The following is an 86,342-nucleotide window of genomic DNA, read 5'->3' on the forward strand; positions in this document are numbered from 1 at the left end:
CGCGCCTTGAACTGATCGAACATCGCCCGACCCGTACCGTTGAACTTCCCCTCCAACGGCTGCGCCGCCTGCACCAACTGACGGATCAACGTCCCCAGATCGTCACTCGAACCCCGCGAATCACGCATCAACGACGACAGCGTCTGCGCACCCATGTCGAACTTCATGCAGAACTCGCCTCCCCCATCTCGTGTCCTGACGTGGCCATGCTCTTGCGTCCTTCCATGGTCGTTCACCGTCCGTCGCATCTGCAACCGCATTGCGTCACAGCCCGGCTACAACGGCGGAATATAACGATCCGGCGTCGGTCGCCGCGACCACCCTTGCCAGCCACCCGTGTAATCGATTCCAATCACCTCTACGCCCATCGATGTAATCGATTCCATGACCACGAGGAGGTGGACCGGCAATGGCGAGCATCAAGGACGTGGCCGCCGCGGCAGGCGTGTCCGTCGCCACGGTCTCGCGGGTGCTGAACGACCATCCATCGGTCAGCGCGGACGCCCGCACGCGGGTGCTGGCCGCCGTCGAGACGCTGGGCTACCGCCCGAACGCCGTCGCCCGGTCCCTGCGCACCGATCAGACCCACACCCTCGGCCTGGTCATCAGCGACGTGATGAACCCCTACTTCACCGAGCTGGCCCGCTCCGTCGAGGAAGAGGCCAGGGCGCTGGGCTACAGCGTGATCATCGGGAACGCCGACGAGCGGCCCGACCTCCAGGACCACCACGTACGGAACCTGCTGGACCGCCGTATCGACGGCCTCCTCGTGTCCCCGACCGACGGCGGCTCCCCGCTGATGCTGGACGCCGTGCGCGCGGGCACCCCGATGGTCTTCGTGGACCGGTGGATCCCGGGCGTCGACGTGCCCGTGGTGCGGGCGGACGGAGGGGCCGCCGTGCGCGACCTCGTCGCCCACCTCCACGGCCTCGGGCACCGGCGGCTCGCGATCATCGCGGGGCCGGCGGCGACCACGACCGGGCGCGAACGTGTGGACGCCTTCCGTGAGGCCCTCGGCGCCTACGGGCTGGACCTCCCGGACGCCTACATAGGCCAGGGCGACTTCCAGGCCGACAGCGGGCGCCGGGTCACCGAGGGCTTCCTCGACCTGCCCGAGCCGCCCGAGGTCGTCTTCGCGGCCGACAACCTGATGGCCCTCGGCGCGCTGGACGCCGTACGCGCGCGGGGGCTGCGGGTGCCCGACGACCTCGCGCTCGCCGCCTTCGACGACATCCGGTGGTTCGTGCACACCGATCCACCGATCACCGCCGTCGCCCAGCCCACCGGCGAGCTGGGGCGTGCCGCCGTGCGCGCGCTGGTCTCCCGGATCGAGGGGCGGCCCGGCGAGTCCGTCACCCTCCCTGCCCGTCTGGTCGTACGCCGGTCGTGCGGCGGGCCGGGCACCGGACCGCTCTCCCCCACCTGACGTTCCCCTCGCGCCCCCCTCCCCCACGGACGAGGGCCCCCTCAGCCCCCCTCAGTCCCCCTCCCCCCCTCAGCCCCCCTCAGTCCCCGTACGAAGGAGTACGTCGTGAGCGACCCGCATGAGTTGCTGCGTATCGAGGGCATCCGCAAGACCTTCCCCGGCGTGGTGGCGCTCGACGGCGTCGACTTCGATCTGCGCCGCGGGGAGGTGCATGTGCTGCTCGGTGAGAACGGTGCCGGCAAGAGCACGCTGATCAAGATGCTCTCCGGTGCCTACACGCCCGACGCCGGGCGGATCCTCGTGGGCGGTGAGGAGGTGCGCATCGACGGTGCGCAGGACTCCGAGCGCCTCGGGATCGCCACCATCTACCAGGAGTTCAACCTCGTTCCGGACCTGTCCGTCGCGGAGAACATCTTCCTCGGGCGGCAGCCCCGCCGCTTCGGGGTGATCGACCGCAAGCGGATGGAGGCCGACGCCGAGGCGCTGCTCGCGCGCGTGGGTGTGCGGGTGTCCCCCCGTGCCCGGGTGCGCGAACTGGGCATCGCCCGGCTCCAGATGGTCGAGATCGCCAAGGCGCTCAGTCTCGACGCGCGCGTGCTGATCATGGACGAGCCGACCGCCGTCCTGACCACCGAGGAGGTGGAGAAGCTGTTCGCCATCGTGCGGCAGCTGCGCGCGGACGGGGTCGGGGTCGTGTTCATCACGCACCACCTGGAGGAGATCGCCGCTCTCGGGGACCGCGTGACGGTGATCCGGGACGGGAAGAGCGTCGGGCAGGTGCCCGCCTCCACCGGTGAGGACGAGCTCGTACGCCTGATGGTGGGGCGGTCCATCGAGCAGCAGTACCCGCGCGAGCGCCCCGATGCCGGCGCCGCGCTGCTGACCGTCGAGGGCCTCACCCGGGACGGCGTCTTCCACGACGTGAGCTTCGAGGTGCGGGCCGGTGAGGTCGTCGGGATCGCGGGGCTCGTCGGGGCGGGCCGTACGGAGGTCGTACGGGCCGTGTTCGGTGCCGATCCCTACGACCAGGGAGCCGTGAAGGTCGCCGGCGCGGCCGTGCGGCGCCATGACGTCGGCGCCGCCATGGCCGCCGGGATCGGGCTGGTGCCCGAGGACCGCAAGGGGCAGGGGCTGGTGCTGGACGCCTCCGTCGAGGAGAACCTCGGGCTCGTGACCCTGCGCTCGGCCACCCGGGGCGGACTGGTCGACCTCAAGGGGCAGCACGAGTCCGCCGCGCGGATCGCCCGGCAGCTCGGGGTGCGGATGGCCGGCCTCGGGCAGCACGTGCGGACCCTGTCCGGCGGCAACCAGCAGAAGGTCGTCATCGGCAAGTGGCTGCTGGCGGACACCAAGGTGCTGATCCTCGACGAGCCGACGCGCGGTATCGACGTCGGCGCCAAGGTCGAGATCTACCAGCTCGTCAACGAACTGACGGCCGCCGGCGCCGCCGTGCTGATGATCTCCAGCGATCTGCCCGAGGTGCTCGGCATGAGCGACCGGGTGCTGGTGATGGCGCAGGGGCGGATCGCCGGCGAACTCCCCGCGGCCGAGGCGACCCAGGACTCCGTGATGGCCCTCGCCGTCAGCACACCCGGCAACACCGACACCGACACCGACACCGATGGAACGGAGGCCTCCCGTGGCCACTGACACGCTCAAGAGCTCCGCGGGCGCGGGTGGCGCCTCCGGCCCCGGCGGACTGCGCCGGCTGCTGCTCGACAACGGGGCGCTCACCGCGCTCATCGTCCTCGTCATCGCGCTGTCGGCGCTGTCCGGGGACTTCCTGACCGCCGACAACCTGCTCAACATCGGCGTCCAGGCCGCCGTCACCGCGATCCTCGCCTTCGGCGTCACCTTCGTGATCGTCTCGGCGGGCATCGACCTGTCGGTGGGTTCGGTCGCGGCGCTGTCGGCCACCGTGCTGGCCTGGAGCGCCACCAGCGAGGGCGTGCCGGTCGTGCTGGCGGTGCTGCTGGCCGTCGCCACGGGTATCGCCTGCGGTCTCGTCAACGGCTTCCTGATCTCGTACGGCAAACTGCCGCCGTTCATCGCGACGCTCGCCATGCTGTCGGTGGCGCGCGGTCTGTCGCTGGTCATCTCGCAGGGCTCGCCCATCGCGTTCCCGGACTCGGTCTCGCACCTCGGTGACACGCTCGGCGGCTGGCTGCCGGTGCCCGTGCTGGTGATGATCGTCATGGGTCTGATCACGGCGTTCGTGCTCGCCCGGACCTACCTCGGGCGGTCGATGTACGCGATCGGCGGCAACGAGGAGGCGGCCCGGCTGTCGGGTCTGCGGGTGAAGAAGCAGAAGCTCGCCATCTACGCGCTGTCCGGCCTGTTCGCGGCCGCCGCGGGCATCGTGCTCGCCTCCCGGCTGTCCTCCGCGCAGCCGCAGGCCGCGCAGGGCTACGAGCTGGACGCCATCGCGGCGGTCGTCATCGGCGGTGCCTCACTCGCGGGCGGTACCGGCAAGGCGTCCGGCACGCTGATCGGCGCGCTGATCCTCGCGGTGCTGCGCAACGGCCTCAACCTGCTGTCCGTGTCAGCCTTCTGGCAGCAGGTCGTCATCGGTGTGGTGATCGCGCTGGCCGTGCTGCTCGACACCGTGCGGCGCAAGGCGGGCTCGACCCCGGTCGGTGCCGGTGGAGGCGGCGACAAGCGCAAGCAGGCGATCACCTATCTGCTGGCCGCCGTGATCGCGGTGGCGGTGGTCGCGGCGACCTCGCTGCTGCACACCGGGTCCTCCGGCACGCAGAAGAAGGTCGGGCTGTCGCTGTCCACGCTCAACAACCCCTTCTTCGTGCAGATCCGGGCGGGCGCCGAGGCCGAGGCGAAGAAGCTCGGGGTAGACCTCACCGTCACCGACGCGCAGAACGACGCCTCGCAACAGGCCAACCAGTTGCAGAACTTCACCAGCGAGGGTGTCTCCTCGATCGTCGTCAACCCGGTGGACTCGGACGCGGCCGGCCCGTCGGTGCGGGCCGCCAACAAGGCCGACATCCCCGTCGTCGCCGTCGACCGGGGCGTCAACAAGGCAGAGACGGCCGCTCTCGTGGCGTCCGACAACGTCGAGGGCGGTCAGCTGGGCGCCAAGGCGCTCGCCGAGAAGCTCGGCGGCAGCGGCACGATCGTGATCCTCCAGGGCCAGGCCGGCACCTCCGCGAGCCGGGAACGCGGTGCGGGCTTCGCCGAGGGGCTGAAGGACTACCCGGGCATCAAGGTGGTCGCCAAGCAGCCGGCCGACTTCGACCGCACCAAGGGCCTCGACGTGATGACGAACCTGCTCCAGGCGCATCCCGACATCAAGGGTGTGTTCGCGGAGAACGACGAGATGGCGCTGGGCGCGATCAAGGCGCTGGGTTCGAAGGCCGGCAAGTCGGTCCAGGTCGTCGGATTCGACGGCACGCCGGACGGGCTGAAAGCGGTCGAGAACGGGACACTGTTCGCCTCGGTGGCCCAGCAGCCGAAGGAACTCGGCCGGATCGCCGTGGACAACGCCCTGCGGGCGGCCGAGGGCGAGAAGGTGAGTGCGACGGTGAAGGTGCCGGTGAAGGTGATCACGAAGGAGAACGTGGCCGGCTTCGGCGGCTGACGGCCGGGGGCCGGGGCCGGCCAGGCCCCGGCCCCCGCGTCCGTCTCACGTCACACGTCACACGTCACGCAGGGCAGTCACGTCACTCAGCAGGTACGGGGATCAGGGAGACCTTCATGTACGACTACGACCTCCTGGTCGTCGGGTCGGCCAACGCCGACCTGGTGATCGGCGTCGAGCGGCGGCCCGGCGCCGGGGAGACGGTGCTCGGGTCCGATTTGGCCGTCCACCCGGGCGGCAAGGGCGCCAACCAGGCGGTCGCGGCCGCCCGGCTGGGGGCCCGGACGGCCCTGCTGGCCCGGGTCGGTGACGACGCGTATGGCCGGATGCTGCTCGACTCGCAGCGGGCCGCCGGCGTCGACACGGTCGGCGTGCTGGCCGGCGGTGCCCCGACCGGCGTCGCGCTGATCACCGTGGACCCGTCCGGCGACAACAGCATCGTGGTGTCACCGGGGGCGAACGGACGGCTCAGGCCCGACGACGTACGGGCGGCGGGAAGCCTGTTCCACGCCTCGCGGGTCGTCTCGGCGCAGCTGGAGATCCCGCTGGAGACGGTCGTGGAGGCGGTCCGGAGCATGGCGCCCGGCAGCCGCTTCGTGCTCAACCCCTCGCCGCCGCGCCCGCTGCCCGCCGAGGTGCTGGCGGCGTGCGACCCGCTGATCGTGAACGAGCACGAGGCCAAGGTGATCCTCGGGGACGCCCTGGTCGGCGACGACCCCGCCGGCTGGGCGCGGATCCTGCTGGCGCGCGGGCCGCGTTCGGTGGTCGTGACGCTGGGCGCGCGGGGGGCGCTGGTGGCGTCCGCGGAGGGAGTGGCGCAGGTGCCGTCGGTGCGGGTCGAGGCGGTCGACACGACCGGTGCGGGCGACGCCTTCACGGCGGCGCTGGCCTGGCGGCTGGGCCAGGGCGACGACCTGGCGCAGGCGGCGGCCTACGCGGCCCGGGTCGGGGCGGCGGCCGTGACGAAGCCGGGGGCGCAGGAGTCGTACCCCACTGCGGACGAGGTGGCCGCGCTGTGAAGAGGGCCGGGATTCTCAACCGTCATCTCGCGGGCGCGCTCGCCGAGTTGGGGCACGGGGACGGGGTGCTGGTGTGCGACGCCGGGATGCCGATACCGGCGGGCCCGCGCGTCGTCGACCTGGCCTTCCGGGCCGGGGTGCCCTCGTTCGCCGAGGTGCTCGACGGGCTGCTGGACGAGCTGGTCGTGGAGGGCGCGACCGCGGCGACGGAGGTACGGGGAGCCAATCCGGCGGTGGCCGCGCTGCTGGAGGCGCACTTCCCGAAGCTCGGCCTCGTCTCCCACGAGCGCCTCAAGGAGCTGTCGGGGGGCGCGCGATTGGTCGTACGCACCGGGGAGGCGACGCCGTACGCGAACGTGCTGTTGCGCTGCGGGGTGTTCTTCTGAGCACGGGGCGGGCCGCCTGGCACGCGTGGAGGGGGCCGGTCGACGGACCGGCCCCCTCGGCTTTCCCCTCCCGTCAGAACCCCGCGATCCCCCCGGATCCCCCCGGATTCCCCCCATGGAAGCCCTGACTCCTCATACGACCCGCGAAGGCCGGGGAGCCACGCGGGGGCGGGATTTTCTTGCCGGGGTCTCCGCGGGGCGCCCGTGCGGTCCCGGTCTCAGCGGCGCAGGGCGGTCTCCCGGTCCATGCGCGACAGCTTCTCCGGGTTGCGCACGGCGTAGAGTCCGGTGATCAGTCCGTCGTCGATGCGCACCGCCACGACGGTGTCGATCTCGTCGTCGAGCTGGAGGAACAACGCCGGACGGCCGTTGACCTCCGTCGGCCGCAGCCGTGCCGGCCCCGGCACCCGGCTCAGCCCGCCGATCATCAGGCGGGCCACCTTGTCGGCCCCGACGACGGGCCGCAGGATCGCCTGCTTGACCCCGCCGCCGTCGCCCACGAGGACGACGTCCGGGGCGAGGATGTCGAGCAGGCCCTGCAGGTCGCCGGTCTCCACCGCCCGCCGGAACGCGTCCAGCGCCTCGCGGGTCTCGGTCCGCGAGACGGCGCCGCGGGGCCGGCGGGCCGCGACGTGGGCCCGTGCCCGGTGGGCGACCTGCCGGACCGTCGCCGGGGTCTTGTCGACGGCTTCGGCGATCTCGTCGTACCCGAGGTCGAAGACCTCGCGCAGCACGAACACCGCGCGTTCGGTGGGCGTCAGCGTCTCCATCACCAGCAGCATCGCCATCGAGACGCTGTCGGCGAGTTCGACGTCCTCGGCCACGTCCGGCGCGGTCAGCAGCGGCTCGGGCAGCCATGAGCCGACGTAGGACTCCTTGCGGCGGCCCAGGGTGCGCAGTCGGCTCAGTGCCTGGCGGGTGGTGATCCGGACCAGGTACGCGCGCCGGTCCCGCACGGTGGCGAGGTCGACGCCGGCCCATCGCAGCCAGGTCTCCTGGAGGACGTCCTCCGCGTCGGCGGCCGAGCCGAGCATCTCGTAGGCGACCGTGAAGAGCAGGTTGCGGTGGGCGACGAACGCCTCGGTGGCGGGGTCCGTGCGTCCCTCGCCCGCCGTCCGCCGGGCCGTTTCCTCGGTGCGTTCGCTGTCCACCGGCTGCTCCTGTCGGTTCGCCCACGAAGGTCCTCGCGCACGAGACGCCGCCCCGGGCCGATCCGTGACATCGCCGCCCCGTGGCCCACGTCACAGCGAGGTCGCGTCACAGGGGCAGGCCCGCCGGCATCTCGTGTCCGTCCGCAACGCCACCCGAGTGAGGACGAGGTCATGGACGTTCGATTCAACCTGTTCGAGAACCAGCTCGCCGCCAGGTTCGCCAAGCGGTTCGCCGGTGCGGGCCTGCTGATCCACCGGTCGACGCTGCCGAGGTCCACGCAGGAGCTCGTGTCCCTGCGGGCCAGCCAGATCAACGGCTGCGGGCACTGCATCGACATGCACACCAAGGAGGCCACGGCGGCCGGTGAGTCCGCGGTCCGGCTGCACCTGGTCGCCGCCTGGCGCGAGTCGACCGTGTTCACCGAGGCCGAGCAGGCCGCGCTGGCGCTCGCCGAGGAGGGCACCCGCCTCGCCGACGCCGCGCCGGGCGTGTCCGACGAGACGTGGGCCCTTGCGCGCAAGCACTACGACGACGACCAGCTGGCCGCGTTGGTCGCGCTGGTCGCCCTGATCAACGCGGCCAACCGGCTCGCGGTGATCGTGCACCAGCCGGGCGGCTCCTACGAGCCCGGCATGTTCAGCGCCGCCTTCGACGACTGACACGCCGACGGGGACCGGGCCGCCCTCCCGGTCCCCTTCGGCGGCACGGCGGCACGGCGGCACGGCGTCACGGCGTCACGGCGTCCTCGGGCGGCGGGAGCACATGGCGTACGAACCGCTCCGCCGTCTCCGCCAGGGCCTCCCGGCCGTCCCGGGCCCACAGCGGCTCGTTGAAGAGCTCGACCTCGATCGGACCGGTGTACCCGGCCGCCTCGACGTAGCCCTTCCACTCCCGCATGTCGATCGAGCCGTCGCCGATCTGGCCGCGGCCGTTGAGGACGCCCTCGGGCAACGGGGTCGTCCAGTCCGCGAGTTGGAAGGTGTGGATGCGGCCGCCGGCCCCCGCGCGGGCGATCTGCCGCGGCGCCGTGTCGTCCCACCAGATGTGGTAGGTGTCCACGGCGACGCCGACCTGGTGCGCGGGGAAGCGCTCGGCGAGGTCGAGAGCCTGCGCGAGGGTGGAGACCACGCAGCGGTCGGCGGCGTACATCGGGTGGAGCGGCTCGATGGCGAGGCGGACGCCGTGCCGCTGCGCGTAGGGGCCCAGTTCGGCCAGGGCGTCGGCGACGCGCTGCCGGGCACCGTGCAGGTCCTTCGACCCCGGCGGCAGGCCGCCCGAGACCAGGACCAGGGTCGTCGTGCCGAGCGTCGCCGCCTCGTCGACGGCGCGGCGGTTGTCGGCGAGGGCACGGGCCCGCTCCCCGGGGTCGCTCGCGGTGAGGAAGCCGCCCCGGCACAGCGTCGTCACCGTCAGGCCCGCGTCCCGCACCAGTGCGGCGCTCGCCTCCACGCCGTACGACTGCACCGGCTCGCGCCACAGGCCCACGGAGGGGACCCCCAGTTCCACGCAGGCCGCGACCAGTTCGGGCAGGGCGAGCTGCCGCACCGTCATCTGGTTGATGCTGAAACGCTCCAGCGCGCCGCTCACTGCGTCACCCCGTACATCGCGAGCAGGGTCCGCATCCGCTCCTCGGCCCGCTTCGGGTCGGGGAACAGGCCCAGCCCGTCGGCGAGTTCGTAGGCGCGGGCGAGGTGCGGGAGGGAACGCGCCGACTGGAGGCCGCCGACCATCGTGAAGTGGGTCTGGTGGCCCGCCAGCCAGGCCAGCAGGACCACTCCGGTCTTGTAGAACCGGGTGGGCGCCTGGAACAGGTGGCGGGACAGTGCGACGGTGGGGTCGAGGAGGGCGCGGAAGCCCGTGACGTCCCCGGTGTCCAGGACGCGCACCGCCTGCGCCGCCGCCGGACCGAGCGGGTCGAAGATGCCGAGCAGGGCGTGGCTGAACCCCTGGTCGTCGCCCGCGATCAGCTCGGGGTAGTGGAAGTCGTCGCCGGTGTAGCAGCGGACGCCCTCCGGGAGCCGGCGGCGCAGGTCGATCTCGCGCCCGGCGTCCAGCAGGGAGACCTTGACGCCGTCGACCTTGCCGGGGTGGGCGGCGATCACGTCCAGGAGAGTGCGGGTGGCCGCGTCGAGGTCGGCGGAGCCCCAGTAGCCCGCCAGCGCCGGGTCGAACATCGGGCCCAGCCAGTGCAGGATCACCGGCTCGGCGGACTGGCGCAGCAGGTGGCCGTACACCTCCAGGTAGTCCTCGGGGCCCCGCGCGGCGGCGGTGAGGGCCCGGGACGCCATGAGGATCGGCCGGGCGCCGCACGCCTCGACCAGCGCGAGTTGCTCCTCGTAGGCCGCGCGTACCTCGGCGAGGCCGCCCGAGGTGATCTGGTCCGTCCCCACACCGCAGGCGACTCGGCCGCCGACCGCCTTCGCCTCCGCCGCCGACCTGCGGATCAGTTCGGCCGCGCCCGCCCAGTCCAGGCCCATCCCCCGCTGGGCGGTGTCCATCGCCTCGGCGACGCCCAGCCCGTGCGACCACAAATGACGGCGGAAGGCGAGCGTGGCGTCCCAGTCGATCGCGGCGGGCGAGTCCGGGCTGACGTCGGCGAACGGGTCGGCGACGACGTGCGCGGCGGCGAGGACCGTACGGGAGGAGAGGTCCGCGCCGGGGGTGAACGCCAGGGGCTCGGAGCGGGGTTCGTAGGTCCGCAGGCCGCCGTGGGCGTCGGGCAGCCGGAGGGTCACAGCGTGATCTCCGGTACGTCGAGGCGTCGGCCCTCGGCCGAGGACCGCAGGCCCAGTTCGGCGAGCTGAACGCCGCGGGCGCCGGCGAGCAGGTCCCAGTGGTAGGGGGCGTCGGCGTAGACGTGGCGCAGGAACAGTTCCCACTGCGCCTTGAACCCGTTCTCGAACTCACCGTTGTCCGGCACCTCCTGCCACTGGTCGCGGAAGGCGTAGGTGGCCGGGAGGTCCGGGTTCCAGATCGGTTTGGGGGTGGCGGCGCGGTGCTGGACACGGCAGTTGCGCAGTCCCGCGACCGCCGAGCCGTGGGTGCCGTCCACCTGGAACTCGACCAGTTCGTCGCGGTGGACGCGGACCGTCCAGGAGGAGTTGATCTGGGCGATGGCGCCGCCGTCCAGCTCGAAGATGCCGTAGGCGGCGTCGTCGGCGGTGGCGTCGTAGGGCTTGCCGTTCTCGTCGAAGCGCTGCGGGACGTGGGTGGTGGCGACGGCCTGGACGGAGGTCACCCGGCCGAAGAGCTCGTGCAGGACGTACTCCCAGTGCGGGAACATGTCGACGACGATGCCGCCGCCGTCCTCGGCGCGGTAGTTCCAGGAGGGGCGCTGGGGGGACTGCCAGTCGCCCTCGAAGACCCAGTAGCCGAACTCGCCGCGCACGGACAGGACCTGGCCGAAGAAGCCGCCGTCGACGAGCCGCTTCAGCTTGAGCAGGCCGGGCAGGAACAGCTTGTCCTGGACGACGCCGTGCTTGATGCCGGCGTCCTTGGCGAGGCGGGCCAGTTCCAGGGCGCCGGCGAGTCCGGTGGCGGTCGGCTTCTCGGTGTAGACGTGCTTGCCTGCCGCGATCGCCTTGCGGAGTGCCTCCTCGCGGGCGGAGGTGACCTGGGCGTCGAAGTAGATGTCGACGGCCGGGTCGGCGAGGACCGCGTCGACGTCCGTGGAGACGTGCTCCAGGCCGTGCCGGTCGGCGAGTGCCCGCAGGGCGTGCTCGCGGCGCCCGACGAGGACGGGCTCGGGCCACAGCACGGTGCCGTCGCCGAGGTCGAGACCGCCTTGTTCACGGAGGGCCAGCAGAGAGCGGACGAGATGCTGGCGATGACCCATGCGCCCGGTCACGCCGTTCATGGCGATGCGCACCGTCTTGCGGTTCACGTGGTTCCCTCTCGCTGTGAGCAGTGGGCACTGAGCATGCAGCAAGCGCTTTCTACATGCAGAAGCTAGCCTCTGAGCAGGGGTTCGGACAAGGGTGTGACCGTCTTGAGTTGTTCGAGGGGGCGAACAATCGAGGCGGTGGCCTTAGGGTCAACCCGGACGATTCCAGGCGGGGAATCACAGGCTGCGCTACCGGAGGACGACGAGATGACGGTGACCCTGGCGGACGTGGCTGCCCGCGCCCAGGTCTCGCCCGCGACGGTGTCGCGCGTGCTGAACGGCAACTACCCGGTGGCCGCGTCCACCCGCGAGCGGGTGCTCAAGGCGGTCGACGAGCTGGACTACGTCCTCAACGGTCCCGCCAGCGCGCTCGCCGCCGCCACCTCCGACCTGGTCGGCATCCTGGTCAACGACATCGCCGACCCCTTCTTCGGGGTCATGGCGAGCGCGATCCAGTCGGAGATCGGCGGTCCGGGCGGCAGAGCCGGCGGGGAGCGGCTCGCGGTCGTCTGCAACACGGGGGGCTCCCCCGAGCGCGAGCTGACCTATCTGACCCTGCTGCAACGCCAGCGCGCCGCCGCCGTCGTGCTCACCGGTGGCGCTGTGGAGGACGCCGCGCACGTGACGGCGATGTCGGCGAAGCTGCGCAGACTGGCCGAGGCCGGCACGCGGGTCGTGCTGTGCGGGCGGCCGCCGGCCCCACAGACCCAGGCGGTGGCGCTGACCTTCGAGAACCGCGGCGGCGGGCGGCAGTTGACGGAGCATCTGATCGGGCTCGGGCACCGCAGGCTCGGCTACATCGCCGGCCCCGAGGAGCGGACCACGACCCGGCACCGGCTGGAGGGACACCGGGCCGCACTGGAGGCGGCCGGCATCCCGGACGACCCGCGCCGGACGGTCCACGGCCGCTACGACCGCCGGTCCGGCTACGAGGCCACGCTGGAGCTGCTGCGCCGCGACCCGTCCCTCACCGCCGTGGTCGCCGCGAACGACTCCGTCGCGCTGGGGGCGTGCGCGGCGCTGCGGGAGACGGGACGGCGGATACCGGAGGACGTCTCGGTCGCCGGGTTCGACGACCTGCCGTTCAGCATCGACGCGGTGCCCGCGCTGACGACGGTACGGCTGCCGCTGGCGGAGGCGGGGGCGCGGGCGGGGCGGATCGCCATGGGCCGCGAGGAGCCACCGCCGGGCGGGATCGCCACGGTGCGGGGGGAGTTGATGGTGCGCGGCTCCACGGGGGCGCCGCGCGGTTGAGGGGCGGGGTTCACGCCCCCGCGTACTGCGCCTCCCCGTTCCCCAGCGACCAGTCGGCCGGCCCGTTCTCGGTCAGGGCGACGAAGACGTTGCGCGGCTCCGTGCCCGCGTACTCCTCGGCGAGTTCGGCGATACGGCGGTACAGGGCGCGCTTCTGCTCCGGGGTGCGCCCGGCGCGCAGGGTGATCGCGACGTAGACAATGCCCTCGTCGCGCGCGACGTCCAGGTAGGCGCCGTACCGGAGCGTGCCGCTCGTGCCGTCGTGCGCGGTCAGGATCTGGAAATGGTCGTCCGGGGGGATGCCGAGGGTCTCGATCAGGGCCTCGTGGACGGCCCGGCCGAGGGCTTCGAGGCGGCCGGGGCGGGAGGCCAGGGCGTCGATGCGGACGAGGGGCACGGGTCAACTCCCGGCGGGCGGCTGCGGACAGGGGACGGCCGTGGACACGGGGCCCGCGGACCGACGCCGTACATACTAGTAGGTACAGTCACCCTTCTCCGTGCTCGTCCTCAGGGCCGGATCCCGTCGCAGGCGATGGGCAGGTGACGCGGGCCGCGCAGGACGGCGTTCCGGCGGTACGGGGGCGGGTCCTCCAGCAGGCGGGGGTTCTCCAGGCGACGGGCCAGTTCCGCCAGGGCCAGCTGGGCCTCCAGACGCGCCAGCGGTGCGCCGAAGCAGCTGTGGATGCCGCTGCCGAAGCCGAGGTGCTGAATGTCCCCGCGGTCCGGGTCGAAACGGTCCGGGTTCTCGAACCGCCGCGGGTCGCGGTTGCCCGACGCCAGCACCAGCCACAGCGAGGCGCCCTTGGGGATGGTGACGCCGCCGATCTCGATGTCGGCGACGGTGGTGCGCTGCGGCACCAGTTGCACCGGCGGCTCGAAGCGCAGCAGCTCCTCCACGATCGGCACGGCGAGGCGCGGTTCGTCCCGCAGCCGTCGCAGGACGTCCGGGTTGCGCAGCAGGGTCAGCATGCCGTTGGTGACGAGGTTGACGGTGGTCTCGTGCCCCGCGATCAGCAGCAGGGCCGCGGTGCTGAGCAGTTCCATCGTCGTCATCGCGCCGTCCGGGCCCTCGGCCGACGCCAGCGCGGAGATCATGTCGTTCCTGGGGTGCTTGCGGCGCTCCTCGATCAGCCCGGCCAGGTACATGCCGAGCTGCATACGGGCCTCGTGCGAGGACTTGCCGCGGTCGGCGGGGTCCGCGTCCGGATCGGGGTCCAGGCTCGCGGCGATGGTGTCCGCCCAGCCGTGGAAGCGCGGCTCGTCCTCGCGCGGCACTCCGAGGATGCGGCAGATCACGGTGACCGGGAACGGGTACGAGAACTCCTCGACCAGGTCGATCCGGCCGGGGTCGGCGATGCCGTCGACCAGTCCGGAGACGATGCCGTGCAGTTCCTCGCGCATTCCGTCGACCCGGTGCGGGGAGTGCGGCGGGCCGAAGGGCCGGTTCGTCATCCGCCGCAGCCGGTCGTGCTCGGGCGGGTCGAGCCGCAGGAAGCTCGGCGGCAGCACCCCGTCGCCCGGCTCGGACGACGACTCGGCGAGCGGATCGTGCGACGCGGAGGCCAGGTTGCGCGCGTCGGAGCTGATGCGGGGGTCGTGCAGGAGGCTGCGGATCTCGTAGTAGGTGCTGACGACGTACGGCCCGTCGTCCTGGTGGAGGACGGGCGTCTTACGCAGCTCCTCGTAGAGGGGGTACGGGTCGGCGCGGTTCGAGTAGTCCAGGATCTGGTGCAACGGCGATGGCGTCATCGTGCGTCCTCGGGGCCGGGCGGGTCAGTGCGCGGGGGTGAACGTCATCCGGCGGTCGGCCGGCGAGTATCCGCTGAGGGTCACCGTGGGGCCGTGCGTGGGCACCGACGGGTCGGGGAAGTCCGCGTCCGTCGGACGCTGTCCCGGGCTCCGGCCGATCGTGGGGAACGGCGGCGGGAACGGCGCGGTGGTCTCGATCAGCTCCTGGTAGAACGGCAGCCACCGGGCGTGGTCGAAGGCGACCGCGCCGATCACCCGCCCCTGGTAGCCGTAGACACCGACGAACCGCCGGTCGGTGAGCGAGCCCTGCGAGACGAGGATCTCGGTGCCCAGCGACGGCACCCCGACCGACTTGATGTTCACGCCGAACTGCGAGGACCAGAAGGCCGGCACCCACAGGTGGGGCAGCCGGTCGGCGCTCTCGCTGAGCATGTTGTGCGCCGCGATCTCGGCCTGGCGGACGGCGTTGCCCCAGTGCTCCAGCGACAGGAACTGGTAGCCGAACAGGGCGTGCGGGGACCGCGCGACGTCTCCGGCGACGTAGATGTCGTCGGTGACGATGCCGCGGATGTCGAAGGCACGGCAGCCGGCGTCGCAGGCGATACCGCGCGGGCCCGCCCCGAGCCCCGACCCGGCGAGCCACTCGGTGTTGCGGGTGGCGCCCAGACAGACGACCACCAGGTCGGTCTCGACGGTGGACCCGTCGGACAGGTGCGCGGCCCGCACCCGGCACGAGGCGTCGCCCTCCAGCGCGGTCACCATGACCCCGCACCGCAGGTCCACGCCGTGCTCCTGCTGGAGTTCGGCGGCGACCGCGCCCACCACCCCGCCGAGCGCGCCGACCAGGGGCGCCCCGCCGCGTTCGGCGACGGTGACGGCGATGCCGCGCTCGCGGCAGGCGGAGGCGATCTCCGAGCCGGTGAACCCGGCGCCGATCACGAACACCCGCTTGGGCCCCGCCGCCAGCCGGCGCTCCAGCCGGGCGGCGTCGTCGCGGGTGCGCAGCACGAAGACACCGTCGAGTTCCGCCTCGGCCTCGCGGGGCCAGGGCCGCGCCCGTACCCCGGTGGCGATCAGCAGCCGGTCGTAGGGCACCTCGTCGCCGTCGCCGAGCCGCACCCGACGGGCGGCCATGTCCAGTCCGGTGGCCGGGACGCCGAGCCGCCAGGTCGCGTCGAGGTCGCGGCGCCTGGGCAGTGCGGTGCGGTCGGCGGTGGTCATGCCCAGCAGCACCTGCTTGGACAGCGGGGGCCGGTCGTACGGCTCGTGGGGTTCGTCACCGATGATCGTCAGGGAGCCGGTGAAGCCCTTCTCGCGCAGGGTCTCCGCGCCCCGCAGGCCCGCCAGCGAGGCGCCGACGACGACCACACGGCCCTCGCGCCGGAAGGCTTCCAGAGCGCTGTCAGCGGTCATCGGTCACCGCCCCGACGGGGGACGTCGACCTCGTCGACGAGGATGGCCTGGACGGGGCAGGCGGCCGCGGCCCGCGCGAGTCCGTCGCGCTGCGCCTCGTCCGCCTCGGGGTGGTAGAGCAGTCCCTCGTCGCCGTGCATGACGAAGACTTCGGGCGCGAGGAACGCGCACTGCGCGTATCCCTGACAGCGGTTCAGGTCGACGACAAGCCTCACCACGGGATGTGTCCTCTCCGACGGCCCGGTCCCCCGTGCGCCCATCCTCGGCCCACCCCTGGGGTACGGCGACGAGAGAGGTCCGTCGGAGTGAACGCGGCCCACTCCTGAAGGCCCGGCTACACGTGAAACGTCCGCGGATCGTCGGGCACCGCGCATTCCGTCTCCACCGACGCCGGCCGGACTCCCGCCGACCCGACGCGCCTGCCGAGCCCGGCGACCCGTCGAAGCGCAGCGGACTCCACAGGACCCGGCGGCTCCACACAGCCCGGCGCTCCTCGGGACCCGGCGGCTCCACACAGCCCAGCGCTCCTCAGGACCCGGCGGCTCCACACAGCCCAGCGCTCCTCAGGACCCGGCGGCTCCACACAGCCCAGCGCTCCTCAGGACCCCGCAGGGGTGGGTCGGTCGGTGGGGCGGTGGCCCACCAGGATGTGCAGGCTGACGATCAGCGCCCAGCCCGGGAACACCAGCTCCGACCAGGGCATGTCCGCTCCCACCACCAGCAGCACCAGCCCCACCGCATAGCCCAGCACGATGAGCGGGCCCGGCCAGACTCCGAGCCGGCGGCCGATGGTCGACGCCGTGAAGACGAACACCGCGGCCATGCGCAGCCCGTACGTGGTGAGCAGGGTGTAGGCGTAGTGGCGGCCGAACGCCGAGGGCGGCTGACCGTCGTCGAGCACGGTCCCGGCCGCCGCCCCGCAGCCGAACAGCATGGCGACGAAGACCAGTCCGCTGCCCAGGAACACGGTGGACACGAAACGGTCCTCCCCCGCGCCCGCCTGCTCGCGCAGCGCTCCCATGAACCACAGGAAGGAGATCCCGGCGAACGGCAGGAGCTCCAGCGCCGTCTGCACCGCGCCGCGCTGCCCGGCGTCGACGGTGACCTCGGTGCCGTCGGCCCCGCCGGGCAGGGCGAGGCGCACCAGGATGATCGCCGCGGCCATCAGGAGCGCGAACAGGACCCCGGCGACACCGGCGGCCCGGGGTGTCCCGAGGCGCTCGCGCTTCTGCCGCATCGTCTCTCGCTCTCCGTCCGTCCTCCCGCACGCAGACGTCCGCCCCACCTGGCCCGGACCTCTGCCCTTCCTTCGTCAAGACAGCAGCAATCCGCGCACTCCCGCCACCGGGCCGCGCCGGTCGCGGGACGCGGGGGGCCGCGCTTGACCTCAAGCGCGGTTGACGTACGACGCTCGTCGCATGAGCGATCACCACGCGTCCCAGGACGTCCACACCCTCGTCCCCGTCCTCGTCCACCGCCTCTTCCGGGCCTTGGACGCCCGCGAGTTCGCCCCGGGCTGGATGGGCGGCCTCGCCACCGAGGACGTACGGATGGAGACACCCGTCGGCGCCGCCGAGGGCCTGGCGGCGGTCGGGCAGTTGGCGGTGGAGCGGTTCGTACGGACGCAGCACATGGCGTCCGGGATCCTCGTCGACGCCGAGGGCGAGCGGGCCGACGTCTCGTGGAACGCCCATATGACCCATGTCCACGAGGACGGGAGCCTGTTCACCGTCGGGGGGCGGTTCGACGCCGAGGTGCGGCGTACGCCGGACGGCTGGCGGTTCAGCCGGATGGCGGTACGGCCGGTGTGGACGCAAGGCAGGCCACCCGTCGTGAACTGAACCGAACCGGTCGCCGCACGGGCGATGACTTCCGGGCCGCAGCGCGGTCTTCACTCCAGTTCCTCCAGCGTCTTCGTCACCCGGAAACAGGAGCCAGCCATGCCCCTCGTCATCACCTCGTTCATCAGCCTCGACGGCGTCGTCCAGGCGCCCGGCGGCCCGCAGGAGGACACCGACGGCGGGTTCGCCCACGGCGGCTGGACGCACCCGTTCTTCGACCCGGAGATCGTGGGCGGGGCCTTCGACGCGGCGCTGGAGGGCGCCGACGCCCTGCTCTTCGGGCGGCGGACCTGGCAGGCGATGGCCGGGGCGTGGCCGGAGCGGGCCGGAGACCCCTTCGCCGACCGGATGAACTCCATCCGGAAGTACGTCGTCAGCGCCACCCTCGGTGACGCCGACGCCAAGGACTGGGACAACACCCTGCGCGTCCCGGGTGCCGGGGCCGTGGCCGAACTGCGGGAGCTGAGCGCGACCGAGGGCGGGAACCTGCTGGTCATGGGCAGTCCGACGCTCGCCCGTACGCTGCTGGGCGAAGGGCTGGTCGATGAGCTGCGGCTGATCGTCATGCCCGTGGTGCTGGGCGGCGGGAAGTCGATCTTCCCGGACGACGGCACGAAGACGACGTTCACGCTGGTCTCGACGACGGCCTCGGAGGCGGGCGTCCAGGTGTGCGTCTACCGGCGGGCCGCCGAGCAGTAGCCGCCGGGGCTTAGACGCGAGGGGGCGGCCTGCGCTCGACGCGGGGACATCTCCGACCGGGTCGACCATCCGGGTCGGCCGTCCCGGCCGCCCCTCCCTCCCGTGGCGGGGCCGCCGAGCACGGCTGGAACGCCGACCACGAGGGGCTGGTCGCCCGGATCGTCGCGGACTCCGCGCAGGACCACGACCCGCACCTGGAACACGTGTGGATCGCCGAGCCGGACGGGCGTGCGGTGGGCTGCGTGAGGTGCGTACGGGACGAGGCGCCCGCCACCGCCCGGCTGCGGCTGCTCCTGGTCGAGCCGGACGCGCGCGGCCTCGGCGTCGGCGACCGGCTGGTGCGGGCGGTCGTCGACTTCGCGCGGGGGTTCGGCTGCCGCGACCTCGTCCCGGGGACGAACGACGTGCTCACCGCGGCCCGCCGCGTCTGCCGGCGGCACGGATTCGTGCCGGTCGGCGAGAAACCGCACCGGTCGTTCGGCAAGGACCTGGTCGGCCAGGACTGGCGCCCGGAGCTGCGGGTACCACGGGAGTGACGGCGGCCCGACCGGTACGGGCCGACACCCGAGTGACGGGGAGGGCCCAGGTGTACGAAGCTGGAGGCATGAAGCTGGCGTTCTCCACCCTCGGTGTCCCCGGCCTCCCCCTGCCGGACGTCCTGCGACTCGCGAGCGAGCACGGCTACCACGGCGTGGAGCTGCGCGCGCACCCCGAGGAGCCGGTGCATCCCGGTATCGGGGCCGCCGAACGGGCGGATGCCGCGGCCGAGTTCAAGGCGGCCGAGATCACGCCGCTCGGGATCGCCGGGTACACGCGGGTGGCCGCTCCGGGTGACGACGAGCCCGTCCTCGGCGAGCTGCGCGCCCTTCTCGACCTGGCCCACGACCTGGGCGCGCCCTACGTCCGGGTCTTCCCCGGCGGTACGGCGGAGCAGAGTCCCGAGGAGGCCGACGCGACCGCCGCCCGCCGCCTGGGCACGGCGGCCGAATACGCGGGCGACGTGGGGGTGCGCATCCTCGTGGAGACCCATGACTCGCACCGCACGGGCGCCGACGCGATGCGGATCCTGGGCCTGGTCGGCCACCGTCAGGTCGGCGCCCTGTGGGACGTCATGCACACCTGGCGTGGCGGCGAGCAGCCCTCGGAGTCGTACGCGGCCCTCTCCCCGCACCTCGGCTACGTCCAGGTCAAGGACATCGCCTCCACCGAGGACACGGCCCCGCTGCCGCTGGGCGCCGGGGTGCTCCCGCTCGCCGAGACCGTGGAGCTGCTCTCCCGGCAGGGCTGGGACGGCTGGCTGTGCTGGGAGTACGAGAAGCGCTGGTACGAGGACGCGGCCCCGCTCCCGGGGCTGCTGGACGCGGGCCGCGAGCACCTGGCGCGCCTGCTCAACGACTCGGCCTGAACGGCCGGATGGCGTGGGCCGCCGCCCCGGCTCGCGCCGACGTCAGCCGGGCAGACGACCGCGCAGCGCCGCGAACGCCTCGTGGAAGCCGGGGAAGGTCTTCCGTACGCAGCCCGGGTCGTCGTACGTGATCCCCGGCACCCGCAGGCCGGTCACCGCGAAGGACATGACGATCCGGTGGTCGCCGTACGTCTTGATGTCGGCGGGCGCCGGCCGGCCCGGCCTGATCTCGATCCAGTCGGGGCCGGTGGCGACCTCCACCCCGAGCCGCCGCAGGTTCTCCGCGCAGCCCTCCAGGCGGTCGCACTCCTGCACGCGGGTGTTCGCCACGTCCTCGATGCGCACCGGCCCCGAGGCGAAGGGGGCGATCGCGGCCAGGGTGGGCATGGTGTCGGAGATGTCCCGCATCGCGACCGTGAGTCCGTCGAGACGGCCGGTGCCCCGGACCGTGGTGCGGTCCGCGCCGACCTCCACCCGCGCGCCCATCCGGCGCAGAACGTCCACGAAGGCCAGGTCGCCCTGGAGCGCGCCCTCGCCGAGGCCGGGAACGGTCACCTCGCCCCCGGTCAGCGCGGCGGCCGCGAAGAAGCAGCTCGCCGTGGCGGCGTCCGGTTCGATCGCGTACGTCGTGGCGCGGTAACCACCGGACGGCACGACGAAGACGTCGCCCTCGCGGCGCACCTCCACACCGAACGCCCGCATCATCGCGCGCGTCATGTCGACGTACGGGGCGGACACCAGGTCGGTGACCTCGACGCGCAACCCGCGCCGGGTCAGCGGGCCGAGCAGGAGCAGGGCCGTGAGGTACTCGGAGGACTGGCCGGCGTCCAGCGTCACCTCGCCGCCGTCGACCCCGGCCGCCCGCACGGTGAGCGGGAGGTGGCCCTCCGCCTCCTCGTGGCGCAGGTCGACGCCGAGGTCGCGCAGGGCGCGGGTCAGGGGCAGCAGAGTGCGGCGGCGCAGCTGCGGGGAGGCGTCGAAGCGGTAGGTGCCGTGGCCGGTGGCGGCCAGCGCGGGCAGGAAGCGGGCCGTGGTCGCGCCGTCGCGGCAGAAGACGTCGGCCTCGGCGACCGAGGGGCCTTGCGGGCGGCCGTCGATCTGCCAGATGTCGGGGGTGCGGCCGACCCGGTACCCGAGGCGGACGAGGCCTTCCGCGAAGCCCTCGGTGTCGTCCGACCGGAGCGGCCGGCGCAGCGTGGTGACGCCGTCCGCCGCCGCCGCGAGGAACAGGGCGCGGGCGGTCAGGGACGTGGAACCGGGAATGTCGACTGCGGGCATGCGTTCATGATCGGCCCACGTCCACCCGGAGCGCCGCGTCGTCCACGGGATGGACCTCCAAAGATCGCCGGGGCGTCACCGAGGTGAGGGCCACCCCGCCCACCAGCAGCGCCGCCGCGCACCAGCGCAGGGGTGTCATCGACTCGCCGAGGAACACCGCCGCGGAGGTCATCCCGAAGGCCGGGACCAGCAGCGAGAAGGGCGCGACGGTGGAGGCCGGGTGGCGGCGCAGCAGCCAGCCCCAGGCGCCGAACCCGAAGACGGTGGTGATCCAGGCGACGTAGACGACGGTGCCGGCGCCCTGCCAGTCGAGGGCGCGCAGGGCCTCGTAGTCGCGGGTCGGGCCCTCCAGGAGCAGGGAGAGGGCGAGGAGGGGCAGGACCGGGACGGTGCTGACCCACACCATGAAGTTGAGGGCGTCCGGGGGCGCGGCCTTGCGGGTGAGGACGTTGGAGGCGCCCCAGCAGGCGGCGGCCGCGATGACGAGCGCGAAGGCGGTGAGCGGGCCGGAGGTGCCTTCGTCGACGGCGGCGACACCGATGCCGGCGAGGGCCACGAGCATGCCCGCCGCCCTGACGGCGGTGGGTCGTTCGCCGAGGGCCACGAAGGCGATGAGCGCGGTGAACACCGCCTGCACCTGGAGCACCAGCGACGACAGACCGGCCGGCATCCCGGCGTCCATCCCCACGAACAGCAGCCCGAACTTGGCGACCCCGAGGACCAGTCCCACCGCCACGATCCATTTCCAGGCCACCTTCGGGCGACCGACGAGGAAGACGGCGGGGACCGCCGCCACCAGGAAGCGCAGGGCGGAGAAGAGCAGGGGCGGGAAGTGGTCGAGACCGATCTCGATGACGGTGAAGTTGACGCCCCAGACGGCGGCGACGAGGACGGCGAGCAGGAGGTGGGCGGGTCGCATACGTCGAGGATCACCGGCGAGGACCATGTAGCACCAGCGATGATTGCTGCATGATTGGATGAAGCGAGGCTAATCCATCAGGAGAGGGCGATGCTGGATCTCCCACGACTGCGGGCCCTGCACGCCGTCTCCGTGCACGGCACGGTCGGAGCGGCCGCCGTGGCCCTCGGCTACACCCCGTCGGCCGTGTCCCAGCAGATCGCGAAGCTGGAGCGGGAGACGCGGACGGTGCTGCTCGAGCGGGAGGGGCGGGGGGTGCGTCTGACCGACGAGGCACACCAACTCGTCGCCACCGCGGCCGAATTGCTGGCGATCATGGAGCGGGCGGAGACGGATCTGGAGGAGCGGCGGGGGCTGCCGGCCGGGCGGCTGACGGTGGCGGCGTTCCCGTCGGCGGCGCGGGGACTGCTGCCCCCGGTCCTCGCCGACCTCGCGAAGCGCCACCCGGCCCTGGACGCCCGCCTGAGGGAGGTCGACCCCCATCTGTCGGTCGACCTGGTCGCCAAAGGCGCCGTGGACCTGGTGGTCGCCCACGACTGGGACATCGCGCCGCTGCCCGCCCCCGCCGGCGTCGAACAGGCGTTGATCGGTGACGACCTGTGCGACCTGCTGGTCCCCGCGGACCACCCCTTCGCGTCCCGAACGGCCGTACGCCGCGCGGAGTTGGGCGGCCAGCGCTGGGTGTGCCAGCCGCCCGGACGGGTCTGCCACGACTGGCTGCTGCGCACCCTGCGCTCGGTCGGTCACGAGCCGGACATCGTCCACACGGCGGAGGAGAACCCGACGCTGGTCGCGCTGGTCGCGGCGGGCCTCGGCGTGGCCCTCATCCCCCGCCTGGGCCGGGGCCCCCTCCCGGACGGCGTGGCCCAGGTCCCCTTGGACCCCCTCCCCGTCCGCCACCTCTACGCCCTCTGGCGCGAGGGCGCGTCCCGCCGCCCCGCGATCGCGGAAACGGTCCGCTCCTTGCAGGCCCACTGGCCCGGGGTCTCGGACCGCTGAACCCTCGAAAGCCCGTCACAGCACGAGCCCGTCCCGGACGCCGGTGAGCTTGTGCTGGACGATCTGCTGGTCGACCGTCGCCAGCAGGGCGGCGGGATCCGCGGCTTTGGCCCGCAGGCCTTCCAGCCATTCCTGCGCACCGGGCCAGTCGAGCGGCAGCCGGGACTTCGGCCACCGGTCGGCCAACTCACGTGCGAGCGCCAGCCCGTCCCGCACGAGATCCGGCCGCCCGGCGGCAGCGACGACGAGCACGCTGTCCTCCATTTCCAGAGGGGCTGGGGGCAAGCCCTTGTCATGGCGCGCGGAAGCCGCCGCATGGTAGGCCCTGACAACCTCTTCCAACGACGGAGGGGCCTGAAGCAGAGTCAGGCGGCTCTGCCGGCTCAGGGCGTCGACCGCCGCCTGGTACTCACTCTCGTGGCGCGCGAAGACCACAGTCTCCTGCTGCCCCGAGGCACCCTCCAGACGCTGCCCCAGCGCGAGGGAGACGACCGGAAACCGCCGTGTCAGCGCATGTACATGCGCCGTCGGCATGTAGCCGTCGCCGGACGTCGTACGGTCCAGGCAGACCCCCTGGACGACCGGCCCGATCCGCCGCAGCAGATGCAACGGCCGCCATGCGTCGAACCCGGTCAGCGCCTCGGCCCAGTCCACCGTCACCCGGCGTTGCGTCGGGACACCCGACTTGACCACGAATACACCTCGATCGCCCACTCCACCCCAGGATTCCGCCGCACTCGAGCGTTCAGCAGGTCAACGGCGTCTCTGAGGGTATGCCGACATCCATGGTGATCCCCTTTGCCCAGCGGGCGCCCACCAGCGCGACTACCCGCCCCAAGACATCCGAGCTACTGTGGATGTCATGACGTCGGCCTACGAGGACGTACCCTTCAGCGAGCTGCTTCACCACCCCGTCGCCACCGCCCGGCGCCTGGAGGGGGTCCGCGCACTGCGCCTGCGTCGACGCGACGCGGGGGATCTGGCGCTCATTCGCGCCGATCAGCTGGAGCAGGACTCCACCGTGGTCGACTTCACCGCCCGCCTACTCGCCGGACTGGTCCGGACCGAGAACACGGCCGCGCTCCGCCAGGTCCTGCCCGAGGCTCTGCCATGGTCGGTCTTCCTTCCCGAGGACGACATCGAGGCGATGCTCGGCGAGCTCGTGGACACCGCCCGCGGGGCCGCCGCACTGGAGAACCTCGCGCCCATCGCCCTCCTGCTGGCCCAATGGCGACACAGCGCCGAGATCTACGCCGACCCGGCCCTGCACGCCATCCTCACCCGCGAGCCCGACGGCGACCTCGGCGCTGTCCCCACGCCTGAAGGTGAACCCTCCGCGTGACTCCCAAGCGTGGTGACCGCGCGGCCCCTCCTCCCCTCGAATGCGAATTCGACCTGCGCTTCGCCAACACCGATGCGGCCCACGGCTGGGACCACCTCTCCCGCCACGCCGCAGGCAACCTGCGCCGCGCCTTCGACAAAGTTCGATCCGCCCCGCGCGCCACCGATGACCCCCAGCGCCACCACCGCCTCAAGGGCAGACTCGGCTCCACGGTCTGGAAGGGACAGACGCTGGAACAGTGGCAGTACGAGGTCACCGGCGGAGGCCGCATCTGGTACCTCGTCGACGACGCCAACCGCACCGCCTGGATCACTTACGCAGGCACCGGACACCCCAAAGCCACCGACTGATCGATCTCCTGTCCCGCCCTGAAGCGCACTTTGCCCACGAGAGTGTCGACGCGATCATGGGCTCGGGTTGGGATCAGCCGCGGTCGGGAGCCGGACGCCAGGCGCCGGCGACGGGCAGGCACTTGCCTCCTGCCCGCGGCTCTACGCCGTGGACGGCTGCCCGTGCGACGCGGGGCTGCGACTTGCATCGACCTGCCGAGATCATTTCCCGCCAAGCAGCTCTACGCCTCTGGCGCAGGGGCACGGCCCGCCCCCCGGCGGTCGAGGAAGCGGTACGGACGTCGCAGAGGACTGGCCGGGATGGCGGAGCTCTGCGAGGAATTCCCAAGCGACCGGCATTTCCTCTGCAATGACAGCGAGTTGCTCCGCCCGTCGAGCGAAGACCCAGAGCGTGTCGGTTCGGGCGCACCAGCGCACGCGGCCCTGGCTGGGACTGGCCCGGTAGGGATGGCCGAACAAGCCAGCCGGGTCCGTGGTGGGTTGAAGAGCTCGTCCAGTCCCGATTCCGCCTCAGTGAACATCACCCGGTCCGGGCTGCCGGCCATGGACTCGCTCAGCAATGTCTCCAGCAGATGCAGCGAGGTCCGCCGCGCGTACGGCAGCCATGGAGCGTCCGATCCCTCCGCAGGTCCTTCCAGCAGGCTGGAGGATCGCTGGCACCAGTTCCTCCGGGCGCACCACCCTGTCCTGCGTGCGCAGCAGGTCGTCCCGGTTCCCGAACCTTTCGGCTACCGCCCACACAACGGAGGGATCAGGCACGGGCGTCACCCCACTCGATCGTGCGGTACCTATCCGTGCTCCTGGTGTGTCTGCCTGACGACCACCGCGACACCGTCGCCGTCCGCAGAGGCCTGCAACCCTTCCAGCATTCGCTGTTATGAACGGGTACGGGGCATCGCCCACCAGGACGTCATAGGTTTGCAGATCTCGGACAGTGAGGGGGCGGCGCAACCTCGCTCGGCACGAAGCGACTGGGCTGACCCGAGACAGATGACCCCGTCGGCGCGCCTCCTCCTGCGCCGATGGCGGTCCCTCGGAATGCGGGACTGTGCGTCCCCTTGACCGGCAGAAACTTCCCGGATATTGGTGGCCCTTTGGAAGTTTCCTTCAGCGATCTCCTCCGGAAGGAGCGCACGTGCACCACACCAGCACGCCAAGCGCAGGAAACCCCGCTGCCGCCCCCTCCAGACGAACGGTTCTCGCCGCCACCGCCGGTGTCACCGCCGCCCTGACGGTCGGGCAGAGCACCGCGCAGGCGGCCGACGACAAGCACCTCCAGCGGCTCATCTCCCGGATGAGCCTGGAGGAGAAGGTCGGCCAGCTCTTCGTCTCCCGTGTCTACGGCCACTCCGCCACCGCCCCCGACCAGGCCGACATCGACGCCAACCTCAGCGAACTCGGCGTCCGCACGGCGGCCGAACTGCTCGCCAAGTACCGCCTCGGCGGCATCATCTACTTCACCTGGGCCCACAACACCCGTACCCCGCACCAGATCGCGGACCTGTCGAACGGCATCCAGAAGGCCTCCCTCGACCTCCCCCGCGGGCTGCCGGTGCTGGTCTCCACGGACCAGGAGCACGGGATAGTGGCCCGCGTGGGCAGGCCCGCGACGCTCTTCCCGGGCGCGATGGCCCTCGGCGCCGGGGGTTCGCGCGCCGACGCCCGCACCCTCGGCCGGATCGCCGGGGAGGAACTGCGCGCGATGGGCATCCGGCAGGACTACGCCCCCGTCGCCGACGTCAACGTCAACCCCGCCAACCCGGTCATCGGCGTACGGTCCTTCGGCGCCGACCCGGACGCGGTGGCGGACCTGGTCGCGGCGGAGGTCACCGGGTACCAGCGCGCGGACGTCGCCGCGACCGCCAAGCACTTCCCCGGCCACGGCGACACCGAGGTGGACAGCCACTACGGCTTCCCGGTCATCGAGCACACCCGCGAGGAGTGGGGCAGGATCGACGCGCCTCCGTTCCGGGCGGCGATCGAGGCCGGCATCGACTCCATCATGACGGCGCACATCATGGTCCCGGCGCTGGACTCCTCCGGTGACCCGGCCACGCTCTCCCGCCCGATCCTCACCGGCATCCTGCGCGAGGAACTGGGCTACGACGGTGTCGTGGTCACCGACTCGCTCGGCATGGAGGGCGTCCGCACCAAGTACGGCGACGACCGGGTGCCGGTGCTGGCGCTGAAGGCGGGCGTGGACCAGCTCTTGAACCCGCCCAAGCTGGACGTCGCCTGGAACGCGGTCCTGAAGGCCGTACAGGACGGGGAACTCACCGAGGAGCGGCTCGACGAATCGATCCTGCGGGTGCTGCGGCTGAAGGCGAAGCTGGGGCTCTTCGAGTCGCCCTACGTCAGCGCGCGGGGCGTCGACCGCGCGGTCGGCACCCGGGCCCATCTCAAGGAGGCCGACCGGATCGCCGAGCGGACGACGACCCTGCTGGTCAACGAGGGCGACCTGCTGCCGCTGTCCCGGCGCGAGCACCCCCGGCTGCTCGTGGTCGGCGCCGACCCGGCCTCGCCGTCCGGCACGACGGGCCCGCCCACCGGCGTCCTCGCCACCGCGCTGACCGAACTCGGCTTCACCGTCACCGCGTTGTCCACCGGTACGGCGCCCTCGGCGGCGGTCGTGGACCGTGCGGTCGCGGCGGCCCAGGACGTGGACGCGGTGGTCGTGGGGACGTACAACGTCACGGCGACCAGCGCGCAGAAGACGCTGGTCGAGCGGTTGCTGGCGACCGGGAAGCCGGTCGTCGCGGTGGCCGTGCGCAATCCGTACGACGTGGCCCAGCTGCCCGGCGTCCGGGGGTACCTGGCGTCCTACTCGTGGACGGACGTCGAAGTGCGGGCGGCGGCGCGGGTCATCGCCGGCAAGGTGCGGCCGCGCGGCAAGCTGCCGGTGCCGGTGCAGCGGGCGGACGATCCGGCTCGTGTGCTGTACCCGGTCGGGCACGGGTTGTCGTACTAGGCGTCGACCGGACGGGGGTGCGCGGTACGGCCACGCACCCCCGCGCACGCGGGCCGTGCCCGCCCGTCAGTGACGGGTGGGCACGGCCCCCGGCGTCACGGACGCAGGGTGCGCTCCGCGCCCCGCTTGTCCAGCCGGGCGTCGTACGTCGCCAGCGGCTTGGCCGCCGCCGGGTCGGCCGCCACCGCGGTGGACGCGACCCCGGCCCACTGCAGGATCCTGGCGGTGGCCAGCGCCTTCTGCTCGGCCCGCAGACCGGCGACGTTGGCGCCGTGGTTGGCGCCGGGGGCGGTGAAGACGTAGGAGTCGTGCGCGCCCTTGCCGAGGCGGAACCGCTCGGCGCCCCACGGGTCGTTCTCGCCGTAGACGAACAGCATGTGCCGCGCGTGGTGGCGGACCCAGCTGTCGACGTCCTCCATGGCGCCTGCCCGGAACTTCATCGGGATCGAGCGCGGCACGAAGTACCGGGGCGGCAGGTAGCCGTAGCGGACGTACTTCTTCTCGATGTGCGGGAAGACGATCGTCGGCGCGCCGAGCTGCGTGCCCGCCTGGTAGTAGTACGGCGTGTACGGCTCCAGGCCCTGGTCGGTGTAGAAGGAGAACCCGGCGATCGTGTCGATGGAGTTCCAGATCTCCTCGTCGGTCGCGTTCTTCGCGTCCGCCGGGATGGTGCCGCAGTCGGACAGCAGGCTGTACTGCCAGAAGCCCCAGACGTAGTCGAGGACGGTCGCCTCGTACGCCTTGTCGAGGTTGCCCACGGTGTCGAAGGTGTAGCCGTTCTCGGCCGCGTACGCCTGGTACCGCTGCTCCAGCGGCTCCCGGCGGACCAGGGCCTCGCGCTGCACCCCGTTGAGCCGGTCGCGGCACTCCTTGGTGCCGACGCCGGCGAAGAAGCGGTCGTACGCCTTGTCCTCGTCGTTCACGACGTCGTTGGGGGCGACGTAGGCGACGACGCCGTCCATGTCACGGGGGTAGAAGCGCTCGTAGTAGGTGGCGGTCATGCCGCCCTTCGAACCGCCCGTGGAGATCCAGTTCTTGGAGTAGATCCGCTTCAGCGCCGTGAAGATGCGGTGCTGGTCGCTGGCGGCCTGCCAGATGTCCAGCTTGGTCCAGTCGGCCGGGCTGGGCCGGGACGGCGTGAAGAAGCGGTACTCCATGGAGACCTGGTTGCCGTCCACGATCTGGGTCGGCTCACGGCGGCTCGGGGTGGTGGAGACGTTGTAGCCACCGGTGTAGAAGACCGTCGGCCGCGAGACGTCCTTGTGCAGCACGGTGATCCGCTGCTGGAACGTGCCCTTGGAGGGCTTGCGGTGGTCGACCGGCTGTGCGTAGTTGAGCACGAAGAAGCGGTAGCCGGGGTACGGCTTCTCCTCGATCAGGCTCATGCCGGGTATGGAGAGCAACCGGTCCTTGATGTCGGTGGCCTCCGGCTGGGCCGCGGTGGCCGCCCCCGCCGTGCTCAGCGTGCCTATGAGCACGGTGAGCGCGAGCAGCCATCTGAGCGCCTTGCGCATGCACCCTCCCTGTAAGAACAGATGTGCGCCGGAAGCTATCGGAGCAACACACCTGTGCACCAGGGCGGTTCGTGAATCAGCAGGTCAGCACAGTATCCAGCCGGAGCTGACCGACTCCTGGCCGACCGCCCCCTTCACCCACACGCAGCGCTGCCCGGCGTGCACGGTCACCGGTCCCGCGCGGTGCGAGTAGCGGCCCCTGTCGACGACCGGGCGGTTGCCGCGCGCCTGCACGCTGACGGACATCGAGCGCCTGGGACCGGGGTCCTCCGGGAGCGTGACGGCGCACACGTACCCCCCGCGCTTGTAGACGTGCACGGCGCCGGTGGCGAACGGCAGGGTCCTGACCTTGCGTCCGGCGCACGCCGACGCCGACCCCGCCGCCGCCCGCGCGTCCGCCGGGGCGGCGAGCGCCAGCAGTCCGGACGCGGTCAGCAGGGCCACGCCGAGCCCCATCCGCCGTCGTATCGCACCCGTGTCCACAGTCGTCCCCTCCGCGCCCCTCGGATCGACGTACGGATGTACGGACGCACGACGTACGCCGGATGGTTGCGCGGTTCCCGGACGCCTACGCTCCCCGCGGGCGGGCTCCCCGGGCTTCGGGACGACCGGCCGGAGTCCGTCAGGCCACCGCCGGGGCCTCCTCGCCGATGAAGGTGCGCCACAGGGCCGCGTATCTGCCGCCGCGGCCGAGCAGTTCCTCGTGCGTGCCGTCCTCCACCACCCGGCCGTGGTCCATCACCACGACCCGGTCCGCGCGCGCGGCGGTGGTCAGCCGGTGCGCGACGACGAGCGTCGTACGGCGGCCGGTCAGCCGGTCCGTCGCCTGGTTGACCTGTGCCTCGGTCGCCAGGTCCAGCGCGGCCGTCGCCTCGTCCAGGAGCAGGACGTCCGGGTCGACCAGTTCGGCGCGAGCGAGCGCGATCAGCTGGCGCTGGCCGGCGGAGAGGTTGCGGCCCCGCTCGGCGACCTCGTGGAGGTAACCGCCCTCCAGGGTCGCGATCATCTCGTGCGCCCCGACCGCGCGGGCCGCCGCCTCCACCGCGGCGTCGGTGGCGTCCGGGCGGCCGTAGGCGATGGCGTCACGCACGGTCCCGGGGAAGAGGTACGCCTCCTGCGGCACGACGCCCAGGCGGTGCCGGTACGAGGTGATGTCGAGGTCCCGCAGATCGGCGCCGTCGACGGTGACCCGGCCGCCGGTCGGGTCGTAGAACCGCGCCACCAGCTTCACCAGCGTCGACTTGCCCGCGCCGGTCTCGCCGACGAACGCCACGGTCTGCCCGGCGGGGACGGTGAGGTCGATGCCGCTGAGGGCCTCCTCCTCGTCGCCGTAGGAGAAGTGCACGTCCTCGAAGGCGATGTCGCCCCGCAGGGACAGGACTTCGCGGGGTTCGTCGGCGGACTTCGTCGACGTCGGCTCCCGCAGCAGCTCCTGGATCCGGCCGAGCGAGACGGACGCCTGCTGGTAGCCGTCGAAGACCTGGGAGAGCTGCTGGACGGGGGCGAAGAACAGGTCGATGTAGAGCAGGTAGGCCACCAGCGCGCCCGTGGTGAGGGTGGCCGCCTCCACCCGCCCCGCGCCCGCGTAGAGCACGGCCGCCGCGGCGACCGACGACAGGAACTGCACGAAGGGGAAGTAGACGGAGATCAGCCACTGACCGCGTATGCGGGCCTGCCGGTAGCTGTCGCTGCGCTCGGCGAACCGTCGCCCGCCGTCCCCCTCGCGCCGGAACGCCTGCACGATCCGCAGCCCGGAGACGGTTTCCTGGAGGTCGGCGTTGACCGTCGAGACCCGCTCACGGGCGAGCTCGTAGGCCTTCACACTGGCCCTGCGGAAGAAGAACGTGGCGATGATCAGCGGCGGGAGCGTGGCGAAGACGACGAACGCGAGCTGGACGTCGATCACCAGCAGGGCGACCATGATCCCGAAGAAGGTGACCACGGAGACGAAGGCCGTGACGAGGCCCGTCTGGAGGAACGTCGACAGGGCGTCCACGTCCGTCGTCATCCGGGTCATGATCCGGCCCGTCAACTCGCGCTCGTAGTAGTCGAGTCCGAGCCGCTGGAGCTGGGCGAAGATCTTCAACCGCAGCGAGTAGAGCACCCGTTCACCGGTGCGGCCGGTCATCCGGGTCTCGGCGATCTGCGCGACCCACTGGGCGAGGACGGCGAACAGGGCGAGCAGCGAGGCCGCCCAGACGGCACCGATGGCGACCTTGGTGACACCGCTGTCGATGCCGTGCCGGATCAGCACGGGCAGCAGCAGGCCCATGCCCGCGTCGACGGCCACCAGGCCGAGACTGATCAGCAGGGGCGCGCCGAAGCCCCGCAGCAGCCGCTTCAGCCCGTAGGAGCGCTCGGGCCGCACGGCACGGGCCTCGTCGACGCCGGGGGTCTCGGTGGCCGGGGGCAGGGCGTCGACCTGGGCGAGCAGCTCCGGGGTGGCGGGGGTGCCGGCGAGGGCGGCGTCCTTGGGCTCGCGGTCACCCGTCCACAGGTGGGGCGTGACCCCGCGTTCGGCGTCGAACTCGGCGTCCAGCTCCTCACGGACGGAGGTGTCCTCCGGGGGCGCGGCGGGCAGGGCGTGGCCCGGGGAGACGGCACCGAGTTCGTCGGGGTCGGTGAGCAGGCGCCGGTAGAGGGCCGAGCGTTTCTGGAGCTCGTCGTGGGTGCCGATGTCGGCGAGCCGGCCGGCGTCCAGGACGGCGATGCGGTCGGCGAGGTTGAGCGTGGAGCGCCGGTGGGCGATGAGCAGGGTCGTGCGGCCCTCCATCACGTGCCTCAGCGCCTCGTGGATCTCGTGCTCGACCTGGGCGTCGACGGCGGAGGTGGCGTCGTCGAGGACGAGCAGACGCGGGTCGGTGAGCAGGGCGCGGGCCAGCGCGATGCGCTGGCGCTGGCCGCCGGAGAGGGTCAGTCCGTGCTCGCCGACCGTGGTGTCGTACCCGTGCGGGAGTTCCCGGATGAAGCGGTCCGCCTGGGAGGCGCGGGCGGCGACCTCGATCTGGGCGTCGGTGGCGTCCGGGTGCCCGTAGGCGATGTTGTTGCGGACCGTGTCCGAGAAGAGGAACGAGTCCTCGGGGACCAGGCCGATCGCGGCCCTGAGCGAGTCGAGGGTGAGTTCGCGGACGTCGTGGCCGCCGATCAGGACGGCGCCGCGGCCGACGTCGTAGAAGCGCGGCAGGAGGAGGGAGACCGTCGACTTCCCGGAGCCGGAGGAGCCGACGACCGCGAGGGTCTCACCGGGGCGGATCTCGAAGCTGAGGCCGTCGAGCACCGGCTTGCCGGCGTCGTAGCCGAAGGAGACGTCGTCGAACTCGACGGTGGCGGGGGCGTCGGCGGGGAGGTCGTGGGTCCCGTCCCGCAACGACGGCTGGGTGTCGATCAGCTCCAGGACGCGTTCGGTCCCGGCCCGGGCCTGCTGGGCGACGGTGAGGACCACGGCGAGCATCCGGACCGGGCCGACGAGCTGGGCGAGGTAGGTGGAGAAGGCGACGAAGGTGCCGAGCGTGATGTGGCCGCGCACGGCCAGCCAGCCACCGAGGGCGAGCATCGCGACCTGGCCGAGGGCGGGGACCGCCTGGAGGGCGGGGGTGTACCTGGAGTTCAGACGGATGGTGCGCAGGCGCCCCGCGAACAGCTTCCTGCCGACCTCTCTGAGCTTGCCGGTCTCCTGCTCCTCCTGCCCGAACCCCTTCACCACGCGTACGCCGGTGACGGCGCCGTCGACGACACCCGCGACGGCGGCGGCCTGGGCCTGGGCGTACCAGGTGGCGGGGTGCAGCTTGCTGCGACTGCGCTTGGCGATGAACCACAGGGCCGGGGCGACGGCCAGCGCCACCAGGGTGAGCGGCGGTGACAGCCACGCCATGATCACCAGGGAGATGACGAAGAGCAGGAGGTTCCCGATGGTCATCGGGAGCATGAAGAGCAGGCCCTGGATCAGCTGGAGGTCGCTGGTGGCCCGCCCGACGACCTGGCCCGTGGACAGCTCGTCCTGGCGGCGCCCGTCGAGCCGGGTGATCGTGTCGTACATGTCCGTGCGCAGGTCGTGCTGGACGTCCAGGGCGACCCGGCCGCCGTAGTAGCGGCGGATGTAGGTGAGGACGTAGACGAGCAGCGCGGCACCGATGAGCGCGCCGGCCCAGGGGGTCATGGCGCGGGTACGGTCACCGACCACGTCGTCGATGATCACCTTGGTGATCAGGGGGACGAGGGCCATGACGGCCATGCCGGCCAGGGAGGAGCCGAGGGCCAGGACCACGTCCTTCCGATAGCGCCAGGCGTAGCCCCACAGCCGTCGTGCCCATCCCCGTTGCGGTCCCACGCCGGTGCCCTCCGGTCCTGATCCTGCCGATCGTCCTGATCTACCGGAAGGCACCAACACGGACGGGCCCCGATTTCATCCCGCCGGGATGATCGCGAGGTCCGGTCAGGACGCGGCGAGGTCCTTGTGGACGACCTTGGCCACGCCCTGGATGGTGGCGACGCCGTAGTTCATGGTGCTGTTGCCGTGGGTGAGCACGGTGATCATGTAGTCGTGGCCACGGCCCTTGAAGGCCCCGACGCTGTGCACCCGCCAGCCGTAGGTGGCCCGCTGCAGCCAGCCGTTCTTGACGGCGACGGAGACCCCGGACGGCACCCCGTAGGGCGTCCCCCAGCGCTGGGAGGAGACCACCTGGCCCATCAGCTTCAGGATGTAGGCGCGGGAGTTGTCGCTGAGCACGGTGTTCTTGGCGGTGACGAGCTTGAGCAGCTTCTGCTCGTCGGTGACGGTGATCCGGGTCAGGCCCCAGTAGCCGTCGGCGCCGGGCTTGGTCTGCGTCATCCCGGCGGCGGACAGAAAGCCCTTGATCTTCGTCAGACCCAGCTGCCGCCAGAGCGTGCTGGTCGCCGCGTTGTCCGACTTGGTGATCATGGCCGTGGCGAGGGAGGTCTCACGGGCGGTGAGATAGCGGCCGTGCTTCTTCGCGTCCCACAGCAGCGCGGCGAGCACGGTGACCTTGACGACACTGGCCGAGTCGTAGGCGGTGGTCGACCGCAGGGTGCAGGTCGTCTTGGTGGTGCGGTCGTAGAGGCCGACGGCGACGGTGCCCTTGCGGTTAGCGAGGGCGGCCGTGATGTCCTTCTTCAGCTTGGCGGCGAGACCCGCCTTGGCGGAGGTGCAGCTGACGGTGGGCGCGGGCGCGGCGGCGGCGGGGGACGCGGCGGCGACGACCGGGACGAGAAGTCCGGCACCGAGGGCTGCGGCGAGCAGTCTCGTACGCCGAGGTCTGAGGGAAGTCATGCCGGTTCTGACCCGAATGGGTGACCGAAGGTTGTACGTGCGTTCCCATGAACACATGTCCGCGCGCGCTCGGGGGCGGCCGGAGGGCCACGGGCCGCCGCGGAGCGAGGGGAGGCGAACCGATGGCTGCGCGTTCCCCGGTCAGTGCCTCCGATTCCTCCCATGAGGTGGTGTGCGGCCCCGGCGGCCGGGCATGCCGCGGACCCCCTCGGGACGATGGCGGCGTGTCCCGGCAACCCCGCCGGGGCGCACCACAGCCGTCCGAGGAGCCTCATGAAGCTTCGTTCCTGGTCCGCCGCCGCCGCGCTCGCGCTGACCGCCCTCGTCCTGCCGTCCCACGGCGCTGCCGCCGCCGAGGCCGCCGCACCGCCCGCCTGCCCCGACGGGTCGGTCTGCTTCTGGAGCGGGGAGGGCTTCCGCGGCGACTACTGGGAATGGACGGCCCGCAGCGGCTATCGCGACATGCCGCCCCGCCTGCACGACCATGTCGGCTCGGCCGTGGCGAGCACCCGCGCCTGCTTCATCAACTGGAGCCCGGTCGAGAAGCGCGACGTCTTCAACGGCGACTGGCGCTCCCGCTACCTCGGCGACTTCGGCGGCCGCATCGACGGCGTCGGCCCCGGCGCCTGCTGATCCGGGCCCACTGACGCGGCCGCCCGCACCAGGCCCAGCCACCGCGCCTCCGGGGCCACCCGGTCCCGGGGAGGCGGTATCTCGCGGAGCCGACCGATCCCGGCGACGCCCGTAGCCGTCGGCCCCCGTCATGACGGGAACCCCCCGTCACGACGGGAACCCCGCGTCCGTGCTCACGCGACCTCGGCGACGCCGGTGGCCGTCAGGATTCCTATGACGACCAGGACGACCCCGTCGACGACCGGCCCGGCCGCCCCGGCGAGGACGCCGAGGGCCGGAAGAGAAGCCGCACCGAACCGGCCGACCGGCGCGCCGGTCGGCAGGGGGTTGCCGGTGGGGCGGCGTCCGTGGGTCAGGCCAGGTGCGTGGGGGCGAACATGCGCAGGACCGCCGGGAGGACGACCACCGACGGGCCCGGGGACGCCAGTGCCTTCGTCAGGTCGGCCTCCAGGTTCTCCGGTGTCGTGCGGGTTCCCGGGACGCCGAAGGACTCCGCGAGCGCCGCATAGTCGGGACGGGTCAGTTCCGTCGCCGTGGGCCGGCCGAAGGCGTCGGTCATGTACTCGCGCAGGATGCCGTAACCCCCGTCGTCGACGATCAGCCAGGTGACGTTCAGGTCGTACTGCCGGGCGGTCGCCAGCTCGGCGATCGAGTACAGCGCGCCGCCGTCGCCCGACACCGCGAGCACCGGGCGGGTCGGATCGGCGGCCGCCGCGCCCAGCGCCGCCGGGAAGCCGTAGCCGAGGCCGCCGGCGCCCTGGGCGGAGTGCATGGTGTTGGGGCCCTTGGCGTCGAAGGCCGACCAGGCCCAGTACGCGAGGATCGTCATGTCCCAGAAGGACGGGGAGTCGGCCGGCAGCGCCCGGCGGACGGACGCCAGCACGTCCTGTTCCAGGGTGAGTTCCTGGGAGGCGATGCGGTCGGCGACCTTCGTGAGGACCTCGCGCACGCGCCGCGGCGCCGCCGGGTCCTGCCGCTCCGTCACCGTCTCCAGCAGCGCCTGCAGGGCGAGGCGCGCGTCCGCGTGGATGCCCAGCGCGGGGTGGTTGGACTCCAGCTTGCCGAGGTCGGCCTCGACCTGGATCACCCGGCCGCGCGGCTTGAACGTGTGGTAGTTGGAGGAGAGTTCACCGAGGCCGGAGCCGACGACGAGGAGGACGTCCGCGTCCTCCAGGAAGTCGGTGGTGTGCCGGTCCTCGATCCACGACTGCAACGACAGCGGGTGTGTCCAGGGGAAGGCGCCCTTGCCGCCGGGCGTCGTGACGACCGGCGCCGCGAGCGTCTCCGCGAGCTGACGGAGCTTCTTCGACGCGTCGGCCCGGACGACCCCGCCGCCCGCGATGATCGCCGGGCGGGCCGCGTTCGAGAGCAGGTGGGCCGCCACGGCCGTGAGTTCGGGGCGCGGCGGCAGCTCCTCGGGGAAGGCGTCGCCGCCGGTCACCACCGGCACGGACGTCTCGGCGAGCAGCACGTCCTGCGGGATCTCCACCCACACCGGGCCGTGCGGGGCGGTCAGCGCCGACTTCCAGGCCGCGGCGACGGCGGAGGGGATCTGGGACTGGGCGCGCACGGTGTGGACCGACTTCACCACGCCCCGGAACGAGGCGGACTGATCGGGCAGTTCGTGCAGATAGCCGTGCCGGCCGCCGCCGAGGCCCGCCGTCGGGATCTGGCTGCTGATCGCCAGCACGGGCGCCGAGGCCGCCGCCGCCTCCTGGAGCGCGGCCAGCGAGGTCAGCGCACCCGGGCCCGTCGACAGCAGCAGCGGTGCCGCCTCGCCGGTGATCCTGCCGTACGCGTCGGCCGCGAAACCGGCGTTGTTCTCCACCCGCAGCCCGATGTACCGCAGGTCTGACCGCCGCAGGGCGTCGAACATGCCGAGCGCGTGCTGACCGGGCAGGCCGAAGACCGTCGTCGCGCCGAGCCCGGCCAGCGTCTCCACGACCAGGTCCCCGCCGTTGCGCCCGGGCGGCGGGTTCAGGGCCGCCGAGGTCTGCGCGGCCGTCGGGCGGAGTACCAGGTCGTGGTCGTGAGTCACTTCGCGCGCGCCTCGGCAATCTGTCGGGACATGATCGTGGTCAGTTCGTACGCCGTGTGGGAGGCCGCCACGGACGTGATCTCCGCGTGGTCGTACGCGGGGGCCACCTCGACGACGTCGGCCGACACCAGGTTGCAGGATGCCAGCCCCCGCAGGATCTCCAGCAGCTCGCGGGAGGTCATGCCGCCGGCCTCGGGGGTGCCCGTGCCGGGCGCGTGCGCCGGGTCGAGGCAGTCGATGTCGATGGAGATGTACAGCGGGCGGTCGCCGATGCGCTGGCGCAGCTGGTCGGCGACCTCGTCGGCGCCGCGGCGGTAGACGTCCGCGGAGGTGACGATGCCGAAGCCCATCTTCTCGTCGTCGGTGAGGTCCTGCTTGCCGTACAGCGGGCCGCGGGTACCGACGTGGGAGAGCGCCGAGGTGTCGAGGATGCCCTCCTCCACCGCGCGGCGGAACGGCGTGCCGTGCGTGTACTCGGCGCCGAAGTAGGTGTCCCACGTGTCGAGGTGGGCGTCGAAGTGCAGCAGCGCCACCGGGCCGTGCTTCCGGGCCACCGAGCGGAGCAGCGGAAGGGCGATGGTGTGGTCGCCGCCCAGCGTCATCAGGCGGGCGCCGGTGCCGAGCAGGTCGTCGGCGGCCGCCTCGACGGTCTCGACGGCCTCGTTGATGTTGAAGGGGTTCACGGCGATGTCGCCGCCGTCCGCGACCTGGGCGAGGGCGAACGGGGAGGCGTCCTGCGCCGGGTTGTAGGGCCGCAGCAGCCGGGACGCCTCACGGATCGCGTTGCCGCCGAAGCGGGCGCCCGGCCGGTACGAGACGCCCGAGTCGAACGGCACGCCCACGACGGCGACGTCGGCGGTGCCGACCTCGTCGAGGCGGGGCAGCCGGGCGAAGGTCGCGGGGCCGGCGTACCGCGGGACGCGGGACGAGTCGACGGGGCCGCGGGGTGTCGGCGTCTCGTTGCTGCTCATCGGGAATTGCCTTCTCTCTCACGCTTCATCGCGTATGCACCGCATGGACGACATGCGCTGCTTGCACTACTTGTCGTACGACTCTACTGGTGGGCCGGGGCGTGCTCGGACCGGGGCTCGGGCGACCGCCCGGCGAGCCGCTCCCGCCAGGCGGCGAGCACGGCGGCGTCCGTGGCCGGGGTGGCCAGCGAGACGATCACGTAGGCGGCGAGGGAGGCCAGCAGGCCGTAGTAGACCGGCTCGTTGGCGAGGATGCCGTGGGTGGCCATGAGGACCACCACGGAGATGCCGCCGACCCCGACGCCCGCGAGCGCGCCCTGGACCGTGCCGCGCCTCCAGAGCAGTCCGCCGAGGATCGGCACCAGCAGGCCGCCGACGAGCAGGTTGTACGCCACGGTCAGCGCCTGCACGACGTCGTTGAGCGCGATGGCCGTGAGGATCACGGCGACGCCCATGAGCAGGATGAAGACGCGGTTGCCCTTGACCTCGTCGTGCTCCTGCTCCGACGGGCGCACCAGGCCCCGCAGCCGCGACCAGATGTCGTTGTTGGCGACGGTGGCGCAGGCGATCAGCGCACCGGAGGACGTGGACATCACCGCCGCGAGCGCCGCGGCGAGCACCAGTCCCCGCACGCCGATGGGGAGTTCGTCCTTGACGATCGTCGCGAAGGCGTCGTCCGCGCTGGCCAGGTTCGGGTAGAGCACCTTGGCCGCGGTGCCGATGACGGCGCCGGCGAGGGCGTAGACCAGGCAGTAGGTGCCGGCGACGGTGCCGCCCCACTTCGCCGTCGTGTCGTTGCGGGCCGTGAAGACGCGCTGCCAGATGTCCTGACCGATCAGCATGCCGAACGTGTAGATCAGGACGTAGGTGAAGATCGTCTCGCCGCCGATGCCCAGCGGGTCGAAGTACTCGGTGGGCAGCTTGGCCTTCATCTCGCTGAAGCCGCCGGCCTTGACGACCGCGATCGGCAGCAGGAGCAGCAGCACGCCGATCGTCTTGACCACGAACTGCACCATGTCGGTCAGCGTGATCGACCACATGCCGCCCAGCGTCGAGTAGGCGACGACGATCGAGCCGCCGAGGACGATCGCGAGGGTGCGGTTCATGTCGAAGAGGACGTCGAAGATCGTGGCGTACGCGATGGTCGAGGTCACCGCGAGCATCAGGGTGTACGCCCACATGACGACGCCGGAGATCACGCCCGCCCGGCCGCCGTAGCGCAGGTCCAGCATCTCGGAGACGGTGTAGACCTTCAGGCGGGCGATCCGGGCGGAGAAGAAGATCGACAGCGCCAGCAGGCCGAGGCCGATGGTGAAGACCATCCAGGCGCCGGAGAGGCCGTACTGGTAGCCGAGGCCCACGCCGCCGATGGTGGAGGCACCGCCGAGGACGATCGCCGCCATGGTGCCGGAGTACATGGCCGGGCCCAGGCGGCGGCCTGCCACCAGGAACTCGCTCTTGGACTTGGCGCGGCGCATGCCCCACCAGCCCATGGCCAGCATGCCGGCCAGATAGACGACGATCACGAGGTAGTCGACGGCCATGGGGCCCTCCTTCGCGCACTCTCGGTGGCGTGTCGTGCAGATGGGGGTCGTCCGGTGTGACGGCGCGGGGACATCCGCCCGTACCCCCGGCTGCCGGTCTGGACCGACCTTAGGTGGCTGGAAAGCGACTGCGAAGTGTACGTTTCATCCATTCGTACGGAACGGACTGGAGGAAACGCACACACCATGTCCGAGACGCCGGCCCTCCCGCCCACTCCTCCCGTGCCCCTTTCCGCTCTGCTGGCCAGGGAGGATCTCGCCCTGCGCCAGATCGCCGGACCGTCGGGCCCGGGAATCGTGCTGCACGGGGCGCACACCTCGGAGATGTCCGATCCGTACCCGTATCTGCTGGGCGGCGAGCTGCTCCTCTCGGCCGGGGTGCACATTCCGCCGGCCGCGCCGGGGACGTACTTCGACGCCTACGTCTCACGGATCGTCGCGGCGGGCGGCGCGGCCCTCGGCTTCGGGGTGGCCCCGGTGCACGACACGGTGCCGCGGGCGCTGGTCGAGGCGTGCCAGGCGCACGGCCTGCCCCTGCTGGAGGTCCCGCCCCGGACCACCTTCTCCGGTGTCGCCCGCGCCGTCTGGCAGCTGATCGCCCGCGCCCGGCTCGACGAACTGCGCCGGGTGACGGAGGCCCAGCAGGGCCTCGCCACGGCCGCCGCCCGTCCGGACCCCGTCCCGTCGGTGCTGCGCCAGCTGTCGCAGCGGGTGGGCGGCTGGACGGTCCTGTACGGCTCCGACGGCGCCCGGATCGCCACCGCGGGCAGACCACCGTCGGCCGAGGCACGACGAGCGCTGGAGGAACTGGCGGGGGTGGTACGCCCGGTCGGGGACCGCCCGCCGCCGGGCGAGGGCCGGGGAGCCGTGCCGGGGCCCACCCCCACACGGACGGCCTCGGCGCCCACAGCCGCAACCACACGGACGGCCTCGGCGCCCACAGCCGCAACCACCCGTCCCCCACAGCCCGGCGCCCCGCGCACCACCCCGCCTCCCGCCGCACTCCCGACGAGCCCCTCGCCACCGATCACGGGCGCCCCGCTCCCCACGCCCCCGGCCACACCGGTCACACCTGCCACACCTGCCACACCTGCCCCAGGCCCCGCACGACCGATCACCGGCACCACCCGCCCCACCCCTGCCACCACCCCCGGCCCGCCACGTACGGCCCCGGCGTCAGCCGCCTCCCGCCCCGCCCCCTCCTCCGCCACCGACACCGTGACCGGCACCCACCTCTCCGCCTACGCCCTCGGCGCCGGGCAGGGGTTCGTGCTCGGGATCGCCGCCCCGCGCCGTGAACCCGCCGATCACGCGATCGCCTCCGTCGCCTCCGTGCTGCTCTCCCTCCTCACCGGCGAGCACCACAGCGGCGCCGGCGCGGCGCGCTCCTCGGCGCTGGTGCGGCTGCTGCTCGGGGCCGATCCGGAGGCGGTCGCTCCGCTGCTCGGCGCCGAACGGTGGCTGGTCGTCCACGGGCGGCCCGACACGCACGCCCCCGACCCGGTCGCCGCCTCGGCGCTCGGCGCGGCCCTGGGCTCGCCCCTGGTGGACCTCGCCCGGGACGTCGTACGCGTGCTGGTGCCCGCCGAACACGAACCGGCCCCGCAACCCGGCTGGACCCTGGGCGTCAGCGCCTCCGCCGGCCCGCGCGAGTGGCCGGCCGCCGACACCCAGGCGGCCCGTGCGCTGGCCCGCGCCCGCGCCACCCGTACGGCACTGGTGCGGCACGGCGGCCGGCCCGCACTGGCGGACCTGGTGCCGGGCGGCGAGGCGCAGGCGTACGCCCGCGCGGTGCTGGGTCCCGTGGCGGGCAACACCGCCCTCACCGACACCCTGCGCACCTGGCTGTCCCTGCACGGCAGTTGGGACCGCACCGCCGTCGCCCTGTCGGTGCACCGCAACACCGTCCGGCAGCGGATCAGCCGCTGTGCGGCGCTGCTGGAGGTGGACCTGGACGACCCGGACGTACGGATGGAGCTGTGGTTCGCGCTGCGGCAGCTGTGACGGCCGGGCGACCTCGGGTGCGTGACCCACGTCCCAGCGTGCGGGACCCCGGGGACGGGCCCGGGCCGGTACCGCACAATAAGAGCCATGCCGATATCCGGGACACCCAGCCGCGCCGAGCTCGTCGAGCACCTTGTGAAGACCCGTATCGCGGGCGACGTCGCCACCCCGCGAGAGAACAACCTCTCCCACTACCGCCAACTGTCGAACGGCGTCCGCAACTTCTGGCTCGGCCTGGAGCTCGGCGACCGCTGGACCGACGAGCAGGACGTCCTCGCGGTGATGGCGGAGCGGGTCGGCGTGAACGACGACGCCGAGCACCGGCACGGCCAGGACACCATCGACCCCGAGCTGACGGTCGCCGCGCTGGAGCGCCTCGCGGCCCGGCTGCGCAAGGCGGCGGACAGCCGCCAGCGGGTGCTCTTCGCGACCGGCCATCCCGGAGGCCTGCTGGACGTCCACCGCGCCACGGCGGCCGCGCTGCGCGCCGCGGGCTGCGAGATCGTGGTGATCCCGGAGGGGCTCCAGACGGACGAGGGATACGTCATGCAGTTCGCGGACGTCGCGGTGCTGGAGCACGGCGCCACCCTGTGGCACACCCACTCGGGCGAACCGATGAAGGCCATTCTCACCACCCTGGAGCGCGAGGGCCGCCCGCTGCCGGACCTGGTCGTCGCCGACCACGGCTGGGCGGGTTACGCGGGCCAGCACGGCGTCGACTCGGTCGGCTACGCCGACTGCAACGACCCGGCCCTGTTCATCGCGGAGGCCGAGGGAACCGTCCAGGTGACGGTCCCCCTCGACGACCACGTGGTCAGCCCGCGCCACTACGACCCGATGACGGCCTACCTGCTGTCGGAGGCCGGCCTCAGCTAGGACGCGGGGCCCGGACGACGCCTTCCTGGATCACCGTGACGGCGAGGCGGCCGTCCTGCGTCCAGATGCGGGCCTGGCCGAGGCCACGGCCGCCGAACGCCGACGGGGACTCCTGGTCGTACAGGAGCCACTCGTCGGCGCGGAACGGGCGGTGGAACCACATCGCGTGGTCCAGCGAGGCCCCGACGACGTCGCCGACGGCCCAGCCGCCCCGGCCGTGCGCGAGCAGCACGGAGTCGAGGAGCGTCATGTCCGAGACGTACGTCGCCAGCACGACGTGCAGCAGCGGGTCGTCGGCGAGCTTGCCGTCGGTGCGGAACCACACCTGCGAGTGCGGCTCACGCGGCTCGCCGAATCTGCCGTACGGCGGCTCGTCGACGTAGCGCAGGTCGACGGCGGCGCGTGCCTCCAGGAACTTCTCGACGACCTGCGCGGGCAGGTGGCCGTACCCCCTCATCCGCTCCCGCGAGGTGGGAAGCGTCTCGGGGTCGGGGGCGGACGGCATCGCCTCCTGGTGGTCGAAGCCTTCCTCGTACTTCTGGAAGGACGCGGACAGCGCGAAGATCGGCTGCCCGTGCTGCACCGCGACGACCCGGCGGGCGGTGAAGGAGCGGCCGTCGTTCATCCGGTCGACCGTGTAGACGATCGGGGCGCCCGGGTCACCGGTGCGCAGGAAGTACGCGTGCAGGGAGTGCGGGTGCCGGTCCTCGGGGACCGTGCGTCCGGCGGCGACGAGGGCCTGGGCCGCGACCTGCCCGCCGAAGACGCGCGGGACGACGGCGGACCGGGACTGCCCGCGGAAGATGTCCTCCTCGATCTGCTCCAGGTCGAGCAGATCGAGGAGACCCTGTAGTGCCTCGTTCATGGCACCTTTTCTCCTGGCCGGCGATTGCCGGAACCTTACAGACCCATGTCCTTCGCAATGATCGACTTCATGATCTCGCTGGTGCCGCCGTAGATGCGGTTGACGCGGTTGTCCGCGTACAGGCGGGCGATCGGGTACTCGTTCATGTAGCCGTAGCCGCCGTGCAGCTGGAGGCAGCGGTCGATGACGCGGTGGGCGACCTCGGTGCAGAACAGCTTGGCGGAGGCGGCCTCGGCGGGGGTCAGCTCGCCCGCGTCCAGTGCCTCGGTCGCGCGGTCGGCGACGGCCTCGGCGGCGTCCACCTCGGCCTGGCAGGCGGCCAGCTCGAACTTGGTGTTCTGGAAGTGGGCGACGGGCTTGCCGAAGACCGTGCGCTCCTGGACGTACTGCTTGGCGAACCGGACGGCGGCCTTGGCCTGCGCGTAGGCACCGAAGGCGATGCCCCAGCGCTCCGAGGCGAGGTTGTGGCCGAGGTAGGAGAAGCCCTTGTTCTCCTCGCCGAGCAGGTCCTCGACGGGCACCTTGACGTCGACGAAGGCCAGCTCGGCCGTGTCGGAGGTGCGCAGACCCAGCTTGTCCAGCTTGCGGCCGACCGAGTACCCCTCGGACTTGGTGTCGACGGCGAAGAGGGAGATGCCGAAGCGGCGGTCGTCCTCGCGCGGCGCCGAGGTGCGGGCGCAGACGATGACCTTGTCGGCGTGCACACCGCCGGTGATGAAGGTCTTGGCGCCGTTGAGGACGTAGTGGGTGCCGTCCTCGGAGAGCTTGGCGGTGGTCTTCATGCCCGCGAGGTCGGAGCCGGTGCCCGGCTCGGTCATCGCGATGGCCCACATCTCCTCGCCGGTGACGAACTTCGGCAGGTAGCGCTTCTTCTGCTCGTCGGTGGCCAGCATCTTGATGTACGGCAGGGCGAGCAGCACGTGCACACCGGAGCCGCCGAACTGGACGCCCGCGCGGGCGGTCTCCTCGTACAGGACGGCCTCGAACTTGTGGCTGTCCATGCCGGCGCCGCCGAACTCCTCGGGCACGTTGATGCCGAAGATGCCCAGGTCACCGAGCTTGTGGTAGAAGTCGCGCGGCGCCTGACCGGCGGCGAACCAGTCGTCGTAGACGGGCACGACCTCGGCCTCGATGAAGGCGCGCAGGGTCTCCCGGAACGCCTCGTGATCCTCGTTGAACACCGTACGGCGCACGCCGCCACCTCCACCGTCACATGTCTAAGCGCTTGCTCACCCACCGTACCGGCGAGTACGAACCGCCGACAAGACCGGTCCGTGCGTAACGCTCGTCACGCCCGCCCCGGGGAGGGCGCCCCGCGGTGCGGTGCTACTCCCCCGCCGCCGCGAACGCGCCCCTGGCCATCCGGTGCAGCAGCTCCGCCGTGGCCCCGCGCCCGGGGAGCGAGCCGGGGCGCCCCAGGTGCGGGGTCGAGTTCAGCAGGCCGAAGACCGAGTGGACGGCGGAGCGGGCCGTCGGCTCGGGCAGTCCCGGGTAGACCTCACGGACCACCTCCACCCACAGCTCCACGTACTGGCGCTGGAGCTGGCGCACCATCTTGCGGTCGCTGTCGCGCAGCCGGTCCAGCTCGCGGTCGTGCAGCGTGATGAGGGGACGGTCGTCGAGCGCGAAGTCGATGTGGCCCTCGATCAGCGAATCGAGCAGCGCCTCGGGATCCCCGTCCGCCTCCGCCACCCGGCGCTTGCCGCCGGTCAGGAGCTGACCGCTGATCCCCACCAGCAACTCGGCGAGCATCGCGTCCTTGCCCGGGAAGTGGCGGTAGAGACCGGGGCCGCTGATGCCCACCGCGGCGCCTATCTCGTCGACCCCGACGCCGTGGAAACCACGCTCGGCGAAGAGCCGCGCGGCCTCCTTGAGGATCTGTTCGCGGCGGGTCGGGGCGTCGGTTCGCGTGGCCATGGAAGCAATTCTAGACAGGGAGGTTAGCGGTCGTTAACCTGGGGGAAATGCGTTAACGCTCATTAACAAGGTGAGGGGACCGCGAGGATGGACCAGGCACCGGAGCTGCACGGCGCGGCGGACCCCGCGTCGGAGGCCTGGCGGACCAACGAGGCGGCACATCTCGCCCTCGTGGAGGAGCTGCGCGGCAAGCTCGCCGCCGCCCGGCTCGGCGGGGGCGAGAGGGCGCGCGCCCGGCACACCGCGCGCGGCAAGCTGCTGCCGCGCGACCGGGTCGACACGCTCCTCGACCCCGGCTCGCCCTTCCTGGAGCTGGCCCCGCTCGCCGCCGACGGGATGTACGACGGCCAGGCCCCGGCCGCCGGCGTCGTCGCGGGCATCGGGCGGGTCAGCGGCCGGGAGTGCGTCGTCGTGGCCAACGACGCCACCGTCAAGGGCGGCACGTACTACCCGATGACGGTGAAGAAGCATCTGCGCGCGCAGGAGGTGGCCCTGGAGAACCGGCTGCCGTGTCTGTACCTCGTGGACTCCGGCGGCGCCTTCCTGCCCATGCAGGACGAGGTCTTCCCGGACCGCGAGCACTTCGGCCGGATCTTCTACAACCAGGCCCGGATGTCCGCCGCGCGGATCCCCCAGATCGCCGCCGTCCTCGGCTCCTGCACGGCAGGCGGGGCCTACGTCCCGGCCATGAGCGACGAGGCCGTCATCGTGCGGAACCAGGGGACGATCTTCCTCGGCGGCCCCCCGCTGGTGAAGGCCGCCACCGGCGAGGTGGTCACCGCCGAGGAACTCGGCGGCGGCGAGGTGCACTCCCGCGTCTCCGGCGTCACCGACCACCTCGCGGAGGACGACGCCCACGCCCTGCGGATCGTGCGGAACATCGTCGCCACCCTCCCCGCGCGTGGACCGCTGCCCTGGGAGGTGCGGCCGGCGGTCGAGCCCAAGGCCGACCCGTACGGGCTGTACGGGGCGGTGCCGGTCGACTCCCGCACCCCCTACGACGTCCGCGAGGTCATCGCGCGCGTGGTCGACGGTTCCCGGTTCGCCGAGTTCAAGGCCGAGTTCGGGCAGACCCTCGTCACCGGCTTCGCCCGCATCCACGGACACCCGGTCGGCATCGTCGCCAACAACGGCATCCTCTTCTCGGAGTCCGCCCAGAAGGGCGCCCACTTCATCGAACTGTGCGACCAGCGGGGCATCCCGCTGCTGTTCCTGCAGAACATCTCGGGGTTCATGGTCGGCAGGGACTACGAGGCCGGCGGCATCGCCAAGCACGGGGCGAAGATGGTCACCGCCGTCGCCACCACCCGGGTCCCGAAGCTCACGGTCGTGGTCGGCGGATCGTACGGCGCGGGCAACTACTCGATGTGCGGCCGGGCGTACTCGCCGCGCTTCCTGTGGATGTGGCCCAACGCCAAGATCTCCGTCATGGGCGGCGAGCAGGCCGCGTCGGTGCTCGCCACCGTCAAGCGGGACCAGCTGGAGGGCCGCGGGGAGTCCTGGCCCGCCGAGGACGAAGAGGCGTTCAAAGCGCCGATCCGCGCGCAGTACGACCACCAGGGCAACGCCTACTACGCCACCGCCCGCCTCTGGGACGACGGGGTGATCGACCCCCTGGACACCCGTCAGGTGGTCGGCCTGGCCCTGACCGCCTGCGCCAACGCGCCCCTGGGAGACCCCCAGTTCGGCGTCTTCCGGATGTGAGGGGACCGATGTTCGACACCGTTCTTGTGGCCAACCGCGGTGAGATCGCGGTCCGGGTCATCCGTACGCTGCGCTCCCTGGGCGTCCGCTCGGTCGCCGTCTTCTCCGACGCCGACGCCGACGCCCGGCACGTGCGCGAGGCCGACACGGCGGTACGGATCGGCCCGGCGCCGGCCGTCGAGAGCTATCTGTCCGTGGAGCGCATCCTTGAGGCCGCGGCCGCGACGAAGGCCCAGGCCGTCCACCCGGGATACGGCTTCCTCGCCGAGAACGCCGCCTTCGCGCGCGCCTGCGCCGACGCCGGACTGGTCTTCATCGGGCCGCCGGCCGACGCCATCGCCCTGATGGGCGACAAGATCCGCGCCAAGGAGACCGTCTCGGCGGCCGGCGTCCCGGTCGTCCCCGGCGGCCGCGACCCCGAACTCGCCCGCGCCGCCCGCGAACTGGGCGCGCCCGTCCTCATCAAGCCCTCCGCGGGCGGCGGCGGCAAGGGCATGCGCCTGGTGCGCGACCTCGGCCTGCTCGACGACGAGATCGCCGCCGCCCGGCGCGAGGCCGCCGCCTCCTTCGGTGACGACACCCTGCTCGTCGAGCGCTGGATCGACCGGCCGCGCCACATCGAGATCCAGGTCCTGGCCGACGGCCACGGCGGCGTCGTCCACATTGGGGAGCGCGAGTGCTCCCTCCAGCGGCGCCACCAGAAGGTCGTCGAGGAGGCGCCGAGCGTGCTCCTGGACGAGGCCACCCGCGCGGCGATGGGCGAGGCGGCGGTGCAGGCGGCCCGTTCCTGCGGGTACGTCGGGGCGGGCACGGTGGAGTTCATCGTCCCCGGCGGCGACCCGGCCGCGTACTGCTTCATGGAGATGAACACCCGGCTCCAGGTGGAGCACCCCGTCACCGAGCTGATCACCGGGCTCGACCTGGTGGAATGGCAGCTGCGGGTCGCGGCGGGCGAGCGCCTCCCCTTCACGCAGGAGGACATCACCCTCACCGGCCACGCGATCGAGGCCCGGGTCTGCGCCGAGGACCCGAACCGTGGCTTCCTGCCCTCCGGCGGCACGGTCCTCGCCCTGCACGAGCCGCAGGGCGACGGCGTGCGCACCGACTCCGGCCTCAGCGAGGGTACGGAGGTCGGCAGCCTGTACGACCCGATGCTGTCGAAGGTCATCGCCTACGGCCCCGACCGCGCCACCGCGCTGCGCAGGCTGCGCGCCGCCCTCGCCGGCACGGTCGTCCTCGGCGTGCCGACGAACGCCGGGTTCCTGCGGCGGCTGCTCGCCCATCCGGCGGTGGCCGAGGGCGACCTGGACACCGGCCTGGTCGAGCGGGAGGTGGCGGGCCTCGTGACGGACGAGGTCCCGGACGAGGTCTACGCGGCGGCGGCGCTGCTGCGCCATCACGCGCTCTCCCCCGCGCCCGGCGGTGGCTGGGTCGACCCGTTCTCCGTCCCGCGGGGCTGGCGCCTGGGCGGCGAGCGGGCATGGACGGCGCACCACCTGCGGCTGCCGGGGCACGACCCGGTGACCGTACGGCTGCGCGCGGCGGCGGACGGCGGGTACGAGCTGCTGCTCGGCGACGCCGGGAGCCCGGTCCTGGCATCCGCGGACCCCGCCCCGGCGGAGACCGGGTCCCGGTTCACGCTCCGGCTCGACGGCGTCGCCCACACCTTCGCCGCCCTGCCGGACGGCAGCTGGCTCGGCCGCGACGGCGACGCCTGGCAGGTGCGTGACCACGACCCGGTCGAGGCGTCCCTCTCCCGCGGCGCGCACGCCGGTGCCGACTCGCTGACCGCGCCGATGCCGGGCACAGTGACGGTGGTGAAGGTCGCGGTCGGTGACGCGGTCGAGGCCGGTCAGAGCCTGCTGGTGGTGGAGGCGATGAAGATGGAGCACGTCATCTCCGCCCCGCACGCCGGGACGGTCGCCGAGCTGGACGTGACCCCGGGGACGACCGTCGCCATGGAGCAGGTCCTCGCCGTCATCACGCCGACCGAGGAGGAGACGGCATGAGCACCCCCGATCCCGCCCTCCCCATGGTCGTACCGGCCCCGGGCCTGCCCGCCCGCGTCCGGATCCACGAGGTCGGCCCCCGCGACGGCCTGCAGAACGAGAAGGCGCGGGTCCCGACGGAGGTCAAGGCGGAGTTCGTCCACCGGCTGGCCGAGGCCGGTCTCACGACGATCGAGGCAACGAGCTTCGTCCACCCCAAGTGGGTGCCCCAACTGGCGGACGCCGAGGCACTGTTCCCGCTCGTGCGGGACGTGCCGGCGGACCTGCCGGTGCTCGTCCCCAACGACCGGGGGCTGGAACGCGCGCTGGCCCTCGGCGCCGCCCGCGTCGCCGTCTTCGCCAGCGCCACCGAGTCCTTCGCGAAGGCCAACCTCAACCGCACGGTCGACGAGGCGCTCGCCATGTTCGACCCCGTCGTCTCCCGCGCGAAGGCCGAAGGGCTCCACGTCCGCGGCTATCTGTCGATGTGTTTCGGCGACCCCTGGGAGGGGGCCGTCGCGGTGCACCAGGTCGTGCGGGTCTGCAAGGCGCTGCGCGACATGGGCTGCGACGAACTGAGCCTGGGCGACACGATCGGCGTGGCGACCCCGGGCCACGTCGCCGAGCTGCTCTCCGCGCTGAACGCCGACGGCGTCCCGACCCCCGCCCTCGGCGTGCACTTCCACGACACCTACGGCCAGGCACTGGCCAACACCCTCGCCGCGCTCCAGCACGGCGTCACGACGGTCGACGCCTCGGCGGGCGGACTCGGCGGCTGCCCGTACGCCAAGAGCGCCACCGGCAACCTCGCCACCGAGGACCTCGTGTGGATGCTGCACGGCCTCGGCATCGACACCGGCGTCGACCTCGGCCGTCTCACCGCCACCAGCGTGTGGATGGCCGGCCGACTGGGCCGACCCAGCCCGTCCCGCACCGTAAGAGCCCTCTCCCACCAGGAGCAGTGACGCATCATGGACCACCGCCTCAGCCCCGAGCTGGAAGAACTCCGCCGCACGGTGGAGGAGTTCGCGCACGAGGTCGTCGCCCCCAAGATCGGCGACTACTACGAGCGGCACGAGTTCCCGTACGAGATCGTCCGCGAGATGGGCAGGATGGGCCTGTTCGGACTGCCGTTCCCGGAGGAGTACGGCGGGATGGGCGGCGACTACCTCGCCCTGGGCATCGCCTTGGAGGAACTGGCCCGCGTCGACTCCTCGGTGGCCATCACCCTGGAGGCGGGCGTCTCGCTGGGCGCGATGCCGCTGCACCTGTTCGGCACCGAGGAGCAGAAGCGTGAGTGGCTGCCCCGGCTGTGCTCCGGCGAGGTCCTCGGCGCCTTCGGCCTGACCGAGCCCGACGGCGGCTCGGACGCCGGTGCGACCCGCACGACGGCCCGGCTCGACGCGGAGACCGGCGAGTGGGTGATCAACGGCACCAAGTGCTTCATCACCAACTCCGGCACCGACATCACCGGACTGGTGACGGTCACCGCCGTGACGGGCCGTAAGCCGGACGGCAGGCCGCAGATCTCCGCGATCATCGTCCCCTCCGGCACGCCGGGCTTCACGGTGGCGCCGCAGTACTCCAAGGTCGGCTGGAACGCCTCCGACACCCGGGAGCTGTCCTTCGACGACGTCCGGGTCCCGGCGGCGAACCTGCTGGGCGAGGAGGGCCGCGGCTACGCCCAGTTCCTGCGCATCCTCGACGAGGGCCGGATCGCCATCGCGGCGCTCGCCACGGGCCTGGCGCAGGGCTGTGTGGACGAGTCGGTGAAGTACGCGAAGGAACGTCACGCCTTCGGCCGGCCGATCGGCGCCAACCAGGCCATCCAGTTCAAGGTCGCCGACATGGAGATGAAGGCCCACACGGCCCGTCTTGCGTGGCGCGACGCCGCCTCCCGGCTGGTGGCGGGCGAGCCCTTCAAGAAGGAGGCGGCCCTGGCGAAGCTGTACTCCTCCACCGTCGCGGTGGACAACGCCCGTGACGCCACCCAGATCCACGGCGGGTACGGCTTCATGAACGAGTACCCGGTGGCCCGGATGTGGCGGGACTCGAAGATCCTGGAGATCGGCGAGGGCACCAGCGAGGTGCAACGCATGCTGATCGCCCGCGAGTTGGGGCTCGTGGGCTGATCCGTCGCCCGCCCTGCCGACGGACGGCGGCGCCATGGGAGGACCCGCCCCCTGGACAAGTTCTGAGGTTAGGCTAACCTACCTTCGAATTGTCCGGCGGGCCCTCCGCCCTGTTCGAAAGCAGCCATTCCCATGTCCAACGCCCGTGCCACCCACCTCACCCGTCGCGGCATCCTCGCCGCCGGCGGTGCCCTCGGCCTCGGTGCCGTGCTCGCCGCCTGCGGCGACGAAGACACGAACAGCGGCGGCTCGGACGCGAAGGCCTCTGCCAAGGCCTCCGGCCCCTGGTCGTTCAAGGACGACCGCGGCGAGACGGTGAAGCTGGACCAGGCCCCGGCGAACATCGCCGCCTTCGTGGGCGTCGCCGCCGCCCTGTTCGACTACGGCGTCGAGGTCAAGGGCGTGTTCGGCCCGACCAAGACGAAGGACGGCAAGGCCGACGTCCAGGCCGGCGACATGGACGTCAGCAAGCTGACCGTCTTCGGCAACATCTGGGACCAGTTCAACGTCGAGCAGTACGCGGCCTTCCAGCCGGACGTGCTGATCTCCACCACCTTCGACAGCGCGGGCACCCTCTGGTACGTCCCCGAGGCGTCCAAGGACAAGATCGCCAAGCTCGCCCCGAGCGTGGCCCTCTCCGTCTACGACCGGCAGCTGACCGCGCCGCTGCAGCGCATGTGGGAGCTGGCCGAGTCGCTCGGCGCGGACATGAAGGCCGACAAGACGGTGCAGGCCAAGCAGGAGTTCGAGGCGGCCGCCGAGCGGCTGCGCAAGGCCGCCAAGTCCCGGCCCGAGATCAAGGTGCTGGCCGGCTCCGCGAGCCAGGAGATCTTCTACGTCTCCGGCACCAACCTCTCCATCGACCTGGAGTACTTCAAGGCGCTCGGCGTGAACTTCGTCGAGCCGCCGGAGAAGGCCAAGGCCGAGGGCGGCGGCTGGTTCGAGAACCTCAGCTGGGAGAACGTCGACAAGTACCCGGCCGACATCATCATGATGGACGACCGCTCCTCGACCATCCAGCCGGCGGACATCGCCGAGGGCACCTGGAAGAAGCTGCCCGCGGTCAAGGCGGGCCAGGTCATCGCGCGTTCGCCGGAGCCGATCCTGTCGTACGCCAAGTGCACGCCGCTGCTGACGTCGCTGGCCGAGGCCATCGAGAAGGCGAAGAAGGTCAGCTGAGGCCGATCGGCACTCAAGGAGCAGTCCCATGACGACGGCCCTGGCCGCCCCGTTCCGTTTCTTCGCCCTTCAGGTCGTGCGGACGAGGCGGCTCGGGCCGTCTCTCGTCCGGGTCACCTTCGCGGGAGACGACCTGCGGCACTTCTTCTCCGACGGCCGCGACCAGTCGCTGTCGCTGTTCCTGCCCCATCCCGGACAGCCGGGGCCGGTCGTGCCGGTCGAGCTCGGTGACCGGTGGTGGCAGGGCTGGCGTGAACTCCCGGACGACGTAAGGGCCGTGATGCGGTCCTACACGCTGCGGGAGCTGCGCCGGGACCCCGACGAGATCGACATCGACTTCGTCCTGCACACCCCGGCCGGACCCGCCTCCCACTGGGCCTCCCGTGCCACCGCCGGCGATCGGGTCCTGCTGCTCGGACCGGCGGTCGCGGACAACCGGGCGATCCGTTTCCGTCCGCCACCGGACACCGATCTGGTGGTCGTCTGGGGCGACGAGACCGCGCTGCCGGCCGTGGCGGCCGTCCTGGAGTCGCTGCCGGCCGGTCTGCCGGCGCGCGTCTGGCTGGAGGTGCACGACTCCAGGACCGTCCACGACCTGGCCACCGAGGCCGACGCCGAGGTCACTTGGCTGGTCGCCCCGGGGGCACAGGGTGCCGAGAGCTCCCCCATGGCCCTCGGCGCCCTGCGGGCCGCCGCACTGCCGCCCGCCGAGCACCCGTACGTCTGGATCGCGGGCGAGTCCTCCTGCGTGAAGCAGTTGCGCCGGCACTTCGTGGGCGAGCGCGGTATCGACCGGCGCCGGGTCACTTTCGTCGGCTACTGGCGACAGGGGCTCAGCGAGGAGCAGTTGCGCGAGCTGGGTGAGTAGCCGAACTCAACTTAGGTTAGGCTAACCTAAGTCAAAGCGGCCTTCACCCGTCCCGCAACGGACCGTCCCCACCGGAGGACCCCCACATGCGCTCGCACCTGCTCAATGACGCGACCGCGGAGCAGTACCGCCGCTCCGTGACCGAGGGAGTAGAGCGGGTGGCGGCGAAACTCGCCACCACCGACCGTCCGTTCACCGGCGTCACCGTCGACACCCTCTCCCCCCGGATCGAGCAGATCGACCTCGACCAGCCGCTGCACGACACCGCCGCGGTGCTGGACGAGCTGGAGGAGGTCTACCTCCGCGACGCGGTCTACTTCCACCACCCCCGCTACCTCGCCCACCTCAACTGCCCGGTCGTCATACCGGCGGTACTGGGCGAGGCGATCCTCTCCGCGGTCAACTCCTCGCTCGACACCTGGGACCAGTCGGCCGGCGGCACCCTGATCGAGCGCAAGCTCATCGACTGGACCACGGAGCGCATCGGTCTCGGCCCGGCCGCCGACGGGGTGTTCACCTCCGGTGGCACCCAGTCCAACCTCCAGGCGCTGCTGCTGGCCCGCGAGGAGGCCAAGACCGACTCCCTGGCGAAACTGCGCGTCTTCGCCTCCGAGGTCAGCCACTTCAGCGTGAAGAAGTCGGCGAAACTGCTCGGCCTCGGACCCGACGCCGTCGTGGCGATCCCCGTCGACCACGACAAGCGGATGCAGACCGTGGCGCTCGCGCACGAGCTGGAGCGCTGCGCGAAGGACGGCCTCGTCCCCATGGCCGTCGTCGCCACCTCCGGCACCACCGACTTCGGCTCGATCGACCCGCTCCCCGAGATCGCCGAACTCTGCTCCCAGTACGGCGCCTGGATGCACGTCGACGCGGCCTACGGGTGCGGACTGCTCACCTCGCTCAAGCGCCGCTCCCTGCTGGCGGGCATCGAGCGGGCCGACTCGGTCACCGTCGACTACCACAAGTCCTTCTTCCAGCCCGTGAGTTCCTCGGCGGTGCTGGTCCGGGACGCCGCCACCCTGCGGCACGCCACCTACCACGCGGAGTACCTCAACCCGCGCCGTATGGTGCAGGAACGTATCCCCAACCAGGTGGACAAGTCGCTCCAGACCACCCGCCGCTTCGACGCCCTCAAGCTCTGGATGACGCTGCGCGTGATGGGCGCCGACGGCATCGGGCAGCTCTTCGACGAGGTGTGCGACCTCGCCCAGGAGGGCTGGAAGCTGCTCGCCGCCGACCCCCGCTACGACGTCGTGGTCGAGCCTTCCCTGTCCACCCTGGTCTTCCGCTACATCCCGGCCGCCGTCACCGACCCGGCCGAGATCGACCGCGCCAACCTCTACGCCCGCAAGGCCCTGTTCGCCTCCGGCGAGGCCGTCGTCGCGGGCACCAAGGTCGGCAACCGCCACTACCTGAAGTTCACCCTGCTCAACCCCGAGACCACGGCGTCCGACATCGCCGCCGTCCTCGACCTGATCGCCGGCCACGCCGAGCAGTACCTGGGAGAATCCCTTGACCGCGCTTCCTGACACCACGGAAAAGACCTACGACTTCGTGGGGATCGGGCTCGGCCCCTTCAACCTCGGCCTCGCCTGCCTGACCGAGCCCATCGCCGAACTCGACGGCGTCTTCCTGGAGTCCAAGCCGGACTTCGAGTGGCACGCGGGCATGTTCCTGGACGGCGCCCACCTCCAGACGCCGTTCATGTCGGACCTGGTGACGCTGGCCGACCCGACCTCCCCGTACTCCTTCCTGAACTACCTGAAGGACAAGGGGCGGCTGTACTCGTTCTACATCCGCGAGAACTTCTACCCGCTGCGGGTCGAGTACGACGACTACTGCCGCTGGGCGGCGAACCAGCTGAGCAGCGTGCGCTTCGGCACCACGGTCACCGAGGTCACGTACGAGGACGACCTGTACGCCGTGCGCACCGCGGCCGGCGAGGTGCTCCGCGCCCGTCACCTGGTCCTCGGCACCGGCACCCCGCCCTACGTCCCGGAGGCCTGCCAGGGGCTCGGCGGCGACTTCCTGCACAACTCCCGCTACGTCCAGAACAAGGCGGAGCTGCAGCGCAAGGAGTCGATCACGCTGGTCGGCAGCGGTCAGTCCGCCGCCGAGATCTACTACGACCTGCTCAGCGAGATCGACGTGCACGGCTACCAGCTGAACTGGGTGACGCGCTCCCCGCGGTTCTTCCCGCTGGAGTACACCAAGCTCACGCTGGAGATGACCTCCCCGGAGTACATCGACTACTACCGCGAGCTGCCCGAGGCGACCCGCTACCGCCTCACCACCGAGCAGAAGGGCCTGTTCAAGGGCATCGACGGCGATCTCATCAACGAGATCTTCGACCTGCTCTACCAGAAGAACCTCGGCGGCCCGATCCGCACCCGGCTGCTCACCAACTCCGCGCTCACCGGCGCCCGGTACGAGAACGGCACGTACACGCTGGGCTTCCACCAGGAGGAGCAGGAGCGCGACTTCACGCTCGACACACAGGGCCTGGTGCTCGCCACCGGCTACAAGTACGTCGAGCCGGAATTCCTGAAGCCGGTCCGCGACCGCCTGCGCTACGACTCCCAGGGCAACTTCGACGTCGCCCGCAACTACGCCGTCGACGTCACCGGCCGGGGGATCTTCCTCCAGAACGCCGGTGTGCACACCCACAGCATCACCTCGCCCGACCTGGGCATGGGCGCGTACCGGAACTCGTACATCATCCGGGAGCTGCTCGGCAGCGAGTACTACCCGGTCGAGAAGTCCATCGCGTTCCAGGAGTTCGCCGTATGAGCATCGGTACGTTCACCGTCCGCCCCCTCGACCCGCTGAAGGACGCCGAGCTGCTGCACAGCTGGGTCACCCATCCCAAGGCGGCCTTCTGGATGATGCAGGACGCCAGACTCCAGGACGTCGAGCGCGAGTACATGCGCATAGCGGCGCACGAGCACCACCACGCCTACCTCGGCCTGCACGACGGCGCACCGGCCTTCCTGATGGAGAGCTACGACCCCCGGTACGTGGAGCTGGTCGGCCTGTACGACCCCGAGCCCGGCGACGTCGGCATGCACTTCCTGGTCGCCCCCACCGACCGGCCGGTGCACGGCTTCACCCGGGCCGTCATCACCGCCGTGATGGAGGAGCTGTTCGCCGACCCCGCCACCCGCCGGGTGGTGGTCGAACCCGATGTGAGCAACACCGCGGTGCACGCGCTCAACGAGGCCGTGGGTTTCGTGCCCGACCGTGAGATCGACAAGCCGGAGAAGCGCGCGCTGCTCAGCTTCTGCACGCGCGAGCAGTTCGAGGCCGCCCGAGGAGTAGCCGTATGACCCTGTCCGACGCCGTAGCGCACCTCTCCCCCCACCGCTGGGCGCGGGCCAACCGCCTCCTGATCCGCAAGGCCCTGGCCGAGTTCGCCCACGAGCGGCTCCTGTCGCCGCGGCCCACCGACGGCGGCGGGTACGTCGTCCACAGCGACGACGGCCAGACGCGGTACACCTTCGACGCCGTGGTCCGGGCCCTCGACCACTGGCAGATCGACGCCGAGTCGATCACCCGGCACCGCGACGGGGCCGAACTGCCGCTCGCCGCGCTGGACTTCTTCGTCGAGCTGCGCCAGGCGCTCGGCCTGAGCGACGAGATCCTCCCGGTGTACCTGGAGGAGATCTCCTCCACCCTCTCCGGCACCTGCTACAAGCTCACCAAGCCGCAGATCCCGGTCGGCGAGCTGGTGACCAGCGGCTTCCAGGCCATCGAGACCGGCATGACCGAGGGCCACCCCTGCTTCGTGGCCAACAACGGCCGGCTCGGCTTCGGGATCCACGAGTACCTCTCGTACGCCCCCGAGACGGCGAGCCCGGTCCGGCTGGTGTGGCTGGCCGCGCACCGCTCGCGCGCGGCCTTCACCGCCGGTGTCGGCATCGCGTACGAGTCCTTCCTGAGGGACGAGCTCGGCGCACCGACCCTGGAGCGCTTCCACCGGCAGCTCACCGAGCAGGGCCTGGACCCGGCCGACTACCTCCTCATCCCCGTCCACCCCTGGCAGTGGTGGAACAAGCTCACCGTCACCTTCGCCGCCGAGGTGGCCCAGCGGCACCTCGTCTGCCTCGGCGAGGGCGACGACGAGTACCTGGCCCAGCAGTCCATCCGTACCTTCTTCAACACCACCCGGCCCGAGAAGCACTACGTGAAGACGGCGCTGTCCGTCCTCAACATGGGCTTCATGCGGGGGCTGTCGGCCGCCTACATGGAGGCCACCCCGGCGATCAACGACTGGCTCGCCCAGCTGATCGAGGGCGACCCGGTGCTGAAGTCGACGGGCCTGTCGATCATCCGGGAGCGCGCGGCGGTCGGCTACCGGCACCTGGAGTACGAGAAGGCGACGGACCGCTACTCGCCGTATCGCAAGATGCTGGCCGCGCTGTGGCGGGAGAGCCCGGTGGCCTCGTTGCAGCCGGGCGAGTCCCTCGCCACCATGGCCTCGCTGCTGCATGTCGACCACGAGTGCCGGGGCTTCGCTGCGGCACTGATCGAGCGGTCGGGGCTGACGCCGAAGGAGTGGCTGCGCGGCTATCTGCGGGCCTACTACACCCCGCTGCTGCACAGCTTCTACGCCTACGACCTGGTGTACATGCCGCACGGCGAGAACGTCATCCTGGTCCTGAAGGACGGCGCCGTCGAGCGCGCGATCTACAAGGACATCGCCGAGGAGATCGCCGTCATGGACCCGGACGCGGTGCTGCCGCCCGCGGTGGAACGGCTGCGCGTCGACGTCCCCGAGGACAAGAAGCTGCTGTCGATCTTCACGGACGTCTTCGACTGCTTCTTCCGCTTCCTCGCCGCGAACCTCGCGGACGAGGGGGTCCTGGAGGAGGACGGCTTCTGGTCCACGGTCGCGGACGTCACCCGTGAGTACCAGGAGTCGATGCCCGAACTCGCCGACAAGTTCCGGCAGTACGACATGTTCGCCCCCCGGTTCGCGCTGTCCTGCCTGAACCGGCTCCAGCTGCGCGACAACCGGCAGATGGTGGACCTGGCCGACCCGGCGGGCGCGCTGCAGCTGATCGGCGACCTGGAGAACCCGATCGCGGGGCGGTAGCACCCCTCCCGGACCGGCGGACGCCCCGGAGTACGGTCCTCCGGGGCGTCCGTCGTCATGTCACGGCGGTACCACGCCTACTGCGCCGGCCACGGCACCTGCGGCGACCGGTGGTAGCCGATCCCGAGCGCGTCCCACCGCGCCCCTTGCGCCGCCAGCCGCTGCCGGTAGCCGTCCCAGCCGTGCGTGGCCCGGGGCGACCAGCCGAGCTCGGCGACGCCCGGCAGCCTCGGGAAGGCCATGTACTCGATGTGGCGGGAGTTCTCGAGTGTCTCCGACCACAGCGGCGCCTCGACGCCCCGGACGGCCGACGCGGGCGCGCCGGGCAGATAGGCGCCCGGGTCCCAGTCGTAGGACCGCCGCACGTCGACGTATCCGGCCCAGGACAGCCCGAGCGGGGTCTGGGCGTCGTACTTCATGTCGAGGTAGACGCGGTCCGCCGGGGACAGGACCAGCCCGGTGCCGGCCCGCGCGGCGGCGGCGACCTGCTCCTTCTCCGCGGCGCCGGTCCCGTCCAGGCCCCAGTACTGGGCGAGGGCGCCCTCGGCCGGGGTCGCGCCGGTCAACTGGTGCCAGCCGACGACCTTCTTGCCGTACTCGGCGACGACCGGCTGCACCCGGTCCATGAACGTCACGTAGTCCTCGTGGCTGGTGGAGTGCGCCTCGTCGCCGCCGATGTGCAGATAGCGGCCCGGGGTGAGCGCCGCGATCTCCCGCACCACGTCGTCCACGAACTCGTAGGTGACCTCCTTCGGCACGCACAGCGAGCTGAAGCCGACCGCGGTGCCGGTGTAGAGCGGAGGGGCGACGCCGTCGCAGTTCAGTTCGGCGTACGAGGCGAGGGCCGCGTTGGTGTGGCCGGGCATGTCGATCTCGGGGACGACCTCCAGGTGCCGGGAGGCCGCGTAGCGGACGATCTCCTTGTAGTCGGCCTTGGTGTAGTAGCCGCCGGGGCCGCCGCCGACCTCGGTCGAGCCGCCGTGCGTCGTCAGCCGCGGCCAGGAGTCGATGGCGATGCGCCAGCCCTGGTCGTCGCTGAGGTGCAGGTGCAGCTTGTTGAACTTGTAGAGCGCGAGCTGGTCGATGTAGCGCTTGACCTCACCGACGTCGAAGAAGTGCCGGGACACGTCCAGCATCGCGCCCCGCCAGCCGTAGCGCGGGGTGTCCTCGATGGTGCCGCCCGCGACGAGCCAGGGGCCGGGCTGTACGGAGTCGCGCTCGACGGCCGCGGGCAGGAGCTGGCGCAGGGTCTGCACGCCGTGGAAGAGCCCGGCGGGGCGGGCGGCGGTGATGGTGACGCCGCCGCGCCCGCTCTGGAGGCGGTAGCCCTCGTCGCCGTAGGGGCCCTTGGCGAGCTTCAGCCGGATGCCCCCGTCGCCGTGGGTGGTGACCGGGAGGCGGTAGCCGGTCGAGGGGCGCAGCACTCCGGCGAGATAGCCGCCGACCCCGCGGCCCTCACGGGAGTCGTCGACGCGGATGCGGGTGCCCTCGGTGATGCGGTACGGCGATCCGCCCGGGTCGACCGAGGCCGGTGCGGGAATCACGGCGCCGAGCGCGGTCCCGGTCCCCGGACGGGCGGGCCCGGGTGCGGGCGCCGCCGCGGTGAGCGAGGCGCCGACCGCGGTGACGAGCAGCAGGGAAGCCAGAAGGCGAGGCGCTCGGTGGTGCAGTGCGCGGTGCTGTCTCACAAACGTCCCTTCCTGGAGCTCCAACAGGTATGGACCACTCTCTCGCGAGACCGGTGGAACAATCCCTCGCATGGCGGAAATCATCCAGAAGGACGGCACGTGGATCTTCGACGGCGACGCCCTGCGCCTGACGCCCGGACGGGACAAGAACGTCGGTCTGCTGCGCAAGACACTGGGTGAACTGGTCGTCCCGCTGGGGGCGTTGGCCGGCATCTCGTTCGAGCAGGGCCGCCGGACGGGGCGGCTGAGGCTACGGCTGCGGGACGGCGCCGACCCCCTGCTGCACGCCACCGCCGGCCGGCTCGCCGAACCCCACGACCCGTACCAGCTGACCGTCGAGTCCGACCGCTACGGCGTCGCCGAGTACCTCGTGGACGAGGTGCGCCAGGCGCTGCTGCTGGACCAGGTGCCCTCGGACCCGGTCACCGAGTACCTGCTGCCCGGCCCGGCCGTGCCGCTGTCGGCGGCCGCCGGGGACGGCACCGCGAGCTTCGACGGCGAGCGGGTGCGCCTGGAGTGGAACTGGAAGACGGAGGACGCCAAGGCCGCCGTCGGCACCCGCACGCTCGCCGTCACCGACATCGCGGCCGTCGAGTGGCATCCGGCGGCCGGCCTGGAGAACGGCTACCTGCGCTTCACCGTGCGCAACGCCCCGACCAAGGCGCCGCCCAAGTACGACCCCAACGCGGTCGAGCTGTGGGGCTTCAAGAAGGACCCCCTGATGGCCCTGATCGCCGCCGCCGTCCAGGCCCGCCTCCCGCACCCGGCCGCGCCGGCCCCCGCCGCGGCCCTGGACGCCCCGGCGCAGCGGCCGGAGCCCGCCGCGGCCGCCCGCGAGGACGACCACGACGCGCTGCTGCGGCGCCTGCGCGAACTCGGCGAGCTGCACCGCACCGGCGTGCTGACCGACGAGGAGTTCGCCCTGGCCAAGCAGGCGCTCCTGAAGCGCATGTGACCCGGCTCACCTCACCCATGGCCTGGACAGGGCATATCGACGTACCCTACCCCTGCCCGAAATCGGGCAGGATTGTTGCGAAAGATCGGCCGGTACCCCAGGATCTACCGGGTGCACGACGAACTCGTTGATCATCTGACGCGCTCCACGCCCCTCAACCGGGGCGAGGCGCTGCGCGTGGTCCAGGACGTGCTCGCCTACTTCGACGAGACGACCGAGGAGTTCGTCCGTCGCCGCCATCGCGAGCTCCAGGCCCAGGGCCTGGTCAACGCGACGATCTTCGAACAGATCGCGGCGGACCTGAAATACCGGGCGGTGGCACCGCCGGAGCTCACCCTCCGGCAGTTGCGCCGCATCGTCTACGGCTGAGGAATACATCTGTATGTGCGGAATCGTCGGATACATCGGGAAGCGTGACGTCGCCCCTCTGCTCCTGGAAGGCCTGCAGCGCCTGGAGTACCGCGGCTACGACTCGGCCGGCATCGTCGTCACCTCCCCCAAGGCCTCCGGCCTGAAGATGGTCAAGGCCAAGGGCCGGGTGCGCGATCTGGAGGCCAAGGTCCCGGCGCGCTTCAAGGGCACCACCGGTATCGCCCACACCCGCTGGGCCACCCACGGCGCCCCGTCCGACGTCAACGCCCACCCGCACCTGGACGCCGAGGGCAAGGTCGCCGTCGTCCACAACGGCATCATCGACAACGCCTCCGACCTGCGCCGCAAACTGGAGGCGGACGGCGTCGAGTTCCTCTCCGAGACCGACACCGAGGTCCTCGTCCACCTGATCGCCCGTTCGCAGGCCGAGAAGCTCGAGGACAAGGTCCGCGAGATCCTCCGGCTCATCGAGGGCACCTACGGCATCGCCGTCCTGCATGCCGACTTCCCGGACCGCATCGTCGTCGCCCGCAACGGCTCCCCGGTCGTCCTCGGCATCGGCGAGAAGGAGATGTTCGTCGCCTCGGACATCGCCGCGCTGGTCACCCACACCCGGCAGATAGTGACCCTCGACGACGGCGAGATGGCCACGCTCAAGGCCGACGACTTCCGCACCTACACCACCGAGGGCACCCGCACGACGGCCGAGCCCACCACCGTGGAGTGGGAGGCCGCCTCCTACGACATGGGCGGCCACGACACCTACATGCACAAGGAGATCCACGAGCAGGCCGAGGCCGTGGACCGCGTCCTGCGCGGCCGGATCGACGACCGCTTCTCCACCGTGCACCTCGGCGGCCTGAACCTCGACGCCCGCGAGGCCCGCCGGATCCGGCGCGTCAAGATCCTCGGCTGCGGCACCTCGTACCACGCCGGCATGATCGGCGCCCAGATGATCGAGGAGCTGGCCCGCATCCCCGCGGACGCCGAACCGGCCTCCGAGTTCCGCTACCGCAACGCGGTCGTCGACCCCGACACCCTGTACATCGCCGTTTCCCAGTCCGGCGAGACCTACGACGTGCTGGCCGCCGTCCAGGAGCTGAAGCGCAAGGGCGCCCGGGTGCTCGGCATCGTCAACGTCGTCGGCTCGGCGATCGCCCGCGAGGCCGACGGCGGCATCTACGTGCACGCCGGCCCCGAGGTCTGCGTGGTCTCCACGAAGTGCTTCACCAACACCTGCGTGGCCTTCGCCCTGCTCGCCCTGCACCTCGGCCGCACCCGCGACCTCTCCGTGCGCGACGGCAAGCGGATCATCGAGGGCCTGCGCAAGCTGCCCGCGCAGATCGCCGAGATGATGGAGCAGGAGGGTGAGATCGAGGAGCTCGCCAAGGGCTACGCCGAGGCCCGTTCGATGCTCTTCATCGGGCGGGTGCGCGGCTACCCGGTCGCCCGCGAGGCCTCCCTCAAGCTCAAGGAGGTCTCGTACATCCACGCCGAGGCCTACCCCGCCTCGGAGCTGAAGCACGGCCCGCTCGCCCTCATCGAGCCCGCGCTCCCGACGGTCGCGATCGTCCCGGACGACGACCTGCTGGAGAAGAACCGCGCCGCGATGGAGGAGATCAAGGCCCGCAGCGGCAAGATCCTGGCGGTGGCCCACCGCGAGCAGGAGAAGGCCGACCAGACGATCGTGGTCCCGAAGAACGAGGACGAGCTCGACCCGATCCTGATGGGCATCCCGCTCCAACTCCTGGCCTACCACACGGCACTTGCCCTCGGGCGCGACATCGACAAGCCCCGCAACCTCGCGAAGTCGGTAACGGTCGAGTAGCACCCCGCTGACAGAGGACGGACCCCCATGTGTCGCCACCGAACACAGGGGGTCCGTCTCGTGTGCCGGGAAGCCGCCCAACTCCCCGGCCTGCGCCGCTAGCCGGCGGCCGTCACCCCCCGGCCCGCGGCGCGTCGCGGAAGTGCCGTCGGCCAGTGCGCCAGCGCTGCCGTCGCCGCGTACCAGGCGACCGCACCGGAGGCGACGGCGAACCAGCCACCCGCCTTGCCCAGCGCCCCGCTGTCCGCGAACTGCCCGATGGCGAGCAGCAGCAGCGCGACGAAGAACAGTCCGTACATGGCCTGCCCGAGCGTGTCGCCACCGGCGAGCGTCAGGGTGAGGACCACGAGGGCGAACAGCAGCAGGAACAGTCCCGCCGCGTTGGCGGAGACCTCGGGCGAGACCGCCCAGGTGAACCAGAGCGCGCCGAGCGCGGCGAACGCGGTGCCGGTCCCGGCGTCGCCTTCCCGGAACGCGAACAGTCCGGCGACGAACAGCGCGACGCCGCCTACGTAGTGAGCCAGTGTCACGGCGTCCGCCGCCGACACTCCGTCGATCAGTCCGGTGTAGCCGAGGCCGACGGCCAGCAGGGTGACACCGAGTGCGAGTCGGCCGACGATCGTGGTGGTGCTTCCCGCAGAGACGACGTTGTCCACGGCGGGCTCCCTTCGTGCATGTGCAGTTGTAGGTGACCGATATATGCCCTTCACAAGAGCACAAACACATCTACGCGCGAGTAGATTCGGCGTGCGCGTGACGGGCACCGGCCCTGCCCACGGGGCATCTCACCTGGGCCAACGGGGAGTTACGGAATGACAACGACAGGACGCTTGGCGCGCTTGGCCAACCGCCCCGCCACGGAGCCGAAAATGCGCCCCACGATGCCGTGCGTGGAGCCGACGACGATGGCGTCGGCCTCGTACTCCCGCCCGACCTCCTCGAGTTCGTGGCAGATGTCCCCGCCACGCTCGACCAGGATCCAGGGCACCTCGGCCAGATACTCCGCGCAGGCCAGCTCCAGACCGAGCACCTCGGTGCGGTGGTCCGGCACGTCGACGAAGACGGGTGGCTCACAGCCGGCCCACACCGTGGTGGGCAGCCGGTTGGCCACATGGACGATGATCAGGCCCGAACGGGAGCGCAACGCCATCCCGATCGCGTAGGCGAGGGCCCGCTCGGAGGAGGTGGAGCCGTCGAAGCCGACGACCACGCCGTGCTTGAAGGCGGGATCGCACGCGTGGCGCGACTCTTCCGCCGCCAGGGGATCGGCCGCCGTGGGGTCGGCGACCGGCCGCTTGCGGTCCGCTGGTTCGAAGAATTCGTGACCGGCCATGGCTGTCTCGGCGTTGTGATCCTTTATGGGTGGGACGACACTGTGCGGCGGAGCTGTGTCCGGGATCAATCTTCCCAACCCCATACCCCCAAGGGTACGGCGGCACGCCTCCTCAGCCCAGATCCCGCGCACGTCCGCGGCGGGTTCCAGGGAGCATGCACGAGGGGGCGCCCGTAACGCAATGGTTGCTGCCTCGTACAGGCGGTTCGCGCAGGATTCACCTACGGCGACGGCCCGAGCGTGTATGGCAGTGACCGACGGGTGCACCAGGCGTTGATCCACGTGAGCCCGCCAGCACAGGGAGTAGTGATGTCCGCACCCGGCCCGACCTCCGAGTCGCGCCCCGTCACCGCGTCCGGTCCGGACGCGGTGACCGACCTGGTGCGTTGGGCCGCCTTCAGCTGCCTGCTCGTGCCGGTGGTCCTGCTGTATTGCGGGAGCTCCCTCGCGGGCGCCACCGGCACCGCCGTCGGCCTCGCCGCCGTCACGGGGGTCTGCCGGGCCCTGCTGCGCGGCTCCGAGCGTGGCGCCGCGCGGCTGCGGGCGGCGGAGGGGGCACCGCACCGGGGCCGGCATCAGCGCAGCGGTTCGGGGGCACACAGGGGTGGGCGGCGCCCCGGCGGGCATACACCGGTCGCCTGACCGGTTTCCGCGCACGCGCCCGTATCTTTTCAGCCAACTTCTGAAGCGTGTGCATCAGTACCCCTCGGCACCCCCCAACCCCCGTTCGACCTGCACGGAAAGGGTCCTGGGGGGCGCGCGCACCCTATGTGGATTGGCCACTGCGACAAGGCGCACTTCCCTGCGCGGCCCGCTAGTGCAACGCTTCGTGATCGAATGCTTCACGCCAAGTTGCCAAGTCGACAATGTGCCGGGTGATGAACTGGCCACGCCGGCACAACGCGACACAGTAGATTCGATCTTGACTGTCTACGGCGGGGGACTCGTGCAGGACCGAGGGGAAACGTGCAGGAGCGACACAACCGAGGAGCCGCGACCACCGAGGGGGGCTTAGCAGTATGAGCCACGACTCCACTGCCGCGCCGGACACCGCGGCCCGGAAACTGTCCGGGCGCCGCCGCAAGGAGATCGTCGCGGTGCTGCTGTTCAGCGGCGGCCCCATCTTCGAGAGTTCCATACCGCTGTCGGTGTTCGGTATCGACCGACAGGACGCCGGCGTACCGCGCTACCGACTACTGGTGTGCGCGGGCGAGGAAGGACCCCTGCGGACCACAGGGGGCCTGGAACTCACCGCGCCGCATGGCCTGGAAGCGATCTCCCGAGCGGGCACGGTGGTCGTGCCCGCCTGGCGGTCGATCACCTCGCCACCGCCGGAGGAGGCGCTCGACGCGCTGCGTCGGGCGCACGAAGAGGGTGCCCGGATCGTGGGCCTGTGCACGGGGGCGTTCGTCCTCGCGGCGGCGGGCCTGCTGGACGGCCGCCCGGCCACCACGCACTGGATGTACGCGCCGACACTGGCGAAGCGCTACCCGTCGGTCCACGTGGACCCCCGGGAGCTGTTCGTCGACGACGGCGACGTACTGACGTCCGCGGGCACGGCGGCCGGAATCGACCTCTGTCTGCACATCGTGCGGACGGACCACGGCAACGAGGCGGCCGGCGCGCTGGCCCGCCGACTGGTGGTCCCGCCGCGCCGGACCGGCGGACAGGAGCGCTACCTCGATCGGTCTTTACCGGAGGAGATCGGCGCCGACCCGCTCGCCGAGGTCGTCGCCTGGGCGCTGGAACACCTCCACGAGCAGTTCGACGTGGAGACGCTGGCGGCACGCGCGTACATGAGCCGGCGTACGTTCGACCGCCGCTTCCGCTCTCTGACGGGCAGCGCGCCCCTGCAGTGGCTGATCACCCAGCGGGTGCTCCAGGCGCAGCGGCTGCTGGAGACGTCGGACTACTCGGTGGACGAGGTGGCGGGCCGCTGCGGGTTCCGCTCGCCGGTCGCGCTGCGCGGCCACTTCCGCCGTCAGCTGGGCTCGTCCCCGGCCGCGTACCGGGCGGCGTACCGAGCACGCCGCCCGCAGTCCGAGCGACCCTCGGACAACGACGGCCCGTCGAGCACGTCCGCGCCGATGACCGGGCCGCCGCCCCAGGCGGGCCCGTCCCCCTCCCTGCACCCGGAGGGGCCGGTACCGATCCAGTCGCGCCGCACGGCGGCGGCCGGCGCGGTCGGCTCCGCGTCCCTGCCGGGCGACCACGCCCGGGAGACGTATGCCCGGGCCAGTCTGCCGGGGCAGCGAAGCGGGTCGTGACGGCGACGGTGTGACGGGGCCCACAGGGATGAACCACCCCTGTGGGCCCCGGAACGGTCTCGTCGTGTACGCGGCAGACCTCACACGCGCATCTCGGCCGTAGGGTGGACGCATGAACGATCGCATGGTGTGGATCGACTGCGAGATGACCGGTCTCTCGCTGTCCGACGACGCTCTCATCGAGGTGGCCGCCCTCGTCACCGACTCCGAGCTGAACGTGCTCGGCGAGGGAGTGGACATCGTCATCCGCCCGCCGGACCGGGCGCTGGAGACGATGCCGGAGGTGGTCCGTCAGATGCACACCGCGTCCGGACTGCTCGCGGAGCTCCCGGGCGGCACGACCCTCGCGGACGCCGAGGCCCAGGTACTCGCCTACGTGCGTGAGCACGTCAAGGAGCCCGGCAAGGCCCCGCTGTGCGGCAACTCGGTCGGCACCGACCGCGGCTTCCTGCTGCGCGACATGCCCACGCTGGAGGACTACCTCCACTACCGCATCGTCGACGTCTCCAGCATCAAGGAGCTGGCCCGCAGGTGGTACCCGCGGGCGTACTTCAACAGCCCCGAGAAGAACGGCAACCACCGCGCCCTCGCCGACATCCGCGAGTCCATCGCGGAACTCCGTTATTACCGCGAGGCCGTCTTCGTACCCCAGCCGGGCCCCGACTCGGACACGGCGAAGGCGATCGCCGCCAAGCACGTCCTGCCTGCTCAGCCCGCCTGACGAGACCCGTTCGAGGGGCGCCGTAAAAGCCGTGCGCGAGCACCCCTTCGGACCCTGTACACTTTTTCTCGGCCGGTGGGGAAACGACAGTAGAACCGACGGTCATGGTGGGTGTAGCTCAGCTGGTAGAGCACCTGGTTGTGGTCCAGGATGCCGCGGGTTCGAGTCCCGTCACTCACCCTTCGAAGCCGAGGGCTGATTCCTTCTCAGGGATCAGCCCTCGGTCGTGTCCCGGTCCGCCTCCGGGTCCGGCAGCACCTTGCGCAGTTCCGCCTCGACCTCGCCCCGCGTGGTCCCGCGCTCCCTCGCGTACTCGGTCACCGTCTGACCCAGGTCGCGGTCGAGGTCGCGCCAGGCCCGCCAGGCCGTCTCGTACGTCTCGCGCTGGGGCGCGTTCCATCCGCCCTCGTGGGTCGGGGCGCCGTAGTCGTCCCGGAGTTCCAGGACCCTCGTGTGCGCCTCGTCCGCGGCCCGCTGTTTCGCCAGAAGTTCCTCGAAGGTGTGTGCCACGCGCGGATCCTATGCGCGGGCCCGGCGGCAGGTGTCCCGACCGGGCCGTCCGCGCGGCGCCCCCTGACTCGCCCGGCGCAACCCCTGCGCTACGACGAGGCGCGTGCCACCAGCTCCGTCGCCAGCACCATCTGGTGCCGCCGCGGGCCCCGGGACACCGGGGGGCGCCGGTCGGCGATCTCGGTGAGCAACAGGTCGATCATCCGGCGGCCCATCTCCTCTATGGGCTGGCGCACGCTGGTGAGCGGCGGGTCCATGTGGCGGGCGATCGCCGAGTCGTCGTAGCCGACCAGGGCCACGTCCTCGGGGATCCGGCGCCCGGCCTCGCGCAGGACCTGGCGGGCGCCGGCCGCGGTCACGTCGGAGGCCGCGAAGACCGCGTCCAGGCCGGGGGCGCGGGCGAGCAGCTCGGTCATGGCGCGCCGGCCGCCCTCCTCGGTGAAGTCGCCCGCCTCGATCAGCTGCTCCATTGCCGGGTGCCCGGCGTCGCGCAGCGCGTCGCGGTAGCCGTCGATGCGCCGCTGGGCGCCGTAGACGTCGAGGCGGCCGGTGATGTGCGCTATCCGCCGGCGGCCCCGGCCGATCAGGTGCTCCACGGCGGAACGGGCGCCGCCGTAGTTGTCCGAGTCCACCGAGGTGAGCGTCTCGTCCGCGGAGCGCGGGCCGCTGATCACGGCCGGGATGTCCAGCTGGGACAGCAGGTCCGGCAGGGGGTCGTCCGCGTGCACCGAGACCAGCAGCACCCCGTCCACCCGGTGTGCCGCGAGGTACTGGGCCAGGCGCCGGCGCTCCCGGTCGCTGCCCGCGAAGATCAGCAGGAGCTGCATCTCGGTGTCGGACAGCTCGGCACCGACGCCGCGCAGCATGTCCGAGAAGTACGGTTCGGCGAAGAACCGCGTCTCCGGTTCGGGGACGACGAGGGCGATCGCGTCGGTGCGGTTCGCGGCCAGGGCTCGGGCCGCGGTGTTGGGGACGTAGCCGAGTTCGGCGACCGCCGCCTCTACCGCCGCGCGGGTCGCGTCGCTGACCCGGGGCGAGCCGTTGATCACCCGGGAGACGGTGCCCCGGCCCACGCCGGCGCGCGCGGCGACCTCCTCCAGGGTGGGCCGGCCACCGCTCCGGCCCCGCGCTCCGTGGCTTGCCATGGGCTCCGCCTTCCGCCGCCGTTCCTCACGCCGGCCTGGAATCTAACAGCCCGGTGTGCCGCGGTGACCGGCACCGCGAGCGCCCCGGACGGGCCGGAAACCGTCCCCCCGCGCCGATGGCGCCGGACTCTCAGGTTCCAGTTAACAGCCCGATAACTGAACGCATCTCCCGCCGTCAGCTCCCTTGACACCCCCGCGGGAACCGACGACTCTTCAACTCATCACTGGTGGGAGCGCTCCCACAGTACCTGACACCTACACAACCCGCACGTTCCCCGCCCGAGCCGCAGCGAGTACAACTTACGGGACCAACCATGCAGTTGGCCGGGGGGTCGGCACGTCAGGGCAACAGGAGGACGCAATGCGAGCACGTAAGTCGGTGGTCCTCGCGGCCATCGCGACGCTGGGCGCCGGGCTGCTGGCCGGCTGTGCCGACGACGGCGGCGACGAGGGCGGCTCCGGCTCGTCGGGCGACGGCAAGGGCAAGACCACGATCACCCTGGGCCTGTTCGGGACGATGGGCTTCAAGGAAGCCGGTCTCTACGACGAGTACATGAAGCTCAACCCGGACATCACCATCAAGGAGAACGTCACCGAGCGCAACGAGAACTACTACCCCGCGCTCGTCAACCACCTCACCACCAACAGCGGTCTGATGGACATCCAGGCCGTCGAGGTGGGCAACATCGCCGAGGTGGCCACGACCCAGGGCACCAAGCTGCTCGACCTGTCGAAGTACGGCAAGGAGAGCGACTACCTGGAGTGGAAGTGGAAGCAGGCCGCCACCGCGGACGGCCAGACCATCGGTCTCGGCACCGACGTCGGCCCGATGGCCATCTGCTACCGCAAGGACCTCTTCGAGAAGGCCGGACTGCCCACCGACCGTGCGGAAGTGGGCAAGCTGTGGGCGGGCGACTGGGCGAAGTTCGTCGACGCCGGCCGTGACTACCAGAAGAAGGCGCCCTCCGGCACCACCTTCATGGACTCCCCCGGCGGCCTCATCCAGGCGATCCTCAGCAGTGAGACCGAGCGCTTCTACGACTCCTCCGGCGAGGTCATCTACAAGACCAACCCGGCCGTCAAGTCCGCCTTCGACCTGACGGCGGCCGCCGCCGAGGACGGTCTGGTCGGCAACCAGACGCAGTTCCAGCCGGCCTGGGACACGACCATCGCCAACAGCAAGTTCGCCGCGATGTCCTGCCCGCCGTGGATGCTCGGCTACATCAAGGGCAAGTCGAAGCCGGACGCGGCCGGCAAGTGGGACGTGGCCGCGGCACCCAAGTCCGGCAACTGGGGCGGCTCCTTCCTGGCGGTGCCCAAGTCCGGCAAGAACGCGGAGGCCGCGGCCAAGCTCGCCGCCTGGCTGACCGCGCCCGAGCAGCAGGCCAAGCTGTTCAAGGTGCAGGGCAACTTCCCGAGCACGCCGCCCGCGTACGAGATGGACGAGGTCAAGAGCGCCAAGAACGAGATGACCGGTGACGCCCCGATCGGCGAGATCTTCGCCGAGGCCGCCAAGAGCGCCCCGGTACAGGTGATCGGCCCGAAGGACCAGATCATCCAGCAGGGCCTGACCGACAACGGCGTGATCCTGGTCGCCCAGGGCAAGTCGGCCAAGGAGGCCTGGGAGACGGCCGTGAAGACCATCGACAACAACCTGGACCAGTGACCCGCATGACCACTGGGCACGACACCGCCGCCGCGTCCCCCGCCAAGGAGGGGGGCGCGGCCCCGGCCCGCCCGTCGGCCGGCGCGCCGGTCCCCGAGCAGGAGCGGCGGCGCCGGGCCCGGCTGTCCCGCCGCTGGCAGCGGGACATGCGCTGGAGCCCGTACGCCTTCGTCTCGCCGTTCTTCCTGCTCTTCCTCGCCTTCGGCCTGTTTCCGCTCGTCTACACGGGGTGGGCCTCGCTGCACCAGGTGGAGCTGACCGCGCCCACCGACATGAACTGGGTGGGCCTGCGCAACTACACCCGGATCTTCGACGACGACTTCTTCTGGAACGCGGCCCGCAACACCCTGACCATCGGCGTCATCTCCACCGTTCCCCAGCTGCTGATGGCGATGGGCCTGGCCCACATCCTCAACTACAAGCTGCGCGCCTCGACCTTCTACCGGGTCGTGATGCTGGCTCCGTACGCCACCTCGATCGCCGCCGCGTCGCTGGTCTTCGTGCTGCTCTTCGGCCGCGACTACGGCATGATCAACTGGGCGCTCGGCTCCGTCGGCCTCGACCACGTCGACTGGCAGAACGAGAAGTGGCCCTCCCAGATCGCCGTCTCGACGATCGTCATCTGGCGCTGGACCGGCTACAACGCGCTGATCTACCTGGCCGCGATGCAGGCGATACCGCAGGACCTCTACGAGTCGGCGGCGCTGGACGGGGCCAACCGCTGGCAGCAGTTCCTCCATGTGACGCTGCCGTCGCTGCGGCCGACGATCCTGTTCACCGTCGTGGTGTCGACGATCGGCGCCTCCCAGGTGTTCGGCGAGCCACTGCTGTTCGACGCCAACAAGGGCGCCTCGGGCGGATCCCAGCACCAGTTCCAGACGCTCGGCCTGTACCTGTACGAGCAGGGCTGGGTCAACCAGCACCTGGGCCGCGCCTCCGCCATCGCCTGGACGATGTTCCTGATCCTCATCGTGATCGGGATCGTCAACTACGTCATCTCGCGCCGGCTGCGCGCCAGTAGTCAAGGAGACCGGCCGTGACGACGACATCGACCAAGCCCCCGGCCGAGGAGGTCAGGCAGCTCCGGCGGCCCAAGGCGGCGCGCGCCGGCGGCACCCTGCACGCCGGCCCCGTCGCATACGTGATCCTCGCCCTGTTCACCGTCGGATCGCTGTTCCCGCTGGTGTGGACGGCGATCGCCGCGTCCCGCGACAACCAGCGGCTGGCCGAGACGCCACCGCCGTTCTGGTTCGGATCGAACCTGATGAACAACCTGGAGATCGCCTGGAAGGACGCCAACCTCGGCGAGGCCTTCCTCAACACCACCATCGTGGCCGGGATCTCGGCGGTCACCATCGTGGTGCTGTCGACGATCGCCGGGTTCGCCTTCGCCAAGCTGCGGTTCCGCGGCCGTAGCGCGATGATGCTGGTCGTCATCGGCACGATGATGGTGCCGCCGCAGCTCAGCGTGATCCCGCTGTACATGATGGTCGCCAAGCTGGACTGGACCGATCAGCTCCAGGCGGTGATCCTGCCGTCGCTCGTGAGCGCCTTCGGGGTCTTCTTCATGCGTCAGTACCTGTTGCAGGCGCTGCCCGACGAGCTGATCGAGGCCGCCCGGGTGGACGGCGCGAGCAGTCTGCGCGTGATCTGGCACATCGTGTTCCCGGCGGCGCGGCCGGCGATGGCGGTGCTGGGCATGCTGATGTTCGTCCAGACGTGGAACGACTTCCTGTGGCCGTTCCTGGTGCTGACCCAGACGGGCAACCCGACCGTGCAGGTGGCGGTCGCGGGCCTGGGCCGCGGCTACACCCCCGACCAGTCCCTGATCATGGCCGGCGCGCTGCTCGGCACGGTGCCGCTGCTGCTGGTCTTCACGATCTTCGGCAAGCAGATCGTGGGCGGCATCATGCAGGGCGCGGTCAAGGGCTGACACCTTCCCTCGCGCGCAAGGGGCCGGGTCACCGCCGCCTCGGCCCCTCTTTCTCACGACTTCTTTGGGAGCGCTTCCATGCCTGAACCCGCATCGCCGGTCTCCTTCCCGCCCGCCTTCCTCTGGGGCGCGGCCACCTCCGCCTACCAGATCGAGGGCGCCGTGCGGGAGGGCGGCCGCACCCCGTCCATCTGGGACACCTTCAGCCGTACGCCGGGCAGGACGGCCGACGGCGACACCGGTGACATCGCTGTCGACCACTACCACCGCTTCCGCGAGGACGTCGCGCTCATGGCCGAGCTGGGCCTGACCGCGTACCGCTTCTCGATCTCCTGGTCCCGGGTGCAGCCCACGGGCCGCGGCCCCGCGGTCCAGGTCGGGCTCGACTTCTACCGGCGGCTGGTCGACGAGTTGCTGGCGGCCGGGATCAAACCGGCCGTCACCCTCTACCACTGGGACCTGCCGCAGGAGTTGGAGGACGCGGGCGGCTGGCCCGAGCGCGACACGGCGTTCCGGTTCGCGGAGTACGCGCAGCTCGTCGGCGAGGCGCTCGGCGACCGGGTGGAGCAGTGGATCACGCTCAACGAGCCCTGGTGCAGCGCCTTCCTCGGCTACGGCTCCGGGGTGCACGCCCCGGGCCGTACGGAACCGGCCGCCGCGCTGCGGGCGGCCCACCACCTGAACCTGGCGCACGGGCTCGGCACGTCCGCGCTGCGGTCGGTGATGCCGGCCCGCAACACGATCGCGGTGTCCCTCAACTCCTCGGTGGTGCGCCCCGTCTCGCAGGACCCGGCGGACCTGGCGGCGGCGCGGAAGATCGACGACCTGGCCAACGGGATCTTCCACGGCCCCATGCTGCACGGCGCCTACCCGCAGACCCTGACGGCCGCGACGGCGTCGGTGACCGACTGGTCGTTCGTCCAGGACGGCGACCTGACGGCCGCCCACCAGCGGCTGGACGCGCTGGGCCTCAACTACTACACCCCGACGCTGGTCTCGGCGGCCGACCCGGACGCGAAGGGCCCGCGCGCCGACGGTCACGGCGCGAGCTCCCACTCCCCCTGGCCGGCCGCGGACGACGTGGCCTTCCACCAGACGCCGGGCGAGCGCACCGCGATGGGCTGGACCATCGACCCGTCCGGCCTGCACGAACTGATCATGCGGTACCGGCGGGAGGCGCCCGGCCTGCCGCTGTACATCACCGAGAACGGCGCGGCCTACGACGACAAGCCCGACCCCGACGGCCGCGTCCACGATCCCGAGCGCATCGCCTATCTGCGCGGCCACCTCGCGGCGGTCCACCGGGCCGTCGCGGACGGCGCCGACGTCCGGGGGTACTACCTGTGGTCCCTGATGGACAACTTCGAGTGGGCCTACGGCTACGGCAAGCGGTTCGGCGCGGTCTACGTCGACTACGCGACCCTGGAGCGCACCCCGAAGTCGAGCGCCCGCTGGTACGGCGAGGCGGCGCGGTCGGGGTCGCTCCCGCCGGTCGAGGGCGCCTAGGTCCTCGATGGAGGGAGGTCGAGGCGCGGCACCGGTGGGGGGTGATGCCGCGCCCCGGGCTTCGGGGGTGCACGGGACGTGTGCAGCGTCAGCACCCTAGCCAGCCGGACTCGGGCAAATCGCCCGATCCGGACGGCCGTCGGGGAACTTATGGTGCGCTTAAGGCAGGGATCGGGGGCGCTTGAGGGTCGCGCTCGATCTGCCCTGTCTGCGGCGTCTCATGGACCCGCGGTGGCTGCGCCGCCCGGGCGTCCGCTCGCGTGGGTCCAGCTGGATCCAGATCCGCACCTCGGTGCCGCCCAGCACCGACGAACCGATCCGTACGTCGCCGCCCGTCGCCTCCGCGAGCCGGCGCACGATGTCCAGCCCGAGCCCGGTCGACCCGTCGCTGCCGGAGCCCCGGCCGCGCGCCATCGCCGCCTCGGGGTCGGCTATGCCGGGCCCCGCGTCGGAGACCAGCACGATCACCGCGTCCTCGCCGTTGTGCACGTCGACCGCGAAGGCGGTGCCCTCGGGGGTGTGCCGGAAGACGTTGCCCAGCAGGGCGTCGAGGGCGGCGGCGAGGTCCGCGCGGGCCACGGGTATGCGCACCGGGCGCTCCACACCGGCCGTGCGCACCTTGCGGCCCTCGTCCTCGGCCAGCGCCGACCAGAACTCCATCCGCTCGCGCACCACCTCCGCCGCGTCGCACCCGGCGCCCGGACCGGCCGCCGCGGTCTGCGGCTTGGCCTCCCGGGCGGTCCTGATGATCGTGTCGACCTCACGCTCCAACTGGGCCACCGCGGCCCGGGTCTGCTCGGCGGCCGGCCCGTCCCCGAGCGAGGCCGCGTTGAGCCGCAGCACCGTCAGCGGTGTCCGCAGCCGGTGGGACAGGTCCGCGGCCAGCTCCCGCTCGTTGGCGAGGAGCTGGACGACCTGGTCGGCCATCGAGTTGAACGCCACGGCCGCCAGGCGCAGTTCCCGCGGCCCCTCCTCGGGCACCCTGGCGCCCAGCCGGCCGTCGCCCAGTTCGCGCGCGCCCTCGACCAGCCGCTGCGCCGGGCGCACCATCCGCGCGCCCAGCCGGTCGGCGACCGCGACAGACCCGACGATCAGCGCGAGCCCGACCCCGGCCAGCACCGCCCAGGCCGCGGCCACTCCCCTGGTGACGGCGGCGTCGGGGATGAACACCTCGACCACGGCGAACTCGCCGGAGCTCAGCGCGACCGGTTGCAGCAGCGCCGAGCCGCCGCTCGCCGCGGCCGTCGAGGCACGGCCCAGCTCCCGGGTCGCCTCGATGTCCGCGTCGGCGGCCCGCTGCCGCCCGACACCGACGGCTCGCGCGCCGTCGCCGCGCGGTATGTGCAGGGCCATCACATCGCCCGAACCCGCCGCGGCGACCGCGCGTTCGAGCTGGTCGCGGTCGGTGGTGATGGACAGCGCCGGCGCGATCTCCGCGGCGTTCCGCTCGGCGTCGGAGAACGCGCGGTCGCGGGCCAACTCCTTGACGACCAGCCCGAGCGGGACCGCGAAGGCGACCACGACCATGGCGGTGACCGCCAGCGAGACCTTGACCAGTGCCCACCTCATGGCCGCGCCTGTGCCTGCGGGGGTTCCAGCTTCACTCCGACGCCGCGCAGGGTGTGCAGATAGCGCGGGCGCGCGGCCGTCTCGCCCAGTTTCCTGCGCAGCCAGGACAGATGGACGTCGATGGTCTGGTCGTCGCCGTAGGACTGCTGCCACACCTCGGCGAGCAGCTCCCTGCGCGACACGACCACCCCGGGCCGCCCGGCCAGGAAGGCCAGCAGGTCGAACTCGCGCCGGGTCAGGTCCAGTCGGACGCCGTCCAGCTCGGCCTGGCGGCGCAGCGGGTCCACCGTCAGTCCGCCCACCCGCAGCACCGGGGACGGCGGGGTGTCACCGCCGGTCGCGCGGGAGCGGCGCAGGACGGCGGCGATCCGTGCGGAGAGGTGCTCCACCGAGAAGGGCTTGGTCAGATAGTCGTCCGCGCCGTCGTTCAGCAGCCGGACGACCTCCGTCTCGTCGTCCCTCGCCGTGGCGATGATCACGGGCACGTCCGTGATGCCGCGCAGCATCTTCAGGGCCTCGGAGCCGTCCAGGTCGGGCAGGCCGAGGTCCAGGATGACCACGTCGAAACGGAAGTGGGCGACCTCGCGCAGCGCCTCCAGCGCCGTGCCGACGCTGCGCACGGTGTGCGCGGCGTCGGTCAGGTGCCGGATGAGCGCCGAGCGTACGAACTGGTCGTCCTCGACCACGAGAACACTTGCCATGCGCCGCACCGTACGCCATGCGAGGGAGCCGGGTCCGGCGCCTGTGGACAACCCGGCGCCTGTGGACAACTCCGTGCGCAACTCCTTGTCCACAGTGACCGGTGGGACAGCGGTGGCATGGGTGAGGCAGTATGGCCCGCGATGCTCAGAGGACTTGTCCACGTACTGGCCTGGTCGCTCGCCACCGGCGCGGCGACCACGCTGTCGTGGTGGGGTGTCCACTCGGTCATGGCGGGCACGGTCTACGACCCGCCGCGCGCCCTGCCCGTCACCGCGGCCGACGCGAGCACCCGTGAGCCGCGGCCGACGTCCACCGCCGCGAGCACGCGCCGGCCCGGACCGTCGCGGAGTGCGAGCTCCGCGCCGGCCACGCGGAAGCCGGCCCCCTCCGCCACCCCGAGCGCCTCCCCGAGGCCGAGCGCTCCGGCCTCGGCTCCCGTGTCCGGACAGGTCAAGAGCTACGCCACCGAGGGCGGCCGGGTCGTCTTCGACCTCGGCGACGCCTCCGCGACGCTGGTGTCGGCGACCCCGGACGCGGGCTGGTCGATGCAGGTGTGGAAGACGGAGACGTGGATCCGGGTGGAGTTCGCGGCCGGCGCGCAGCGGGTGTCGGTGTTCTGCACGTGGCACGACGGGCCACCGCGGGTGGAGATCGGTACGTACTAGCCCCGCGCCGGTGCCCCGGGGCGGTACCCCGCGCCGGTATTCGCGCCGCCGTGCTCCGCGCCTCGTGCTCCGCGGCCCCGCGCCCGCGCGTCGGCGTTCAGCGGAAGACGGAGGGCGGCGGTGCCGGTGAGGCGACCGCCCCGGCGTCCGACACCGGCGTCGCGCCCCCCGTGAAGTCGGCGAGCCTGCGGCCGTGGTCGACGCGGCCGGGATGGGGGTCGGAGGCGGCGCGGCGGGTCAGCTCGGCCAGCGGCAGCGGCAGGTCGGAGGCGACGAGGATCACGTTCCCGAAGCGCTTTCCCCTGAGCACCGCCGGATCGGCGATCAGGGCGAGCTCGCCGAAACGGGCGGCGGCGGTGGCGATCTGGCCGCGCAGGTGCGCGAGCGGCGGGCCGTCGGCCACGTTGGCGGCGTACAGACCACCGGGCCGCAGCGCCCGGCGGACCTCGTCGAGGAACTCGGTCGAGGTGAGATGGCCCGGCGTCCGGGCCCCGCTGAACACATCGGCGACGATCAGATCGGCCCAGCCGTCCGGCACCTTGGCGAGCCCTTCGCGGGCGTCCGCCGACCGCACCCGGATGCGCGCGCCCGGCGCCAACGGCAACTCCCGGCGGACCAGTTGGACGAGGGACGCGTCACGTTCGACGACCTGCTGGGTGGAGCGGGGGCGGGTGGCGGCGACGTAACGGGCGAGCGTGAGGGCGCCACCGCCGAGGTGCACGGCCTGGAGCGGCTTGCCGGGCAGGCCGGCGAGGTCGATGACGTGGCCGAGGCGCCGCTGGTACTCGAAGAAGAGGTACGCCGGATCGTCCAGATCGACGTGGGACTGCGGGGCCCCGTCGATCAGCAGGGTCCAGGCCCGCGCCCGGTCCCGGTCCGGTATCAGCTGGGCGAGGCCGCCGTCGACGGTCTCCTCGACGGCGGCGAGCGCGGCCTGCGCGCGCCGCGGCTTTCTGGACTTTCCCACGCGACCATTATCCGCGGGTGCGGCGGCATCGGCTCGGTCGGCCGTGGCGGCCGGTGGCCGTCAGCGGCAGTTGTCCGCCGCCTCGATCGTCCGTGCCGCCTCGCCCAGCGCCCGGCGCAGCATCGCCGGGTCGGTCGCCGGCTCGGACTCGCCGGGCGGCAGCAGCCAGGCCGATCCGGGCAGCGCCTCGGAGCCGCCGGGCAGTGCCTCCGGTCCGCCGGGCGGCGGCTCGGGGGCCAGCCGCAGTCCGCGTCCGTCGGTCTCCGTGCAGGTGCTGCCAGGCATGTCCCACGCCGCCGCCGTGCCGGGCGGGACCACGAAGCAGAGGGTGTCGCAGCCGTCGTCGTGCAGGACCGGGCCCACGGCCTCGACCTCACCGCGCCGCAGGATGTCCACCGCTTCCAGGCCCTGTCGGGCGGGCACCGTCACGAGGTCGCACGCCGGCAGCGGTGTACACGGATCGATGCTCCGGCTGGTCTTCATCCCGGCCTCCACCACGGAACCCCTCCTTGAGCGAGCAGTTCGGGAGTCGGGCGGCTCCCGGTCCACCCGGTTCAACGCCGGACCGCGTCAACGGCTACGGCGGAAGTGCGCCGCGAAGGATGGCAGTTCATGGCAGATCCTGGATGAGATATCCGATTTGTAGCCAAACACAGCGTGGCGTACCCGACACAGCAGGTACGTTCTTGCCCGCCGGAATCAGGGCGTCACTTTGGCTTGACAGCGCAACTCACCTTGTTCCGGCATGGTTCGACGGTTCGCACGAGAGGACCCGGCCATGACGTCGTCGAGCGTGACCTCGTCCCAGCCCAACCGGCCACCGCGGCCGAACCTCGCCTTCCGGCGCCTGCGCGGCAGGCGTTCACCTGCCGAGTTCGCCGCGGCGGTGCGGCGCGCCGCCCGCGAGATCGGCGAGCGGGTCAGCTGTGACGCGCGCTACATCGGCCGGGTGGAGGCGGGCGAGATCCGCTGTCCCAACTACGCCTACGAGCGGGTGTTCCTGCACATGTTTCCCGGACGCACGCTCACCGACCTGGGATTCGCACCCCGCTCGTCCGTTCGCGGCCGGGGGCGCGGGGCGCGCACGGACGAGGACACGCCCCCGGTGCACTCCCAGAGCCCGGCGCAGACCACGAGTGAGACGCGCGGGGCGGGCGAGCCGTATGACACCACGCAGAACCCGTACGACACGCACATCAACTACGAGGAGAGCGACGTGCTGCGTCGCGCATTCATGACCGGCGGGGGCGCCACCGTGGCCGCCGCCTCGCTGAGTCCCTTCGGGCTCGCCCCCGACGCCTCGGCGGCGCAACGCCCCGCGCGCCGCGCCGGCGCGAGCGAGGCGGGCGCGCTCGAAGAGGCCGTCCGCAGAATCCGGTTGCTCGACGACCGGCACGGCGCCGACGGGCTGTACCGGCGTGCGGCGGCCCCGCTGCGCGCCGCGTACGCGCTCCTGGACGCCGGCGCCACCCGGCAGGCGACCGCCGACCGGCTGCACTCGGGCGCCGGTGAACTGGCCATCTCCGTGGGGTGGCTGGCGCACGACTCGGGCCGGTTCGACGACGCCCGCTCGCACTACGCCGAGGCCCTGGCGACCGCGCGCATGACCGGCGACCCGGCGCTGGAGGCGCACGCCTTCTGCAACACGGCGTTCCTCGCCCGGGACGCCGGGCGGCCGCGGGAGGCCGTACGGGCCGCGCAGGCCGCGCAGCGGATCGCGCGGCCCCTGGGCTCGGCCCGGCTGATGTCGCTGCTGGCCCTGCGCGAGGCGGGGGGATGGGCGGGGCTCGCCGACACCACGGGCTGCGCGCAGGCGCTCACCCGCGCGCACGCCTTCTACGAGCGGGGCCCGTCGGACGCCGATCCCGAGTGGATGACCTTCTACGGCGAGGCCGAGCTGGAGGCGCTGGAGGCGCAGTGCTGGTCGACGCTGGGCGACTGGACCCGGGCGTCGCGGCACGCGCGGCGGGCGGCGCATCTGCAGGATCCGCACTTCACCCGGAACATCGCGCTGTACACGGCGGAGCTCGCCGACGACCTCGCGCGCGGGGGGCGGCCCGACGAGGCCGCCGCCGCCGGGATGCGCGTGCTGGACCTGCTCGACGAGGTGCAGTCGTCACGCATCCAGACGATGCTGGCGGGAACGGCGAGGGTGCTGCTGCCGCACCGGCGGGCGTCCGGGGTGTCGGAGTTCCTGGAACGGCACGCCTCGGCGCCGCGCCCGGTGTGACGGGGGCGCCGTGGCGACCGGCCGCTTCGCCCACCCCCTCGTACGGCCGGTCACCCCGCCAGGTGGCCGAGGTCGTTCCAGCTCTCGATGGCCGGCTCGCCGTAGGCCCAGCCCAGGACGGACAGCGACGTCGGGTTGAGGCGGATGCGGGCCGCGAAGTCGAGGGGCAGATTCAGCCAGCGGGCGCCGATCGACCGCAGGATGTGGCCGTGGGCGAAGATCAGGACGTCGCTGTCCTGCGCGCGGGCCCAGGTGACGACCGCGTCGGCGCGGGCAGTCATGTCGGCCAGGCTCTCGCCCTCGGGGACGCCGTCGCGCCAGATCAGCCAGCCGGGGCGCCGGGCCTGGATCTCGGCGGGGGTCAGGCCCTCGTAGGCGCCGTAGTCCCATTCCAGGAGCGCGTCCCAGGTGCTCGCGCGGCTGCCGAAGCCGGCCAGCTCGCAGGTCTCCCGCGCGCGGGAGAGCGGGCTGGTGCGGACCTCGACGCCGGGGAGCCCGGCGTACGGGCCGTGGTGCAGGCGTTCGCCGAGGAGTTTCGCGCCGCGCCGCCCCTCGTCGAGGAGGGGGATGTCGGTCCGGCCGGTGTGCTTTCCGGCCAGCGACCACTCCGTCTGCCCATGCCGGGCGAGCAGGATGCGCGGTGCCATGAGGGGACGGGACCTTTCGGGGAGAAGAACCGAGGCGGAACGTCTCCATCATCGCGCACCCCGTCCGGGGGCAACCCGGGGGGCGATCCCGGCGTCTATCAGGGCCGGAAGGGCACCCGTAGGGTGACCGCACGTACACCGTAAAGTGGTTCGACCGGCCGCAGGGCCGAGGGGCGCCGCGAGGAGAAGGGGGAGGGCGATCGGATGCCGCACGCCGAGACACCGGGCATCGAGGCGGCTCCGCGAACCCGGTTGCGCTGGTGGTCCGAGCTGCCGCTCATCCTCCTCGTGTACGCCTGCTACTCGGCGGGCCGGCTGCTCGCCCGGGGCGACGTCACCACCGCCGTCGACCACGGCCTGGCGATCCTGCGCATCGAGAAGGCCCTCCACCTCAACGCCGAGCACCCGCTCAACCGCCTGTTCACCCGCGAGGCGTGGATAGGCATACCGGCGGACTTCTGGTACGCCTCGCTGCACTACCTGGTCACACCGGCGCTGCTCATCTGGCTCTTCCGGTCCCGGGCCGTGCGCTACCGCGCGGCCCGGACCTGGCTGATGACCTCGACCTTCATCGGCCTGATCGGGTTCACGCTGATGCCGACCTGCCCGCCCAGGCTGCTGTCCGCCGGGTACGGCTTCGTGGACACGATGGCGCAGTACAGCACCTACGGCTGGTGGGCCGGCGAGGCCAGCGCGCCGCGCGGCCTGGGGGGCATGACCAACCAGTACGCCGCGATGCCGAGCCTGCACGTCGGCTGGGCACTGTGGTGCGGGGTGATCCTGTGGCGGTACGGCGGGACGCGCCTGGCCAAGGTCGCCGGCGTGGTCTATCCGCTGGTGACCACGATCGTGGTGATGGGCACCGCGAACCACTACTTCCTCGACGCCGTCGCGGGCGCCGCCGTGATGGGCGCGGGTCTGCTGCTGGCGCCGTACGTGATGCGGGCCGCGAACCGCGTGCGGACGTCGCTGACGGCGCGCACCGCACCGGCCACGGCGGGCTCCCCCGTCGCTCGGGCCTCGATTGTCGGTGGTGGATGTCAGACTTCGGCGGGTGAGCGAATTCCACGGCAGCGCGAGTCGCGGTTCGGAGCGGGAGCCGAGCCGGGTGCCTCCCCCTCGGACGCGGGGGACGGCGCTCCGGCACCGGCTCGCTGAGCTGCGCGGTCCCGACGTCCCGGCCAAGGCGCTGGACGCCCGCGCCCTCGCGGCCCTGGCCGCGAACCCCGGGTGCAGACGGCGTGCCCTCCTCGACGGCGCCGGGGTGAACAAGGCGGCGCTGGCCGGCGCGCTGGGCGCCCCCTCGGCGTTCGGGCAGTCGCAGTTCGCCTTCATGCGGGGCAACGCGTTCGAGGCACGGGTCAAGGCGGACGGCGGCGCGGACCTGCTGCGGCTCGCGCACGAGAAACTCGACGCGGGCGCCGAGCCGCCGGCGCGGGCACGCGTGCCGGAGCTGTCCGCCGTCGGGCCCGAGGGCCGTGCCGCGCGCACGGCACTGGCGCTGCGCGAGGCCGTGGAGGCAGGCGGCTGGACGCTGCTCGACCATCCGATGCTCGCGCTGGACGTCGCGGGCTCCCCCGCGTTCCTGGAGCCGGACGCCGTGGTCGTGCACCCGGACGGCGGCTGGACGGTCGTGGAGATCAAGTCGTTCCCGATGCTGGACGGTTCCGCGGACCCCGCGAAGGTGGGCGCCGCCGCGCGGCAGGCGTCGGTGTACGTGCTGGCGCTGGAGCAGGTCGCCGCCCGGATGACCCCCGCCCCGCCGGTACGGCACCAGGTCCTGCTGGTCTGCCCGAAGGACTTCTCCAACCTCCCCACGGCCTCCGCCGTCGACGTGCGCAAGCAGCGCGCCGTCACCCGGCGCCAGCTGGCCCGCCTCACCCGTGTCGAGGACATCGCCGACGCGCTCCCCGAGGGCACCTGCTTCTCCCCCGAGCTGCCCCCCGACCGGCTCACGGCCGCCGTCGAGTCGGTCCCGGCGACGTACGCGCCGGAGTGCCTGTCCGCGTGCGAGCTGGCCTTCCACTGCCGGGAACGCTCCCGCGCGCGGGGCGCGGTGACCTCCCTCGGCCGCTCGCTGCGCGCCGAGCTGGGCGGCCTGACCACCGTCGAGGACATCCTCGCGGCGTCCCGCGGCGAACAGGGCGACCCGGACGATCCGGCGGTCGCGGCCCTGCGCCGGGCGGCCCTCCTGCGCGCCGAGGCGCTGGGCCGGCGACCCGGGACGACCGGGCCCTCACATCCCGAGGCACCGCAGCGGCGCGTCGAGTCCCCGGAGGGCGCCCGGTGTCGCTGATCTCCACTCTCGCCCGCCTGGAGGCCGTCGAGAGCGGCCGGGCCCAGCCGGCCGCCACCGTCCGGCACCGGCACCTGTCCGAGCGCCCCCTCGTCCTCGTGCCGCTGACCACCGCCGGTGAGGCCGGCGCCCCGCTCGGCGCGCTGGTCGGCACGGACCGGGACGCGCCCCTCCTGCTGGCGGTACCGCAGCCGCGCGACCGCGACCTCCGGTTCACCTTCCTGGCCGAACTGGCGGAGGTGGTCCTGCCGTACATCGACGCGCATGCCGAGAGCGTCGAGGCGGCCGAGCGCACCGACACCGACCCGGAGACCGGCAAGCGGGTCAAGGTCGAGGTCGAACTGTGCGCGGACGCCCCGCAGGTGATCGTGCCGAGCCGTCCGGGCGTCGACCTCGTACGGCTGCTGGGGCGTTCGATGCGCTTCCGCCGTACGGCGGAGCAGGACCCGGAGGCTCCGTATCCGGCGCCGCCCCGGGTGCCGCTGCTCGGCCGCTGGCTCACGCACTACGGGGAGCGCGCCCGGGTCCCCGGCTCCTCGCTGCTGCTGGCGCTGACGGACGTGCTCTCCCGGCACTGGGCGACCGGCCAGTCCAGCCTGGAGGACCAGCACCTCGGCGCGCTGCTCGCCTGGATCGACCCGCCGCCGGGCACGACCGGCGCCGAGGCCGCGCTGCGGGCCGAGCTGGACCGGGACGGGGACGGCCAGCTCCGGTGGCCGCCGGCGGGTCCGGCCACCGACCCGGCGTTCGACAACAAGCTGCTCGCCCCGGCCATCGAGCGCTACGACCGGGCGCGTACGGCCCTCGCCGCCGCCGAGGACGGCCTGGAGGCGGACGACCGGCTCGGGGACGCCACCGCGGCCGAGCGGGAGATCCGCGCGCTGGTCGAGCGGGTCACGCGTCCCACCTGGGACGCGGTCTGGCGGGGCCTGGACCTGCTGCGGGAGCTGCCCGAGGGGGCGCGCGTCGAGGAGCGCTGGACGCGCGACCGCTGGTCGTTCACCGGGCATCGTGACCGGGTGGTCTCGGGCGAGCCACCGCAGCCGCGCCGCGACGACGCGGTGACGGCGGCGAACAAGCTGGCCGCGCGCGAGCGCGAACAGGCGCGTCTGGAGGCCCAGGAGGCTCTCGACGATCCGCTGGTGATGGCGGGACGGCGGCTGTCCGGGGAGGCGTTCTCGGGCGAGGTCACGGAGGTGGTCATGGCGTACGGCGAGGGCAGGCGCCCGAGCCCGCGCCCCCTGGTGACCGTCCGCACGGACGACCGGCCGCATCTGGGCGAGCGGGCGAAGGTGTACCGCTCCCTGAACGGAAAACCGCAGGCAGCGGAGTTCGTCGGGTACGAGGGCGAGGGTGTGGTCCTGCGGATCCTCGACAAGATGGGCCGTGGCAAGGAGCCCGAGGCCGGATCCGTGCCGGAGAAGGGCGACGCCCTGTGCTTCACGCTCTTCGAGCACGAGCAGCGGGGCGGGGCGAAGCTCCCCGACCCGGAGGAGACGCCGTGGACGCACGGCGGGCCGCCCGGTGAGCGGACCGCGCCGGAGCCCGCCGATCCCGTCACCGAGGAGGACGTCCTGTGACCACGGAGACCGCCCTCGACCCCGGTGCCGCGGCGGCGCGTGCGACCGAGGCGATCCTGCGCGACACCCTGCACGGTGCGCACCGCGGGGTCGTCGTCGACTCCCCGCCGGGCGCGGGCAAGTCCACGCTCGTGGTGCGCGCGGCACTCGAACTGGCCGAGGCGGGCCGCCCGCTGATGGTCGTCGCGCAGACCAACGCCCAGGTCGACGACCTGGTGCTGCGGCTCGCCGAGAAGGATCCCGAGCTGCCGGTGGGCCGGCTGCACAGCAGTGACGCCGACCCGTACGACAAGGTGCTGGACGACCTGCCGCAGGTACGGAAGTCGGCGAAGGCGGGGGACCTGGCGGGGCTGCCCGTGGTCATCTCCACCGCCGCCAAGTGGGGTCATGTGAAGGCCGACGAGCCCTGGCGGCACGCGATCGTCGACGAGGCGTACCAGATGCGCTCGGACGCGCTGCTGGCGGTGGCCGGGCTGTTCGAGCGGGCGCTGTTCGTGGGCGACCCGGGGCAGCTGGACCCGTTCGCGATCGTGGGCAGCGAGCAGTGGGCGGGGTTGTCGTACGACCCCTCGGGGTCCGCCGTGACGACCCTGCTCGCCCACAACCCCGAGCTGCCGCAGCACCGGCTGCCGGTCTCCTGGCGGCTGCCGGCCTCGGCGGCCCCCCTCGTCTCGGACGCGTTCTACCCCTACACGCCCTTTCGTAGCGGCACCGGTCACGGCGACCGGCGGCTCACCTTCGGGGTCGCGTCGGACGGTTCCGGTCCCGACCGGGTGATCGACGAGGCCGCGGAGTCCGGCTGGGGCCTGCTGGAGCTGCCGGCCCGGCACACGCCGCGCACCGATCCGGAGGCGGTGCGGGCGGTGGCGTCGGTGGTACGGCGGTTGCTGGACCGGGGCGGAGCGGCCACGTCGGAGCGGTCGTCCGAGCCGACGCCGCTGACCGCCGACCGGATCGCGGTCGGCACGGCTCACCGTGACCAGGCGGCCGCCGTCCGGGCGGCCCTCGCCGAGCTGGGCGTCCGCGAGATCACCGTCGACACGGCGAACCGGCTCCAGGGCCGGGAGTACGACGTCACGGTCGTCCTGCACCCGCTCTCCGGCCGCCCGGACGCCACCGCCTTCCACCTGGAGACCGGCCGCCTGTGCGTCCTGGCCTCCCGCCACCGGCACGCGTGCATCGTGGTCTGCCGGGAGGGAGTGAGCGAACTCCTGGACGACTACCCGTCGACGGAGCCGGTCCAGCTGGGAACCCTGGTCAAGTTCCCGGACGGCTGGGAGGCGAACCACGCCGTCTTGGCCCACCTGGCCGAACACCGCATCCGCTGGACCCCATGACCCACGACACCGAGCACACCCCCCGCCGGACGGAGTCCGCCACGCCGCCGAAGGCGGCCGATGAACACAGCCCCGGACGGCTGGGAGGCGAACCACGCCGTCTTGGCCCACCTGGCCGAACACCGCATCCGCTGG

75 protein-coding genes, 1 tRNA gene and 1 pseudogene are annotated in these 86,342 nt (G+C 72.1%); 45 read left to right on the plus strand and 32 right to left on the minus strand.

The features are described 5' to 3' along the window. Positions 1 to 409 precede the first annotated feature (409 nt). From ACZ7LV_RS37070 to rbsD, 5 genes are all read left to right on the plus strand, one after another. Positions 410 to 1,426, plus strand: a complete 1,017-nt coding sequence (locus ACZ7LV_RS37070; RefSeq protein ID WP_471945765.1) for a LacI family DNA-binding transcriptional regulator — start codon at positions 410 to 412, stop codon at positions 1,424 to 1,426. A gap of 105 nt (positions 1,427 to 1,531) precedes the next feature. After that, positions 1,532 to 3,076 carry a sugar ABC transporter ATP-binding protein gene (locus ACZ7LV_RS37075; protein ID WP_471945766.1) on the plus strand — a complete coding sequence of 515 codons (1,545 nt, stop codon included), beginning with the start codon at positions 1,532 to 1,534 and terminating at the stop codon, positions 3,074 to 3,076. Further along, complete coding sequence (locus ACZ7LV_RS37080; RefSeq protein ID WP_471945767.1) at positions 3,066 to 5,018, plus strand: ABC transporter permease/substrate-binding protein; 1,953 nt, start codon at positions 3,066 to 3,068, stop codon at positions 5,016 to 5,018. Before ACZ7LV_RS37075 ends, ACZ7LV_RS37080 begins: the two co-directional genes overlap by 11 nt. A gap of 116 nt (positions 5,019 to 5,134) precedes the next feature. Next, positions 5,135 to 6,037 carry a ribokinase gene (locus ACZ7LV_RS37085; protein WP_471945768.1) on the plus strand — a complete coding sequence of 301 codons (903 nt, stop codon included), beginning with the start codon at positions 5,135 to 5,137 and terminating at the stop codon, positions 6,035 to 6,037. Continuing rightward, entirely contained in the window at positions 6,034 to 6,423 is a 390-nt protein-coding gene (gene rbsD, locus ACZ7LV_RS37090; RefSeq protein WP_471945769.1) for a D-ribose pyranase, read from the plus strand. The genes ACZ7LV_RS37085 and rbsD overlap by 4 nt, the downstream gene beginning before the upstream one ends. A gap of 218 nt (positions 6,424 to 6,641) precedes the next feature. Here rbsD and ACZ7LV_RS37095 read toward each other — a convergent pair whose 3' ends face one another. After that, the gene (locus ACZ7LV_RS37095) at positions 6,642 to 7,574 is read right to left on the minus strand and encodes an RNA polymerase sigma-70 factor (RefSeq protein ID WP_471945770.1); all 933 of its coding nucleotides are present in this window, start codon (positions 7,572 to 7,574) and stop codon (positions 6,642 to 6,644) included. A gap of 171 nt (positions 7,575 to 7,745) precedes the next feature. Here ACZ7LV_RS37095 and ACZ7LV_RS37100 point away from each other — a divergent pair, with 171 nt between their 5' ends. Beyond that, entirely contained in the window at positions 7,746 to 8,234 is a 489-nt protein-coding gene (locus tag ACZ7LV_RS37100; RefSeq protein ID WP_471945771.1) for a carboxymuconolactone decarboxylase family protein, read from the plus strand. A 67-nt stretch (positions 8,235 to 8,301) separates the two neighbouring features. On the opposite strand, the gene ACZ7LV_RS37105 is transcribed toward ACZ7LV_RS37100, so the two are convergent. Genes ACZ7LV_RS37105 through ACZ7LV_RS37115 form a run of 3 tightly spaced genes read right to left on the minus strand, consistent with a single transcriptional unit; the run spans position 8,302 to position 11,458 of the window. Further along, positions 8,302 to 9,126 (minus strand): sugar phosphate isomerase/epimerase family protein, encoded by an 825-nt coding sequence (locus ACZ7LV_RS37105; RefSeq protein WP_471945830.1) that lies wholly within the window; start codon positions 9,124 to 9,126, stop codon positions 8,302 to 8,304. A gap of 32 nt (positions 9,127 to 9,158) precedes the next feature. Continuing rightward, complete coding sequence (locus tag ACZ7LV_RS37110) at positions 9,159 to 10,310, minus strand: dihydrodipicolinate synthase family protein (RefSeq protein WP_471945772.1); 1,152 nt, start codon at positions 10,308 to 10,310, stop codon at positions 9,159 to 9,161. Next, entirely contained in the window at positions 10,307 to 11,458 is a 1,152-nt protein-coding gene (locus ACZ7LV_RS37115; RefSeq protein WP_471945773.1) for a Gfo/Idh/MocA family protein, read from the minus strand. Before ACZ7LV_RS37115 ends, ACZ7LV_RS37110 begins: the two co-directional genes overlap by 4 nt. 207 nt (positions 11,459 to 11,665) lie before the next feature. Between ACZ7LV_RS37115 and ACZ7LV_RS37120 the strand changes: the two genes are divergently transcribed. Next, positions 11,666 to 12,712 carry a LacI family DNA-binding transcriptional regulator gene (locus ACZ7LV_RS37120; protein WP_471945774.1) on the plus strand — a complete coding sequence of 349 codons (1,047 nt, stop codon included), beginning with the start codon at positions 11,666 to 11,668 and terminating at the stop codon, positions 12,710 to 12,712. Between the two features lie 10 nt (positions 12,713 to 12,722). On the opposite strand, the gene ACZ7LV_RS37125 is transcribed toward ACZ7LV_RS37120, so the two are convergent. The 5 genes from ACZ7LV_RS37125 to ACZ7LV_RS37145 form a co-directional block, all read right to left on the minus strand. Next, entirely contained in the window at positions 12,723 to 13,109 is a 387-nt protein-coding gene (locus tag ACZ7LV_RS37125; RefSeq protein ID WP_471945775.1) for a tautomerase family protein, read from the minus strand. Between the two features lie 110 nt (positions 13,110 to 13,219). Then, positions 13,220 to 14,461: a cytochrome P450 gene (locus tag ACZ7LV_RS37130; protein ID WP_471945776.1), complete on the minus strand. Its 1,242-nt coding sequence runs from the start codon at positions 14,459 to 14,461 to the stop codon at positions 13,220 to 13,222. Positions 14,462 to 14,485: 24 nt separating this feature from the next. After that, a complete protein-coding gene (locus ACZ7LV_RS37135; protein WP_471945777.1) occupies positions 14,486 to 15,874 on the minus strand; it encodes an NAD(P)/FAD-dependent oxidoreductase in 1,389 nt (462 codons plus the stop codon). Next, the gene (locus tag ACZ7LV_RS37140; protein WP_471945831.1) at positions 15,871 to 16,089 is read right to left on the minus strand and encodes a ferredoxin; all 219 of its coding nucleotides are present in this window, start codon (positions 16,087 to 16,089) and stop codon (positions 15,871 to 15,873) included. Before ACZ7LV_RS37140 ends, ACZ7LV_RS37135 begins: the two co-directional genes overlap by 4 nt. Before the next feature lie 383 nt (positions 16,090 to 16,472). After that, positions 16,473 to 17,111, minus strand: coding sequence for a hypothetical protein (locus ACZ7LV_RS37145; protein ID WP_471945778.1), 639 nt, complete (start codon positions 17,109 to 17,111; stop codon positions 16,473 to 16,475). 181 nt (positions 17,112 to 17,292) lie between these two features. Between ACZ7LV_RS37145 and ACZ7LV_RS37150 the strand changes: the two genes are divergently transcribed. The 4 genes and pseudogenes from ACZ7LV_RS37150 (at position 17,293) to ACZ7LV_RS37165 (ending at position 19,819) form a co-directional block, all read left to right on the plus strand. Then, positions 17,293 to 17,715, plus strand: coding sequence for a nuclear transport factor 2 family protein (locus tag ACZ7LV_RS37150; RefSeq protein ID WP_471945779.1), 423 nt, complete (start codon positions 17,293 to 17,295; stop codon positions 17,713 to 17,715). Positions 17,716 to 17,814: 99 nt separating this feature from the next. Beyond that, the gene (locus ACZ7LV_RS37155; protein WP_471945780.1) at positions 17,815 to 18,414 is read left to right on the plus strand and encodes a dihydrofolate reductase family protein; all 600 of its coding nucleotides are present in this window, start codon (positions 17,815 to 17,817) and stop codon (positions 18,412 to 18,414) included. Positions 18,415 to 18,524: 110 nt separating this feature from the next. Further along, a pseudogene (locus ACZ7LV_RS37160) lies at positions 18,525 to 18,950 on the plus strand (GNAT family N-acetyltransferase); the annotation flags it as partial. A gap of 68 nt (positions 18,951 to 19,018) precedes the next feature. Further along, a complete protein-coding gene (locus ACZ7LV_RS37165) occupies positions 19,019 to 19,819 on the plus strand; it encodes a sugar phosphate isomerase/epimerase family protein (RefSeq protein ID WP_471945832.1) in 801 nt (266 codons plus the stop codon). 42 nt (positions 19,820 to 19,861) lie between these two features. Here ACZ7LV_RS37165 and aroA read toward each other — a convergent pair whose 3' ends face one another. Together aroA and ACZ7LV_RS37175 are read right to left on the minus strand one after the other, a co-directional pair. After that, complete coding sequence (aroA, locus tag ACZ7LV_RS37170; protein WP_471945781.1) at positions 19,862 to 21,097, minus strand: 3-phosphoshikimate 1-carboxyvinyltransferase; 1,236 nt, start codon at positions 21,095 to 21,097, stop codon at positions 19,862 to 19,864. Positions 21,098 to 21,101: 4 nt separating this feature from the next. Beyond that, positions 21,102 to 22,016 carry an EamA family transporter gene (locus ACZ7LV_RS37175; RefSeq protein ID WP_471945782.1) on the minus strand — a complete coding sequence of 305 codons (915 nt, stop codon included), beginning with the start codon at positions 22,014 to 22,016 and terminating at the stop codon, positions 21,102 to 21,104. A 90-nt stretch (positions 22,017 to 22,106) separates the two neighbouring features. On the opposite strand from ACZ7LV_RS37175, the gene ACZ7LV_RS37180 reads away from it, so the two are divergent. Then, positions 22,107 to 23,015, plus strand: coding sequence for a LysR family transcriptional regulator (locus tag ACZ7LV_RS37180; RefSeq protein ID WP_471945783.1), 909 nt, complete (start codon positions 22,107 to 22,109; stop codon positions 23,013 to 23,015). Between the two features lie 15 nt (positions 23,016 to 23,030). Here ACZ7LV_RS37180 and ACZ7LV_RS37185 read toward each other — a convergent pair whose 3' ends face one another. Continuing rightward, complete coding sequence (locus ACZ7LV_RS37185; protein WP_471945784.1) at positions 23,031 to 23,708, minus strand: hypothetical protein; 678 nt, start codon at positions 23,706 to 23,708, stop codon at positions 23,031 to 23,033. Positions 23,709 to 23,877: 169 nt separating this feature from the next. Here ACZ7LV_RS37185 and ACZ7LV_RS37190 point away from each other — a divergent pair, with 169 nt between their 5' ends. The 3 genes from ACZ7LV_RS37190 to ACZ7LV_RS37200 all read left to right on the plus strand — a co-directional run bounded on the left by ACZ7LV_RS37190 (position 23,878) and on the right by ACZ7LV_RS37200 (position 27,675). Further along, positions 23,878 to 24,357 carry a hypothetical protein gene (locus ACZ7LV_RS37190; RefSeq protein WP_471945785.1) on the plus strand — a complete coding sequence of 160 codons (480 nt, stop codon included), beginning with the start codon at positions 23,878 to 23,880 and terminating at the stop codon, positions 24,355 to 24,357. Then, positions 24,354 to 24,707 carry a hypothetical protein gene (locus tag ACZ7LV_RS37195; RefSeq protein ID WP_471945786.1) on the plus strand — a complete coding sequence of 118 codons (354 nt, stop codon included), beginning with the start codon at positions 24,354 to 24,356 and terminating at the stop codon, positions 24,705 to 24,707. The genes ACZ7LV_RS37190 and ACZ7LV_RS37195 overlap by 4 nt, the downstream gene beginning before the upstream one ends. A 1,135-nt stretch (positions 24,708 to 25,842) precedes the next feature. Further along, positions 25,843 to 27,675, plus strand: coding sequence for a glycoside hydrolase family 3 protein (locus tag ACZ7LV_RS37200; protein WP_471945787.1), 1,833 nt, complete (start codon positions 25,843 to 25,845; stop codon positions 27,673 to 27,675). A gap of 95 nt (positions 27,676 to 27,770) precedes the next feature. Here the strand turns inward: ACZ7LV_RS37200 and ACZ7LV_RS37205 are convergent, their stop codons facing one another. From ACZ7LV_RS37205 to ACZ7LV_RS37220, 4 genes are all read right to left on the minus strand, one after another. Continuing rightward, complete coding sequence (locus ACZ7LV_RS37205) at positions 27,771 to 29,189, minus strand: S28 family serine protease (RefSeq protein ID WP_471945788.1); 1,419 nt, start codon at positions 29,187 to 29,189, stop codon at positions 27,771 to 27,773. 84 nt (positions 29,190 to 29,273) lie between these two features. Then, the gene (locus tag ACZ7LV_RS37210; protein ID WP_471945789.1) at positions 29,274 to 29,672 is read right to left on the minus strand and encodes a hypothetical protein; all 399 of its coding nucleotides are present in this window, start codon (positions 29,670 to 29,672) and stop codon (positions 29,274 to 29,276) included. Positions 29,673 to 29,811: 139 nt separating this feature from the next. Further along, a complete protein-coding gene (locus ACZ7LV_RS37215; protein ID WP_471945790.1) occupies positions 29,812 to 33,516 on the minus strand; it encodes an ABC transporter ATP-binding protein in 3,705 nt (1,234 codons plus the stop codon). A 105-nt stretch (positions 33,517 to 33,621) separates the two neighbouring features. Further along, complete coding sequence (locus tag ACZ7LV_RS37220) at positions 33,622 to 34,476, minus strand: serine hydrolase (protein WP_471945791.1); 855 nt, start codon at positions 34,474 to 34,476, stop codon at positions 33,622 to 33,624. A gap of 273 nt (positions 34,477 to 34,749) precedes the next feature. On the opposite strand from ACZ7LV_RS37220, the gene ACZ7LV_RS37225 reads away from it, so the two are divergent. After that, a complete protein-coding gene (locus ACZ7LV_RS37225; protein ID WP_471945792.1) occupies positions 34,750 to 35,109 on the plus strand; it encodes a peptidase inhibitor family I36 protein in 360 nt (119 codons plus the stop codon). 352 nt (positions 35,110 to 35,461) lie between these two features. Here the strand turns inward: ACZ7LV_RS37225 and ACZ7LV_RS37230 are convergent, their stop codons facing one another. The 3 genes from ACZ7LV_RS37230 to ACZ7LV_RS37240 form a co-directional block, all read right to left on the minus strand. Then, on the minus strand, positions 35,462 to 37,147 hold the full coding sequence (locus ACZ7LV_RS37230) for a thiamine pyrophosphate-binding protein (RefSeq protein WP_471945793.1): 1,686 nt from the start codon (positions 37,145 to 37,147) through the stop codon (positions 35,462 to 35,464). Next, positions 37,144 to 38,118, minus strand: a complete 975-nt coding sequence (gene speB / locus ACZ7LV_RS37235; protein WP_401680645.1) for an agmatinase — start codon at positions 38,116 to 38,118, stop codon at positions 37,144 to 37,146. Before speB ends, ACZ7LV_RS37230 begins: the two co-directional genes overlap by 4 nt. A gap of 83 nt (positions 38,119 to 38,201) precedes the next feature. Further along, a complete protein-coding gene (locus ACZ7LV_RS37240) occupies positions 38,202 to 39,662 on the minus strand; it encodes a sodium:solute symporter family protein (RefSeq protein WP_471945794.1) in 1,461 nt (486 codons plus the stop codon). A gap of 186 nt (positions 39,663 to 39,848) precedes the next feature. Between ACZ7LV_RS37240 and ACZ7LV_RS37245 the strand changes: the two genes are divergently transcribed. Next, a complete protein-coding gene (locus ACZ7LV_RS37245; protein WP_471945795.1) occupies positions 39,849 to 41,666 on the plus strand; it encodes a helix-turn-helix domain-containing protein in 1,818 nt (605 codons plus the stop codon). Positions 41,667 to 41,753: 87 nt separating this feature from the next. After that, positions 41,754 to 42,542, plus strand: coding sequence for a phosphatase (locus tag ACZ7LV_RS37250; RefSeq protein ID WP_471945796.1), 789 nt, complete (start codon positions 41,754 to 41,756; stop codon positions 42,540 to 42,542). On the opposite strand, the gene tesB is transcribed toward ACZ7LV_RS37250, so the two are convergent. From tesB to ACZ7LV_RS37265, 3 genes are all read right to left on the minus strand, one after another. Beyond that, entirely contained in the window at positions 42,535 to 43,407 is an 873-nt protein-coding gene (gene tesB, locus ACZ7LV_RS37255; RefSeq protein WP_471945797.1) for an acyl-CoA thioesterase II, read from the minus strand. The genes ACZ7LV_RS37250 and tesB overlap by 8 nt on opposite strands. A 35-nt stretch (positions 43,408 to 43,442) precedes the next feature. After that, a complete protein-coding gene (locus ACZ7LV_RS37260; protein WP_471945798.1) occupies positions 43,443 to 44,600 on the minus strand; it encodes an acyl-CoA dehydrogenase family protein in 1,158 nt (385 codons plus the stop codon). A 133-nt stretch (positions 44,601 to 44,733) separates the two neighbouring features. Continuing rightward, the gene (locus ACZ7LV_RS37265; RefSeq protein ID WP_401680659.1) at positions 44,734 to 45,324 is read right to left on the minus strand and encodes an SACE_7040 family transcriptional regulator; all 591 of its coding nucleotides are present in this window, start codon (positions 45,322 to 45,324) and stop codon (positions 44,734 to 44,736) included. Between the two features lie 87 nt (positions 45,325 to 45,411). Here ACZ7LV_RS37265 and ACZ7LV_RS37270 point away from each other — a divergent pair, with 87 nt between their 5' ends. The 10 genes from ACZ7LV_RS37270 (at position 45,412) to ACZ7LV_RS37315 (ending at position 58,290) form a co-directional block, all read left to right on the plus strand. Continuing rightward, on the plus strand, positions 45,412 to 47,028 hold the full coding sequence (locus ACZ7LV_RS37270) for a carboxyl transferase domain-containing protein (protein ID WP_471945799.1): 1,617 nt from the start codon (positions 45,412 to 45,414) through the stop codon (positions 47,026 to 47,028). Positions 47,029 to 47,036: 8 nt separating this feature from the next. Further along, a complete protein-coding gene (locus ACZ7LV_RS37275) occupies positions 47,037 to 49,037 on the plus strand; it encodes an acetyl/propionyl/methylcrotonyl-CoA carboxylase subunit alpha (protein ID WP_471945800.1) in 2,001 nt (666 codons plus the stop codon). Then, on the plus strand, positions 49,034 to 49,981 hold the full coding sequence (locus tag ACZ7LV_RS37280; RefSeq protein WP_471945801.1) for a hydroxymethylglutaryl-CoA lyase: 948 nt from the start codon (positions 49,034 to 49,036) through the stop codon (positions 49,979 to 49,981). Before ACZ7LV_RS37275 ends, ACZ7LV_RS37280 begins: the two co-directional genes overlap by 4 nt. A 6-nt stretch (positions 49,982 to 49,987) precedes the next feature. Beyond that, positions 49,988 to 51,148: an acyl-CoA dehydrogenase family protein gene (locus ACZ7LV_RS37285; RefSeq protein ID WP_401680669.1), complete on the plus strand. Its 1,161-nt coding sequence runs from the start codon at positions 49,988 to 49,990 to the stop codon at positions 51,146 to 51,148. A gap of 132 nt (positions 51,149 to 51,280) precedes the next feature. Further along, a complete protein-coding gene (locus tag ACZ7LV_RS37290) occupies positions 51,281 to 52,327 on the plus strand; it encodes an ABC transporter substrate-binding protein (protein ID WP_471945802.1) in 1,047 nt (348 codons plus the stop codon). Positions 52,328 to 52,355: 28 nt separating this feature from the next. Further along, positions 52,356 to 53,195 carry a siderophore-interacting protein gene (locus ACZ7LV_RS37295; protein ID WP_471945803.1) on the plus strand — a complete coding sequence of 280 codons (840 nt, stop codon included), beginning with the start codon at positions 52,356 to 52,358 and terminating at the stop codon, positions 53,193 to 53,195. Between the two features lie 86 nt (positions 53,196 to 53,281). After that, entirely contained in the window at positions 53,282 to 54,724 is a 1,443-nt protein-coding gene (gene desA / locus ACZ7LV_RS37300) for a lysine decarboxylase DesA (RefSeq protein WP_471945804.1), read from the plus strand. Then, positions 54,708 to 55,985 (plus strand): lysine N(6)-hydroxylase/L-ornithine N(5)-oxygenase family protein, encoded by a 1,278-nt coding sequence (locus ACZ7LV_RS37305; protein WP_471945805.1) that lies wholly within the window; start codon positions 54,708 to 54,710, stop codon positions 55,983 to 55,985. The genes desA and ACZ7LV_RS37305 overlap by 17 nt, the downstream gene beginning before the upstream one ends. Beyond that, the gene (locus ACZ7LV_RS37310) at positions 55,982 to 56,521 is read left to right on the plus strand and encodes a GNAT family N-acetyltransferase (RefSeq protein ID WP_471945806.1); all 540 of its coding nucleotides are present in this window, start codon (positions 55,982 to 55,984) and stop codon (positions 56,519 to 56,521) included. Before ACZ7LV_RS37305 ends, ACZ7LV_RS37310 begins: the two co-directional genes overlap by 4 nt. Further along, entirely contained in the window at positions 56,518 to 58,290 is a 1,773-nt protein-coding gene (locus ACZ7LV_RS37315; protein WP_471945807.1) for an IucA/IucC family protein, read from the plus strand. Before ACZ7LV_RS37310 ends, ACZ7LV_RS37315 begins: the two co-directional genes overlap by 4 nt. Before the next feature lie 77 nt (positions 58,291 to 58,367). Here the strand turns inward: ACZ7LV_RS37315 and ACZ7LV_RS37320 are convergent, their stop codons facing one another. Continuing rightward, positions 58,368 to 59,978, minus strand: a complete 1,611-nt coding sequence (locus ACZ7LV_RS37320; RefSeq protein ID WP_471945808.1) for a beta-N-acetylhexosaminidase — start codon at positions 59,976 to 59,978, stop codon at positions 58,368 to 58,370. A 70-nt stretch (positions 59,979 to 60,048) separates the two neighbouring features. Here ACZ7LV_RS37320 and ACZ7LV_RS37325 point away from each other — a divergent pair, with 70 nt between their 5' ends. The 3 genes from ACZ7LV_RS37325 (at position 60,049) to glmS (ending at position 63,133) form a co-directional block, all read left to right on the plus strand. Continuing rightward, positions 60,049 to 60,933: a DUF4429 domain-containing protein gene (locus ACZ7LV_RS37325; RefSeq protein WP_471945809.1), complete on the plus strand. Its 885-nt coding sequence runs from the start codon at positions 60,049 to 60,051 to the stop codon at positions 60,931 to 60,933. Positions 60,934 to 61,044: 111 nt separating this feature from the next. Next, complete coding sequence (locus tag ACZ7LV_RS37330) at positions 61,045 to 61,302, plus strand: hypothetical protein (protein WP_401680693.1); 258 nt, start codon at positions 61,045 to 61,047, stop codon at positions 61,300 to 61,302. 13 nt (positions 61,303 to 61,315) lie between these two features. Continuing rightward, a complete protein-coding gene (gene glmS, locus ACZ7LV_RS37335) occupies positions 61,316 to 63,133 on the plus strand; it encodes a glutamine--fructose-6-phosphate transaminase (isomerizing) (protein WP_471945810.1) in 1,818 nt (605 codons plus the stop codon). A 98-nt stretch (positions 63,134 to 63,231) separates the two neighbouring features. On the opposite strand, the gene ACZ7LV_RS37340 is transcribed toward glmS, so the two are convergent. Together ACZ7LV_RS37340 and ACZ7LV_RS37345 are read right to left on the minus strand one after the other, a co-directional pair. Beyond that, on the minus strand, positions 63,232 to 63,789 hold the full coding sequence (locus ACZ7LV_RS37340) for a GPR1/FUN34/YaaH family transporter (protein ID WP_471945811.1): 558 nt from the start codon (positions 63,787 to 63,789) through the stop codon (positions 63,232 to 63,234). Between the two features lie 149 nt (positions 63,790 to 63,938). Further along, a complete protein-coding gene (locus ACZ7LV_RS37345; RefSeq protein WP_471945812.1) occupies positions 63,939 to 64,466 on the minus strand; it encodes a universal stress protein in 528 nt (175 codons plus the stop codon). Positions 64,467 to 64,775: 309 nt separating this feature from the next. Here ACZ7LV_RS37345 and ACZ7LV_RS37350 point away from each other — a divergent pair, with 309 nt between their 5' ends. The 4 genes from ACZ7LV_RS37350 to ACZ7LV_RS37365 all read left to right on the plus strand — a co-directional run bounded on the left by ACZ7LV_RS37350 (position 64,776) and on the right by ACZ7LV_RS37365 (position 67,634). After that, the gene (locus ACZ7LV_RS37350) at positions 64,776 to 65,108 is read left to right on the plus strand and encodes a hypothetical protein (RefSeq protein WP_471945813.1); all 333 of its coding nucleotides are present in this window, start codon (positions 64,776 to 64,778) and stop codon (positions 65,106 to 65,108) included. A 377-nt stretch (positions 65,109 to 65,485) separates the two neighbouring features. Beyond that, on the plus strand, positions 65,486 to 66,733 hold the full coding sequence (locus tag ACZ7LV_RS37355) for a helix-turn-helix domain-containing protein (protein ID WP_471945814.1): 1,248 nt from the start codon (positions 65,486 to 65,488) through the stop codon (positions 66,731 to 66,733). Between the two features lie 112 nt (positions 66,734 to 66,845). Beyond that, entirely contained in the window at positions 66,846 to 67,454 is a 609-nt protein-coding gene (orn, locus tag ACZ7LV_RS37360) for an oligoribonuclease (protein ID WP_401680710.1), read from the plus strand. 107 nt (positions 67,455 to 67,561) lie between these two features. After that, positions 67,562 to 67,634 (plus strand) — tRNA-His (locus ACZ7LV_RS37365). Positions 67,635 to 67,667: 33 nt separating this feature from the next. Here the strand turns inward: ACZ7LV_RS37365 and ACZ7LV_RS37370 are convergent. Further along, entirely contained in the window at positions 67,668 to 67,964 is a 297-nt protein-coding gene (locus ACZ7LV_RS37370; protein WP_401680713.1) for a hypothetical protein, read from the minus strand. An 89-nt stretch (positions 67,965 to 68,053) separates the two neighbouring features. Then, a complete protein-coding gene (locus ACZ7LV_RS37375; protein ID WP_471945815.1) occupies positions 68,054 to 69,109 on the minus strand; it encodes a LacI family DNA-binding transcriptional regulator in 1,056 nt (351 codons plus the stop codon). 361 nt (positions 69,110 to 69,470) lie between these two features. Between ACZ7LV_RS37375 and ACZ7LV_RS37380 the strand changes: the two genes are divergently transcribed. From ACZ7LV_RS37380 to ACZ7LV_RS37395, 4 genes are all read left to right on the plus strand, one after another. Then, entirely contained in the window at positions 69,471 to 70,775 is a 1,305-nt protein-coding gene (locus tag ACZ7LV_RS37380) for an ABC transporter substrate-binding protein (protein WP_471945816.1), read from the plus strand. A gap of 5 nt (positions 70,776 to 70,780) precedes the next feature. Beyond that, positions 70,781 to 71,815: a carbohydrate ABC transporter permease gene (locus ACZ7LV_RS37385; protein WP_471945817.1), complete on the plus strand. Its 1,035-nt coding sequence runs from the start codon at positions 70,781 to 70,783 to the stop codon at positions 71,813 to 71,815. Next, positions 71,812 to 72,708: a carbohydrate ABC transporter permease gene (locus ACZ7LV_RS37390; protein WP_471945818.1), complete on the plus strand. Its 897-nt coding sequence runs from the start codon at positions 71,812 to 71,814 to the stop codon at positions 72,706 to 72,708. Before ACZ7LV_RS37385 ends, ACZ7LV_RS37390 begins: the two co-directional genes overlap by 4 nt. A gap of 78 nt (positions 72,709 to 72,786) precedes the next feature. Next, complete coding sequence (locus ACZ7LV_RS37395) at positions 72,787 to 74,214, plus strand: GH1 family beta-glucosidase (protein ID WP_471945819.1); 1,428 nt, start codon at positions 72,787 to 72,789, stop codon at positions 74,212 to 74,214. A gap of 159 nt (positions 74,215 to 74,373) precedes the next feature. On the opposite strand, the gene ACZ7LV_RS37400 is transcribed toward ACZ7LV_RS37395, so the two are convergent. Both ACZ7LV_RS37400 and ACZ7LV_RS37405 read right to left on the minus strand, forming a co-directional pair. After that, on the minus strand, positions 74,374 to 75,783 hold the full coding sequence (locus ACZ7LV_RS37400; RefSeq protein WP_471945820.1) for a sensor histidine kinase: 1,410 nt from the start codon (positions 75,781 to 75,783) through the stop codon (positions 74,374 to 74,376). After that, on the minus strand, positions 75,780 to 76,484 hold the full coding sequence (locus tag ACZ7LV_RS37405) for a response regulator transcription factor (protein WP_471945821.1): 705 nt from the start codon (positions 76,482 to 76,484) through the stop codon (positions 75,780 to 75,782). Before ACZ7LV_RS37405 ends, ACZ7LV_RS37400 begins: the two co-directional genes overlap by 4 nt. A gap of 141 nt (positions 76,485 to 76,625) precedes the next feature. On the opposite strand from ACZ7LV_RS37405, the gene ACZ7LV_RS37410 reads away from it, so the two are divergent. Next, complete coding sequence (locus ACZ7LV_RS37410; RefSeq protein WP_471945822.1) at positions 76,626 to 77,150, plus strand: hypothetical protein; 525 nt, start codon at positions 76,626 to 76,628, stop codon at positions 77,148 to 77,150. 97 nt (positions 77,151 to 77,247) lie between these two features. Here the strand turns inward: ACZ7LV_RS37410 and ACZ7LV_RS37415 are convergent, their stop codons facing one another. Both ACZ7LV_RS37415 and ACZ7LV_RS37420 read right to left on the minus strand, forming a co-directional pair. After that, positions 77,248 to 78,117, minus strand: a complete 870-nt coding sequence (locus tag ACZ7LV_RS37415; RefSeq protein WP_471945823.1) for a spermidine synthase — start codon at positions 78,115 to 78,117, stop codon at positions 77,248 to 77,250. A 60-nt stretch (positions 78,118 to 78,177) separates the two neighbouring features. After that, positions 78,178 to 78,615, minus strand: a complete 438-nt coding sequence (locus tag ACZ7LV_RS37420) for a hypothetical protein (protein ID WP_471945824.1) — start codon at positions 78,613 to 78,615, stop codon at positions 78,178 to 78,180. 280 nt (positions 78,616 to 78,895) lie between these two features. On the opposite strand from ACZ7LV_RS37420, the gene ACZ7LV_RS37425 reads away from it, so the two are divergent. Next, positions 78,896 to 80,347, plus strand: a complete 1,452-nt coding sequence (locus tag ACZ7LV_RS37425; protein ID WP_471945825.1) for a hypothetical protein — start codon at positions 78,896 to 78,898, stop codon at positions 80,345 to 80,347. Between the two features lie 50 nt (positions 80,348 to 80,397). On the opposite strand, the gene ACZ7LV_RS37430 is transcribed toward ACZ7LV_RS37425, so the two are convergent. After that, the gene (locus ACZ7LV_RS37430; RefSeq protein ID WP_471945826.1) at positions 80,398 to 80,994 is read right to left on the minus strand and encodes a histidine phosphatase family protein; all 597 of its coding nucleotides are present in this window, start codon (positions 80,992 to 80,994) and stop codon (positions 80,398 to 80,400) included. A 204-nt stretch (positions 80,995 to 81,198) separates the two neighbouring features. Here ACZ7LV_RS37430 and ACZ7LV_RS37435 point away from each other — a divergent pair, with 204 nt between their 5' ends. Genes ACZ7LV_RS37435 through ACZ7LV_RS37450 form a run of 4 tightly spaced genes read left to right on the plus strand, consistent with a single transcriptional unit; the run spans position 81,199 to position 86,207 of the window. After that, positions 81,199 to 82,152: a phosphatase PAP2 family protein gene (locus tag ACZ7LV_RS37435; protein ID WP_471945827.1), complete on the plus strand. Its 954-nt coding sequence runs from the start codon at positions 81,199 to 81,201 to the stop codon at positions 82,150 to 82,152. Continuing rightward, entirely contained in the window at positions 82,103 to 83,290 is a 1,188-nt protein-coding gene (locus tag ACZ7LV_RS37440; RefSeq protein ID WP_471945833.1) for a hypothetical protein, read from the plus strand. The genes ACZ7LV_RS37435 and ACZ7LV_RS37440 overlap by 50 nt, the downstream gene beginning before the upstream one ends. Then, positions 83,281 to 84,870, plus strand: a complete 1,590-nt coding sequence (locus ACZ7LV_RS37445) for a hypothetical protein (protein ID WP_471945828.1) — start codon at positions 83,281 to 83,283, stop codon at positions 84,868 to 84,870. Before ACZ7LV_RS37440 ends, ACZ7LV_RS37445 begins: the two co-directional genes overlap by 10 nt. Next, complete coding sequence (locus ACZ7LV_RS37450; RefSeq protein ID WP_471945829.1) at positions 84,867 to 86,207, plus strand: AAA domain-containing protein; 1,341 nt, start codon at positions 84,867 to 84,869, stop codon at positions 86,205 to 86,207. Before ACZ7LV_RS37445 ends, ACZ7LV_RS37450 begins: the two co-directional genes overlap by 4 nt. Positions 86,208 to 86,342 lie beyond the last annotated feature (135 nt).

It is taken from the genome of Streptomyces sp. NPDC107562 (genome assembly GCF_055657325.1).

Coding starts and splice junctions, on each gene's coding strand:
- ACZ7LV_RS37070 (WP_471945765.1), top strand. CDS start 410: ATGGCGAGCATCAAGGACGTGGCCGCCGCGGCAGGCGTGTCCGTCGCC.
- ACZ7LV_RS37085 (WP_471945768.1), top strand. CDS start 5,135: ATGTACGACTACGACCTCCTGGTCGTCGGGTCGGCCAACGCCGACCTG.
- ACZ7LV_RS37100 (WP_471945771.1), top strand. CDS start 7,746: ATGGACGTTCGATTCAACCTGTTCGAGAACCAGCTCGCCGCCAGGTTC.
- ACZ7LV_RS37105 (WP_471945830.1), bottom strand. CDS start 9,126: ATGACGGTGCGGCAGCTCGCCCTGCCCGAACTGGTCGCGGCCTGCGTG.
- ACZ7LV_RS37120 (WP_471945774.1), top strand. CDS start 11,666: ATGACGGTGACCCTGGCGGACGTGGCTGCCCGCGCCCAGGTCTCGCCC.
- ACZ7LV_RS37130 (WP_471945776.1), bottom strand. CDS start 14,461: ATGACGCCATCGCCGTTGCACCAGATCCTGGACTACTCGAACCGCGCC.
- ACZ7LV_RS37135 (WP_471945777.1), bottom strand. CDS start 15,874: ATGACCGCTGACAGCGCTCTGGAAGCCTTCCGGCGCGAGGGCCGTGTG.
- ACZ7LV_RS37145 (WP_471945778.1), bottom strand. CDS start 17,111: ATGCGGCAGAAGCGCGAGCGCCTCGGGACACCCCGGGCCGCCGGTGTC.
- ACZ7LV_RS37150 (WP_471945779.1), top strand. CDS start 17,293: ATGAGCGATCACCACGCGTCCCAGGACGTCCACACCCTCGTCCCCGTC.
- ACZ7LV_RS37155 (WP_471945780.1), top strand. CDS start 17,815: ATGCCCCTCGTCATCACCTCGTTCATCAGCCTCGACGGCGTCGTCCAG.
- ACZ7LV_RS37165 (WP_471945832.1), top strand. CDS start 19,019: ATGAAGCTGGCGTTCTCCACCCTCGGTGTCCCCGGCCTCCCCCTGCCG.
- aroA (WP_471945781.1), bottom strand. CDS start 21,097: ATGCCCGCAGTCGACATTCCCGGTTCCACGTCCCTGACCGCCCGCGCC.
- ACZ7LV_RS37175 (WP_471945782.1), bottom strand. CDS start 22,016: ATGCGACCCGCCCACCTCCTGCTCGCCGTCCTCGTCGCCGCCGTCTGG.
- ACZ7LV_RS37180 (WP_471945783.1), top strand. CDS start 22,107: ATGCTGGATCTCCCACGACTGCGGGCCCTGCACGCCGTCTCCGTGCAC.
- ACZ7LV_RS37190 (WP_471945785.1), top strand. CDS start 23,878: ATGACGTCGGCCTACGAGGACGTACCCTTCAGCGAGCTGCTTCACCAC.
- ACZ7LV_RS37205 (WP_471945788.1), bottom strand. CDS start 29,189: ATGCGCAAGGCGCTCAGATGGCTGCTCGCGCTCACCGTGCTCATAGGC.
- ACZ7LV_RS37220 (WP_471945791.1), bottom strand. CDS start 34,476: ATGACTTCCCTCAGACCTCGGCGTACGAGACTGCTCGCCGCAGCCCTC.
- ACZ7LV_RS37225 (WP_471945792.1), top strand. CDS start 34,750: ATGAAGCTTCGTTCCTGGTCCGCCGCCGCCGCGCTCGCGCTGACCGCC.
- speB (WP_401680645.1), bottom strand. CDS start 38,118: ATGAGCAGCAACGAGACGCCGACACCCCGCGGCCCCGTCGACTCGTCC.
- ACZ7LV_RS37240 (WP_471945794.1), bottom strand. CDS start 39,662: ATGGCCGTCGACTACCTCGTGATCGTCGTCTATCTGGCCGGCATGCTG.
- ACZ7LV_RS37245 (WP_471945795.1), top strand. CDS start 39,849: ATGTCCGAGACGCCGGCCCTCCCGCCCACTCCTCCCGTGCCCCTTTCC.
- ACZ7LV_RS37250 (WP_471945796.1), top strand. CDS start 41,754: ATGCCGATATCCGGGACACCCAGCCGCGCCGAGCTCGTCGAGCACCTT.
- tesB (WP_471945797.1), bottom strand. CDS start 43,407: ATGAACGAGGCACTACAGGGTCTCCTCGATCTGCTCGACCTGGAGCAG.
- ACZ7LV_RS37265 (WP_401680659.1), bottom strand. CDS start 45,324: ATGGCCACGCGAACCGACGCCCCGACCCGCCGCGAACAGATCCTCAAG.
- ACZ7LV_RS37270 (WP_471945799.1), top strand. CDS start 45,412: ATGGACCAGGCACCGGAGCTGCACGGCGCGGCGGACCCCGCGTCGGAG.
- ACZ7LV_RS37275 (WP_471945800.1), top strand. CDS start 47,037: ATGTTCGACACCGTTCTTGTGGCCAACCGCGGTGAGATCGCGGTCCGG.
- ACZ7LV_RS37280 (WP_471945801.1), top strand. CDS start 49,034: ATGAGCACCCCCGATCCCGCCCTCCCCATGGTCGTACCGGCCCCGGGC.
- ACZ7LV_RS37285 (WP_401680669.1), top strand. CDS start 49,988: ATGGACCACCGCCTCAGCCCCGAGCTGGAAGAACTCCGCCGCACGGTG.
- ACZ7LV_RS37290 (WP_471945802.1), top strand. CDS start 51,281: ATGTCCAACGCCCGTGCCACCCACCTCACCCGTCGCGGCATCCTCGCC.
- ACZ7LV_RS37295 (WP_471945803.1), top strand. CDS start 52,356: ATGACGACGGCCCTGGCCGCCCCGTTCCGTTTCTTCGCCCTTCAGGTC.
- desA (WP_471945804.1), top strand. CDS start 53,282: ATGCGCTCGCACCTGCTCAATGACGCGACCGCGGAGCAGTACCGCCGC.
- ACZ7LV_RS37310 (WP_471945806.1), top strand. CDS start 55,982: ATGAGCATCGGTACGTTCACCGTCCGCCCCCTCGACCCGCTGAAGGAC.
- ACZ7LV_RS37315 (WP_471945807.1), top strand. CDS start 56,518: ATGACCCTGTCCGACGCCGTAGCGCACCTCTCCCCCCACCGCTGGGCG.
- ACZ7LV_RS37325 (WP_471945809.1), top strand. CDS start 60,049: ATGGCGGAAATCATCCAGAAGGACGGCACGTGGATCTTCGACGGCGAC.
- glmS (WP_471945810.1), top strand. CDS start 61,316: ATGTGCGGAATCGTCGGATACATCGGGAAGCGTGACGTCGCCCCTCTG.
- ACZ7LV_RS37345 (WP_471945812.1), bottom strand. CDS start 64,466: ATGGCCGGTCACGAATTCTTCGAACCAGCGGACCGCAAGCGGCCGGTC.
- ACZ7LV_RS37350 (WP_471945813.1), top strand. CDS start 64,776: ATGTCCGCACCCGGCCCGACCTCCGAGTCGCGCCCCGTCACCGCGTCC.
- ACZ7LV_RS37355 (WP_471945814.1), top strand. CDS start 65,486: ATGAGCCACGACTCCACTGCCGCGCCGGACACCGCGGCCCGGAAACTG.
- orn (WP_401680710.1), top strand. CDS start 66,846: ATGAACGATCGCATGGTGTGGATCGACTGCGAGATGACCGGTCTCTCG.
- ACZ7LV_RS37375 (WP_471945815.1), bottom strand. CDS start 69,109: ATGGCAAGCCACGGAGCGCGGGGCCGGAGCGGTGGCCGGCCCACCCTG.
- ACZ7LV_RS37380 (WP_471945816.1), top strand. CDS start 69,471: ATGCGAGCACGTAAGTCGGTGGTCCTCGCGGCCATCGCGACGCTGGGC.
- ACZ7LV_RS37385 (WP_471945817.1), top strand. CDS start 70,781: ATGACCACTGGGCACGACACCGCCGCCGCGTCCCCCGCCAAGGAGGGG.
- ACZ7LV_RS37395 (WP_471945819.1), top strand. CDS start 72,787: ATGCCTGAACCCGCATCGCCGGTCTCCTTCCCGCCCGCCTTCCTCTGG.
- ACZ7LV_RS37400 (WP_471945820.1), bottom strand. CDS start 75,783: ATGAGGTGGGCACTGGTCAAGGTCTCGCTGGCGGTCACCGCCATGGTC.
- ACZ7LV_RS37405 (WP_471945821.1), bottom strand. CDS start 76,484: ATGGCAAGTGTTCTCGTGGTCGAGGACGACCAGTTCGTACGCTCGGCG.
- ACZ7LV_RS37410 (WP_471945822.1), top strand. CDS start 76,626: ATGCTCAGAGGACTTGTCCACGTACTGGCCTGGTCGCTCGCCACCGGC.
- ACZ7LV_RS37425 (WP_471945825.1), top strand. CDS start 78,896: ATGACGTCGTCGAGCGTGACCTCGTCCCAGCCCAACCGGCCACCGCGG.
- ACZ7LV_RS37430 (WP_471945826.1), bottom strand. CDS start 80,994: ATGGCACCGCGCATCCTGCTCGCCCGGCATGGGCAGACGGAGTGGTCG.
- ACZ7LV_RS37435 (WP_471945827.1), top strand. CDS start 81,199: ATGCCGCACGCCGAGACACCGGGCATCGAGGCGGCTCCGCGAACCCGG.